Below are 115,343 nucleotides of genomic sequence, written 5' to 3'. Positions count from 1 at the left end.
TCTTTAACATTGAGCTTGTATTTGCCCGGATAAATCAGCTCCAGGCGGCGGCGCGTATTGGCTAGTCCTATTCCGCTACCCTCGTCTGTTTCCTTTGCCGGTTCTGCAAATAAAGTATTTCGTACCTCAAACCGAAAACTTTCCTGGCATAACTGTGCAGATATGTAAATATAGCTCGGTTGTACCGTACTGATGCCATGTTTAAAGGCGTTTTCTACAAAAGGAAGCAACAGCATTGGCGAAAGCGGAATGTTAAGCGGGCCTGCGGGCTGGTTAAAAACAACGGTTACGTGTGGGGGCAGGCGCAATTGCATTAATTGGCGATAGCTATCTATCAGGCGTAACTCTTTTTCCAGGGTGGTTACCTGATGCCGGGTTTCGTATAACACATAGCGCATCATATGCGATAGGGTGTAAATTGCTTCGCGGGCCCGGTCTGTATCAATCTCGGTGAGCCCGTAAATGGTATGCAATACATTGAAAAAGAAATGCGGGTTAATTTGTGAGCGTAAAACCGCCAGTTCGCCGGCTATGCGGTCGTTCTCTAACGATTTTTCCTTTAACAGGTCAGCCTGCACTTTCCCGGTAACGGATATAATAATAGCTATCCCTATAACGATCATGGTGATGATCATAATACTGAGGTCGCCCACGGGCGTATAACGAACGTCAACAGGGCGTTTCGGCGCAAACCTGTGGAGCAAGCCCGGCAGGTCCATCAGTTTATCGGCCTGGTGATTTAATACCGGAACGGCGATACAGATGAGAAAAACAAGCAGTGCAAAAATTCCCCCGCGGTTGTTATAAAGCAGCCTGGGGACGAGTACCCGGAGATGGAGGTAAAATATGCCCACCAGGGTAGCATATAAAACTAATTGCTTGGTCCAGATTTGTATGGGCAACGAAGCAGTGATGGTAAGCGGTACACAGGTAAAAACCAGCAAGCCCAATAGCACCGCAAAGTGTACCGAAAAGATAATGGACCGCAAACGGGTTATTTTTGAAAGAGATAACACGGTACAAATTACCGGCTTTTAATTTCAAAACCAAAGTAACCCTGTTCATCCTAGTGGCGTTTCTATAGTAACATATCGCCTTTCTGTCGACACTTGACTGCAAGAATCGCGGACGCAATATTTTTAAATTACAAACGCAAAGAGTATCAATTGCTTAATTTGATACTCTTTGCGTTTGTAATTTAAATAAAAACTTGATAATGCCGGTTTAGCTCATTTTTTAAAAGCGAATTGCTTTACCATCCGGGGTTTTGCGCACTAAATGGGATACCGGGGTTAAGTGTTATTTCGGTAACTGGTATAGGGAATAAGGTATCGCGGTTGCTCACGTTTTTGTAAGGCTGCACCGCACTTGCCCTGCCGGTATAGCCATAAGTTGATGATGCCGAAGCATTTGGCGCTTGTACTGGTATTACAGTTACCAAATTGGCTACCGTACTTAGAAAATTGCCCCAGCGAAACAGGTCGAGCTTGCGATGGCCTTCGCCACCCAACTCCCTTGAGCGCTCGTCCATAATGGTTTGGCGAAATACCGCTTTGCTTGTATACTGTGCAGGCAATAGGTCGGCATCTGTTAAACTACTTATGGTTACCGTTGCTGCGCCGCCGCTGCCCACGCCATTTGCGCTGGTAATAGTTACCGTTGGTGCAGATGTATAAAATGCACCGGGATCAGTAATGGTTATCGCTGTTATTTTGCCGCTGGTTAAGGTTGTTGTAGCTGTTGCAGCTTTTGTTGCGCCGCCGCCGGTAATGGTAACTGTAGGTGCAACGGTATAGCCTGTACCCGCGTTTGTAATGGTTACGCTATTTACATTGCGGCCTATCAGTACGTTGCCATAAGCACGTTCCCTAACCAGGTTTACGTAGTTAATGCTATTTGTGGTGGGGCCGTTTACTTCGTTATCAGCTTCGGCGGCCATTAATAAAACATCGGCATAGCGTAGTAAAGGCCAGTTGGTTGGGCCAACATTTTTAACATTTATAATAGCCGCGTTTTGATAACTGCGGCGCCATTTGGCTAAGTATCTTCCCCATGTTGATGCTGCGGGGGTAGTGATTGTGCCCTTGCTTGCATCGTTGCCCGAGTAATAAAATGGAGTAATCGTCCAATCGCGGCGCAAATCGCCTTTACCAAACAAATTGTAGTAAGTACCTAAGCATTCGTATTGCCCCTGCATAAAACCGTAATCGATATTGGTATTGTTAATGCCAAGGGTTGATCCAAAGCGCTCGTAATTGCGATAAATTCCGGCTACGTCGCGGTAAAACTCAACCTCCCAAATGCATTCCTTAATATCCTCAACATCCTGGCTCTCGTTAATGAATATTTGTTTATAGTCCGTGTTTAAGCTATGAATACCACTGCTTATTACTTTTTGTGCCCATGTTGCCGCCTGCGGATAATAGCTGGCGTCGGCCAAACGGCCGGCAGCATGTAAACAAACCCGCGATAATACACCCTCTACGCCGGTTTTTGAGATGCGTCCGTTATTGTTCCAAACTGCCGAAGTGTTAACAAGGCCCTCGGCGGTTGTCATATCTTTGATGATCTGCGCATAAACTTGTTTTTTAGGTGTACGCGGAAAGTTAACATCGGTAACACCTTGTGTAGATTTTAGCTTTAAAGGAACATCGCCCCAATAACTCACCAGTATAAAGTGATAGTAAGCGCGTAAAAACAAGGTTTCGCCTCTGATCTCGTCTTTGGTAGCTTGTGCTACCGGCGATTGGTCTAAATTTTCCAATAGTAAATTCGCCCGCTCAATACCAGTGTAAAGGTCGTTCCAGCAGTTGATAAAGTTGGCATACGATGGGCTGGCGTTATAAACCGATGCCGCAATAGAGCTTGAACTGCGCAAATAATACTCATCATTAGATGCATTGGCTTCCAGCGATAAAAAGCGGGAGTAGGTTGCTTCATCGGTGTTGCCCAATTCGGAGTAAGCCGCCGCGAGCGCCGCGGTTAGCTGCTCTGGCGTACTATAATAGGTTTGTGGCGCAACTGAATCCTGCGGAAGCTGCGTTAAAAACTTTTTGCAGGATGTAGTAGCACTTAACGCGATAACGGAAATGAGGATACCTATATTTTTTTTCATTTGAATTTATGATTGATCAGTATTGGTTAGATAACTGATTGATTTTTGATTTGAAGTGATAACAGCACTTAAAAGGTTAAATTAAGCCCAAGCGTGATAACCTTGGCACGTGGGTAACCCGAGTAATCCATCCCCGTTGTTAAGGCCGAAGGGTACGAGTTTACTTCGGGGTCTAAACCAGAATACTTGGTTAAGGTATATAAATTTTGTGCCGAAGCATAAAGGCGAAGGGCTGCTAGGTTAGCCTTTTTTACCCATGCCGTTTTAAAAGTATAGCCAAGGTTAACGGTTTTTAAGCGTATAAATGAGCCATCTTCAACATCCCTAGAAGCATAATAGGCCGGTGATGCACCGCCTGCACCTGCCCGCGCATAAGTATTGCTCGGGTTGTCTGGTTCCCACCTGTCGGCATAGCTGGCAAACTGGTTGGCACCTACCGTTACCGATACACCTGCGCCGCCTTCCATCAATAAACGGTTAACATTCATAATTTGGTTGCCATAGCTGTATTGCAAAAATACGTTCAGATCAAACCCTTTGTAAGTAAAATTATTAGAGAAACCGCCTATAAATTTAGGGTTTGGGTTGCCAATGGTGGTTAAATCGTTCACATCAATAACACCGTCGCCGTTAAGGTCTTTAAACTTCCACGCGCCGGGTGTTTTTAACACGGTTGATCCATAAGTTGGTATGCCGGGTTTCAAAACATACACGCCAGGCGATGTTTGGTTGTAATCGCTGGTTTGATAAACGCCATCAGATACCAGCCCGTAAAACATGCTAACCGGCTGGCCAACCTGCGCTATAAACGCCGGGCTTGCCGCAACAAAGTTGGCCCCGCTAAATTTAACAATGGTGTTTAAATACGATTGTCCGGATGTAAGCGACAAAACTTTAGTACGGTTGAACGAGATATTAAACGACGTATTCCAGGTAAAATCTTTATTGGTAATGTTTGCTGTTGATAAGGCAAATTCAAGCCCCCTGTTTTGTACCGACCCAACATTTTGAAACGCCGAAGCATAGCCGGTAACACCCGGCAGCGAAGCATTTAAAAGCAGGTTGGTGGTTTTTTTGTTGTAAACGTCGGCAGTAAAAGTGATGCGTTGGTTTAGTAATGATAGGTCGATACCTAAGTCGGCCTCAGCGGTATTCTCCCACTTTAAATTAGGATTAGCCAGGTTTAGCGGGTATGCACCGCTTATATATACGTTGCCCGGCGTATAAGCACCCGCCGCACCGCCCTGGCCAAGCAAAGCATAAGCCGCCTGGTCGTTTACGCGGTTATTACCGGTAATACCGTAGCTGGCGCGGATTTTGCCATCCGACAGGAATTTCAATGGCTTGGCAAAGTTTTCTTGCGAAAAACGCCATGCTAACGAACCGGATGGAAAATATCCCCAGATGTTACCATCTAAAAATTTAGATGATCCATCGGTACGAAAACTTGCCGTAGCCAGGTATTTAGAATCGTAGTTGTAATTTACCCTGCTTAAAAACGACACCAGCGTATTAGTCGATTTTGAGCTGGTGATGGAAAACGGCTGCCCCTGGCTTAAACCATTTACACCCAGGCTTTCGTTGGGTACCAGTATGGCCCCGCCGCCACTTGTAGAGGTGGTGTTTTGGCCCATAGTGAAACCAACCAAAACATTCAATGCGTGTTTGCGGGCAAATACTTTGTTATAGGTTAAAGTATTTTCGTTAACTAGGTTGGTAATATCGCCATAAGTTACCGAGCCGTTTGGCCCACCCTGCCCTAAAGTGCTGGTAGGGCTACCTAACCTCGAATTAGATGTATTAAACTGGTCGGCCTCAAGATGGCTGCTGTTGATGCCACCCGTTATTCTGAGTCGTAATTCGGGTATAAAGCTATAATCTAAATAGGCATTTGTGGTTATCAGCGTTTGGTAACGGTTACGCAGTTCGTTGTTTAAGGTTAGCACAGGGTTCCATTGATAGTTGGTTGACGATACCACATCAAGATCCTGGGCAGCTGTTAATAGTGAGTTCAGGTCTTCATTCGGCCCTGCAAGCGGTCTGTAACGCCATGTACTGATTAGTAAGGCATCATTGGTGGAGCTTACGCCGCCTACCTGGGTTCCGTTTGTTATCAGGTAACTGTAATTGCTATTAATGCCTACCTTTAATTTATCGGTTACATTCTGATCTAAAGTAAACCTTCCCTGGTAACGCTTAAAGCCCGATGCTATCACGGTTCCGTCTTGCCCCAGGAATGAGCCCGAAATGGTGTATTTAGTATCTTTATTACCACCTCTTATAGCCAGCGAATGGTTTTGCATAAGTGCCTTGCGGAATATTTGCTTTTGCCAGTCAATAGCCGGAGCATCACGATAACTTTCAAGGCTTTGTGTTCCTGTGGGATTGGTTGTAGGGTTGTAAATATTATACAGCACGCTGTTGGTAACCGAGTCTATTTCCAGCTGGTACTTTACGTAATTGTAGGGGTCCATTACTTTTACGGTACCGGTATTGTTTTGTATACCGTAATAAGTACTGTAAGTTACTACCGGCGGACCGCTTTTGCCGCGTTTTGTGGTAATGATGATTACACCATTAGCACCACGCGCACCGTAAATGGCGGTTGAGGATGCGTCCTTTAAAACTTCTATCGATTCGATATCCGCAGGGTCCAGAGCATTGTTATTATAGCCCTCTATCGGGAAACCATCAATTACATACAGTGGCGAGTTATCCTGTGTAACTGAGTTGCCGCCGCGGATCACGATAGCAGGCGAAGCACCGGGCTGCCCGTCGGGCGATGTTACCTGCACCCCCGCAACACGTCCTGCCAAAGCATCGTCGAACGATTTTACAGGTGCTTTGTTCAAATCGCCCATATCAACCGTTCCTACCGAGCCCGTCAGGTCTTTCCGTTTAGCCTGCCCGTAGCCCAATATAACAACCTCGTTAAGGCTTTTCGCTTCGTCTTTCAGGGCGATGTTTAGTACAATCTTACCACCTAAAGGCTGCTCGGCGGTAACAAAACCAATGTAGGTGAATACCAGCGTGGCGTTTTTATCCGCAACCGAAAGCTGATACTTTCCATCAATATTGGTGCTTGTACCATTGTTAGTACCCTTTACCCTAACGGCAACACCAATAAGCGGTTCGCCATGGCTATCCTTTACCGTACCGGCAACCATAATAGCTTTTTGGGCAAAAGCTGGTACAGAAAAAGCAGCTGGCAGTAAAAATATTAATAGTAAACACAGCGCATTGGCTTGCATTTTTAAGGGTTTTTTGTAGGCCTCAAAATACTTAACCAGCAAGCCGGTGGGTGTTTTGTAAAAAAGAGAGCATACTAATTTTAGTTTAAGTAAAGGTTTTATTTTCATAATGGAGGTATTGATCTTTGGTTGACCAATAATTGGTTGACCAAATTTAGAGATTAAATTTCCATTTCCAAATTTTTATGTGGCTTTTTTATTTTATTTATAATTTGCTGATAGTGTATACATTATAGTGCCTAAAGCTATAATTAAAAAGAAAAGTTCGTTTTATTATAAATTTGATATGGTGCATTTGTATAATTGAAAATTACTTGTACTTTTGGTGAACCAATTATTGGTGAACCAAAAATTAACCGCTTGAAAAATACGATCAGGAACTTACAGGCTATTCAGGTTGAATCGCCTGTAGATAAAATTATCCTTCAGTTAAAACAACTCATGACCTCCGGTCAGTTAAAACCCGGCGACCGCCTGCCTGCCGAAAGGCAACTTGCCGAAAGGCTTGGCGTTGGCCGCAGCTATGTACGCGAAGCCATTTTAAAGCTTGAGTTTTATGGATTATTACGAACATCGCCCCAAAGCGGAACTTATGTATCGGGCATGAGTATCAAAGTAATGGACAACCTGATAACTGATATTATTAAGTTTAATAAGGACGATTTTAGCGCACTGATAGAAGCGCGATATTATATAGAGCTTGATGCCGTAAGGCTTGCTGCCGAACGACGCACACAGCAAGACCTGCATGCCCTTAAAATAGCGATTGCGGATTATGAACTGAAGATATCGCAGGATGTTGACGCTGTTGAGGAAGATATGCTTTTCCACATCAAGATTGCAGAGTCGACCAAAAACTCGGTCATAGAATCAATGATGGTAGTTTTAATACCCGACCTTATCAAAAACATCATCGAAAGTAAGGTGTGCGGTAAAGATCGAGGAAAATTGGCGGTTAAAGAACACCGCTTAATTTTACAAGCCATTGAAGACCAAGACGTAGATGCCGCCGAAAATGCCATGGCTGCCCACCTCGACGAAGTTTTACAGGTTGCACGCACCGCTTTTGCAGCTAATCAAATTATAGGTAAACACTAACAATGAAATTATTACGCTATTTGCCTATCGCTTTGGCTTGCTGTTTCCCGGCGATATTACGTGCACAAGTGCAGGTACACCCAAACTTAATGTTGACCGAGGCGGGTATCCCGGCGGTTAAAAAAGGCATTGCAGAATACCCGCTGCTTAAAAAATCATTCGCCGATATCAAGGCTAAGGCTGATAAAGCCCTCGCCGAAAAAATGGACGTACCAACACCCAGAGACGGTGCCGGCGGATACACGCACGAGCAGCACAAAAACAACGCGGCCAATATCCTATCTTGCGGTATAGCCTTCCAGATGACGGGCGATGTAAAATATTCTACCTATATTAAGGATATATTGCTGCTGTATGCCGCCCAATATGAGCAATGGCCCAAGCATCCCAAGCAAAAAAGTAACCAGATACCCGGTAAGCTATTTTGGCAATGCCTGAATGATTTTGTATGGCAGGTAACCGTAATACAAGGTTACGATATGGCCTACAACAGCATTGCTGTTAAGGACAGGGCAACCATTGAGGAGCATTTGTTTGTGCCGATATTGAAATACTTTACGGAGGATTGTAAAGAAACCTTCAACCTTATCCACAATCACGGTACCTGGTGTTTGGCCGCGGTTGGTATTACCGCTTATGTGATACATAAACCCGAATACGTTGAAATGGCGCTAAAGGGATCTAACAGGGATGGTAAAACCGGATTTTTAAAACAACTGGAAGAACTATTTTCGCCAGATGGCTACTATACCGAAGGGCCTTACTATCAGCGTTATGCCATAATGCCTTTTGTTATCCTCGCAAAAGCCATACAGCAAAACCAGCCCGAACGCCAGATTTTTAAATATCGGGATAACATATTGGCCAAGGCTATTCACGCCGGTTTGCAATGTACCTATACTACCAATTATTTTTTCCCTATAAACGATGCAATGAAGGATAAGGATTTCGTTTCCGACGAAATGGTTTATGGTGTAGACATTGCTTACGCGGATATCCAGCCTGAAGCTGATCTGCTCGACATCGCCAAGAAGCAAAACAAGGTAGTGATTTCGGATGCCGGGTTGACCGTTGCTAAAGCCCTTGCCGATGGCAAAGCCCAGCCTTTTGGTTACAAAAGCCAATGGATGAGCGACGGGCCAAAGGGCGATGAAGGTGGTTTAGGCATATTGCGATACGGCACCAACGCATCACAGCAGTGTTTGCTACTCAAAGCCGCCGGGCAGGGTATGGGCCACGGCCACTTCGACAGGCTTGAGATTTTGTATTACGATAACGGATCAGAGATATTTTCCGACTATGGTTCAGCCCGGTTCGTCAACATCGAATCAAAATTTGGTGGTGATTACCTTCCCGAAAACAAAACCTGGGCCAAGCAAACCATCGCCCACAACACCGTTACGGTTGACCGGCAATCGCAGTTCGGCGCAGTTCTTAATAAAGCCCAACCTACGCACGCAAGCCTGTTACATTTTGAAGCCAAAGGTGATATACAAATTACAAGCGCCCGGGAAAACCAAGCCTACCCCGGCGTAGGCCTGTTGCGGAGCAGTATTTTATTTAAGCCCGACGGTGCCACCAAAGCTTTAATGATAGATGTTTTTCAGGTAAATGCCGCTGCCGAACATCAATACAGTTTGCCGTTCTGGTATCAGGGTGTTATCACCGATGCGTCGTTTAAATTCAGCGCCGTTACTAACGATTTGAAAGCTTTGGGCAGCGATAATGGCTTCCAGCATATTTGGTTCAATAGCGACAATGATGTTGCTAACCAAAGTAGCTACATAACCATGCTGAACGCCGAACACTTTTATACCACGCACTTTGTAGGTACATCGCCCATGAAGGTAAAACTGGTAACCGTGGGCGCGGGCGACCCTAATATGAACCTGCGTAATGAGCGTGGTTTTATCCTGGAGCAAAAGCAAGCCGGTTGCCAGGCATTCATCAGCATTACCGAAACACATGGCAGAACCGATGCTACCGCTGAAACTACTACAGGTGCTAAAAGCAACATAAGCAACCTGAAAGTTATTGGTAACGAAGCAGCCGAAACTACGTTTAGCTTTGCTGTAAAAGGCAAAACATACACCTGTAAATTGAATTACAGCAGTAAAGACAAATTTATCCAGATCAGTAAAAACTAACAATATGGCGCAAAGCGGTCTGTTCCAGATAGCGAACGAAATTAAATGGGAAACTCCCGCCGAAAAAGTTAAAAGGCAGGTGTTTGGCTACGATGATAAAATTATGCTGGTGAAAGCAAAATTTGAAACTGGTGGCATAGGCACGCTGCATCAGCACCCGCATTCGCAGGTAACTTACGTGGAGAGCGGTGTTTTTGAGATGCAGATAGGCGACGAAAAACGCATCATTAAACAAGGCGATGGCTATTATGTACCCCCCGAAGTGATACACGGTTGCGTTTGCATTGAAGCAGGTTTGTTGATAGATGTATTTAGCCCCTTAAGGGAAGACTTTATTTAACCAATTAACAACAAAATTATGAGAATGATATTATTTGTTGTTTTGTTATTGGTTGCGGGCGTGGCCAGGGCGCAAGAAAAGGATGCCGATACATCCAAGGCAAAAAAGGCAATTACAGTTCCGGCTGGTTTTACTAAACAGCTGGATGTGGTTTATACAAAAGTTGGCGATTGGGACGGCCGGATGGATATTTACACCCCGCCAAAGGTTAGCAAGCCAACGCCTGTTATTATCAACATACATGGCGGCGGCTGGAACCACGGCACCAAGGAAGAGCAAGGCGGTTTCGGCCCATTTTTTAAGGCAGGTTATGCCGTGGCTAATATAGAATACCGCTTGGTGCAGGTTGCCAAAGCACCCGGCTGCATTGAGGATACCCGCTGCGCTTTAATCTACCTCATTAAAAATGCCAAGGCCCTCAACATCGATATTAAAAAGATTGTGATTATGGGCAGTTCGGCAGGTGGGCATTTAGCTTTGATGGGCGGTTTGTTGGAAAACGACAATCGTTTTGATACCAATTGCCCCGGTACAGAACGTATTAAAGTTGCGGCCATTATAGACAAATTTGGAATTACCGATGTGTGGAACTGGGGTTACGGGCTGGTTATTCACAGTAAATCGGCAACAAACTGGCTTGGCACTCATGCTACTGACAAAGAATTTGCTATGACGGTTTCGCCGATAGCTTATGTAAAAAAGAGCAGTCCGCCGGTGTTTATTGTACATGGCAATGCCGATACCACGGTACCCTACCAACAATCCGTAGACCTGCATCAAAAACTGCTGGACACAGGTATAAAAACCGAGTTTATAACCGTTGACGGTGGTAAGCATGGCAACTTTACACCCGAAAAAACAAAAGAAATAAACGATGCCATACTAACCTTTTTAAAAGAGGTAGGCATTTAAAAGCAGAAGCTTAAAACCTAACAAAACAATACCCATGCCTGATTTTAGGGCATGGGCACAATATATTATTGTTTATTTTAAACCGGGACTATACGTGAAAATTAAAGGCTTACGCTGGTATATTATTGCCTTGATAGGACTGGCAACCGTGATTAATTATATCGATCGGAGTGCCATCAATATTATGTGGCCCTACATCTACAAAGAATTTGGCATTAGCGATGCGGGCAGCAAAAACGCACTGGCGCTTATCACCACATTCTTTATGATAGCCTATGCGTTAGGCCAAACATTTACGGGTAAGCTAATGGACGCCATTGGTACACGTTTGGGGATGGCTTTCTCTATTTTAGGATGGAGTATATCTATCGCCTTACATGCTTTGGCGAGGGGGTTGTTCTCGTTCAATATCTTTAGGTTTATGCTTGGCTTTAGCGAGGCCGGAAACTGGCCTGGTGCCACAAAAAGCAATGCCGAGTGGTTTCCTGCAAAAGAAAGGGCTATAGCACAAGGCATCTTTGGCGCGGGCGCGTCGTTGGGCTCGGTCATAGCGGCACCGGTTATAGCTTTGTTATTTGTTGCATTAGGCTGGAAATTAACCTTTGCCTGTGTGGCCGTTTTAGGTGTTCTTTGGGTAATCCCATGGCTGGTGATCAACAAAAACACGCCCGACAAACATCCCTGGATCACACCAGAAGAGCGGCAATATATTTTATCCACTAATACAAAAAATCCCTTTCCTGTTCCGCAAACGGTTTATACCTGGCGCGAGCTATTAAAATTTAACAATACATGGGGCATTATTTTAGGTCGTTTTTTTATCGATCCTGTTTGGTGGTTGTTTGTTACCTGGTTGCCTACCTTTTTAAAAGAGCAATTCCTTTTTGATATTAAACAAATAGCGGGCTTTACATGGATACCTTACCTGGTGGCCGCCTGTGGCAGCTTACTTGGCGGATACTATTCATCGGTGATGATACGGCGGGGCAATGATGCGGCCAAATCGCGCAAAAGGGCCATCACTATTGGCTGTGTATTTATGTTGGTAGGCTTGGTTGGCATCGTTATTTACCTGCCCGATTTAAAAAGCCATCCCGGTTTAGCTATGACGCTTATCAGCATAACCCTCTTTGGTTTCCAATTCCTTATCAATAATTTACAAACCCTGCCATCTGATTATTTTAATGGTAAAAACGTAGGCACGGTAGCGGGTATGGGTGGCACGGCAGCGGTTGTGGGTACATTATTCACTACCTGGGCAGTACCGGTTATAACACAAACCAGTTATACTTCCTTTTTTATACTTGGTGCTGTGCTTGTACCTATAGCATGGCTTTCAGTAACATTCATTTCATCCAAAAACCTTAAAAACTAAAAAATATGCGTTTAAAAAACAAAGTTGCCATTGTAACCGGCGGTGCCCGTGATATTGGCCGTGCGGTATCTGTTAAACTTGCTGCCGAAGGTGCCAAAGTTGTGGTAAACTATTTTAGGCAAGCCAATGATGCCGACGAAACGCTGGCCCAGATAAAAAGCAATGGCGGCGAGGCCATTGCCGTGTATGGCGATATGACTAACACCCACGATGTAGCGGCACTAATAGATAAAGCCCGTGAAGCTTTCGGCGATGAGATTCACATCCTGGTGAATGTTGCCGGCGGTTTGGTTGCACGCAAACCTACTGCCGAAATTGACGATGACTTTTGGGACTTTGTGTTCGATCTTAACGTAAAATCAGCATTTAAGTCGTCAAAAGCTGTTTTACCCTTTATGCCTGCCGGTAGCTCCATTATTAATTTTTCATCCCTTGCCGGGCGAGACGGCGGCGGGCCGGGCGCATCGGTGTATGCTACTGCTAAAGGCGCATTATTAACCTATACACGTGCACTTGCAAAAGAATTAGGCCCAAAAGGTATCCGCGTTAATGGTGTAGCGCCGGGAATGATAGCAACCAGTTTTCATGATACATTTTCAAAGCCCGAAGTGCGCAGCAACGTAGCCAACGCCACGCCGCTTCGCCGCGAAGGTAAAGCCAGTGAAGTTGCCGACCTGGTATGCTACCTGGCAAGCGATGAATCGAGCTTTGTAACAGGTACAAATATTGACATTAACGGTGGGTTGGCGTTTTCGTAGAACGCGTATTCAGGAATGCAACTGATTGCTTATACCCGATAAACCAATTTCATTGACGCCTGTTGACCAATTTTATCATAACCACCTTTAGTGCCTATCTTTAGGCTTTTAGCGGGAGAAAGTAAATTGGCGAAGAGGGATCAATGAAAATGGTTTGTTCAATTAAGCCTGAAATCATTTTCTTAATAACCCAATGCTTTTTGAGTTATTAAGAATTCTGACAGCAGAACGGAGACTGTCAGAGAGTTATCAGCAATCCTCTTCAGCGGATAGGCAGTTTCATAATGATTTCCAAACCCCGCTCCGCTGTGCTGTAATAACAATTCGAAATTTTACTCCGGTTGCCCGCATCATCATAAGGGGATAGTTTTGTTGCCAGCTGCCGCGACAGGATAAACAAATGTACAAATGCAATAAAACGGACCTGGTTATTACAACTTCTTAGCTGATGTTCGATGATATCAAGTTCAGCTGCAATAGCCTCTGTGACGGTTTGTTTAATAGCTATCGCCGGAAACGGAGCCGGGGCTTTGAGAAAATGACAGATAGCCCCTGCCTGATCCATGTAATTACAGTGGAACTCCACCAGCATTTTCCAGAAGGTGTCTATGTTTCCAGCATATTTGCCCCGTTTACGCTTCTGGCACCGGATATAATCGCCAAGGGTATCAAAAGCATTGATCAGGCAAACTGCGATGAGATTATTCAGGTTGTAAAAAAGATGAATAACGTTGCTTTCGGTTACCTTGGCCAATGATGCTATTTGCTTGACAGATACTTGTTCGATTTGATTTTTACAGATCAGCATAGTGGTCACGTCGACAATATGCTGTCTGACTTTATCAGGCGGGAGCGGGGAAATATTTGTGGTTATCACCTTAATTTGATTAGTTAGAAGTTTTAGTTTCAGAAATCCTTCCTATCGAATAATCGTAAGCTGCTTTTTTAACCTTAAAATCGGTAAAAGCGGTAGTCAAGGTCCCGTCTGCCTGTTGATATGCGGCTTGCGCATCCAGTACATCACTTACAGCACTTAACCCAGCCTTGTAATTGTCCTCATTAACCTTCAGGTTTTCAGTTGCCTGTATCAGGTTTTCTTTTGCGTAGTTTATCTGCGTCAACGCATCTTTTAGGTCATACCAGTATTTTAAAATACCTACCTGTAGTTGGTTGCTGCCGTCGCGCAAATTATTCTGGGCAACTTGTTCGCTTATCTTCCGCTGTTTAATTTTTTGGCGGTTGCCTCCCCAAAGGCTTTCAGATATTGGGATGCTGAGGGTGCCGAAAGCCAACGGTGTAAACGAACTGCTGAAAGCGCCATTAAAGGAACCTAATTGCGAAGCGCTCATGCCTACCGATAAGCTAGGCAAATTGTCGGCTTTGGTAAGCCTTGTTTGCAGGTTGCTGCTTTTTACCTGTAACGCCAGTAAACGGTAACTATTGATATTAGACAGTGCAGTGTCGGGTTTTACACCCGGCAATACCGGGTTGGTAGCTTTGTTTAGTGTGTCTTGCATCACCATAAGCGAATCAAACGGCATACCGGTGTAAACCGAGAAATCAAACAGGGCAAGCATGCGGCCGTTATTTAGCTTGCTTTTGTTTACCATTAGCTGGCTGAGCTGAACTTTAACCTTAAGCAGGTCGTTCCGGGCAATAAGGCCCGATGCCAGCATATCCTTTTGCATTTTAAGGATACTGTTTAACAAGTTTTCATTTGCTTTAATGGTTTTACTTTGCTCCTGCAGGTTAACAATGTTCCAGTACTTTTGCTCTGTTAGCAGCAATACCGAGTCTGTAGACTGGCGGGCCAGTATTTTGCTGGCCTCAACCTTTAATGCTGCAAGCTGGTTGCTGGTCATGATTTTGCCGCCCGCATAAATACTTTGGGTACCCGTAACTCCAACTGTATAAACGTTGTTGATGCCCTTGTCTAGTAAGCCGGGAATTGCCGGAACAATATCTTTGAACCCGTAAAGCGCCAGGCCAGTACCGCTTACACTGGGCAGGTAGTTGGCTTTAGCCGATTTGACGCCGGCCTCTGCCGAGTTAATGCTCAACTCGCCGTTTTTTATAGCGTTACTGTAAGCCAGGGCCGCTTGTTTGCTCTGCTCCAGGGATACCGGGTGCTGCTGTGCGCTTGCCGCATGCAGCGTAAATAGAAATATGATTGAAAATAGGAAGGGTTTCATGATGATAATTGTTTTTTTGAATTATGCGACTTGCGGATTAGTTTCACCTTTAACCTCATCTTCTTTCCTGAAAAACAACCAGTAAAGGGTTGGTAAAACAAAAAGGGTAAGCAGCATAGATATTAATAAGCCGAAGCAGATAACGGTACCAAGCGGCCCCCAAAGCGGTGATCCGCTGATAATCATGGGGGTAACGCCTACAGCCGCAGCCGACGATGTTAAAAATATGGGCCTCATCCGTCGTTCGGCCGAGAGCGTTGCCGCCTCTTTTACGGTTTTGCCTTCATGCGCCCGTAGTTCTTCGGCATGGTCTATCAGGATGATCCCGTTACGGACAACGATTCCGCATAAAGCCAGCAAACCCAGGAAAGAAGTAAACCCAAACGGATAGCCTGTTACCAGCAAACCGAACGATGCGCCAAGCAAACTGAGCGGCATGGTGGTGATGCTCAGCAAAGCATGTTTCATCTTTTTAAAGTGCCATACCAGGATGAGGAAGATGAGTACGATGCTCATCAGCAACGCTGTTCCCATGGGGCCCTGGTTCTCCATTTGCAGTTCCAGCTCACCGCCATAGGCAATCTCAACGCCTTGTGGAAGTTTAAGCTTTTCAATTTCTGGCTGCATGCCAGCAAGAACGCTGTTGGCTACGGCATGCTGCGCCACATCCATCCTTACGGTGAGTGTACGGATGCTGTTACGCCTTACCACCTCACCATCGTGCCAGTCGGATGATATGCTGGCCACCTGCCTAAGCGGTACGTTGCTGTTGGTTTGCTGTGATGGGATATTCAGTTCCATCAAATTTGACGTGCTGGTTCTTAATGCCCTGGGCGCTTTTATTTTAACGTCAATCTGGTAGTTGCCCTCCCATACGCTTGTAGCTTTAATGCCGTCGGTATTCATGGCGATGGTATTGGCCACATCACTTTTAGTGAGCCCAAGCCTTGCTAGTTCCTGCGTTTTAATATCCAGCTTAATGCCTTGTTCCATTTCATTGTAGTCGGTACGCACCCAGGTTACCTGGCTGTTTTTCTTTCCAATAGCAATTACTTTGTCGCCAATGGCTTTTAAATCCTGGATGTTATCGCCCGAAATGCGAACCTCTATTGGGGCTGGCGCGCCTGCCATGTTTAGCTGCTTCATCCGTACATAAGCCGATGGGAATATATTGCTGTATTTAGGCGTATATTCAGCAATCATCTCCTCGGTAGCTTTATCGGATATGGTATTAACCAGTATCTGGGCATAGTTTTTGGCCGAAAGGTTTGGCGCATACACGGTATGGAAACGCGGCGAACTGGTGCCGATAAAGCTGGTGTAGTTAACAACCCTGTTATCCTTGCGCATAATGCGTTCCATACCCTTAATCACGCTATCTGTTTGCGCAAGGTTATAGCCGCTGGGCAAGTAAACCTCCATGGCAAACTGATTACGATCTATGGTAGGGAAAAGCTGCTGGGGTAGCCTGCTCATAAATAGCATACCGATAACCACAGACAGAACCCCAAACAGTACCGTGAGTTTGTAGTGTTTGATGGCGTTGCCGATATTTCTGTCGAAAAATGCCTGTAGATAGTCAAGCATTGATTTTTTTTCTTTGGGCTTATTCGGGTTGTGAAGCCCTTTCTTGATGAACAAGGTATTAAAGAAAGGTACCAGCATCATGGAAATGATAAGCGACAGCACGAGCGCGATGGTGATGGTTACCGGGAAAACGCTGATAAAGTCTTTAGCGGTACCTGTCATAAAAAACATCAGCGGAAAGAAGGTGGCCGATATGGCCAACGTGGCAGTGAAAACAGACGGAAATAACTCCTGGGCACTACTTTTGGCGGCTTCCCATACCGACATGCCATGATCTAATTTTTCCACATGATTGTCTATAACAACAATGGGGTCATCAACCACAATTCCAAGCACCACAATAAGCGCGGCCAGGGTAACCGTATCCAGTTCAATCCCGGCGAGGTACATAATACCCAAAGTTGCTGCTATGGTAATGGGGATAGTGGCCGCCGCTACCGCAGCCACCCTAAAAGGCAGCAACAACAGGGCAACGATAACTACCCCGATTAGCGCGAAACCAAACTCTTTCATAAAATGGGTGATGGATTCGTCAACCACTTCGGGTTGGTTGGCCAGCCTAACCAATTTAATATCGGGCGGTAAATGGGCGCTTACCTTGCTCAGTCGCTCTTCCAGTTCTTTACCAAATTGTACAATATTCTTACCCTTAACCATCTCCAGAGAAACAACGATGCTTTTGGTGCCGTTAGACGTGATATAACTGTCGGGCTCATCATATTCCCGCTTGATGGTAGCTATATCCCGAAGCCTCACAGGGTTGCCCTTGTCGTCTTTGCGCACAATTTGTTCGGCCAGGTCGGCCTCTGTTTTATAAAAGCTGCTCAGGTGGATAGGGCGATCTATTGTTTGCCCGTCCTCAGTTCCGGCAGCACTGATGGCTCCTTCGTTTTGAAGTACATTCATCAGCGCACCAGTTGTTACGCCATTTTGCAACAATTTGTTGTTATCAACATACACCCCAATCTGCTCATTTAAATTTCCGGTATGAGATATTTTGGCAACATTTTTAACATGCCGCAACTCAGCTTCAATCTCCTCCACGTTTTTTTGAAGTTCTTTGTAAGGGCGTGTAGATGATTCAACAGCCAGCAGCAATGCAGATGTATTACCAAAGTCGCTGTTCACCATAATGCCTTTTACCTCGCGTGGCAACTGCAAGGTAAGCACACCATTCTTTATCTTGTTCCAAAATGCTTTGGTATCCGGGCCATTAACCTGTTCAGATACTTCCAGGAAAATATACATCATACCGTCCTTGGAGTAGGAATACGTTTTTGTTTTATCAACCTCATTATTGCTGAACAAGTATTCTTCTACTTTCTTGGTGAGTTGTTCTTCTACCTGTGCAGAAGATGCGCCCGGGTAGAAGCCAACAATAACACCCTGCCTGATGGTAAAATCGGGAAATTCGTTGCGGGGCATGTTAAAAAGCCCTAAAATACCCAGCAGGAATAACACAGCTGCCAGCGTGATGGGCAACACGTGGTGGCGCATAGACCATTCGATCAAATTACTTTTTTTCTCTTCCATGGTAATCTGATTTATTTGATGATAGTAACCGGTGACTGGTTGTTCAATTTCTGAAAACCTGATGTAATTAATTGCTCTTTACCGGTCAAACCCTTGCTGATCGCCATGCCGTTATTATAGAGAGCGCCGGTTTCTACCGGTACTCTTTGTGCCCTGGCTGCAGAATTTACTATGTAAACAAAGTTGTTTCCTTTTTCATCTACCTGAACGGCCTCCAGCGGCACTATAATTTTAGTGCTGTCGGGCATCGCAACCTGCCCTGAACCTGTTGGAAATGTGACTTTACAAAGCATACCAGGCCTCAATTGCTGTCCGGCATTCTTCAGCTTAACCTTTAAATTATAATTGGCACTGTTATTCAAGGCCAGTACGCCAACTTCGCTGATGCGGCCTTCGAGTGTTTCGTTTCCTAACGCATCTATTTTAACTGAGGCGGGGTAGCCTGCCTTATACCGGTTGATTTCGTTTTCGGGAACGGAAACCAGTACACTTACAGAACGGGTATCTAAAAGTTGCGCCACCGCTTGGCCGGGAGCAGCTGTAGCACCAGCCTCGGTGCGTTTGTCACCAATGAAGCCGCTTTGGTTGGCGTAAAGCTTTGTGTGCGCAATGTTTTGGTAGGTAGCCCGTGCAGATGCTGATGCTTGCTCGTAATTTGCTTTCGCCTCCAGCATTTTTATCTCGGCTACACTGCCTTTTTCGTAAACAGCCAGCGTCCTTTTATAAGTTTCTTCGGCTAGCTTGGCCTGCGCTACCTGCGCATTATACTGGTTGCGGTAAGTAGTTTCGTCTACCTGAGCAATTAGTTGACCCTTTTCAACATAATCCCCGGTTTTCACGGGAAATGAAATGATCGTTCCGGACACTTGGAAGCTTAGATCGATAGCCTTGTCGGCCTGAAGCGTTCCGTTGTAAATAAGCTGATTGCCTGTAGCAGGAGTTACGGTGTTGAGGTTTGAAACCTGAACACGGATAGTGTCAGGAGATTGCGGCTTGTTTTTATCGCCCGAACAACTGGCTATTGACAGCACAAGCAATAAGGAGCCGTTAAGGAGGAGGTTTGACTTTTTCATATATGATTTAAATAACAATTAAACATTAAACGTATTTTTGTCGAAAACAAAGCGAAAAAAAAGTCATTTAAGACCGTTGCAAAAAATAGCGATTACCCACGTTAACTTTTCTTCGAAGTTCGGAAACCTATCAAACAAGACAATCTCCTGTTCAAAGCTTCGCAGGGCTACAACCATTGTTTCCGCTAAAAACCTGCTGTCTTGAACAGACATTTCTTTGATCTCTTTTTTTTCAATCGCCCACCTCAGTACTTTGTCAATAAGGGCGTTTTCATCTTCCAGCATAAAACGCATTTTAAGGAATAATAGGGAGGGATCATGTCTGAGATCCCGAAACACCAGCGAATATTGCCGAACCATGTCCTTAATGGCTTTCAACTTATTAATATGGTAGGTTTCCATATTATCTGTTAACGATGCTTCTTTGGAAAGCATAGCAGAACAAGAGTCAAAAACCTCTTTCATCTTCTTTTCAACAACCGCGTCAAAAACTTCGGTTTTGTTTTTGAAATAATAATACAAAGAGCTTCTTGCTTTTTTGCTTGCCTGGGAAATGTCTAGCATAGTGACTTTTACCAAACCATATGTTTCGAAAACACCAGTCGCGGCTGAGATAATATCCTCTCTGATTTTATCGTCTAACATTTTAGTTTTCATTTCGACAAAAATACAAATAATATCGAAATGGTAAATTTATTTTTATTTTTTTCTTTAACGGTATTTTTTTTAGCTTTTTAAAAGGATGTAACTTATTGATAATAAGAATCTAATCAGAATGTTCGTAAAAAGTAAATTTAGTTTATATCCAAAATTTTTATGGTGGAGTGAAAACACCTGTAATTTGACAGCCTATACTTAGGCATAAAGCCCCGGCCAGCAAAAGCATTAATGACGAGGAATTGCCCAAAAGTTTTTTTGTTAAGCATCATATTTACCACCTTACCATGTTATCAGAACGTATTTGGGAGAACAAAAAGAAGAATAGGATCGCTACAAATCCCGCAGAAATATTAAAGTTTGCTTTTAATACGGGTTCATTGAGTAATCTTTCTGGTCAGTCATGGGGCGGCTTATTGTGAGCATCGTGGTTTTTGTCATGCGTTTTAGTATTGGCCCTGTGTTTAGGGCTGCGATTGGCATAGAAAGACAGTGGCGTTAGAAAGTGCTGGTTTACGGACGAATATCTTGGTATCGTAGGGTGTTGCAGAGTATGTATTACTTCCATCCACATCAGTGGTGATGCTCCGGCACGGGTGGCATCCTACATCATCAGCGGGATTGGTTTCCTGATCTCCGGGCGTCATTATGAAGGATGGTTTGAATGCGCAGGGGTACAAATTAGCCGCTACCATCTGCTGTTCTGCCGTAGTCGGTTTCTTGATGGGTTTATTGGGGAGGTGTTAAATATTCAATTGCCCACTCTCAGATGAGCGAACATCCATAAGTTCAAAATATTCCAAAAGACCTTCAGGTAAGATCAAACGGACAAGGGTTTCGCGTGGTGTAGACAAGGGTATTCGTATTCGTTATTCCTATCCGCAAATCAAATACTTTTTTTATTCCCCACAAGAATTCTGCTTGATCCCTGATTGATCCCTTTTTTGCGGGAAACCGCTTAAAAAGGGCTTTAAACGCAGAAAAGCCTTACTTTTCAGTAAGGCTTTTTAGTTTTCAGCGGAATGGACGGGTCTACCGAACTTCCTGAAATGCGCTGACTTATAGATATTTAAATCCAAATATCATTAATGGCACCCGAAAAGGAACCCTTGATGCTTGGTAATGATTATCTGACTTTGGAAAGAACTTTATAGGTATAAAGGTACAAATAAACCCAATCAAGAGCAAATTAACACTCATTATTGTTTACTATGTTCAATATTTTAGTTCACCAAAAGCAGTACTTACTATTGATTTCTCTTATGGTACACAAATCGCACTGCATAACCTGTCTATTAGTATGACGCATACCTCGAAAGATACCATGCACGTAAAGCAGTTACTCCAATTTGTCGTTATTTCTATTGTTTCTCATTACCTCCTTGGCATGATGCTCAGTTTTTTTATATTGGATGCACACATAGTCATATGCCTTTACAAATAGCGTATGGAATTTTTTAACTTCTTGGAGATTTGGTATTCTTTTTTTCGTTGGTAAGAACGTCAGAAAATCATTTTGAGGTTCAATGTTATTAGGAAAATAAATCGGAAAAGCATTCTCGAACGAATTTTTTTCCCCATGCGCAAAGTATTTATTCCTGTACTGCATTATTAGGCCATGTACTTTATGGAATCGAGTAGATTGATTATAAACCTTTTTGAAATCAAGACTGGTCTGCCCGCTATTACTTTTAGTGAACCATTTCGAATAGGTAATAACTACTGTTGTAAAAAGCGATTGTATCAATAAAGTGTTACTTACCTCAATTTCATTTTTTAAATTTTCAATACTTTGATTTGTTATCTTGCGCGGCTTCAATGACATATATTGTTTTATAAAAAAATATTTCTCCGTCAGTAAATCCTCGATCATTTTATTTAATTCTATAACAGTTCTTAAGTCCTCCAGGATCATGCAGTAATTGCTAAACTGATCCAAAATGGGGCTATCGATTTTTATAGCGCGGTCTTTGAATTCTTCAAAAAAAAGTGGATTTTGGACATCCTCTATTTTAAATGTTTTTCTCATATTCTGATTGAATTCCTGAGTTGAAAAACGAAGATTTATGAATAACGCTCTTCTAAAATTTCGGCGATTGCCTTAGTTTGTCTATAATTCGTTCCCGTTGTTTGAACCCACAACCCGTATTTTCGCGTACTCTTTATTAATACAATTTCAACTACTCCTGCGGCGGAGCAATTCTTAATAAAGTTGTTACACTTTCCTTTACACCATTCCATTGAGCGCATTTCAATTACATAAGGACTGTCAATTAGTTGCTTGCACAAGGCGGTCAGTTCTGCGACACCGTGATGAGCCGCTAAGTGATAATTTTTATCTTTAGCCGCGATATTGGTTGTTGGAAGTACGAGGTCTCCATAATTCTCAAAAAAATCTATAAAATCTTGATCAAGAAGCCTTTCATGCTTGGCTATATTTAATACTTGCTTTTGCTGAATAGTTCCATCAAAATTAATAGAGATTGTGAGGTTGTAGCTCTCCCATAATGGAAAACCAGCCAGGCTTATGGCCGGTAACCCGTATATATACGCGGCCGCCAAACCCAAGCACTCCCGTGAAATGTCGTGTTCTTCACTTTCAAATGAATAATGAGCTTCGTCGTACCTAATAAATGCGGCTTCATTCTCAAGATCAAGAAATGGGAAAATAAATACTCCATAGACAAAATCCATGTATGTTCTGTTCTCTGGCGCTAACAGCCAATCCTGGATAGATACATCTGCTGTTAGTTGTATCTCATTTAGCTTATATTCACAACGTATTTTTCTGAATCCCTTCTGCTTCGCCATCTTCATTGCATCAATTAGGTGAAGCATTTTTTGCCGCGCTTCATCCAAATTCGCACTCAATGGGTTTATACTTAACTCATTAAACAACAATTCCATTTTATACTAATTTAGCAAGTTGATTACTCCATTCGTCCAATAAATCTTTAGGGTATTCACTCAACTGTCCATTTTTGTCAATATTAATGTTCGTTATTTTTGAGTATTGTTCTGTCGTATCAATTTTCTTTTCAAAATAAAATACGTTTACTCTTTCCTGTAATAACTCATTTTCCTTTACCGCAACTCTGACTCCATTTAGAACATGCTCACTATGCGTTTCTATAAAAATCTGCACGTCATTCATTGCCACTAATGAAATTAATCGCCCTAATTCAGCTTGTCCTCTGTCATGAATGTGCGCCTCTGGATTTTCAATTATTATTATTTCGTGCGGGCGAGCTGCTAATAATGCAGTCACAACAGGCAGTGCATAAGAAATGCCAAAACCGACGTTGGTCGGTTTAAATCTATTTGTGTTGCCCAAGTTAGGTTGTATAAAAACAAACTCTAATAACATTTTTTCTGAGTTCGGAATAGCGGTGGTTCGAACGTTAACTCCCGGCGATATCTCACCCATCCATAGATTAATCTGATTAATAAGCGACTTTACAGTCACCTCTTGTTTAGTAACCGAATCAATACTTTTTGATTTTGGATGCAGTAGATTTTCAAATCGGATGTCTTCATTCCCGTGTACTTCAATAAAGTGCGCGGTGTATTCGCCGTGGTTTCCCACATCATTCAGAGTAACTACGCTTGTATAGGATTTGCTATGAATAGAACTTGGTTCTAACCTGTTCGCATTTAAATATTGAAAGTTATTTCCAAACAAATCTTCTTTAAAGAAATTGCTGTTTTGAAAATCTGGCGTTGTACCTCCCGTTGCGTTTTTTAATGTAAACACATCAGCTTCCTGCTTGAAATCAAAATCTAAAAAAGTTTCTTCATCCTCACCGTATCTTAAAATAAATTGTAGTGATTGCTCCTTGTCATATTGATATAAAGCGTCTTTTGTATCTCCGATACTTGTATAACTACCGTTTAATTTTAGCTCGCCTCTTCGCATTAGGTTATCTGACTGGCGAAGCAAAAGGAGGGTTTGAATAAACGACGATTTACCCATTCCATTCAAACCCATTAACAGATTTAGATTCCCCAATGGGAAAAACTTCTTCTTGATGGATTTGAAATTTTTAATTTCTATTGAATTTATCATGGTCAGCTGTTTATGGTACTTGTTATTAGCTCCTGAACTTTTTGGTAACGATATTGTACTCTGTATTTATCACTTGTCGAACTTGTAACAGCCCAAAAAAATGTATTATCGACATCATGATAAAGAAGGTTTATGAAATCTTCGATGAATTTATCTTTACGGTCTTTAATTAACGTCATTTCTCCTTCAGTTAATTTTGCAAAAGAAACCGAAAAAACATCAAATAAAGCCTTATTTATTGGGCTTCTACCGTCATTAATGTTTTCAAACTTTCTAAAAGCATGTTTACCGAAAATATCGATATTTAACTGCATACTTCGATCATAGGCATTTTTTATCTCGTCTTTTTGATCCTCACTCATAGTATGTACGGCGGCCATAGCTTTACTCATATAAGTGTCCAGATCAGGTTGATAAGAATCGTAGCCTAAGTAGTAAAAAGCCAAAAAACGATTGGCAAAATCTCGGTCTAACATACGTTCCGTTTTTATCGACCTTCCTGTGGCATTAACAAAAGAAGGTGTTAAGGCTAATTGGGCGATAAAATTAGCAGGCGCTCCCTGAAAGAGGGCATGTCGGATTTCTTGCGGGACTAAGATTAATCCGCCAGTATTAATGCGCTTGAAAATATTGTATTTCACATCGGTCGGCGTACCAGGTAAAATAATGTAAACCACGACTTGAGCGTTTTTAATAATTCGCTGCAGGTCTCTTCCTAAATCATCATACCCTTTTCCATTAAGCGTGGTTAAAAATTCCAAGTTCGTCAATTTAAGAGTTTTATCGACTACAAAACTGCGAATACTACTTAATCGCTGTAAACCATCTACTACCAACCATTTCCGATTATCTGTGCCATCAAAATAAAAAGCTGGCAGGGGAAATTGAATAAGAATTGACTCAATTAAACGACTTTTTTTCGTGTCGTCCCATAAGTCCGGATTACGTTGAAAATAGGATTCGGTTTCCAATTCCACTTCTTTTAATTCAATCCTTTCAATAAGAGTATCCAATGACGGCGTTTTGGTATCAATTTTAATCATTGTGGGATCAAATGGCTTATCCATTAGCGGCACATTTGAATCTAATTTTTCTAATTCAATTTCAGCGTTAGTTGGATCAGGCAACGTGGCGGTTAAAGCCAAAGCTGACTGTTCTTTATTTGAATTATTTTCCATTTCCAGTTCTTTAATATTGTCGTGTAATTGAAGTTCTAACAATTTCAAAGCTAATTAACATTATCGGAGTTTTAGCAAATTCCCTAAACTTGAAGAAACATCAATTAAAGCTGTTTTACAAAGTTGAAGCGATGATGGTATGTCTTTTGTGAGTAGTCAAAATCATAACAATGAACCATAGAGCCCTAATAATTTATATAGTTGTGGCTTATGACAAGTGTAGGTTTTGCAATATTGGATTATTTCACTTTGAGCTTAGATACCAAATATGCCAGAGGAAAGTGGTTAATGACAGACAGAGACATTGCTTTTCTAAAAGAAATGTTTTGCTGGGAGGAATTGTCATTTGCCACTGATAAAGAAATTGCACTGCAAACAAATATGTCATCGGAGCGGGTTCGCCAAATAAAGCATAAAGCGCTAAAGCGATTGCGCATTGCCGCCAAACAAGGTAAAAATCCCGCAAAAAATATAATCACAATTATTGAACGCAGTATTAAAAAAGACAAAGATAGAAATCCCCACCAGGCAATAATCAATTTATGTATTAACGAAATGCCGGAATTGCCTCCTTATCAAATAATTAAATTATTAGCAGAACTTTACTTTAACAAGCATTCAGAAATACAAGCCACTTACAACCGTTATGTCTTTTTGAATAAAACAGCGGAACAAAAAGCTGACTACGAGATTAGGAAAGATCAGCGGCGACAGGAAACTGAAGCCGGTTTGAAAACGCAATTGAATAAAGATATTATATGGTTTGACCGAATTGAAAAATGGAGTAAAGAAAGTTTTGTCGGTTTACAACCAAAGAGAAAAGTGAACCAAAGTGAAAAATATCACTTCGGTGAATTTTTCAGTATCAAATGCAATAGGGCTGTGCAATATGAATCCGGTGCGGAATTAAGTTTTATTAAAAAGTTAGAAGCGAACCCTGCGGTAATTTACTATCTGGAACTATTGGTGATGCGTTAAGTTTTCAAAATTTGTTGTAAATATCTGAATATAAATATATTATAGCCGTTCTTTGATTTTTTGATTTGATTTGACCTTTAGTTTTGGCCTTTTATGATAAGGCGATGAATTCAGGGAAATACGTTTTTGCGCAACTTTTGCACTTTGTTGACCGGTATGAGTTTGAGAAATATGTTTCAAAGTATAACGGCGATTTCAGGACAAGGGACTTCGACTGTTGGAACCAGTTTATTCAGCTGTTCTTTGGGCAGTTAACCTCCCGTAACTCTCTTCGGGATATTTGTGTTTGCTTAAAAGCCCATAAAAACAAATTGTACCATCTCGGTATCCGGAAATACGTAAACCAGTCTACTTTATCCCGTGCAAACGAAAACAGGGATTGCCAGATATTCGCGGATTTCGGTAATTACCTGATCGGAAAGGTTAGGCCGCTCTATGTCAATGAACCGGTTGCTAATGTGGATATTGCCAATGAAGTGTTTGCTTTAGACTCTACAACGGTTTCCCTGAGCCTGAAGCTGTTTAGTTGGGCTCCCGGAAAATATTCGCGCGGTGCTATTAAAATACATACGCTTTTAGACTTAAGGGGGAATATACCCGCTTTTATCCTGATCACCGACGGTAAATACCACGACAGCAATGCCCTTGACACAATAGTTCCGGTTTCAGGGGCCATATATGTTATGGATAAAGCCTATGTCGATTTTATTGCATTATATAATATACACAACAGCGGCGCGTCATTTGTTACACGGGCAAAAGACACCATGGATTACACTGTCATTGAGAGCAACTTCAACATTGACCCACGATCCGGTCTCAGAGGGGACAAGACCATCCTGTTGAATGGATACAGGTCTAAGAAACTTTATCCCGAGCAACTAAGGCTGGTGGAATACTATGACGATGAAAAAGGTGCTGAACTGATATTCTTGACTAATAACTTCGAGGTTTCTGCCCTGGAAGTTGCAAGGCTGTACCGCAACAGATGGCAAATAGAGACTTTTTTTAAATGGATCAAACAGAATTTGACCATTAAATCTCTCTGGGGGCAATCGGAAAATGCGGTAAATACTCACATTTGGGTCGCAATCTGCACTTACTTGATCGTTGCTTGCGTAAAGCATAAGTTGAAAAGCACCCTTTCCATTTACGAAATAATGCAGATTCTTGGGATCTCAGCTTTCGATAAAACTCCTTTGAAGGAGTTATTAACAGAAGATCAAATCATTCAAAATGTCAAAGAACAATCAAACTTGTTTAGTAAAACTTAACGCATCAGTAATAATGTACAATAATTTATTTACCCACAATTTCATGATTTATTTAATTAAAGGATCGCCGGAAGGCAAGCGGCGAAAGCTTGGTCTTATTCTTGAACAACTTGTTGAATGACTGGCGATGCTCAAATCCCAATTGAAAGGCAATTTCACTTACTGACAAGTCGGTGGTTGCTAAAATATCCTGTGCTTTTGCTATGAGTTTGTCGTGAATGTGCTGCTGCGTATTCCGGCCGGTAAGCGTTCGCAACATATCGCTTAAATAGCTTGCGGAAACATTCAGTTCTTCTGCCAGGCTGTTCACTGTTGGTAAACCGTTTCGTGCATGATTGTCAAAGTGTTTTGACAGGTTATTTTCAAATTTTGAAAGGAGATCGTTGTTCGACATTTTCCTGGTCACAAATTGCCTGCTGTAGAACCTGTTACAGTAATTTAACAGTAGCTCCAGGTTTGATACAATAACATCCGCACTAAAATTATCGATCCTTGACTGGTATTCCTTTTCGATGTTCCTTACTAAACTCTCAATCAATTTTTCTTCTTCGTCTGAAAGATGTAATGCCTCGTCGGCTTCGTAGGCAAAGAATCCGTAGTTTTTAATGGATTTACCTAAAGGATAGTTCCTGATCAGATCGGGATGGAATAATAAAGACCAGCCATCATCATCAGCTTCATCGCCTTGATCGACAGCAATAACCTGATGAGGCGCTAAAAAAACCATCGTTCCCTTATCAAAATCATAATAGTTTCTGCCGTATCTCATTTGCCCCTGAAAGCTTCGCTTGATACAGATATGATAAAAGTTCAAAACCAAACGATGGGTTTTGTTTTCATGCTCAGGGTTCTCACCCGTATGATCGATCAGCGTAATCAGCGTATTCTTTGGTGGCGGCAAACACAACAGCCGGTGCAATTCTGAAACAGAATTAATTATCTTGATTGGCTGCTCTGCTTTTTTCATGCTTTAAATTTAAAACAAACAGGAAAGTAATCTTTCCTGTTTGTAAGTTCTAACTTTTTGATCTCCATTTTATTTGTAGCCGCCGGAAACCTCGATGAATTGACCAGTTATGATTGCTGATTGGTCCGAAGCGAGGAATACAGCCATCTTTCCTATGTCTGCAGGGGTGGCCATACGCCCAAGCGCACTTTTGCTTATCATCTGTTTTACAGGTTCAGATTCCGCCGTAGCCCCGAATTTCTGTACACCTTCCGTCAGTACACCGCCTGGTTGAATAGCATTTACCCGGATTTGTTTAGAACCCAATTCCTGTGAAAGCGATGTCGTGATCGAATTCACAGCACCTTTGGAAGCTCCGTAAACCAGTGAATAAGGATCGGGCCTGTTACCCGCATAAGAACTGATGTTGATGATACTTCCACCATGATCGCCAAATACTTTCACGGCTTCCTGTGTAGCTAACAAGATACCTAAAACATTGACATCAAAGATCCGCCGATAAGAATCTTCAGTAAAGTGCTCCAGTAGTGCAAACTCGTAAATGCCGGCATTATTGACCAGTGCATCCAATCTGCCGAAAGATTGCAGGGTTTGTTGAAAAAGCTTTTTTACATCGGCCTGTTTTGACATATCTCCTTGCAGGGCTGTTGCGGTGCCGCCTGCCTGCATGATCTCGTTAACAACGATATCCGCATCAGACTTGCTTGAAGCATAATTAACCACAACTTTAGCACCTGCGGCTCCCATCTGTTTGGCGATCCCGGCACCGATCCCTTTTGATGCGCCGGTTACGATCACTATTTTGTTTTCTAATTGATTACTCATTTTCTTTGATTTTATGAGATCAAAATTGAGCTGAAAATAACACAAAAAGGTATCCAAAACAAAGTTAGTGGTAGTCATATCGGGATTATCTATGGCCCAAATGCTGATCTTAGAGATGATGAGGTGAATCTTTTACGATCAATTCAGAAAGTTTGGGATGCTTGAATGAAGAAGCTCTTCTATTCGCCATCAATACCCCGGTAATATTGCGGAAGCACAATTAAATTGAAGTCTTCTTAGCACTCATTTCCTTAATCACCCGCTGCCTATGCTGTATTCCCCAGGATACGATCACATCGATAACTGGCTTGAGTGTGTGCCCGTATGCTGTAAGTTCATATTCAACGGTAATCGGCTTTGTATGGAGCACAGAGCGTTTTACCATTCCATTTAGCTCAAGTTCCTGCAACTCTTTGGATAGCATTTTTGCTGCAATTCCTCCCACGCTTGCGAGGAGTTCCATAAAACGCTTTTTGCCAAAGCAAAGTGTGCCGATGATCTGTATCTTCCATTTCCCGCTCAGCATGTCCATTGTGTCGCGTACCGCCATACTGTACGCTGCACAAGTCGCCTCGCCAGGATTGTCATTTTCATTTGTGTTCATGATACTTTCCTCCAGGTAACCAGTTTCCTCCAGTAAACCCGTTACAAATATAAACTACGGCTGGCTTAGATTTGAATACTCAAAAAAAAATTATGAAACGTATTCTTCATTTAATCTCAAGTCCGCGGGGGGCAGATTCATTCAGTATTAAACTGGCCAATGCTATTATCCTTAAACTCGTGGAACAATATCCAGGCAGCATCGTCGAAGTAGTCGACCTTGCGCAAAGTAATATTCCACATTTGAACACAGCCCATATCAGCGCCTTCTTTACACCGGATGAACACTTAACCGCTGAAGATCAGGATGCCATAACTTATTCAGAGGCTGCAATCAGTCAGCTATTGGCTGCGGACATCATTGTTATCGGCGCACCGACATACAATTTTTTCATTCCATCGTCGCTTAAAGCTTGGATCGACCATATTGCAAGGGCGGGAAAAACATTCCGTTATACGGAGCTGGGCCCTGAAGGATTGGTAAAAGGAAAAAAAATATATGTTGCAGACGCGTCCGGTTCAGTATTCTCAGAAGGAGTTTGGCAACCCTATGATTTTATTAGCCCTTACCTTAAAGTAATGCTGGGTTTTTTAGGAATGACCGATATCACAATCGTTCGTGTAGAAGGTGTTGGCATCCCGGGCCTGAGGGAGCATGCACTAGATAAGGCAATAGCAAGTATTGTTCTTTAATGCAATAATAATATAAATGCATCGTCACAATATAGTGATTTACTTTGCTGTGTTTCGGGTAGATAAACTTTTTGTTGCCTTTGTGGGAAGAAGCTAAGAGTAATTTAAGGTGATCACGTTAAGCCCGGCAGAAATAGATATCGTAAAAATCTTTATTTAAAGAAAAGATGTATAATATTAATCAGTGAAGGACACGAAAATAAAGATTATGGCATCAGCAATACGGAAAATATATCCGCTCCTGAAATAGTAAAAAATTTGAGTACAATTACCGGCTAAAAAATCAACTATGTAAGTCCCTCAGTGGAACTTTTTGTCGAAACGATGACAAAAGCCGGAGTAACTAAACAATTTGTGGGAATGTTTGCAGGTTTTTCCGAAGCGATCAGGCAGGAGGAATTTGAAACGTTTAAGACAAACCTGGAAAATCTCCTATGCAAAAAGCCAATTTCTGCAATCAGTTGTATGATTGTCTAAATTCTTTAGGCGACATATTGGTTTTACTTTTAAATAATTTACTAAACGATTGGGGATAATCAAACCCAAACTTATAGGCAATCTCACTAACTGTATTGTTTGTGGTAGACAGCTCCTGTTTGGCAACCTGAATGATCTTATCATGGATATGTTGCTGGGTAGTAAGGCCAGTGAGCTGTTTTAACATATCACTGAGGTATTTGCTGGAGAGGTGTAATTGTTCGGCAAGGGAAGTAACCGTTGGCAAATGTTCCCGACTTGTGTTGTTTTGAAAGCAACTATCAAGTAATATTTCAAAACGAGACAATAATGGGTTATTGAGCGGTTTGCGGGTAATAAATTGTCGGTTGTAAAATCGGTTACTGAAAGTCAGCATCAGGTCTAATTGAGCTACCAATACATCCTGGCTGAATTTATCAATTGGCCGATCCAGTTCCTTTTTGACTTTTTGAAACAATTCTTCCATATCATTTTCTTCATCTTCGGAAAGGATCAGCGCCTCGTTTACACTGTAACTGAAAAAGTTGTATTCCTTTATCCTTTTGCCTAGTTCGTAGCCATTTAAAAAGTCAGGATGAAATGTCAGGCACCACCCGTTTTCAGGTGTTGGAATTTTTGCGTCAATACCCAACACCTGGTTGGGGCCGAAAAAGCCCATAATACCCTCGTCGTAATCATAACTGGTTTGCCCGTAGGCAGACTTGCAGGTACAGTTGTATTTGATCGTAACAACATAAAAATCCAGTTTAAATCGTAACGCTTCCGGTACTTCCTGTGGAAGTACTTCGTGGAAATTATAGATACCGATCAGGGGATGCCGCGGTTTGCCCAGGCCGGCAGCGGCATAATACTGATGCAGCGTTTTGATATGCAATATGTCCGGACCTTTCATCGATGGAACCTCTTTATTGAATGTTTAACTTAAGGTTTTTCCTCATCATATTTCCAACCAATTTTAAACCCAGCTGTGTGGGAATTAAAGATATAACAAACCTGCTTATTTTATTTTGAAAGCCACTGATGGTGATTATTTTACCTTGGTTCAACCCCTTCATGGCCGATGCAACTACCTGTTCCGGTGTTTCTAACTTTTTAGAAGAAAAGCTGCTTTTGCGGTCTGCACCAATGTTTGCTGAATCAAAAAAACCGGTTTCTGTAGCACCGGGGCACAATAACATAACCTTTACACCGAATAACCTGTTTTCTTCCCACAACGCCTGCGTAAAATATTTTACAAAGCCTTTGCTTGCCGCGTAAACGTTCATATAAGGAATGGGGTTAAAGCTTGCCATAGAACCCACGTTGATGATCGTTCCATTTTTTTCTGCCCGCATCTTTGGTAAAAAACGGTAAGTCAATGCAACCATGGCATTCATGTTCAGGTTCATCATATTTTGGTATTCTTCCAGGCTGTACTCCAACAGGTCGCCACCTGATCCGCTACCTGCATTGTTGATCAGCCAATCCACTTGAAAATTTCTTTTAAGAATTTCATCTGCGATCAGCTGATCGCTGCCTGATTGCGTCAGATCGGCAGCGATGTAAGTTACTGAAATTTTATGCTTTGTACTTAATTGCCCGCATAACGCTTTTAGTTTTTCTTCTGAACGTGCTATCAGTACCAGGTTATGGTTTTCTGAAGCCAATCGTTCTGCAAAAGCTTTACCAATGCCCCCTGATGCGCCTGTAATCAATGTTACTTTCATTTCTCCTAATTAATTTATAAAACCAAAGTTCAGGAGATATCCGTTATGATTTATAATCTAAAGGCGGTTCTTTGTATGCAAAAGGCGGAAGTGAGATATAGTGTTTTTTTTGACAGGTCAACCGGCTGTCATTAGATATTCTCTGTTAACTCAATTAGATTAGATAATCCGGACCCATTGATCACCTGATTCTGAAATTACGGTCAATTAGTTCCGGCACACTTTGGGCACATTAATCTCTTGACCATCAAACAAGATTTCTGTCATCACAAACACAACCTGTTGGTCTAAAACCAACGGAATGAACTAAGCAAGGGCTCCCGGAATACCCATATCAGACTATCTTATGTTGGAACCTGCAAGCAGTTTGATATGATAAACAGATAAGTAATTCTCATCTGCAAACTTCAGGTCCAAACTGCTCTTAACTTATTTCTGCAGGGACTATTTAAAAAAACAGCAGGCTCCGATAATACCGGACACAGAGGACAGTGCCCCAGATTATGCTTGCCGTTACGCACTTACCAAGGTGATTAACCGTCTTTCGCGTCTATGGATGTTCTTTACCATGACCGAAATGAAACCGATGGGGTTGACAAGTTTCGATGAATTCCTGTTCCTGTTAACAGTGCAAAAAACAGAACCCATTCGAAAAAAGGATTTGATCTATATGCATTTTATAGAAATATCTTCGGGCATTTTAATGATAGACCGGATGGTAAAAAAGGGTTTACTGGATGAAAAGACGGATGAACTGGACAAAAGATCTCGCCTGGTGGCGATAACTGTAAAAGGCAAGAAAGTAGTGATAGATGGCCATAAGGCCCTGGATACGGTATACAGTGATCTTTATGGTGACATGCCGGAAAGTGCAATGCTGGTTTGTCTGGAACAACTTGGCCCCCTGCTGGATAGCACTGCAAAAAAATGGAATAACCTAAAGAAGTTCAAACCTATAGTCAAAGATGTTTAAAAAGTGATATCCTACCTTCTGCTTTAAATTTGGGGCAATGTTTTGTGACGATTAAATGCCCTGAAGGACCAGACAATATGAATGCTAAAATTATAAATTTATTTAAGATCAAAGTACTATCAGAGGTTTGTAAAACAAACAGCTATTTGACAGCATCAAAGAATCTGTACATAACACCTTCAGCGGTTAGCAAGATCATCAAAGGTTTGGAAACGGAATGGAACATGTGTCTGGTCAACTCTACCGGAAACAGTATCAAGGTTACTCCGCAGGGGAACAATTGATTGGTGCCGCAGCAAGTTTGCTGCAGGCCAATGATGAATTTGTCAACTTGTTATCATCAATAAACGGACTTAACAACAAAACTATTTTACAAATTGGCTCAGGGGCATCGCATTCAAAGATTGTCATGAACAGGTTGCTGGCTTCCCTAACAGCAAGTTTTCCTGGCCTGGAATATGATGTGATCACCAACAACTCTGCTGAGATAATAAAATCAATTGAAGAAGGCCAACTGGACTGCGGGATCGTTTCAGCGACAGTCCCGGAATCTATAGACAGGCAATTGATTTACCAGGACAAGATTTCGCTATATGCTTATCACAGGCATCCTCTCGCATTGAATGTGGTTTCTTTTTAGGATATAACTTATCCGATTTGCCTCCGCGAAAAAGGCTCTTCTACGAGGTTTTATACAGAGCAATTTCTCAAAGAACATCCTCTTAAGCAAAAACAATTCAGACAGACCGGCAAAAATGATGAACTGACGGATCACCTCTGCAAAACCGAAAATGCCATACTATTTATGTCCAACTTTTATAATGCTAACAGCCATTGGAGAAATGAATACGTCAAAATCCAATGCAGTGAAATCGATATTCCTATCCCAATATATTTTGTTGTAAAAAAACGCTTTCCTTTTCCGAAGATTAAAAACCATCTTCAGAACGTATTGCTTCAGAGTTTCCCATATTCCCACATTTAAGCGAAGCAACTGGTGCTAATTAATTGAGGGGGCGCCTTCTACTGGCATCTGCAATAGGGTAAATACCCCGTCCTTATAATGAGCTGGAAGATCAGGGGTGTAATTTACTGTAGTACTAGTATTTTTCACGGAAAACCCGCAGCGAATGTAATAATTTATTAAGCGTTCATTGCCGCTGCCTGTGTCCATTCGAATAAATGATAGCTGATTGTTTGCGACATAATTCTTAGCCCAATTAATAATATGTTTCAGCAGGTCGTTGCCCCGGGCGTATTGGGCGGTTGCAATACGATGAAGGTAAATTGCGGGTTCATCCTGCGAAAATTTCCAGATCAGCTCATCACGGAAAGTAACAACAAATGCCCCTGCAATCCTTTCCTCCAGAAGAATAATATAATGGCGGTTTTCATCTATTTCTTTTTTTACAAGTTCTTCTTCGAAACCGAGCCAAACATTATTTCCGACTTCTTTTTGGTATTTAATGGCGTCATCATAAAGAGCGAACACAGCTGGAATATCTTGATATTTGGTATTTTCAATTTTAACTGCCATCTCTCGCAATTTTACAAGAATTCTATTTGTAATTAAATTTAATTTTCAAGACGTATTTGCGGTAATATTTTTGTAATCACCACTTCCTGTAAAAGCTTAGGCTCTGTAACCGGGATCAAATGGCCTGATTTTTCAAACCAGAACAGTCCTTTTTTTGGTGCTTTCAACTGTTCGTAATATTTTTCGGATATCATATAATTAGTTTGGTGATCTTTTCGCCCTACAAAAAAATAAACGGGACATTTAATTTTTGGCATCGAAACAGTCAAATTGATATTATTAGCTTCGTCAAAAAGTGCCGTCATTTCCGGATTTTCAGTAAAGTATTTTTTAAATTCTGTGGTGTCATTGATCGAATCTCCGTTAAAAATAGTGAGCCACTTCCGGTCATAATAATTTTGTTCTCCATTCTTAAACGGAATTTGAACTTTTGAAAGCTCATCGATAGCCTGTTTGTTTTTTTGTTTTTCGGCTTTTTGTTTCATTTCATTCAAATTAAGCCGTTCGCTCTCCCATTGGTTCACCGCTGGACTAACCGTCATGTAAGCGTATACTTGTTCGGGATGCTGACCTGCCATGTAAAAACCGAGAACGGTTCCCCAAGACCAGCCCATTATAAACATCTTTTTTTGGTGGAATTGTTTTAATAGCGCGGATACCAGCTCATGGGTGTCATTCTCATAAAGCTTTACCGTCAGTTTTTCGGGTGATGGGTTAAGTTTTAAGGTTTGACCGCAATTTCGTTGGTCCCAGGCGATAACTACAAAGTGTTTCTTCAGTTCATCAAGGTAGTTTTTGTTTTCATCATAAATTCCCTCATTACCAGGCCCGCCAGTTATAAAAAGAAATAATGGCTTCGAACGGTTTTCTCCCTGTAAAGTAACAACCTGCTTTATCCCACCAGCTAAAACAGTTTCGAGAGTGTCTATCCTCCTTTGTGCAAAACAATTATGTGAGGTGAACACGGCAATTGAATAAAGAATAAGTTTATAATATGTTTTACGCATTTTGGTCTAATTAAATAATTTAAAGGGTGTTACATTTCGCCAGTTAATCAAGGGTTCACAGTGAACAATGGTCCGTGTGTCAGCAGTAAAGATATTAACAATGGATTGCTTATACATATAAAAAACTGTCTTTCGACGGCAAGTATTATCCCTACGGTTTAATCGTATTTAATAGTGTTAAATTTAACTCCTGCTTATTATATTCACGTACTTGGCCCCGGAAAAGGTCATATTTACCATCAATATTAAATTGTCGGGCTAAATCAATTGCTTCTTCGACATTATTAGCATAGTAGGTTTGGTAAGGCTTCATTTCAAATAGCTAAGGTGCTTTAAATACACTGAATATTAGCATATTAGCACACGTTTGAGCCACAAACCGAGTACAAATTACATAATCGCGTGCCGTTAAAGTACATCGCATCTTACCTCAATTTAACCAATAGCACGTTAAGCCGGATAAGGCGAAAAGCATTAAAGCGTTGATTCATTATTTGCCTTTTGGCAACTGTACTTCAGCTAAGGCAGTATATTTTTGCAGGAATAAAAATAAAATATCCGCTATGAAAAACATATCAGAAGTCGTAGAAAAGCTGCGCGTCGCTTTAGAAACAAGGAATTACGAAAGCTATGTTGACTGCTTTGCTGAAGACGGCGTACTTGAACTGCCGTTTGCAGTGCAAAATAGCCCATCCCGCTTCGAAGGTATCGACAACATACGCGAAAGGTTCGGAGAAAAAAGCCAGCTTCACAGTGTGAATAAACTATTTGAACTGTATAAGGTCAACGCAGTAGCTCACCAAAGAATAGACCCCAATACGGTGATCGTTGAATTTGACATTGCCGGTAAGAATATTGCCACAGGCGATGTTTTTAGCCTGTCCTCTTCTATCGCGGTAATTAGGTTTAAAGAGGGCAAAATTGTAAACCACCGGGATTATCCTAACACGATGGGCCTGTCAGGAGCAATTGGACTACTGCCTCAACTGGCGGCTTCATTAACCAGGTAATAAAAAATTGTCCAAGCATTTGTTGAAAATGGTTGGCGTTCCAACCAGATGGTTATACTATTTCCTCTTGATTTCCCGGAAAAATATTAAACATTTTCTCGAGAACCGATTGTGCTATGATCAACTTCGTTCTTTGGCGAATAAGCCTTCGTCAAATCATAATGCTGCTGATCGTATATTAATAATCACAGGTGCTTTGACATTCTTTTTAAAGAAAATCAAATGAAAATCGGTGTAGACCATTTTTGGTAACCCGATAGGTGTTACATCTAAAGGTTCGATATAAACCACACTGATCACAGGATGTACAGGCTTGGGTAGGCCAAATAACCTGTGAACCTAGCCGCTTCCGTAAAAAAGTTTTCACCCCATATTGATTTGTTAACTCAGGTGCATGAACGCCCTTTGCTGCAAGGATAATTTTGTGTCAATATTTAAAAACAAAATACCATGACAACAAAAATCTCTTATGCAATCGCATTTTTACTGGGCCTGGCAATGATTTTCCTGGGAGCCCGCTTTTTCTTCTCTCCTGAAGTAGCAACAGCTGCATTCGGCATCCGCTTTAATGCCCACGGAGATTACTCCTTTCATCACATCAAAGGGATCCGGGACATATTTTCCGGGGTCTTATTGTGCGCTTTGGTTTTGATGAAGGAGCGCCGAGCCCTGGGCGTAATGTTAGTGGTGGCGACGATCATCCCGGTTTCCGATATGATCACCGTGCTCGAAAAAAGTTATACCAATGTGCAGCAAGCAATACCCCATATTGCAGCGACTATCATTTGTTCGGTTGTCGGCATATTGTTATTGACCGCTAAACCTCAATTAAAACAACCATCAAAATAGAAATCAACATTATGGAACAATTAAGAATTTACACCCTTGCTGACAAGGAAACTGCCGCTCATTATTTTAAAGACCATTGGTCAAAGCACCGGATCAACCTGCCCAAGTTTGGCTTCGAAGTCAAAGGGGTGTGGATCGGCAATACACCCGGCATCGCCAACCAGGTGGTCGCCCTTGTATCTTTTCCGGACAATGCTGACGTAGACGGGATGACCGACAGTTATATGAAGAGCCCTGAATTTGCGGACGATACCGCGGGCTTTGATAGAAATAAAATCATCAATGTAGAAACTTTAATATTAAGATCGGCGGGTTAAACCGTTTTGTCTCACCAGAACTACATACACAATGTGTCCGCATGTTGTGTATTTAACCCATTTCAAATTATGAGATCGGCAACGACGTTGGTTTGTTGAAACAGGAAGATTGTTTTATAAAACTAGTTTAACTTTTTTCTTGTACGTGATCCCTTCCTTTGTATCATGATAAACATGAAAGAAACCATTAACCACTATCTCGCCGCCTGGAACGAAAAAACGGCAACAGCAGTTAAGGCGGCATTCCAGAAGTGCTGCACACCGGATGTTACTTATACGGACAGGAATGCACCTACTTACACCGAAGAAGGCGGTTTTGTGATCAAAGGTATCGACCTGTTAACAGCGTTGGTCATGGGCTCACACGCTAAAGTGCCCGGCCGTGCCTTTTCGCTATTGACCATGCCGCAATATTTCGACGGTCATTGTCACTATAGCTGGGGGCTGCACATTCCCGGACAGGACGAAAAGGCCGGATGGGATTATATTGTTTACAACGAGCAAAACCTCATTACCCGGATTGTTGGTTTTTTGCCCGAACAAGTGTAATATAGCGCATGTTTGAACTTATTCTTGCCAATTTCGCGCTCCACATTTCGCTTAACGACAATGAAAGATCGCGTATTGAAGTCGCTTTGCAGCAACAGTCCGTAAAAAAGAACGGCCTGTTGCTGCGTCCCGGTGAGATTTGCAGGAAAATCTGTTTTGTAAACAAGGGATGCCTGCGTATTTTCCATATTGATAAGCAGGGCGATGAGCATAACATTTCCTTTTGCCCGGAGAACTGGTGGGCGGTAGACATCGGCAGTTTTTCCCACCAATCGCCGGCATTTTATGCCATCGCAGCTTTGGAAGATACCGAAGTACTTTATTTGAGTTACAGCGTACTCGAACAATTATACATTGAAATACCCAAACTCGAACGCTTCTTTCGCATTTTAACACAAAACGGGTTTAACCTGTACCAGCGCCGGATCAATGCCGCATTGTCCAAAACCGCCGAAGAACGTTACCTGGCATTCCGGAAACAATACCCCGGGCTGGAGCAACGGATCGCCCAGAAACATATAGCTTCTTATTTGGGCATTACCGCCGTATTTTTAAGCCGGTTGCGGAAGCACAATTAAATTGAAGTCTTCTTAGCACTCATTTCCTTAATCACCCGCTGCCTATGCTGTATTCCCCAGGATACGATCACATCGATAACTGGCTTGAGTGTGTGCCCGTATGCTGTAAGTTCATATTCAACGGTAATCGGCTTTGTATGGAGCACAGAGCGTTTTACCATTCCATTTAGCTCAAGTTCCTGCAACTCTTTGGATAGCATTTTTGCTGCAATTCCTCCCACGCTTGCGAGGAGTTCCATAAAACGCTTTTTGCCAAAGCAAAGTGTGCCGATGATCTGTATCTTCCATTTCCCGCTCAGCATGTCCATTGTGTCGCGTACCGCCATACTGTACGCTGCACAAGTCGCCTCGCCAGGATTGTCATTTTCATTTGTGTTCATGATACTTTCCTCCAGGTAACCAGTTTCCTCCAGTAAACCCGTTACAAATATAAACTACGGCTGGCTTAGATTTGAATACTCAAAAAAAAATTATGAAACGTATTCTTCATTTAATCTCAAGTCCGCGGGGGGCAGATTCATTCAGTATTAAACTGGCCAATGCTATTATCCTTAAACTCGTGGAACAATATCCAGGCAGCATCGTCGAAGTAGTCGACCTTGCGCAAAGTAATATTCCACATTTGAACACAGCCCATATCAGCGCCTTCTTTACACCGGATGAACACTTAACCGCTGAAGATCAGGATGCCATAACTTATTCAGAGGCTGCAATCAGTCAGCTATTGGCTGCGGACATCATTGTTATCGGCGCACCGACATACAATTTTTTCATTCCATCGTCGCTTAAAGCTTGGATCGACCATATTGCAAGGGCGGGAAAAACATTCCGTTATACGGAGCTGGGCCCTGAAGGATTGGTAAAAGGAAAAAAAATATATGTTGCAGACGCGTCCGGTTCAGTATTCTCAGAAGGAGTTTGGCAACCCTATGATTTTATTAGCCCTTACCTTAAAGTAATGCTGGGTTTTTTAGGAATGACCGATATCACAATCGTTCGTGTAGAAGGTGTTGGCATCCCCGGCCTGAAGGAACATGCACTAGATAAGGCAATAGCAAGTATTGTTCTTTAATACAATAATAATATAAATCCATCATCACAATATAGTGATTTACTTTGCTGTGTTTCGGGTAGATAACCCTTTTGCTATTTTAATGGGAAGAAGCTAAGGATAATCTAATATTTTTGTTCATTGCTACCACCGTAAAGGAAATATTAAAGGATACCACAATGATAAACAACTTATTGAACAGTATACAAAAGGTGATTACGCTAAGCCCGGCAGAGGTCGATACTGTGAAAACTTTATTTAAGGAAAAGAGCTACAAAAAGGGCGACTTTTTTTTAGAAGAAGGACGGATCTGTAAACATGCAGGGTTTGTGGCGAAAGGATTAATGCGATTCTATATTAACAAGGATGGCGAGGAAAAAACCTATGACTTCTCCCAGGAAAACGAATTTGTCTGTAACTATGAAAGCTTTCTTCCCCAGGTTCCTTCGTCAAAAAACATCCAGGCGTTAGAGGACAGTATCGTTTTTGTCATTTCTCATGCTGACCTGCAACTATTTTATGCCAGTGTAGAAGGCGGGGAACGTTTTGGCAGGATAGCGATTGAATCGGTATTCGTGAAAATGCTTCAGGACATCAGTGCTTTATATGCGGAAACGCCGGAATTGCGTTACGAACGATTCTTAAAAAACCATGCAGATTTGCAGCAAAGGATCTCCCAGTACCATATTGCTTCTTTTGTCGGCGTAAAACCACAATCACTAAGCCGTATCCGTAAAAGAATTTTCACCCAGTTCTGATTAGTTAACCCAGGTGCATTATTAGAAGATTTATTTCATGGAATTTTGCTTTATCAATTTATCAAAAAAGCAAAAAAATGATTTTAGTAACAGGCGCAACAGGACATTTTGGAAAATCAACCATTGATTTCCTATTAAAAAAAGGCATTTCTTCAACCAACATTGTTGCATTGGTGAGAGACGAAGCAAAAGCCGGAGATTTAAAAGCAAAAGGGATTATAATAATAACCGGAGATTACCATAATTACGATTCTTTGACCAAAGCATTTCAGGGGATCGATAAACTCTTATTGGTATCAAGTTCTGATGTAGTGGATCGTACCGGGCAACACCGGAATGTGGTATCAGCAGCAAAAGAAGCGGGCGTAAAGCATATTTTATACACCAGTACTGAGCGCAAAAACGAAACGGCGTCTTCGCCTATTCATTTTGTGACCGGTTCGCATATCGAAACGGAAGATATGATCAAAGCAAGCGGCATACCGTATACCATTTTCAGGAACAACCTGTACCTTGATATGGTACCCATTTTTTTCGGTCAGCAGGTGTTAGAAAAAGGCGTGTTTTTACCAACAGGTGAAACCAGGGCTGCATTTGCAACGCGGGACGATATGGCTGAAGCTACCGCCAATGTATTAATAGGTACCGGGCACGAAAACAAAGAATATGCCATCAGCAATACAGAAAATGTATCTATCCCGGAAATTGTAAGGAGCTTGAGTGAAGTTGTAGGTGAAGCAATTAGCTATGTTAGCCCCACACCGGAATTGTTTGTTGAAACGATGCTTAAGGCTGGCGTGCCTGAACAATTTGTGGGAATGTTTGCCGGTTTTTCGGAAGCGATCAGGCAGGGTGAATTTGAGACATTCAAAACTGACCTGGAATCGCTCTTAGGAAGAAAACCAGTTTCAGCAAAGGAATTTTTGACAGGGGTTTACGCTGCTAAAAAATAAGTAAATTTTGTTTTAAGCATTAAAGAGGCTGTCTTGAAAGAGATGGCCTCTTTGTCTACTTAAGCAATTCCAGGATGCTCGGGATTCAAAAATCTGCTGAAGCAATATTGATTTTTTGGTAAGGCGGCGATCAAAAATGGGCACCTAATAAAATTAATTCAGAGATATTATTGGTGATGCGTTAAGTTTTCAAAATTTGTTGTAAATATCTGAATATAAATATATTATAGCCGTTCTTTGATTTTTTGATTTGATTTGACCTTTAGTTTTGGCCTTTTATGATAAGGCGATGAATTCAGGGAAATACGTTTTTGCGCAACTTTTGCACTTTGTTGACCGGTATGAGTTTGAGAAATATGTTTCAAAGTATAACGGCGATTTCAGGACAAGGGACTTCGACTGTTGGAACCAGTTTATTCAGCTGTTCTTTGGGCAGTTAACCTCCCGTAACTCTCTTCGGGATATTTGTGTTTGCTTAAAAGCCCATAAAAACAAATTGTACCATCTCGGTATCCGGAAATACGTAAACCAGTCTACTTTATCCCGTGCAAACGAAAACAGGGATTGCCAGATATTCGCGGATTTCGGTAATTACCTGATCGGAAAGGTTAGGCCGCTCTATGTCAATGAACCGGTTGCTAATGTGGATATTGCCAATGAAGTGTTTGCTTTAGACTCTACAACGGTTTCCCTGAGCCTGAAGCTGTTTAGTTGGGCTCCCGGAAAATATTCGCGCGGTGCTATTAAAATACATACGCTTTTAGACTTAAGGGGGAATATACCCGCTTTTATCCTGATCACCGACGGTAAATACCACGACAGCAATGCCCTTGACACAATAGTTCCGGTTTCAGGGGCCATATATGTTATGGATAAAGCCTATGTCGATTTTATTGCATTATATAATATACACAACAGCGGCGCGTCATTTGTTACACGGGCAAAAGACACCATGGATTACACTGTCATTGAGAGCAACTTCAACATTGACCCACGATCCGGTCTCAGAGGGGACAAGACCATCCTGTTGAATGGATACAGGTCTAAGAAACTTTATCCCGAGCAACTAAGGCTGGTGGAATACTATGACGATGAAAAAGGTGCTGAACTGATATTCTTGACTAATAACTTCGAGGTTTCTGCCCTGGAAGTTGCAAGGCTGTACCGCAACAGATGGCAAATAGAGACTTTTTTTAAATGGATCAAACAGAATTTGACCATTAAATCTCTCTGGGGGCAATCGGAAAATGCGGTAAATACTCACATTTGGGTCGCAATCTGCACTTACTTGATCGTTGCTTGCGTAAAGCATAAGTTGAAAAGCACCCTTTCCATTTACGAAATAATGCAGATTCTTGGGATCTCAGCTTTCGATAAAACTCTTTTGAAGGAGTTATTAACAGAAGATCAAATCATTCAAAATGTCAAAGAACAATCAAACTTGTTTAGTAAAACTTAACGCATCAGTAATAATCTGGAACAACCAATTACCATCAACTATGTGCGGCAAAATATTCATCGGCATTATACGCCGGATTTCGCTGTTTTGTTAGATAACGGAACTTGCTTCATTACAGAAGTAAAACACAGTTACAATGATATGCTCGACGGAAGGGTACATGAAAAATTGGAAGCAATGATTAAGTTCTGCGAAAATTCTGGCATGGGATTACTTCTAACAAATGGCCGACATTCGGTAAACTACTTAAGGAATTATCCATATAGGCGCGATGTAGAAGCCGTTATTCAGAACAAATTAGATGAAGGTAATGGGGAAACTATTTCCTTCGCAGAATTTAAGAAGATAAAAGACAAATACAATTTAAAAACTGTTGAATTTTTAGCGATGGTATTCAAAAACAACTGGGGCTATTATTCTTTTCCTTTTAACCTTACTCTTAAAAGCCAATATTCATTGTTCCGTAAAAAGGTTATCAACCGGCTTAAGTAATGGCAATATATGAATGGTTAAGTATCACAGCAACCCTTATTATCATCTCTTTTTAGTGTATCCATCTAAGGCTGGAATAAAGGAATATCCTTCTTTCCGAAGTTGCGAAGATATTTTGCTCCTGTGCTTATGTTTATCTCCTTCAACATTTGCAAAGTTAAAAGACCATTTGATTTTTACACAAACATTGCCTGAACTTAAAAAGAGGTTACCAATTTGTAATTGTTCATTCAGAAATTCGGAGCGAAATACTACTGGCTGAGGGGTTGTTAATCTTAAAAGGCTATTCTGAAATTCTGAACCCAGTTGAGGTTCTTCCCAATAAGCAGGAATCAAAGTCGCCTGGAAATCCAAAAAAATCTTACAAAATTCATCCTTGTCATGATTGGCGATTGCAAATAAAGCATTGTAGATACCAGTTCTGATTAATGGATTAAGTTCCTTCATTTGACCATCCGACAAATGTTCGACATGAAAGTTTTCCATTTCATTTCTCACGGACATAGCAATGAGCTTGACAAAATCTTTTATCAAGTCCAAATTATTTTCCTGAAGTGCATTTGAGAATATTTGATTCATACGAATCCTTTTGGCAGGTTGCTATTTTTTCATTTAAAGTTACGGAAGACATCATTGCGATGCGTTTATTTCCCCCAACTTGGTTCAAATTGTGAAAGAACAATTTGAAATGCCTTCAAATTTGACCTCAACAAATCTGAAAGCATATGAACCAATCAGAAAACAAATCAAACGGTAAGAAAGCGTTTCTGCAACAGCTAATCACTCTTGACGATCTCGATATATTCAAGCAGGAACTTATCAATGAATTCAAAAAGTTGCTAAAGGAACATGGCGGCAAGCCATCAAAACAATGGCTCAAAACGGAAGAGGTTAAAAAGATGCTCAACGTTTCGACTGGCACCCTGCAAACCTTGCGGATTAACGGTACGCTGCCTTACACCCGTATCGGTGGCGTAATCTACTACGATGCGGACGACATACAACAAATGTTCGTCAGCCGCAAATTCCAGCACGCCCAATCTTAAAGCCATGAATGATCAAATTAAACTAACCGGACATGGCCGGAGTGTGCCGCCCATATTACCCCACGTCCTGATCTATTTTGACCAGCAAGGCATGTCCACCAGAGAAGCCGAAGCCTTCTTTCATTACCAGGCCGCGCACCAATGGAAAACGCAGGCCGGAACACCAATCAAAAATTGGAAGACTGTTGCCGGCAATTGGATTTATGATATTCAACGGTCTCGGATTGTAGCCCTTCAACTAAAATTAAATCGTGGCCGATGAAAGCCAGAACACAAAAGTTGACAGATGGCGTGTTTTATCAAACACAATCTACATTCAGATCCATTGAGAAACTTTCGGAGGAAGGAGAACATTTGAGTGATCCCGGCTTGCTGTTTGGCAGGTATATCCCACAGGCAAGCCTTATTCATTTTCCCTCGCAACGGGGTGTCGGCAAATCGTGGCTTTGTATGCAAATCTGTATGGCCGTTGCGGGAGAGTGGGGGAGCTTCTTAGGTGAGGAAATAAACCGTCATGGCAACACCCTGTATGTCAACCACGAGCTCAGCCCAAACACCATGAGAAGGCGCAGCAGAAAACTTTACGGCGCTCTTCCTCAGCCACTAAAGAATAATTACAAGGCTTTGGTATTTACCACCCGCGCAGGGCTGAATATGGAGCTTGCAAACATTATTGGATATGTCGAAAAATACAATCCGGTATTGATCGTGATCGACAACTTACGAATGGCCTTCACAGAAACAGACCTGAACAATAGCCGGGAAAGTACAAGGGTAATGAACATGTTGCTGGCTATTTGCGACACCTCCGGTGCAGCGCTGATCGTTACCGACCACTTTCGCAAACACACCAACGGCCAGCTAACCGGCAGCGACCTGCAGAGCGGTTCGGGTATTAAAACCGACTTGTCGGATGGTGATTTTTTCCTGCGGCGCAGTAGCCAGGATAAAACATTAAGGATTTTAAAACGAGATAAGTCCCGGCATTTTGAAGAATCAGAAGATGCAAAATTGATTCGGTTAAATCCTGAAACCTTATGGTTTGAGCTGGTCGAAGATAATGTTAACGAGGCCGAGCATATTGGATTGAGCGGATTAAAAGAGAAGGACGAACAAAAGGATATGGCTCAGTTGCTCCGTTCACAGGGTAAGAATATTGTAGAGATCGCGAAGATTTTGGGTAAAGGGAAAAGCACGATACACCGTTGGCTGAAGACGGAAGAAGAATAGAAACAGTTCCAATTTTTCCCGTTTTCCCATTTTTCCCACTTTCCCGACAAATGGGAAAAATGATCGAAACAAGTTATTGTTTGTCAACGGCTTAATGCGTTTCGGAAACGATCACGGGAAAAAATGGGAAAAGAAAATTAATTGAATCACTAACTATAATATCAACAATTATGTCAAAAATAATCACAATTGCGCATCAGAAGGGCGGAGTAGGTAAAAGCACATTGGCTATCAATCTTGCCCTTTGTTTTCAGGACCAACTATCTGTGGCGATAGTCGATATTGACCCGCAAGGCAGTCTTCTACACATCAAAGATGATTTTCCGCAATTATCTATCATTGGTGAAAGCAACCTGCAAAATATCCGGCAACTTGCTTTCGACCTGATCATAGTGGATACACCGCCCTATCTGTCAAACCTGCTACCGGAGTTATTTGAAAGCTCTGATTTTATAGTCGTTCCAACCAAGGCCGGTTTTTTCGACGTGATGGCAATCCGTTCAACGTTGGCTCTGATAAAAGCTGCCAAGGTGAAAATCCCGACATTAAAGGCCGCAATTATATTGAACATGATCAAACCAAGGGCAGGCATTACAAATGATGTAATTGACCTTTTAGCAACCATGAATACACCCATCCTAAAGACTATGATTCATGATCGTGTGAGCATCGCCAGCTCAGCCATAACTTCCGGAATAATTAATGGCAAAGATCAGAAAGCAAAAGAAGAGATTACTTCACTTGCAGAGGAAATTGTTGATCTCATTTCTACATAATTCTAAAACTATAGAAGTATAGCGATATAAGGCTATAGCAGTTTAGAACGCTATAAACTTATCAGCATAGAACAATAGCAATTTAGATTCTTATAAACATAGGCCTATAGCTATTTAGATTGCTACAAACCTATTAGTATAGAACGATAGCAATTTAGATTCCTACAAACATAAAGCTATAGCAACTTAAACCTTTATAAAGCTATAAGTATACCAGTCTAAAAGAATAGAATGCTATAATCCTACAATGATAGATCGCTCCCATGTAACTATAGAATATTAGAATTATAGAAACCTACAAAGATGGAAGATTATAAAAATAAACTCGGCAGTCTTGCGGACAAGCTAAAAAACGAATCTCCTAAAACGCCGATTCAACAGGTACAGCCCGTCAGCTCCGAGCCACCTAAAGAGCAGGAAGTTCAATTTAATAACTGGATACCCAGGAGCCTTGTAAAGCAGGTAAAGACCTACGGCGTTGAGCATGATATGTCGTCAAAAGATATCACTATCCACGCATTAAGGGAGTTCCTTGCATCAAATGACAAAGCCAATGAGACGGGTGATACATAATAAAAAATGCAGCCTCTTCATGGCGATGGTCGCCATGAAAAAGACAATAGGGGGGAACAAGGCCGCCATTAAATGGCGGCATTATGGCAGATACCGGGCTAATCATAAATAAGTATAACCGGAAGCTATTTGAATAAACGAACGCTGATGCTATCGGCAGCAGTTCCTATTAACGCGGTCATCGCGTTAAGCAAGATGTACGTTTGTGCACAAAGGTGCCCAAACCATCTTGCCCGCCATGCCTCCGAAGTCGGCGCGGGTCTGCTAAAGCTACTGTAACGGATGAATAAATGTCAGTCATGAACACCATTTCAAACAGGCAGGATGGAAAGTGAACTATTAAAACACGAGATCAAAACAAGGGTGAACGATGCCAAATTCGATCAGCTAACCGATCTTCTGAATAAGTCGGAATGCCGGAATATGAGCGAGCTGGTCAGGCATATTTTATACAACCGGCCAGTGATTTTATTACACCGGGATAAGTCTTTAGACTTGCTGATCGAGGAACTTTCAGGCATCCGTAAAGAACTGCGTTCAATCGGAATTAACATTAACCAGATCACCCGGTCGTTCAACACATTCAAAGAGCAGGACCAAAAACTTTATTACGCTTTAGGCGCGGCGGAGCAATACAAAATAGTAGGTGGCAAGATCGATCAACTCTTTAATATCATTACCAAACTATCGGAACAATGGTCGCCAAAATAGTTTCAGGAAAAACAATCCGGGGCGTGCTGAACTACAACGAGGAAAAAGTAGCGGCAGGGAAAGCTGAGCTGATCGCGGGCAGCAAGTTTATGGAAGATGTAGCGCAGCTTACTTATGCACAGAAGTTCGACCGTTTTAAACGGTTGATACAGCAGAACGAGCGCACCAAAACTAATGCAGTCCATATCTCTTTGAATTTCGATAAGGCTGACAAACTGGGCAAGCTGCAATTGGAACAGATTGCTGCAAGCTATATGGAAAAGATCGGGTTTGGTGATCAGCCTTATTTGGTGTACCAGCATCACGATGCAGCCCATAAACATATCCACATCGTAACTACCAATATCGAAGAAGGGGGCAACAGGATTTCTTTGCACGACATTGGTAAAAATCAATCTGAACAGGCCCGCAAGGAGGTGGAAATTGAATTTGGCATTGTAAAAGCGGAGAGCAAAAAAATAAGTAACGATGAATATTTAAAACCCATCAGCCTTGAAAAAGCGATTTATGGGCAATCTGAAACTAAAGCCGCAATTTCCAATACGGTGCGCGAAGTGGTCAAGAGCTATAAATATACTTCGCTGGCAGAGTTGAACGCAGCACTACGGCAATTCAATATTGTTGCCGACCCCGGAGAGCCCGGCACGATAAAGCACGATAAAAAAGGGCTGACTTATAGCATCCTGGATAAAGACGGCAACAAAATAGGTGTGCCCATAAAAGCCAGTAAAATATATGGCAGGCCGATTTTAGCCAACCTCGAAAAGAGATTTGCGAATAATAAGGCCATAAGGGAAGATTTTAAAAACCGGCTACAGCACGTTTTGGATAAAACATTGAATAATCACCATATCCAAACCCGGCAGGACTTTGCCGCCGCCCTGCAAGAACAGAAAGTACAGGTAGTATGGCGAATCAATGCGGAAAGCCGCCTATATGGAGTAACCTACGTTGACAATGCGACAAAGACTGTTTTTAACGGGAGCGACCTGGGCAAGCCTTACAGTGCCAATGCCATTAGTGAGCGGCTGACTAACAATGCAACAGCCGGGGACGATCAGTCGCTCACAATCAGGCAAAGAGATGCGATACTGCCGACCGGACCTAACGGCGAATCAATTATTAATACGCTGCTCGGTTCAGATGACATTAATGAAAACATGGACTACCATTTAAAAATGACGCGCAAAAAGAAAAAGCGCAAGGGATTTAATTTATAATCAAACAGAACGACAATGAATAACACCGGCGAGAATACGGAGGGATTACGGAAGATCATAGACATGACCAGGCAAATGAGCATTATATTGCTGGTGCTGCATTACTATGTTTATTGTTACGGAGCCTTTAAGCAATGGGGCCTATCTCATCCCGTTTCCGATAAATTTTTATTGAACCTGAATTACACGGGTTTATTCAATCATAATTATACGTCAAAGCTGGCAGCGCTGATATTGCTGCTTATTTCATTAATTGGTTCGAGGGGGAAGAAAGATGATACCCTGAAATGGAGTGTGGCTTTTAGAACGAGCGGCTTTGGACTTCTTTTATATGTCCTCAGTTATTTCCTGTTATCCATTAATGCCAGCCATGTAGTGATTACTGTATTGTATATCACCGTTACAACTTTAGGGTACGTGATGGTATTAAGAGGCGGGGCTTTATTGTCCCGTATCCTGCAACTCAAATTTAAAGGCGATATTTTCAATAAACTCAATGAATCTTTCCCGCAGGAAGAACGGTTGCTTGAAAATGAATATTCTGTTAACCTGCCTGCCAGATACAACCTGAGAGGGAAGATTTGCAAAAGCTGGATAAATATCATTAACCCATTCCGTGCCTTTTTAGTGGTAGGTACACCGGGTGCGGGCAAATCCTATTTCGTAATCAGGCATGTGATTACACAGCACATCAAAAAGGGTTTTACCATGTTCGTTTATGATTTTAAGTATGATGACCTGACCCGTATTGTCTATAACACCTTACAACAAAATTTATCCGCTTACCAGGTCAAGCCGAAGTTCTGCGTTATCAATTTTGACGATCTCAGCCAGACCCACCGGTGTAACCCTTTAGAACCCGGAAGGATGGACGATATAACAGACGCGGCGGAATCTTCCCGGACGATCATGCTCGGGTTGAACAGGGAATGGATTAAAAAACAAGGCGACTTCTTTGTGGAATCGCCTATCAATTTCGTAACCGCAATAATATGGTTCCTGAAGAAATACCGCAAAGGCGTTTATTGCACGTTACCGCATGTCATTGAATTAATGCAGGTGGAATACCATGACCTGTTTTCGGTTTTAAGAACCGAACCTGAAATAGAAGTTCTGATTAACCCTTTCGTGTCGGCTTACAAGAACAGGGCAACGGATCAGTTGGAAGGGCAGATAGCCAGTGCAAAGATCAGCATGGCACGCCTGGCTTCCCCGCAGCTTTATTTTGTATTATCGGGCAATGATTTTACGCTTGATCTGAATAACCCGGAAGAGCCTAAGATCATTTGCATGGGTAATAATCCTCAGAAACAGCAAACGTATGGAGCTGTTCTCAGTTTGTATATTTCACGAATGATTAAACTCGTCAATCAAAAAAACAAAATAAAAAGCAGTCTCGTATTTGATGAATTTCCGACCATCTATTTTAATGGCATTGACAGCCTGATCGCAACTGCCCGTTCCAATAAAGTTGCTACCTGCTTGGGGATGCAGGATTATTCCCAACTGAAAAAAGATTATGGCCGCGAACAGGCAGAGGTGATTATGAATATCGTTGGCAATATTATCAGTGGACAAGTTGTTGGTGATACCGCAAAGCAGTTATCGGAAAGATTTGGCAAGATCATGCAGGAACGTGAAAGTGTGTCGATTAATAGCATGGATACTTCCATCAGCAAGTCCACACAGTTAGAAAGCGCAATCCCTCCTTCCAAGATCAGCGGCCTTTCGTCCGGTGAGTTTGTCGGAATGGTGGCCGATGACCCGATGCAAAAAATCGAGCTGAAAACCTTTCATGCTGAAATCATTAACGATCATGACGCGATTAAACAGGAAGAAGATCAATACTTGCCCATTCCCAAAATCCGGGATATAAGCGTTAGCTTGATTGAGCAAAATTATCTTGAAATTAAAAGGGACATTGTGCAACTAATAGATACCGAAATAGAACGGATGATGGATAGTCCCGATCTGGCGAATTTTATTCTTAAAAAAGTAATTTAGCGGTTGAAAAGCATTTCGATCGTCTTTCAGTTTTTTGAAGAACATCGTTACACTTAGTTCATGGCGCTAAGCTCAACCTGCTAATTAAAACACAATGGCTAAAAAGAACCTTTCCCTTTACCTGATCAGCGTATCCCTGTTCATGCTGGTGCTGCCCGTTAGCTGCATTACTTATCAATGTCATAATGGAGCACTTTCGCTGTCTTGGGGGCTTATCGGCAAATGGTTTCTTTTCTGGTCTGTAGGGGTCAGGCTGTTTACTGCAGGATTGAAACAGACGATTCAACCTGAGTTTACGGCTCGCGAAATATTTCACTTTAGAAGTTCGGAAAGTTTTGTGGTAATACGGGAATTAGGTTTTGCAAATATCAGTATCGGGCTTATTGGAATTCTATCCCTGTTTAATGCACAATGGGCGACACCTGCCGCTATTGCGGGCGGCCTTTATTTTGGGCTGGCAGGGATCATGCACATCTTCAAGCGTCCAGACAGCCGTAATGAGATTTTAGCCATGATCTCCGATTTGTTTATCTTCCTGCTCATGATATGTTACCTTATTTTTACCCTTTAGTTGATTAGCGGCAGCCGGGGCGTAACGGCAGCCGCCACTAATATTAAATCACTTCTGGTGGCATCTAAATGCCGCCTCTTTCATCAGGAAGCAGGTTTTCTCATTATTTATGGTTAAATCTGGCACAGGATTTGCAATTCTGTTATTGTAACCATTTTACCTAACCTCCAAACCTTATCAAAATGAATAAGACAATTAATGTCCTCACTTTGTGTGCCGTAATGGGTAGCTTTCATTCCTTAGCTCAGAAAGGATTTGATATATCGGTCAACTCTGGACTTCAAACAACCACGCTAATCAACCAGGAAGATCAGGCCGCCGGCCCGGAGCTTAATTTTAAACAAAAGATAGGCATCCCGCTTGGTATAGGATGCGGCTATACTTCCAGCAGTCATTTGGGACTAATGATAAATGTGATACATGCTACACAAGGGCAGATGTACACAGGCATAGTCAAACCCACAAATGATTCCCGGATTTTTCTTAACCAGATTAATGCATTGGCTGAGGCAAATAATATTGCCATGTCCGGTAACTACACTGCCGAGGTGAAAATAAGTTGCACCAAAATACCCATCCTATTCCGCTATACAGGTGATGCAACAAAGAAGGTCTATTTCAATTCTTTTGCCGGGCCACAGGTTACTCTTGTAAATGGCGTGAGCCTTTCTGTAAATGACAAGGAAACTCCGCTTATGGGAATGAGCAATCAACCAGCGAACTTTTATAACAAAGTGCTTATAGATGGAGTATTAGGGCTTGGTGCCGGATTCAATCTATCGGAAAAGCTCTCACTCGCCGCAAACCTTCGTCTTGAATACAGTTTTTCTGATGCGGAAAACAAAAGCGCCATGTTTACTAATGTTGATGGCCGTTCACAAAAATACTATCCTGATGGGCGTACTGCCAATCACAGTGCATCGGGCGGATTGATGATTGAGTGTCGCTACAGGTTTGCGCGGAAAGAAGAGGTTCAAATAAAAAAGAGACCTGGTAGCCATTTTTACCGCTAACGTACCGGAAACGTGTTCCTTGGCATTGTTTCATAATTATTCATAAGCGGCACTAACGCTCAGCAATGCAATTGATGTTGTTTACGTTGCACTATTGAACTTTATGAACCCTTTTGCTGCTTGTACATTTGAATTACTGTATCTTTTTCCTTTAAAAGTTGCTGGTATAATTTCTTGTTTTCGTCTACCATTTCCATCAATTTTTCAATCGGATTGAAAGTATTGACCGATTTATTTCCAATGTTTGCAGCCGAATTATCGTTTAATGTCGTGTTTGTATTGAAAATATTAATGGCAGCTTCGTCATTGAAGTTTTTAATGGCATCAAGGGAAACGTCCAATGCTTCGGCAATCAAGATCAATTTGTCTTCATCCACACTGGCGCTTTTCTCCACTTTAGAATATTCCTGTTGTGTCATGGACAATTTCTTGGCAATGTCTTTTTGTGGCAGGCGGCGAATGCCGCGAAGTTTGGCAATATTATGTCCTAAATGAACCATATTTCGCGAATTTTTCGAGATCAACATATATTTTTAGTAATATACCGGTAAGTTACGCCACGTTTTTCCGATTTTCTATTATTTCATTTGTGTGCAATTTACCACTGTTTTAGCGGTTTTCGTCTCTGTTGCTAATATTGCGCGACATATATTTTTGGTAATATACGGCGTAAATTACGCCATTTTAGGCGTAAAATACATTTTCCGAAATTTAGGAAATGTCAATAACTGCGTTATCTTGCAGTTGAATAATTATCTAATTTACTGTTTGAAATAATAATATACATGTAGGGGCTTAGCCACTAATTCAATGTATAGCTTATTCCACAAATAATTTTTCGTCACCGTTTACCCAACCATTTCTTAACCATTAACTAAAACGGAGACCTCCATGAAGAACCTACAGCTTCTAAAACGGATGCAGATTGCCTACTCGTAGGGCTTTTACTGATTAGTTATGCTTAATGCTCATTAAAGGGTGGAGTAAATTCAGTACTTCACCGGTGCGTAGCTGGGCCCTTTCCAAAAATGATTGCAATTTTATTAATATGATTCATTAAACAATTTATTAAAAGCTATGAAGGTATATTTTACTTCAATAAATGCTCATTATTCATAGCAAACCTTCTTTTCGGTACCTCGAATCATCACATCCATCATTTCATTAAGTCTTTTTTAAAACGTAAAGCAAGTATTTATGAAGATCAAGTCTTTTTTTAAACACCTGTACCGGCAAAAAAACATCCTTTTGTTTATGGTGTTTTTGTTCCAGCAGGTAGCGTTACAGGCGCAAACAAACATCGATTTTGAGTCGGGGAGTTTGTCCAATTGGTTATTTTTCGTTGGCGGCATCGGTGGCAGTTATGGCCCCGGCGTAGTTGGAACCCCGACTGCAACACCTGCGATTCCAGGCAGGCATACGTTGACTACCGGAGCAGGGGTTGATCCTTATGGAGGATTTTCCATAGTTGACCAGGGATTTACCGCAGAACCTACATTTCCTTCCTGCAATACCCATAAGTTTTCTTTGATGCTCGGCAATGACGGCAGTGGAGCGGAAGCAGAAAGGGCGAGGTATATCGTTCATGTCCCGGCAGGAATGAATAGCTATCATTTATATTACCGTTATGCGCTCGTATTTCAGGATATTTATATGGGTGACATTGCGCATACCGGGTCAGGCAAGCCACCACAATTAACGGTGTCGGTTAGTGACTCCATTACCGGCGCACATATCGGTTGTGCCGATACGGTCTACCACTACAACCTTACGGATTACTTGACATCACCTGTGGCCGGGCCTCCCGGCTTGCCTATCTGCCAGGTCGGCTATAAAGGCTGGGCAACGACAAGTATTGATCTTTCCGGTCAGGCCGGAAAAACAATCGCTATTGATTTTTCGACCAACGATTGTGAAGCCAGCAGTCACTTCGGATACGCCTACATCGATTTTGTGACGATTTGTTCTACGGTGCAGCATCCTTGTTATCCCGGCTTCGTCGGAACGCTTCATGCCCCATCCGGTTTTGCAACCTATACCTGGTATAAGCCGGGATGGGGTACACCTGTGGCAACAGGCCAGACCCCGACACCTGCTATCGCGTCCCCGGCTGTTACCTCCGTTTACGCTGTAGTCGGTGCGCCAGCCTCAGCTTCCGGTTGCCGTGATACTTTTTATTTCACCATTGACCCTATCGTACCTGCCATAACCGGTAACCTTACGCTGTGCCCGTTATCCACTACGTTATTGACCGGCTCCGGTACGGGCACCTGGTCGTCCAGTAATACAACGGTTGCATCGGTTGCTGCGTCTTCCGGGTATGTTGGTGCCAGCAGCACTCCCGGAATGGATACGATTACCTATACGATGTCCCCAAGCGGCTGTACTGCTTCTGTAGTAGTAACCGTTATTCCCACAGACATCAGCGGCCCTACAACGGTATGTATAGGCGGCACGATCACGTTGGCCGATGCCACGCCCGGAGGAACCTGGTTAAGCGGGACACCCGCCAACGCAACGATCACGCTCACTACGGGTAAAGTTAGCGGACTCGTAGCAGGCACCACGAATATCACGTATACCACAAGTACCGGATGCACTGCCTATTATATTGTGACTGTGTTGCCTGTACCCACCTTTTCGGGCGTACCGAAGTTCTGTGTTGGCTATCCCTATTATCAACCCCACACCGGCACCGGCACCTGGAGTAGCAGTAACCCGGCGGTGGCGAGCATAGTCAATCCCGTTACTGGCGGCATACTTGGCGTTGCTATGGGAACGGCAACCATTACTTACGGCACAACCAGTTGTTATATTACAGAGATAGTGACCATCGACCCAAACCCATCGCCAATTATCGGCACCGCGCATCTTTGCCTGGGCGATACCGTTACGTTGCATGACACCACCGCCGGAGGTGGCTGGTCTTCCCTTCCTGAGACTGTAGTGTCAGTTGATGGCGGCTTTGTTACGGCGCTTGCAGTCGGCACAGCCACCATCAACTATTACATGCCGGGCACATTATGTTATGTGTCCATTGTTGCCACCGTTGATCCCGTCCCTGGTCCGATAACCGGGCCGACGAGTGTTTGCAAGGGTAGCACGATCACTTTAGTTCCACCTTTTACCGGTGGTGTTTGGTCATCCCTGAATACCGCTGTTGCAACTGTTAGTACAGGAGGTGCCGTTTTTGGGGTAGCGCCGGGCACCGCCACCATAAAATATGTGGGATCTGCGGCTTGCGGGCCGTTTACCCGGACACTTGTTGTTACGGTAATGCCTGTGCCCGCTGCCATTACAGGCCCGCATACGGTATGTCCGCATGATCACATTCTATTGCTGGATTCCGTAGCATCCGGTATTTGGTCGGTCAGCGATGGCAGCATAGCAACAATCACCGCCGGTGACGTTTTAGGCGTATCTGCCGGGCCGGTTACCGTAACTTACAAGCTAACCAATGGGTGCTTCGTTACCTATCCGGTAACGGTTAACCCGCTTCCGGCTCCGATCACGGGGCCGACAAATGTTTGTGTGGGCAGCACGATCACACTTAGCAGCGGTCCGGGCGGAGGAACATGGAGCAGCAGCAATACCACGATTGCTTCGGTCGGCTCACTTTCCGGCATTGTCAATGGCATTGGTGCCGGGCCGGTGACAATAACTTATACGTTGTCTACAGGCTGTAAGGCTACTTACGCGATTACGGTGAACCTTACACCGGCACCGATAACCGGCCCTTCAACCGTATGTCAGGGCGCTACGATTACTTTAAGTGATACCTCATCAGGGGGAACCTGGGCAACCGTCAGCGGAAATGCTACTGTTGGCAGTAGCTCAGGCGTAGTTACTGGTATTAGCGGCGGCACAGCCCTGATCAGTTATGTGACAACAGGGTCATGTGTTACAACAAAATTGATCACTGTTAGCCCTGTTCCGGCTCCGGTCACCCCTGCACCGGTTTCCCTTTGCGCTGGTGATTCCCTCACCATGCACGACGCAACGGCAGGCGGGACATGGAGCAGTACAGGCCCGGCAGGTACCATCAATTCCGCTACGGGATTTGTTACCGGGTTAGCATCAGGTACAATGATTGTACGTTATACTTTGCCAACCGGCTGTTATATCACCGGAACAGTAAACGTAAATCCCCTGCCGCTTCCCATTCCGGGACCGGATTCTGTTTGCGTGGGTCAGACTTTAGTATTAACAGATGGCGTATCAGGCGGCACGTGGAGCAGTTCAACAACTGCGGTAGCCACCGTTGGCAGCAATACCGGTAAAGTATTAGGAATTATCGGTGGTACGACGACAATCACCTATACGTTAGCTACAGGCTGTCGGGCCACAACGGTAGTTACCGTTAAGCCGCTGCCAGTGGTATTGCCGATTATCTGTCCTTCCGTGCTTTGCCTGGATTCTTCTTTTGTGTTATTTGATTCGACAGGCGGGGGACAGTGGTCATCAAGTGATCCCACTATTGCAGCAGTCAGTATAACAGTAGGTACAGGAGTGGCTGTTTTAAGCGGCATATCAGAAGGGGTAATTACAGTTAGCTACACCGTTTCTAACGACTGCGGGAAAACCATCGTAACAAAAAAAATAACGGTTTCCGGGCCGCCTGTGGTGGCACCGATCACCGGTATACTTGGCGTATGTTCCGGCTTTACCGATACGCTGCATGAAACAACAGTGGGCGGGGTATGGAGCAGCAGCAACCCGGCGATTGCCTCCATCAGTACCGGGGGTGTTGTCAGCGGGATAGCCAGCGGCTCCGTAACGATCTCCTATAAAGTAACGACCCCTTGCGGCACAGCGGTTGCGACAGTCAATGTATTGGTGAATATGGAGCCATACATTACGGCCAATTCGGTTGTGGCCTGTCAAAACCTCGTAGATTCCGTGAACCTGCTGGCGCATATTATTTCAGAAGGCGGCCCCTGTATCCTTGTTTGCGACAGTTCGGTTATCATGTATTATGCGAATGGTGTAGTAGGATCATCGTATACGTGGCACGTAAACGGAGGAATTGTGTTGGCCGATTATGGCGATTCTTTGCTGGTCAAATGGCAAACAGTGGGGCTCGTAGGAAGTATTACCCTGCACGACACTTTCAGCCATTGCATTGATTCAGCCTATGCCTGTATCCGCGTGATCGCCAAACCCCATGCGGAATTTTATACATCGACCAATCATTATTGCAACGGTGATAATATTGAGTTCATTGATCTTTCTACCGGGGATGCTTCGTCAAGTCTTACCGGGTATCACTGGAATTTTGGCGATGGTCACGGCTCAACAGCGCCCGGCTCTGCGGAGCATAGCTATACGGCAGGCGGCACTTATACCGTGACGCTGACCGTAAAGAATGAATGTAACTGTACCGATTCCTTTCATTATGTGCTGCATATAGACAGCAATCAAGGCCCGGACATACAATGCCCGGCCATAGTCTGCGCGGGTGAGTCGGCGCATTATCACAGCAACGCTTCCTGCGCTACCTACCTGTGGTCGGTTACCGGTGGCACCATTACTGCGGGTGCAGGTACAGCCGATGTAACCATTTTATGGAATAACCCCGATTCAGCGGGTTTCGGTTATGTGAGTTTAGTTACGCCGGGCTGCAGCCTGCTTTGTTCGGCACCCACTACCATTAAAGTACCTGTGATCCTGCAAAGCGCTCAATTAAAAGGGCCGCATACGCTTTGCGTAGGCAAGGATTATGAATTCGGCTTGCCGCTGTGGCCCGCTACCAGCTACAATTGGGGCGTGGTAGGCGAACCGGGCGCAATTCCCGGCTGCCATAACGACCATACGGTAGCCCTGCATTTCTCTACACCAGGCACCAAGATCATACATGGCTGGTATCAGAACCGCATTAAACTTTGCGGCGGCAATGTGTTCGATACGGTGAACGTTGTGCCTGCTTCTGCCATTACTGGCCTTACGCTGGTATGTGCCGACACTGCGGTGGTAGAGACTTACTCCGTTGCCGGTGGCTATAGTGCAGACTGGCGGCTGAAAACGTCGACCGGTTCGCTCCTTACTACCGCAAGTGGCACAACCTTTAGCCATAGCTTTGGTACTCCGGGTATCTACCTGCTTTGTGCATCGGGCGATTTCTGCGCCGATACACTGACCATTAATGTTTTGCCGCTGCCAAAGGCTATAGACAGCATTACAGGACAGCACATCGTATGCCTGAACCGCACTTATACCTACAAGGCGTGGAATGACGTAGGCACTACGGTTTACTCCTGGGAAGCTGTGGGCGGCGTGGTCACCCCGGCATCGGGCAGCAGTGTCGTTACCGTCATCTGGACAGATCCCGGCGTTAAGCAATTAAAAGTGCGCCATGTGAGCATGACCACGCCTTATTGCGAAGGGTCGCAATACGTTCTCAATATTAACCAGGAAATGATAACACCCAATGTTACGGGTGATGTGGTGCCCTGCGCCAATTCCTACCGGAATTACAACAGCAACTATACCAGAGCTGAAAGTTACGATTGGGCCATTTTCCCCAATACGGCAGGCAGCGTGGTGAACGGTAACTATAAGGACAGCGTGAAAATCCTTTGGAACAACACGACCGTTCCGGTTACAGCAAACATCGTGGTAACAGTGCATAAATGCGATACAGCGGTCAATGATACGCTCACCGTTACCGTACAGCCTTCTTTAGGCGCGTCGATTGCTTCATCAACTACAATAGCCTGCCCCGGTGCGCCTGTATTGTTTACAGCGGCCGCGGGTGGCAGTTCGTACCTGTGGGACTTTGGTGATGGCAGTTCCGCGACAACGCTTTCCGATACCATTACGCACCTGTTCCCTGCAAATACTACCACGGGCAACATCGGGTATATTGTGAAAGTCACGATCCTGCCTGACCCATTATCTCCTTGCCCGATTGCGGGTACTGCGCAACTGACAGAAACGATCAAACCGGGGCCAGTGGCTTACCTGAGTACCGGTACTTATACCATATGTTCAGGCGATACCCTGATTCTGGAAGGAACTGTGACGAGTAATGTAACAGGGCTTGTTTATTCATGGGGCTTCTCGGCAGGTGCCTCCGGCTATACCAGCGGCAGCCCGGCAACCCTGTATGCCTTAACCAGCGGGGGCTATGTGTTTACGGTAACCGCATCGAACGGTTGCAGCGCCACATCAAACAACCTGTTTCTGAATACCGGGACGGATTGTGGTGGCTTTGTGGCTACCTGCGCTTTGCCGGTGCATTCATCCCACTCCTGCAATACCATTACGGTGACTGCCGGTGCGGGTTGCGCAGGTACATGGACAGCGGGCACGCCGCCGTTGTTCCCGTTCACCGGTGGATTATCGGAGCTGGCAACGTACGATGTGCCGGGAATTTACTGGTTTAATTTCAGCGGAACCTATACAAGTTGCTCTTCGACGCATGACAGCACCATTGCCGATACGGTGATGATCGTTCCTGATTTCAAGTACACTATCCGTTGCGGTGTATCCGGCTTTGATACGCTGAAGCTCATGGATCACACCGCGTACCTGCCGTTCGTTACGCTCGGCACTATTAACTGGTTCATTGGCAGCACTTTCATCGGCTCAGGCGCTAATTTGAATGTGAACCTGCCCGGCCCGTCTACAGACACCATCAAGGAAGTAGTAAATTACATTGTTCCGGGTGGCAGTTCGTTTAGCTGTTCTAAGACGCACATCGTAAGGATACCGGGGCAGCCTGTGGCCTCGTTTAAGGATACGCTTTCGCCGGTCTGTGAGAAAGTACCAGTGCAGTTTACTTCTTTGAGTACCGGAGCAATTGTGTCCTACAGTTGGGACTTCGGGGATACTTCAGGTGTGCTAATACAAAATCCACAACGGACTTACACATGGCCGGGAATTTCAAACCCTTTCCATTTTGGAGTCAAGCTGACCGTAACAGATAGTATAGGATGTACGGATGATACTACGCAGCAAGTGGATATTTATCATGATCTAATGGGAGGCATCATGGCTGTTGGGGATGTGGTTTGCCCCGACGGTATTCCCTATGCTGTTAACTTCGGTGCAACTGGAACTGGAACAATACCCTATAGTTATGTTTGGTCAACCGGTGCATTAACAAGCATCCCGACCATTGGTGTGTCTACTTCAGGGGCCTATTGGGTTACCGTGACTGATGCCCACGAATGCCGATTTGTCCCTATTGTTGCTGAAAATGTAAAAGTATTGAATGTGCCACCTGCCATTATTTATGGCGTGCAGCATTATTGCATCGGCGAAACGGTACAGCTTTATGGTTATGCCGGTACAGGCGTTGGTTACAGATGGTACAGGAATGGCGCTTTGATCAGTACGGCGCAAGAGGTTAATGATCCGGGATTGCCTGTGGGCCACTATGGCTATAAACTGGTGATCACGGTTACCGATTCTTTAACCGGCGATACCTGCAGCAATGTTTCTGATATCGATTCTGTGCGCATTTATGATCTGCCTGCACCACCGACGATTAGCGGGCCTTTTGTACTCGATTGTAACCAGTATTCTTTACGCTTGGTAGCATTGGAACCGGTATCGGGTACTTACAATTGGAGCAATGGTGTAGACGGACAAACAGACACCGTGGATTACGGCGGCCCCTACCGGGTATGGTTTACCGATCTGCATGGCTGCATTAATCATAGCGATGTTGTAGTGCCAAAGGCATCTGATTACTACTTTGGCTACTTCCCTGCGGGCTGCTATAATCTATGCAGCGAGCAATTACCGCTTACCCTATACGGCCCGCCATGCGTTCCGTTTACTTCATGGGGATGGATTAACGGTGGGGCTGTGGTTTTAGGTGGCACCGGCGATATGTTGCCGTACACCATTACCGGGCCGGGAGATTATCAATGGGCGCTCAATAACGGATTGTGCCCTAAAGTCTCTGATCATATGAATGTATCTACGGTGCATTGCGATCATTGCCAGTTGGAAGACCTTGCCGGTACGCTCATTTGTGATACCACCAACCCGGCCAGTTTCCAGATAGCGATCACGTTTAGCAGTCCTGAAGCCGGGACGACCTATGTGCTCGGAACGGATTTTGGGCCTATCGCTCCGTTCTCCGGCACACTGGGTAGTATTGGCTTCTCGTCGACACTTACGTTCACCACTTTGGTTACAAGTCCCCTGCCGGATAGCATTACTTTAGAACTGACGCTAACAAGGCCGAACGGGGATAAGTGCTTTGAGCATATAAAAATACCGATGCCTGCCTGCCATTGGACGGCTGAAAAGACAACTGGTATTCATGGCAGTAATATCGCTCCGTTAGATAACCATAGCCTCATCAGCAGTGCGCTCATGGTATATCCTAACCCATCATCGGGCGAGGTGAACGTTTCTTACGACTTCGGCAGCGAAGGCAGTAACAGACGTTTGCTAGCGGTCTATGATGTGATGGGCCGGAAAATGAACTACAGCATACCGCAGGAAATACACGGTAACTGGAAACTCAACACAGCCGACTGGACACCGGGTAACTATATTATCCGCATGGAAGGCGATGGACGGCCACTGCATACGCAGCAAATAGTAATAGTACATTAACAATATCCTCCCGTCTACCAAAAGACAGGTTTATCTACCTAAGGGTAGGCGGGAGGTATTTTTTATCGGAATAGCCCGATCAAAAACGCTACGCATTTAATCTTTAGTTAACTTTATTAAAAGATAATTCATGAAAAGGCTGTTAACATCTCTATCACTCTGTTTTACAATACTATTTCTACAAGTAAGCCTGAATGCGCAAACCTATAAATGGGTGAAGGGCGGCGGTACCAGTCAGGATCTTTCGAGCGCGTACAGCGATGAGGAAATGGATCATATGTGTACCGATGCTAACGGCAACGTATATGGTATAGGCATTGTAGGTAATAATGCTATTATAGCCGATACTTTCCATAGACCTTCAGGGGCTTATGGCGCTCCAAATAACATTTTTGTAGTTAGTTACAATTGTAGCGGTCAAATGCGTTGGGCAAAACTTATTGGCTCAACATCAACAAACAATGAGAACTATGGTATAACAACAGACAATTCGGGGCATGTTTATATAGCCGGATCATTTCCTCACTCGGGTCCAACTCATACCCTGTACATTGGTTATGATACTTCATTTGCTACTTTTCCGTATTCTACTTTAGGTGTCATTCAACTTGATACACTGGGTGCGTTCAATTGGATACGCTTCGTTGGGCCAAGTACCTTCGCTTCGATTTCAGCATTTGCGGGACAAAGTAACCCTATAGTGATGGATGGCAGCGACAATGTGCATTTTATTTGTGGCTCCGTTGGTGTCGGCATTCCACTGTCGTCATCTGTTAGTTCTCATTATGGCGTTTATGATCTTACATATGACGCATCAGGAACGCTATTGAGTGCCACTCAATTATTGCAGGACACAACACTGGAAGTGGATGGGGCAGCGATAGACAAATCTACCGGCAAGCTTTATGTGCATGGTACAAGAAGTGCTCCTTTTTATCTTACGTCCTCTCCAATGTCTTACCATCCATACATTGCGGCGTTCGATGTTTCGCGTAACTTAATATGGACGGATACATTGTCCAATCCATTAATCGTAGATGCAGCAGCTTTTGCAAGTATTGTATCGGATGATATCGGCCACTTATATGTTACATGCGGTGGCAACGGGAAATTGGTGTACAAGCATGATACATCATCAAATACAATGTCCACTTCACCATATTTTTTTTCTGTAATGATGAAACTCGATACCGCCGGTAACCTTAGATGGAAAAAAGCCTATAGTGGAACTTCTGATATTAATTTTCTGAATGCAATAACGTTGTTACCCAATAACAAAATTGCCTCTGCAGGAACCATTGCAGGAACTATTGCGAGCGGTGGTGACACAATTACTTCTTATTCCGGTGAAGGCCACAATTGTTACTTCACGATACTGGACACGGCGGGCTATGTGCATACGATTCAGCAAATACACGGAACAGGTTTTTATGATGATGCTTACGCGATCACGGCTGATAAAAAAGGTAGTCTGTATATCGGTGGCGCAATAGTTAATAATGTTTGGGGCGGCTCTTTAAGCCCTTATACTTCTGTTGGTGGTAACACGGATTATTTTATCATGAAATATGGTGTGGACTGTAGCTGCACTACGTTGCCGGTGGCAAATTATACACAGGTCGGCGCTGCTACACGGGTATTTACTTATACTGGGACAACAGCCAGTATAGATAGTGTGCGGTGGGAATTTGGCGATGGCGGTACAAGTACTGCCCTTAGCCCAACCCATACTTATAGCTCACCGGGGATATTTACAGCCTGCGTTACCGTTTATACAGCTTGCGGCAGCGATACACATTGCTCCGATATAACTATTGTATGCGCAGGTGCGCCAACAGCGGCCTATACCACCACAGGAACCGGGCTTACCCAAACGTTTACTTATACAGGCACTGGTTTAGGCACAGCGGGCACTATTTCATGGACGTTCGGCGACGGTACGCCAGCCAGTTCAGCTACGCCGGTTTCACATACTTTTTCGGCAGCAGGTACTTATGTGATCTGCCTTGCGGCAACCAATTCCTGCGGTACTACAACCTCATGCAATGTCATGGTAGTAACCTGCACAACACCCCCGGTATCAGCCTTTACTTTTACCGGCATCGGTGCTTCGCGCAGCTTTACATATAGCGGAACAACGGCTGGTCTGGATAGCGTTACCTGGACATTCGGTGACGGCGGTACGGCAACAGGCCTTACGGCAAGTCATACTTATGTGGCTCCCGGCGCGTATACTGCATGTGCCACCGTGCATACCAATTGCGGCACAAATACACACTGCAATACTATCGTGATTACTTGTACTACGGCTCCGGTAGCAGCGTTTACTTCGAGCGGAACAGGGGCAACGATCAGTTTCAACTACAGCGGCACAACCGCTGCATTAGATAGTGTGCGATGGGATTTTGCCGATGGTGGAACCTCTACCAGTACAACCCCAAGCCATACCTATGCAACAACGGGTACGTTTCATGTTTGCGTTACCGCCTATACCGCCTGTGGGCATAGCACGATCTGCCATGATGTAATTATAACTTGTATTACCACTGTTACTGCGGCATTCACCGATACCGGAAATGCGGTGCATGGTTTTGCTTTTACAGGAACTACAGCCGGACTGGATAGCGTAGTATGGGATTATGGCGATGGTCATCGGGATACCGGTATGGCGAGATTGCACACCTTTGCCCATTCCGGCACTTACCATGTTTGCGTCACAGTCTATACCGACTGCGGTAATAATTTGGTGTGCCGTGATATTGTAGTTGCGCATACAACGGGTGTAGAAACTTTATCGTTGGCTGATATTAAAGTATATCCCAACCCGGCTACAAATGAGTTATCAGTTACCGGTATTCCGGGAACGACAGCTTATCGCATATTAACGGTTACCGGTATCAACCTGCAAACGGGTGCATTGCAAACAGGGGGCAACATCATACCGTTGCCCAATATTTCGGCGGGGATATATCTATTAGAAATGACCGGCCCGACCGGCGAAAAAAACACGATGCGTTTCATCAAGGGGTAACCCCTTTTTTACCCCTCATTTTAAAATGGATATTACAACTCCCATTACCATCGCGGTAGTGGATGACCATGCCCTTGTACGCGAAGGCATGAGCAACATGCTCACAACTATGGGATTTCAGGTTGTCCTGCAGGCTGTGAATGGTAAAGACTTTCTATTGCAGTTAGATGAGTGTCCTGTGTTACCTGATCTTTGTCTGCTTGACATTAATATGCCGGTGATGAATGGCATGGAAACTGCAAACGTCCTGAAACGGCAGTGGCCGCGGATAAAGATATTGGGCTACACCTTTAATAACGGGGAAATTCCGGGGATGCTCGCAAGCGGTGCTGATGCCTGCTGGGTAAAGGGTAATAGTTCGTGGGAGCTTAAGACGATGATCTTAGGATTACTCGCAGTTGGCTAAATTGGGTTAGAAAATGAGGTATATAAACTGGCTGGCCTGTTCTCAGGCTGGCTTTTTTTGATTAAATAAATCAATCAAAGTAGTGGTTGATTATACATCCAGCGAGCCGTTTAGAAGAACATATATGTAAATGATGATGGTCGCCCCAATAATCAATATTACTGTTAACGTGCCGATATCAGTCCACCGATAATTTTTCCTTTTTTTGTTTTTGTGCTCCAAGTTTAGTTTTACTCTTTCGAGCGAAAATAAATGAACATTTTTTTGAGAACTAAAAAAGTTTCTGAACGGTCAAAAAAGTTTCTAAACGGTATATCGATAACAATTTTAAGTAATGGTTAAGAGCAGCTGGCCCGTTTTGGGATTAGCTACCTTATCTGCTGATCCATTCTTTAAATTGCTTCGCCCTTTTCTGGCTGATGACGATCTGCTCTTTTGTCGTAGGGGTTACGATCAATTCCAGTTTGCCAAATTCTATGGGTTCAAAATGCTGGCAAGCGTTGAAATTTACAATCATTTGCCTGTTGACCCGGAAGAAAAGGCTATCAGGCAATACTTTCTGTACCTCGTCCAATGGCTGGTTAACCATAAAATCCTCACGTTCTTTCGTGCGCAGAAAATTGTACTGCCCGTCATGATAAAAGTAGCTTATCGTTTCTACGGGCAACGGAATATTCTTCGCTCCTTTCTGTACAACAAAAGTTTCCCTTACCTTCCTCAATGGTTTTTCAACGGAGATCTGTTTGCTTTCTGCAAGCTGCCATTGTCTGTAAAAATAAAAGGCCAAATAGTAGACATTCAGTAATATTATCAGGATTACGATCACAGGGAAATCCAATTTTATATAGTCTGTTTCCAGGATATTCAGATGAAAAATGCGAAAATATCCGGCAGCCAAAAGAAAAGCGGTAATGCAGGGCATAACCAGCGCAAAGGTTACCTGCAAGCCGATGCGCTCAGCCGTATACTGCTTCCAATCATATTTTTTATCCAGCTTAGAGGTAGCCAGGTAAACTTCACTGATCAACAAAAATGCGATCAGAAAACTGAGCGCCATGTCTCGGTAATAGAACCATGAGGTCCATAACTGGAAGATACTTTCTTTGGCGGCGAACCAAAGTATAGTGTGTGCGGCAAGTAAGGCTAAAATAATTCTGAAATAAAGATCATTATAGCCAGATGATGTTTTTTCAAGGCTCATACAAGCAATATTATTTTTGTTAAAACAATAATTCGCCGTTTCTGTTTTTTTCCTACCCCTTTTTAACGTAGCCTATTACGTGTTTAACTAACTAATTTATATTATGTCACAACAACCATTTACCTCCGCTGGCGTTCAGCAAAAACAAGCAGAACTTAATCAGCTTAGTCAAAACGACCGCCTAACGCAGGCGAACTTAATCCGCAGTGATCTTGTTACCTGGCTCAATGACAATTTCACATTAAATCAGGCACAGCGAACATACCTTTCACAAATGGACAGCCGGTTTATTGAGCAAGCCTCCAACCAAACGGGTTTTGCAATTGAAAACCAGCTTCCGGTTACGTTAGTATTCCAGGGCGCGGGCGCGACGAAACTTGTCCATAAAGAAGGTAGTATGGATCTTACCTATGGTGCCAGTGGTTTTTCCGCTGTTGGCGGTATCCAATTTCGCATAGAGTATCAGTAATGATACTTTATGCTCAGGGTCTTTACATTGGATAAATATTTATTTAACTTTATCGTATTATACGGTAAGGATGATTGTTCCCCTGCATGTGGATGAAAAAGAAATGCTGTTGCGGTTACAGGCAGGGGACAGACGGGCCTTTGATCATATTTATCGTCAATACAAGGACAGGATTTACGGGAGCCTCCTGAAGCTGGTACGCGTCGACGATCTTGCTGAGGAATTGCTACAGGAAGTGTTCTTTAAATTATGGCTCAACCGGACCAATCTTTCAGACGTACAATCATTCTCTTCCTACCTGTACCGGATGGCCGCTAACCTCGTGGCGGATTTTTACCGTAAAGCCGCTTTAGATAAGAAGCTCATTCAGCGGCTAACTTACACCATGACTGAATTGTATGACCATATCGAAGACCATATCAATTTTAAGGAAAGCAATGTACTAATAGAACAGGCAATTTCTTCGCTGTCGCCCCAGCGCCGTATGGTTTACAACCTGTGTAAAGTAGAGGGTAAAAGCTATCAGGAGGTAAGCCAGATATTGGGGATTTCCACTTCGACCATAAATGACCATCTCGTAAAAGCAAAACGTGCTATCCAAAAGCACTTTATTAATTCGCAGGAGGCAACCATTACCATCATTCTCATCGGGTTAATGCATCACCCGTAAAAGGCTCTATTGTTATAATTCACAGTTTATCATACACTTTATTCATAGTTGATCATACATGTATGTTGTCTTATATCTGTGCGATTTTTATGCCTGGGCCGTGATGTATTGTTCTCCCCAATTATAAAGGTCTTCCAATACGGGTAATAAAGTTTGTGCTTTTTCGGTTAACGAGTATTCGACACGTGGCGGCATTTCAGCATAAATCTTTCTGATCACCAGATCGTCCTGTTCCAGTTCTTTGAGTTGTGCGCTGAGCATTTTCGTGGTGATAAAAGGCATTTTCTTTTGCAATAAACCAAAACGGTGATGGCCCTGGTGGATAAAATACAGCAGCGCGATCTTCCAGCGCCCGCCCAATACCCGCATCACATTGTGCATCGGGCAAATAGCAGCCAGCGCTTCTTCGTTAGAAAAGTTGGTTGACGTTGTTTTTCTCATTACTTTCTTTTTAGATACTATAGTACAAATTAGTATGTACTGGTGATTATGAAATCAAATATAGAAATTTGTCCTCAACAAAAAAGAAAAAATTTATGAAAAAGACAATCGTCGTTTTAGGCGCCACCGGCAAAGTTGGCGGTAAGATCGCAGACCTTCTCATTAACGAAGGACACCATGTAAAATTAATTGCCAGGTCGGAAGACCTCGAAAAAAGGTTCGGTCATACAGGGGCCGAACTGATCCCCGGCGATATCACCGATGCTGATTTATTGACTGCTGCATTTAAGGGTGCCGACAGCGCCTTTATTTTGTTACCACCAAATTTCACAGCACGAGACTACCGGGCGTTCCAAAGGGAAGTCGGGGATGCGGCTATTGAGGCGATCAAAAGATCGGGTATTCAATATGTGGTCAGCCTGAGCAGCGCGGGTGCACAGTTACACGAAGGCAATGGCCTAATTGCCGGCCTGGCTGAACAGGAAGTCAAGCTGAACCAATTAAAAGACGTCAATGTCATGCACCTGCGTTCGGCTTATTTTCTCGATAATGCGTTACTCAATATCAACCTCATCAAAAACAGCGGGATCAACGGCACGACCGCTTACCCGGATCACCCAATACCGATGGTAGCGACCAGCGACGTGGCAGCTGTTGCCGCAAAAGCATTAGCTAACCTGGATTTTGAGGGCAAAGTGGTTCGGCCCGTTTTGGGCGACCGGAACTATTCCTTTAGCGAGATCACCGGTATCCTGGGAAGATCAATTGGCAAACCCGATTTGCAACTGGTAGAATTTCCGGTTGAACAAGCTAAAGCGGGTATGATCAGTCAGGGCATTTCCGAAAACGTCGCTGAAGATATCGTGAACATGGAAACTTCCCTGAAAAACGGCATCATGAACTACCAGCAACGGACGGCTGAAAATTCATCACCCACCACCGCAGAGGTATTCGCCAGGGACGTGTTCGCTGCGGCGTACAACGCAGCCTAAATCGATCATTTTTTAAACACCCGCATCATGAAACGCAAAAGATTAGTAACCCTCATTTATTTACTTTTTATTATAACACTCAATGTTATGGCCCAAAACAACCCCAAAGCAGAAAATGATCCTTTGATCCTAAAGGATGTACGTACTTTTTTAAAGGCTTTAAACTCCGGTGGTGGTAAGCCGCTTGAACAGCTTTCACCCGCCGATGCAAGACAAGTGCTGGCCGGCGCACAGCAATCTGTATCCGTCGATTATTCCGGTATTGAAGAGTCGGAAAAGATCATCACGCAGGATGGCATCACAGTTAATATCCATATCGTTAAGCCGGCCGGTGCGAAAAAAGATATTCCCGTGTTCATGTTCTTCCATGGTGGCGGATGGGTATTAGGGGATTATCCTACGCACCGCCGCTTCGTCCGCGACCTGGTCGTGGAAAGCGGGCTGGCTGCGGTATTTCCCGACTATGCGCCATCACCCGAAGCGCATTACCCGGTTGCGATCAACCAGGCTTATGCCGCCACTAAATGGGTTTCATTGCATGGCGAAGAAATAGGCGTGAACGGTAAAAAGCTTGCTGTTGCGGGCAACAGCGTCGGCGGCAATATGGCAGCGGTCGTAGCATTGATGGCCAAAGACAAAAAAGGGCCAGAGATTAAATTCCAAATGCTGTTCTGGCCGGTGACCAATGCAGCTTTCGACGACGGGTCTTATCATGCCTATGAAAACGGCCGCTTCCTGACCCGGAATATGATGATCTGGTTCTGGGATAGCTACACGACCGACGAAAATGCACGTCATGAAATCTATGCCTCGCCTTTGCGCGCGACCCCTGACCAGTTAAAAGGATTACCCCCTGCATTGGTGCAGACCGCCGAAAATGATGTGTTGCGGGATGAAGGCGAAGCCTATGCCCGTAAACTGGATGAGGCCGGCGTGGCGGTAACACTGACCCGTTATAACGGCGTCATTCATGACTGGGGCCTGCTTAACCCGCTTGCGCACATCGCCGCCACGAGATCATCCATGCTGCAGGCTGCGGCAGAACTAAAAAACGCATTGAAATAAGTAATTTTATAACATTGGAATGATTCATTATGAAAAAGATTGAACTCAACAGGAACCATCCTGGATTTAATAAAAATGCGGGGCCTTTTTTCAGCATCATCATGGAAGGTCTTACCGGGGAAGTTGACGGGGAGCATTTTTGGGATGCGGTAGCAGATGATGCAGTATTTGAATTCATGTACAACTTTCCGGGCTTTACCAACAAGATATCGGGCAGAAAAGCTTATATGGATTGGTTCAGCGGTTACAGCAATGTACTGCATTCAGCAGACCATTTAAGAATGTACAAAGCGCAACAGCCGGCTAATGTCATCATATTGGAGTACGAAGTGCATGGTACGGTGCCTTCCACCGGAAAATCTTATGACAACCGCTTTTGTTCTATCATCACTATAAAGGACCGGAAAATCATTCATTGGCGTGATTACATGGATTCCCTGGCAGTGATGCGTTCATTGACCAGCGATTGATCTTAAACAGACGATCCCGTCTGATGGCAGAACTTTAATTGAAGTTCTGCTTTTTTATTTAAAAGCTGATTAGACACTAAAGATCATTGCCATCAAAAAAGTGTATGATTAGCTATGAATAAAGTGTATGATAACCTGTGAATAACGACATCTATTCATTTTTTTCAAAAATATTTTTTTTCAGAGCAGATGTTCTACTACCGCTCCCCGTCATACCTGTATACAGGAAGTGAAAGGGCCGAGCAGCGCAAATAATTTATAGCGTTGAATGTTGGAATCCAATACTGCCTTTGTTCTTGCTGTTGAATTCGTCATTAGTGTCGTATTGATTGTCTGGATCATCCTCTTGTGGAGAGATAACCGGAGAGAACGGGATAAAATGAATGAATAATACCGGAAGTTTTAGTGATAAATCAGTTATAGTTAAATGATGAGCAGTCCCCTCCGCGCGAGGCGGGGGGATGTTTTTAACACACGGAATTAATCAAAAGAAAATTGGAAACAAACGAACTTAAAGAGCTTTTTGAGCGGTATATCGCTGGTCGCGCCACCGAGGATGAGGTTAACGCTTTACTGCAACATTTTCATGTGGAAAGGGATAGTGAAGCCCTTTTGGAACTCATCGTAAATGAAATGGCCGATACCACCGGAATAGATGAAGCAACATTAGCAGAGAGACAGCCGGTATATAGCCGTGTTTATAATAGGCTTCAATACCTTATCGACGCAGACGAAAGGGTGATCGTTCCTATGTGGCGCCAGACATGGTTTAGGGCGGTGGCTGTTGTCATTGTGTTCGTTGTTGCCGGCATATTGCTGGTATTACGGAATAATGCTCAACCTGATATGATCGCGGTCAATGTTCCAATGGGACATACCCTACAAGTAACCTTGCCGGATAGTTCTAAAATATGGTTAAATGCGGGCTCGTGTCTACAATACCCAGAACGTTTTATCGGTAAAACGAGAACGGTTTATCTGAAAGGACAGGCATTTTTTGACGTAGTGCATCAGGCTGAACATCCGTTTTTAATCCGCACTTCTACTGTGGCCGTAACAGTATTGGGTACATCATTTGAGATAAAGGCATTCGCACAGGAAAAGGATACACGAATCACAGTAGCCACAGGTAAAGTAGGTCTAACAATTACCGCTTTGAACAAAGGAGCTGTATTCTTATTACCTGGTCAGCAGGTAATAGTTGATAATAATACCAAATCCGTAGTTCAACATCAGGGAATTAATGATATCGCTGCATGGCGCGAAAATCGGCTGGTATTCGATAACGAATCCTTAGACAATGTGTTCCAGGCTTTGGAAAGGAAATACAATGTACATATCAAGGTGCAAAGCCCTAAACTGCTCACTGAGATTACCTCTATGAAACTCAATAACCAACCGCTTAGCGATGTCTTGACAGCACTAAGCTTTTCAAAACATTTTCAGTATCAGTTAGCGAATGACAGCACAGTGATTATAAAATAATTTCCGGGCTTCCAAGGGAAGAAAGGAAAGAGCCGGTATATAGTCCGGTAAAAAAGAAGCCTTCGCTACGTTGATTCGAGCCGCTGTAGCAAAGGCAAAGTTCATTAAGTTCTCACCTAATTAACCCAAACAAAGATGGTAAAAATTTACCGTACCCTATACTTTAAGTGTATGCGCATAACCTTCATTATCATTTGCATACAACTCTGTTGTAGCGCGCTGCTTTTGGCAAACACAAGCAATGCACAGAACATTACTATTGATGTCCGTAATGTTAATATAAAGCAGCTATTCAAGACTATCGAGAAACAGGCATCTGTCAGCTTCGTTTGTGACGATAAACTATTGGAAGGCTTACCAGAATTGACGCTGAAAGTCAATAACACGCCGCTTGCGCAGGTGCTTTCTCAAATTGAAAAGCAGGTGCCGCTACGATTTAAACAAGCGGGAACGCTTATCGGGGTAACGGCAATTAAATCAGAAAAAAAAAGCGCCACTGAACATTTAACACCAGCAGCGAAAGATGACAAACTAATTGCCGCCAGGGATATAACTGGCCTGGTTACTGATACAACGGGTATGCCGATCAACGGAGCGACCATTAAGGTTCAGAATAGTACAAACGTTACGATCACTGATTCAAATGGCCGGTTTAAACTATTGAATGTACAGGACGATGCAGTAATAGTTGTAAGCTTTATAGGTTACAAGACAGAAATTGCAGCCATTAAAACACTCTCAAACCCGATTACAGTTGTCCTTCATACCGCTTCATCACAATTGAGCCAAGTGGCGGTTGTTTCAACCGGTTACCAGTCTTTACCAAAGGAAAGAGCAACCGGGTCATTTGACCAAATAGACAATACTCTTTTAAATAGGCGGGTATCGACCAATATCATTGACCGTATCGACGGAGTGGCTTCAGGACTTTTTGTTAGCGGATTGGCTAACATCACAGCTATCGCAACGCAACCTTCGGGGAAAAATTCCGGTATTACAATCAGGGGTGTCAGTACTTTCATGGCCTCTACTCAACCATTGATTGTAGTTGATAATTTTCCTTATGAGGGGGAGATAAATAATCTAAATCCAAATGACATCGAGAATATTACGATTTTAAAGGATGCTGCGGCAGCGTCAATATGGGGGGCTAGATCAGGAAATGGCGTAATAGTTATCACTACAAAAAAAGGAAAGCTCAACCAAAAGATGAAAGTTGAATTCAACAGCACTTTGACGGTGATCAATAAGCCTGACCTGTTTTACGCAAAGAATTTTTTAGACCCCAAAAGTTATATAGGTGTAGAGCAATATCTGTTTAATCAAGGTTACTTTGATCCACTTATTTCAGACTATGTATACAATCCTGCCTTATCCCCGGCGGTCGGGATACTCGCACAGCAACGAGCCGGAAATATCACAAGCTCGGATGCCGCCAGTCAGTTGAATACTTTAAGTCAATATGACGTAAGAAATGACTACGCCAAATACATTTATCAAAAGGCCGTCAATCAACAATATTCTTTAGGAATCAGGGGTGGTGGTAAAGACATGACCTATCAGTTATCTATCGGGCAGGATAATGATAGGAATACGCTTGTCCGCAACGGTTACAACCGAACAACAATAAACAGCACTAATACATACTCGGTCACAAAAAATCTGGAATTATCTGCAGGCATCAACTATAGCCAAAATACAACCCTGCTAAATAACAGTGTTGGATTTGGTACACTATCAGGTAACGGCTATCCCTATGGCAACGTAATACCATATGACCGTCTGGCTGACGCAAATGGCAATCCACTTGCCATCCCTTATATTTATAACGATGCCTATATCAAAATCATTAAATCGCAAGGGTTGATGGACTGGTCTTACAGCCCTCTTAATGAACTCAGGTTAGGTGATAACAATACGAAAGTTAGTGATATACTGCTGAAAGCCGGAGCCACATACAAATTTATTCCTCAGCTAAGCGCTCAGATCAATTACCAAAATGAACGTGAGATAATTCAGGGAACAAACGACCAGAGCCAGGAAAGTTATTATACACGAAATCTTATCAATGAATTTGGCAGCTATAATTCCAGTACAGGCGTTACAACATATAACTTTCCGTTAGGTGGAATTTTAACCCTCTCCAATGCAAATTGGTACATAAATAGCCTGAGAGCACAGCTGAACTATGATCAGGATTTTAAAAAAAGTTCCCTTACTGCAATCGGCGGTGCGGAAATAAGAGAGTTTAGGACAGAAGCGTTTACCCGGGTTTCTTATGGCTATAATAAAGATTTTGGTACGACAGTCGGTAATTTAAACTATGGGCAATTTTATCCCATGAACCCGGCAGGATCGGGATATATCCCACAAACCGACGGCAACATTGTTGGTACCCTTAACAGATATGTTTCTTATTATGCAAATGCTGCATATTCTTACGATAACAAATATACTTTAACGCTCAGCGGGCGTGAAGACGGGACTAATCTATTTGGTGCAAAAACAAATGATAAGATCACTCCGATGTGGTCTGCAGGTTTGGGCTGGGATATCAGTAAAGAATCATTTTATATCCTAAAATGGCTGCCCTATTTAAGATTTCGCAGCACTTACGGATATAATGGAAATACCTATCAAAATGGGTCTGCTTATTTGAGCGCCGTTTATGTTACTGATTCATCTACAGGCGCGACAAGCCTGGGCAAGCCCACTGCACCCAACCCTGAATTACGTTGGGAAAAAATAAGGAATATAAATATTGGAATTGATTTTGCGACAGGAAATAACATTATAAGCGGATCAATAGAACTGTATCAAAAGAAAGGCGAGAATCTAATACAGCCCACTTTTTTAGCTCCTCAAACTGGATTTACTTCTTATCAGGCTAATACAGCAAACACCAAAACCAATGGCATCGATCTAACCATACGAACTAAAAATCTCAATGGTCCGGTTAAATGGACTACTAATTTTTTATTAAGTGCTTTTAAAGATGAAGTAGTTCGGTTTGATGCTGTAAGGACAAGCCAAAGTATTTTCACTGCTGGTGGCGTGAAGGGTAAGCCTTTAGAAGCTTTATTTACCTATAAATGGGCCGGACTCGACCCGACAAATGGTGATCCACAAGGCTATTTAAACGGAAAGATAAGCAAAAACTATTCAGGCATCATTAACAATTTCAATCCTGATAGCCTTGTTTATAGCGGCTCTCTTGTTCCAACAGTTTTTGGCTCGTTTAGAAATGATTTTTCTTATAAGAGTTTCAATTTGTCGGTCAATATAATTTATCAGTTGGGTTGGGTTTTTCGCAAGACAACTACCAGCTTGAACTACACTGATATTTTAGGGTATGGTGGTCAAAATGAAGACTTCACTCAAAGATGGCAAAAACCCGGCGACGAAAAAACAACGAACGTTCCATCTTTAGTATATCCAAGCTATAGCGACAGAAACACTTTCTATCAATATTCTCAAGTGCTTGTCCAGTCAGGAAACAATATCAGGCTTCAGGATATTCGTTTAGGCTATGATTTACCTGTTTGGATGGTGCGTAAAATACAAGCGTCACGGATCAACATCTTCGCCTATGCTAATAATATAGGTATAATATGGAAGAAAAATAAGATTGGAGTAGACCCGGATGCAATAGGGAATGGACTTGCAACATATCCTAACCCGTTCGCCTTGTCTTTTGGCTTAACCATTAATTTATAAAACATGAACACACATAAAACTCTATATACGGTAATTTTAAGTTTCCTGATTTGCGCTACTGCATGTAAAAAACAGGATGATTGGCTTGCTGCCAAAAGCAACTTGAATTCTGTTATTCCTCAGACTACTGCAGATTTTCAGGCACTTTTGGATAGGACATTTACGTTAAATTATGTCTATGCGACAGCAGGCAATGTCGGTGCTGATAATAGTTATATTCCTGACGCGTCTATCCCTTTGGTCAATGAAACAGAGCGCAATTTATATTCCTGGAAACAGACGATATGGTCCGGGGGGACATCGCCTGAGTGGAATGACTTTTTTATCAATATTGAATTAGCTAACGTAGCTTTAGACGGGCTGGCTAAAATCAGCAGTGATAGTCCTGATTATAACAATGTAAAAGGACAGGCATTATTTCACCGCGCAATGGGATATTACACATTGACGCAGCTATTTTGTAAAGCCTATAATAAAACCACGGCGAGTAGCGATTTAGGCCTGCCGATTCGACTAACTTCCGATGTAAATATCTTGGTTCAACGATCATCGCTTCAGGATACTTATAATCAGATTATATCAGATGCAAGCCTTGCAAGCCAATTGCTTTCCGCAACACAGCCTTATTTGCAGCGACCGGTAAACGCAGCAGCAGACGCATTACTGGCAAAGGCGTATCTAAACATGGGTGATTATATAAACGCTCAAACCTATTCCAGCGCGGCAATAAATATTCACCCGGCGCTGTTAGATTACAACAATTCGACAATTGCTTCTCCGACAGCAACGTATCGTTTTCCTCAATACGGAAAAGGTAATCCCGAAATCCTGTTTTATTCCTACGGAGGTTTTTACAGTTCTGTGAACCCGGTTTCCACAAGCAAAGGAATAGTTGCCTCAGACTTATATTCATCCTATGACGTTAATGATCTCAGAAAAACTTTGTTCTACACCGTGACTGGTGGTAATGTTAAGTATCGGGGCACCTATTCAGGAAACAGCGCTGATTTCTGTGGCTTGGCAACTAACGAAGTTTACCTGATTAGAGCTGAGTCAGAAGCCCGTCAGGGTTTGACTTCCGCGGCAATGAATGATCTCAATCATCTTTTGATCAATCGATACAAGACAAATAATTTTACACCGCTCGTCGCAGCCGACGCCCAGACCGCCCTTAAGATGATATTGCAAGAACGTAGAAAGGAACTCCCGTTTGTATCGAATATTCGTTGGGAAGATCTCAAACGCTTAAATCTCGATCCGGTATTTCAGGCAACGCTAAGTAAAACAATAAGCGGAACGACTTATACCCTAAATCCGAACGACAAGCTTTATGTTTTGCCGATTCCCGATACAGAAATACAAATTTCAGGACTCCAACAGAATCAACGGTAATGAAAAGAAAAGCGTTTTCTATTATCCTTGCTATTGTGTGGAGCATTTCTTTCGAGAGCTCGGCACAACAGCACAAATACCGTCAGTTGGCTATTGGCGATAATATTGCAGAAACACCGGCGTTAAAAAATTTATTGCACTACCCATCTCCGAGACTTTTTTTAAAAGACCTCACAGGAAAATTGGTCATCATTGACTTTTGGAGCACCGGCTGCCCTTCCTGCATCGCAGCGATACCTCATTTAGAAAGCCTGCAAAAAGAATTTGAAGGTCGTATTCAGATTATAATGATTGACCCCTGGGAATCGAAAGTTAATATTGAAAAAAGAGTTTCTAAAATGTCTGTACTTAGGCCGGGTATCGGACTTACGACACTACCATGTTTGTATGGTGATACGATATGGAGATACATCTTCCCACATCATGAGCTCCCGCATCATGTATGGATAGATAAAGGTGGTAAAATTATTGCTGCTACTACCGCTGTTAACGCGACATCTGAGCATATATCCCAAATCCTCACAGGCCGCGTTATAAACTTATCAGAAAAAAACGACCTTAACAGCAGGGGATATGATGTGAGAAATAAAGGCTTGATGTTTCCTGGCGATACCTCCATAAGGGCCACATTTTATTCAGGCTTTTTTAAATCTAATCCAGGGTTTGGTGCCGGAAGTAAAATATCAGTTGATACGATCCGTAATATTTATAAAAGAGACATTTTCAATACCGATTTAATTCAATTTTTTAAAATAGCAGCACACGGCACTCGCATCTTGTTCGAACTTAAAAACTATAATGATTACTTACGGCCAAAGAATAATAATGATTTCGATTCCTGGTTCAGCAAATATTGTTACTCCTATGAAATAGTAATGCCACTACGGCAAAGGGATAGTCTGTATAGTTTTCTGTTGCAGGATATGAATAGATACTTTTTAATGCGCAATAATATTAAAGCTGTTTTATCAGTCAGAAAAATCCCAACGTATACGTTAAAAAGAATCGGTGAAACACCCATTAAATCAGGTAAGATGGGTAAGGACACGATGATAGAAACCGCTGATGTCTATAAGTTCATAAATCAGCCTTTTTCTAAAGTATTAAATTATTTGAAATCGATTGAAGATTTGAGTTTGCCTTTGGCATTTTTAGACAAATCAAACATTTCTTCAAATACTCTGGTAACATTAAATCTGCCTAAAAATTTATCTGATAAAAGATTGTTACAAACCTCACTGTTTGAACAGGGTCTATCATTGTCTTTTACTGACCAGGATATCAAAGTGCTGGTTGTAAGCGACAAATAAATGAAGAGGATGCCATTATTGGCATCCTCTCGTTTTATGTGATGATAGTGTATAAAAACTATACTTTCTTCACGTGGCCTGCTTTAATTTTTCCTTGTATCAATAATAAGGCCATTTTCCCCGTCGATTACCGATTGTGGCTGCGGTGAAGAAAGGGCGCCATTGTCCGTTGTGAACTGGCACGGGTTGCCACTTCCATCGCAGCTTTGAGGTGTTTGATCAAAAGTATAAGAGGCAACGCCCATCACTATAGTGGTACCTGTGACCCAATAGGTCACACCGCTTTTTGCTTTGGCCTTTGCAGGTGCAGGGGCCACGCTTTCTGTAGTTGTAATTACTGCCGTTTTTACATCTGTTTTCTTGTCACCGGCAAACACAGCAGTGGATAAACCCATAGTAATAATAAATGCTCCGAGTATTGATTTTACTTTTTTCATAAAATTGTTTTTAGATGTTTTAAAATGAAATGATCCTTGATGCTCTTGCACGTTGTTGCCAAGTGTTTTTCTGAGCGTGAACAAAGTTGCCTACTCGTTTCTAAAGGTTTTCGGCTTCACCTATTTTTAAATTATTAAGCAATTCAAACAGGCGTATTATATACCAAATATGCAGGGATTTGGAAAGTAAAAGGCAAGTACGATGCCTACGATCGCTCCTAACAAAGCCAGAGGCGAAACACAGGTTCGTTTTTCAAATTTTAAATAAAGCTTGATAAGTTTTCCTGCGTAGTTTGCGGATGTAGTCGTTTTTTGATTTACCCTATGTGTCGTGCTCATTGAAACGCTTTTTTAAAATGAACTTTTAGTCGAAGGGCTTAAGGCGGTTGAAAATATTTTTTGAATGGGTGTGTTTTTGTTATCGATTTCCTATCGCAAAGTTAATGTGGGTATATAGTACCCTGTTAGGCAAATCGTATGTTTGTTGCTTGGCAAATCGTCAATTTTTAGCTTGGCAAATCGTCCGAAAACCTCACAATCGAAATGTGTTAGGCGATGATTTATAACGATTTTTAAATGCTTTGTTGAAACTGGAAATATCCTTGAATCCTACTTTCCAGGCGATTTGACCAATCGACTCGCCAGTAGTAGTGATTAGAATCATAGCCCATTCAATCCTATGGTTTTGGATGAACTGATAAGGGCTTTCTCCGAAGTGCGATTTGAATAATTTGTAAAAGTCAGTCCTGTTGACATTGCACAACTTAATTAGGGTTTCAATATGCAGTGGCTTCGTTAAATTTTCATCGATGTAATTTTCCAAAGCCGCTATTCTATCCGTATGGGAGTCCATGAGTGCTAAGTCATCCAAAGTATTGTGCCTCCGGATATGGTAGAACAATAGTTCGCGCAAATGGACATAAATCATCAAATCCTGTTCTTTTATATTGGCATAGGTTCTCGTAAGATTCAATAAAGAAGATTTAATTTTCGCATTGATTTTACCTGAAGCCAAAGATCGTATAGCCTCGCCCGGTTGCATTACATAATCAAATAAGCTTTGCAGTTTATTGTGCCGATCTGTTAATTCTTTGAGATAAGAATGTTGGTATGAAACATAAATACAGGAGTAGTTACCTTTTCTGAAAGTGATCTCATTTTTCATCTGTGGTACATAGTACATCCGATAGTAATTTTCCGTTAATCCAGCATCACTAATACCTGTAAATTGCGGAAATGGAGGCCCCTTCAGAAAGTAATTAACCGTAAGTACCGGGGCTTCCGCAACAGCATAAAGTACGCATGGTTCGTTAATGAAAAAATGGTGCTGTGATATACTGTAATTGTCACCCTTAATTTCCTGAGATAAAAAGCTTCCAAATAAACCTTCGGTGTAGTCAACAACTGCATTGGGAAAGACTAATGCTTTGAGCTGGTCCGGAAGTAGAACTTTTTTCAATGTCGTTGCCTGCAATAGTTTTCCCGGCCTGAATTTCATAGTGCCTGTTTTTTTGATAAATTGATTCAGGGCAAGGTTATTAGCGATATGTGATATGGGTTATAAGTAATGCAAAGTCCATTCCAACCGGTCGATTTTTTTCATTTACCGGTGTAAAATAATTAAGTCGCGATAGCAGCAAAGATTATTACATCAACAGGCTTATTCAGTAGCTGAACGCTGCTTTTCAGCGGCTGAAAAGTTTCCATTGACTATGGCAAGACATGATATTGTACAGCTATTACCCGCGTATATATTATGGTCAAGCACTTCCAGGTATTGACACTGGTATTTATGCAGGCTTATAAACCCTGCATAATGTCCTTACTGCTATAAGGAATAGTCACTATGATACAGCTGCCGACACCCTGAATAGAAGCGACCTTCAATTTTCCTTGCAAGACCTGTGCCCGCTCCTTCATATTGGAAATCCCAAGCCCCCCTGTTTCCCCTATTTTTTCTATATCGAACCCGTTACCATTATCTCTGATGACCAGTTCAAAATCATCATCGTTATAGTATAGCCTTGTATCCAGTACAGTTGCGCTTGCGTGCTTGATCACGTTACGTATAGCTTCCTGTGCTATCCTGTATATCACAACTTCTGCGCTTGATCCAAGTGATCTGACATCCCCGACAATATCGACATGGCAATTGATCTCACCTGCTGCGCGTATGTGTTCAATGTCATCCTGTATCATATTGCTTAGTCCCCGTTCCTTGATATAATCGCCGTTTAAAGAATAGCCGAGATTGGAACAATTAGATTCAATCAATGCACTGATGCGGTAGGCGCTTTCAAAAAGCTGTTCCCGTTCATGAGCATCGAGCGTCTTCTCAATCCTGCGAACAGTCATATGATGTAAGCTGGCCAACTGACCGATATTATCATGTACCTCCCTGGATACCTGTTGCAAGGTTCTTTCACTTTCCCTGATAACCGCCAGCAGCAACTGCTGTCTTTCATGATGGTGCTGGTTCATCTTTTTCCGGAGAACGATCATAAGGACTACCAGCGCAATAAAAGCGGATAAAAAGATCAGGGTGCCGATGATGCCGATGACTATGAAGTTATGATCGTTCATAGCTTTTTTTCATTTGAGGGTAAAAGGCAAACACCGAAGCAAGTAAACAATTGACCAGAGCGCTAAACAATAGAATTGCATCATCAATATTGCTTTTCCTCGTGCCTAAGATCTTCGTCCAGGACTCATAACAGGACATCGCGAAGAAATTCGAGAGGTAAAACACGATCAACGTGACTACGATCCAGAAATGCGGATTATATTGTACCCTTAGATGTCCCGGCGACCGGATAAGCTGCGCAAACAATATTATTCCGCACGTAATAATCAAGAGGGTTTCATATAAAAAGTAATGGCTTCCATAACCGTCAATCGGTTCCAGGAAAATAAAATCAAGTAAGCCAACGACAACGCTGACCAATCCAATATAAAAGCCAATGTATGCCCTCCTGAAACCTTCAATACTATAATTGAAAAACATGGCGATAAAAACTGTTTCGATGATGGCAGAAGTATTATATACAGCCAGGTTATTGTGATAACGCAATGCTGCCATAAAGGCGAAACATTCAGTGATAAGAGAAAAAACGGTGAGCCAATAAAGGACACGTAATGATTTTTCTAACAGCCGGTATCTGAAAGCGCCGCAAATGACCGGCAGTGATGCAGCGCTTAAATTTATCGACAGCGACATATAATAATTCATGACTAATGCTGAATTGAAGGTAGAAGTGAACTTGATGCAGAACCTGTTGGCGGACAGTTAGTAGGGCAGGCCAGACCTTTATCAATTACATAATTACCCGGATAAAACCGGTAATTACCGCTACTGTCATAGGCCGCAATAATAATGGTCAATGCGTTACTATGGTAGCCTGCAGGTTGATTCATATGACCGCTATTGATATAGCTGAGCTTATGCGCAAACATCATTTTGACGTTAGTAATATTCCCGGAATCAAAAATGGTATTCAGGTAGTTTCTTAAAAGCCGGGCATCAAAAATGACCGATTGAATATCCGTATCATTGCTTTGATAATTGATACTATTCAGGTAACTGCCCAGCATCTTATTTGCTGAATCAATAGGCATAAGATCGGGGTACGACCAGCTTAAAGTATCCGCAATGCTTAAGGCAATGCCTTTTGATTTTGCAGGTCTGCCGGTACATCCGAGCAGTGAAAATCCTAACGCAACAGCAATCAATCCATTTCTCTTTTTCATCGTTTTATCAGTTTATTTTGGAGAATATCTTTTCCTGAGAAATTTGGCTCTATATGTACCAGCCCCATGTGAACGGCGAACATAGCCAGGCTAACCCTGTTATTTACCCCTAAACGTTCACACAGCTTGTCCCTTTTTCCTTCTACGTTCCTGTCGGTTACATTCATCTTGACGGCGATCTGATGAAAAGTCAGGTCTGTACAGCAATACTTTAAAAATTCAATTTCCTCGTCGTTGAATTGCTGAAGCTTAATGACGTTCGTTTTTACGAGGTGGAAAAGAGTACTATTGGCCTGATCAGAATAATAGTACCCCTCGGAGTGAATGGCAACAAGCGCAACCTTAACTTCTTCTATACCGCAGCTTTTATGCACATAACCGTTTATCCCGGCCATCATCATTCTGACGATATACACCTCATGTTTAAACCCGCTCAACACTAATATTTTCATATCGGGCCAGCGTTGCCGGATATGTACCAATGTTGTAAACCCATCCATTACCGGCATACTCATATCGAGCACGCAGATATCAGGCAATACGGATGCTTCCTCTAATTTATCCAACAGCTGTTTGCCGTTTGCGACTTCGATATCTACAGCAACCCCTCCTATCGTATTTAAGAAACTAATGACCGCTTGTCTGAACATGGCATGGTCTTCGGCGAACGCGATATGAATAACAGTATCAGTTGTCATACCATAAAATTAATTCGATTTCCAATGCGATTCTCACGGAAAAACCCGGTGTTTTCGCGGGATTTTCCGTGAAAAAGGATGAACTAAATGGATTAATTTTAGTGTCTTTTTTAATTCGCGATTAAAAAACACCGAATCCTGCAAATTTCAGATTACACCTATAATACTTCAATAAAGGAATTTTCTACTTCACCGCCAGATTTCCCTATATGCCCTGTATTCAGGACCGCATAATGCTCATGCAGGCGGGCAATCCCTATAGATTTGTCCTGCAAACCGGTTGCAACCAATAAACAAATTTTTAAAAAAATTTAAACTACTTAAACTACCGTGCTATGGAAACTGTGATTGAATTATACGAACAATTAAAAAGGAAATTGATGGATATTGAGTTAACGGCAACCAATATCTTAGAGCTTGCCAAACTATCTTACCAGGCTGTAGAAACGTCAATGATACAGCTAAAAGCTTTTGTCATTACTTATACTTTTAAGGACACGGCTGAGGAGATTTATTTTTTCAGGGAGTTAAAACCGGGCTTTTATTCCCGTATGATTTATTATATAAGGCTATTCGAGATCGAAACCAATAAGCCCGATGGCTCCGACAGGGCCCAACGAAAGTACTTTAAAAAGAAGTTGGGTGGCATTAAAACCTACTCAGAAGAGAACATACCATTCTATAAGTACTACCGCTCTGGGGCAAGGCATATGGACATTGCCTATTTTACAAGGGATAAATTTGATATCCTGATCGGCATTGATGTTTCCTACTTCGATTGTGACCCGGCCTTTTGTACCAGTCACGATTATAAAGTAGCGATGCTGCTTGCCAATGAACAGTTAATTGCCTATCTCAATAAAGCGTTGCAGAAACTAAGCGGCCAATATAGCGACAGCAAAATAAACGTGCTGGAAGATTTAGGCCTGAATTGGGCGGAAACCAAAACAGCCTTTGTGGAATTGATGTATGGCCTGCAAAGTCTGGGCGCATTCTACAATGTAAAAACAAAAGCTAAAGCCGATATTAACGACATAGCCCGTTTCTTCGAGGTTGTGTTGGGTATCGACCTCGGTAATTATTACCGCCTGTATTATGATATAAGGCTGCGTAAAAAAGAACCAACGACATTTATAGACAAGCTCAAACAAAGCCTGATCAAGCGAATGAACGAGACAGACGACAGGTAAAATACAATGCCTTGTAAATGAAAATTAAGCACCATCGGTGCTTTTCTTATTTTGGTTTAATGCCTAAATGCCCGGAAATAAATTTCACCCAAGTTGGTTGAAATTGTGAAAAACCGCTTTTTCATCGTCCCACCTTTGTTCCCGACAAACAACAATACTCACTTAAAATTCAAAATTATGTTGAACAGTATTTCATGGGGAACATTCTTTACCTGGGTTGCATTGGCAACGGTAGTGTATTACGTGGCTATCGGCCTTTTATTTTACCGGACCGAAATCCGTGGCTTATTATCAGGCAATGTAAACAACCTGATGGTGAAGCGCCAAAATCAGCCGGGGGCAGGTATTGCAGCAACTAACGAAAAATCACAGCAACCGGGAGCAGAGGATCGCGGAGAAGCCCGTCAGTTGGAAAACATACTGAACGAGGTCCGTTATGAGATCATACCCAAAGCGGGTGAACATCCGACCAAAGCCAAGCTGGCTATCGTTTTTCAGCATTATTTCCAAACACTTAAAGGCAATTATTCCGAAACCTTCAGGATCAGCGTCATTCAGCTCATGGCCGGTGAAGCGGTAGCACAATGCGGTATTTCCTTTGAAGAAGAGGAGCTTAACCAACTATGGTGAAAAACATTTACAAGTAAACACGACTGCGCAGTCAATTTTAAGCATGGCCATGCACCAAACTTTCAAAAAGGTGCAAAATGAAAACTCAAACAGTAAAACAGACAAAAAACAAAGTCAATCGCAAAACAGCAACACTCGTTCTTTTAGCAACCATCTTAGCGTCAGTAGCATACGCCCAGGACGGCAATGCAGGTATCAACGCGGCAACCACGCAGGTGAAGAGTTATTTCGCAGCGGGCACCAGCCTGATGTACGCCATTGGAGCCGTGGTTGGCCTCATCGGAGCCGTCAAGGTCTATAACAAATGGAATCACGGCGAGCCGGATACGTCCAAGGTGGCCGCAGCATGGTTCGGAAGCTGTGTATTCCTGGTGATCGTGGCAACTGTTCTTAAATCCTTCTTCGGCGTATGAAAAGGCCGGAAGCAAAACGGCTGATCGGGCGATGCCTGTGGAGCCTGTACTACCTGTTCGCGGGATTGATCGGGATAATTATCGTCATCCTCTCCGTAGCTATTACCGGCATCGTGTATATGCTGGTCTGGCCGTGGATGAAGGGTAATCTGAGGCAACATTAAACGGCGGAATATGGAAGAGGAACTATTAAAAAAGCTGCACAGCTTTATCATAGAGAACAATCCTGATCTGCTCGTGCAACTGTATGATAACCGCATGATGGCGGCATATCTCGAAGACAAATTGAAACTGGCAGTACCACTGATCACGCAGCTATCGGATGCGGGAAAACCCGCCGCTGTTATTGAAGAACAATGTATGAACAGGCTGACAGCCGACCTCCGGCCATCAAGGTTTCATTATATCAGGGAGGTACTGGAAGATGAATTTGAGCCCGTTTATTACCGGCTGGTGGAAAGCGGAACGCTTACCTATGAGATCATCAGCCTGCTGGAAGATTGTAACCTTGTTTTCGATGATTTCGGGTTTTCGGAGGACAACGAAAATAATCGCGGTTTACGAAGGCAGATCATCCGGGCGATCAGCGACTATCAGGAAAGAAAAGAATAACCATTTAAAATTCAGCGCTATGGAAAATCAGAATCACGCAAGAAAATTGCCTGTATTTACTATTGAAGGAACAGACTTTTATGTGGATACCCGCCTTAATGAATTCAGGGAAGTGGACGCACCCTGGAACCGCATATCCATGTATGAACTGAGTGAAGGGGAGGGCGGTCTGTCCGGTCTGGTTTATGACACCCTTAAAAAGAACGTCTACGAAGAGATCATAGACCCGGACAACATACCGCCTCATGTGCGATTGGTCATCGTACCTCCGCTCAAAGAGCTTGATCCCGTAGGATTGGCAAGGGCTTACGGCTTACCGGACAATGAATTCACCCATAAAAAAGGCAAACGAATTTAACAACTATGAACAGCATCTATCAGATCAATAAGGGCATTAATAAGCCAATAGAATTTCAGGGTTTAAAGGCACAATATATCGGTTACCTGGCCGCAGGGCTGGTCGCGCTGATGATCCTGTTTGCCGTACTGTATATAAGCGGCGTGCCGACGCTCGTTTGCCTGCCCCTGATCCTGCTGCTTGGAACTACTCTTTTTTTAATGGTTTATCGCTACAGCCATAAATACGGTCAATACGGTCTGCTGAAGAAAGCTGCAAAGAGAAACATCCCGGCAAGCATTCGTTTCCGCTCCCGCAAATTATTTACCCAACTAAAGAAGAACTGATATGGCACAACCGATAGATATCGAACAACTGTTACCTGTTTACAAGGTCGAAAACGACTGCCTGCTCTCTGTCCGGGGAGATATTACACTGGCCTACGAACTGACCTTGCCTGAAATATTTACCCTGTCGAACGAGGAATACGAAGCCTTTCATCAGGCCTGGCTTAAAGCCATTAAAATCCTCCCAAAGTTTACCGTGTTCCATAAACAGGATTGGTTTATAGCCGATAAAATACAGGCGGATTTTGAGCAGGATGATATTTCTTTCCTCAGCCGCGCCAGTGAGCGTTTCTTTAATGAACGCCCCTTTCTTAATCATAAATGTTATGTACTGCTGACCAAAAAGCCGGGTGGCCGCAAGCCGTCAACCTCCTTGTATTCCAATCTGCTCCGCAGAAGCCTTGTACCGGAACAAACCATTAATCCCTTAATGTTCCAGGAATTTTTAGACGGAGCGGGGCAGTTTGAAAGAATACTGACTGATAGCGGTTTTGTCGGCCTGAGAAGACTTAATTCCGATGAACTTGCCGGAACAGATCAGCAACCGGGCTTATTAGCGCAATACCTGTTTCTGCAAGCGCCGGGCGAAGTCCCTGCCCTAAAGGATATTCAGTTAAAAGACGGGCTAAAGATCGGCGACAACGTTTGTCAGCTATATACGCTGTCTGATGCCGAAGACCTGCCACCGGCTTGCGGCTCCCGCATTAACTATGACCGCTATTGTACCGACCGGACAAAGTTCAGTGTAGGCTTTGCTGCCACGCTCGGCCAGCTCTTATCGTGCAACCATATCTACAATCAGTACATCTTTATCGATGATACTGCAAAAACCTTAAAGAACCTTGAAGCGAAGCGGAGAAGGCTGCAATCCCTATCCGCCTATTCACGCGAAAACGCGATTTCAAGGGATGCCACCGCAGACTTTTTAAATGAAGCGATCTCGGCGCAGCGGCTACCGGTAAAAGCACATTTCAATATCCTGGCATGGACAGATGATCCCGCTGAATTAAAGGACATCCGCAACCAGGTCGCATCGGCTATGGTGCAGATGGATGCCACACCGAAACAGCAGACAGATGGTGCTCCGCAGATCTTTTGGGCGGGCCTGCCCGGCAATGAAGCCGACTTTCCGGTGAACGATACCTTCGACACTTTCGCTGAACAGGCCGTGTGTTTTCTGAACATGGAAACCGGCTATCGCAGTTCTCCAAGCCCCGTAGGTATCCGGTTAGGCGACCGTATGACAGGCAGGCCGGTCAATGTGGACATATCCGATGAACCGATGAAGCGGGGTATTATTACCAACCGTAATAAATTTATCCTCGGTCCATCCGGCTCTGGTAAAAGCTTTTTCACTAATCACATGGTCCGCTCCTATTATGAACAGGGAACGCATATCGTTCTCGTGGACGTGGGCCATTCCTACCGTGGACTGTGTGACCTGGTGAAAGGTTATTACTTCACCTATGATGAAAAGAACCCGATCCGATTCAACCCCTTTTATATTGGTGCCGGGGATATACTGGACACAGAGAAAAAGGAAAGCATCAAAACGTTGCTGCTCGCCTTGTGGAAAAAAGATGATGAAGTATTTGGCCGCGCGGAATATGTCGCCTTATCCAACGCACTGCAAGGGTATTTTGAGAAGGTAGATAAAGACGGTTCCCTTTTCCCATGCTTCAATACTTTTTATGACTACCTGCAAAATGAATTTATTGAGGTACTGAAAGCGGATAAGGTCAAGGAAAAGGATTTCGATATTGATAATTTCCTGTACGTTTTGCGGCCCTATTACAAAGGCGGTGAGTTCGATTATCTGCTGAACGCAACAGAAAACCTTGATCTGCTGACGGAACGCTTTATTGTTTTCGAGCTGGATAACATCAAAGACCATCCTATTCTTTTTCCGGTGGTGACCATCATTATCATGGAGGTATTTATCAGCAAAATGCGAAAGCTGAAGGGCATCCGCAAGATGATCCTCATTGAAGAGGCATGGAAGGCGATTGCCAAAGAGGGTATGGCCGAATACATTAAATACCTGTTTAAAACAGTGCGTAAATTTTATGGGGAAGCCATTGTAGTAACGCAGGAAGTCGAAGACATTATCAGTTCTCCCGTTGTTAAACAGGCCATTATCAATAACTCCGATTGTAAGATACTCTTAGACCAAAGCAAATACCAGAACAAGTTCGACGCGATACAGGAACTATTGGGATTGACAGAGAAGGAGAAAGCTTTGATACTTTCCATTAACAAGGCTAATGACCCCGCAAGAAAATACAAGGAGGTTTTTATCAGCCTTGCCGGTATGCTCAGCCGGGTATATGCCACAGAAGTATCTCCCGAAGAATATATGGCCTATACCACCGAGGAATCGGAAAAAGTAAAGGTGATGCAGTATGCCCGCAAATATGGCAGCATAGAAAAAGGGATTGCGGCATTAGTCAATGAACACAAAAAATAACCACTAAATCAACCATTATGAAAAAACGGATTATTTATTTCGGAACAACCCTGCTCCTGTTATTCGTGTTGCCACAGCAAAAAGCGGACGCACAAATTATCGACCTCATTAATCAGGCGATCATTAAGGCGATTAACGCTATTGATATCAAAGTGCAGCAGGTACAAAACCAAACCATCATGCTTCAAAATGCCGAAAAGCAACTGGAAAACAAAATGTCGCTCGGCAATCTCAATGACATATCCGGTTGGCTGGATAAGGAAAAAAACCTGTATGCCGATTACTATAATGAATTGCAGCAGGTAAAAACGGTGATTGCGGATTTTAACGAGGTTAAGCGCATCACTACGCAGCAGGCCCAATTGGTCAGCGAGTATAAATCGGCCTACAGCCTCTTCAAACAGGATAAACATTTTTCAAGCGATGAGATCGGCTACATGGGTCAGGTCTATTCCGGCATCCTGCAGGAAAGTGTACGCAACCTCGACGAGGTATTATTAGCGGTCAATTCTTTCGGTACACAAATGAGCGATGCAGAACGGCTGTTGCTGGTGCATCAGGCATCGGGCGGCATACAGAAAAATTTAAATGACCTGCGACAATTCAACAACAATAATACCCAGGTAGCTATGCAGCGGGCCAAAGACCAAAACGACCTGCAATCCATCCGGGCTTTATACGGCATACAATAATGAAAACTATGAAAAAGATACTTTCCATATGCTTTACCGTTGCAGCCTGCACGAATCACGCGCATTCACAGACAAAGGCACAGGTTATGTTGCAGCAGATCGCCGATGTACAGATTTATATCAAAACCCTAAAAACGGGTTATCAGCAGACCACAAAAGGACTTAACGGCCTGCATGACCTCAAAAACGGCGCTTACGATCTGCACAGCAATTACTTCGATGCACAAAAGCAGGCAAGCCCGGCAGTGCGCAACAACAAGAAAATACCGGAGATCATCAGCGACCAGCAACAGATCGTTACCCTTTTTCAACAGGAAATAGCCTGGCAGAAAGAAAAAGCGATCCTTGTTGCCGATGAGATCAGTTACCTGCAACAGGTCAACAATTCCCTGATTGCCAAATGTAATACCGATCTCGACGAACTCAACCTGGTCATTAACGATGGCACACAAATGACCGATGCGCAACGCATCAAAAGCATCGACGCGCTATATATATCCACGCTTGACAAATACCAGTTCGCGCAATCATTCGTCCATCAGGCACGCGCCTTTGCATTGGACCGGCAGAACAGGAAAGCGCAATCGCAGGACATCAGAAAACTTTACGACATCAACTAAAAAGAAGTACATGAAAAAGATCTGGATTTTTACTATAGCTATTTTACTGGCCGGACTGATGAATGCAACGGACAGCAAGGCACAAACCATCGCCGATGCCATTCAGCAACTGGCACTGGATTATCAGAAACTGGCCGGACTGAAAAGCACCCTACAGGAAATGTACAAAGGGTACGACATGATCAGCAAGGGCTATAACTCAGTCAAAAACATATCCAAAGGCAGCTTTGATCTGCACGATGCTTTTCTAAACGGCCTGATGGTCGTTAGCCCCACTGTGCGGAAATACCCCAGAGTAAAAGACATTATCTGCGATCAAACCACGCTGATAAGCGAATACAAATCGGCCTACGGAAGTTTTAAGCAGGACAAGCACATTACTACAGACGAAATCAGCTATATGACCGATGTGTATAATAGCCTGATCAGTCAAAGCCTCGAAAACATCAATGAACTGAGCCTTGTTATGGCAGATAACAAATTGCGCATGAGCGATAATGAACGGCTGCAAATGATCGATCACATCTACGCCACCGGGCACGAACAACTTACCTTTCTACGCAGCTTCAACGCGCAGGCACAAAGCGTAGCCCTGGAACGGGCTACCGACAACAACGATCACGAGGCGGTTAAAAAACTCTACGGAATCCAATAGCGCTAAACAAAAAACAGATGAAAAAACAGACTCAAAAGATTGCCATAATGGCAATCACAGCCACGCTTTTGCCCTTACTTTCCCGTGCACAGGACCCGGCATCCGGCATCCAGAACATGCAAAGCGTATTGAATACGCTTTATGATCAGATGATACCGATGTGCAGCCAGCTGATCGGCATAGGGCAGGGCATTGCCGGATTTGCGGCACTCTGGTACATAGCTGCACGGGTATGGAAACATATAGCAGCAGCAGAACCGGTAGATTTTTATCCTTTGCTGCGCCCGTTTGTACTGGGCTTTTGCATCCTGACATTCCCCACGGTCATCGCTCTGATAAACGGTGTACTGTCTCCTACGGTCAACGCGACCTCAGCTATGGTAAACAATACGAATCAGGCTGTGCGGAATATCCTCAACGGGCAGGAACAGGCCAATACACAGCCACCGGCGCCGACCAATATGAATGGCAACCCTGATAAGTGGTACCAGTATGCACACCCCGATAATTCCGCTCCATCAGGGACAAATACCAGCCCCTTTGCAGATATGTTCAGCGACTTCGGATTTAAAAACATGATCAAGAAAATGATATTCGAGATACTCAATGTGCTGTTTCAGGCGGCAGCGCTCTGCATTGACGTAATACGGACTTTTAAGCTCATCGTACTGGCAATCCTCGGCCCGCTCTGCTTTGGAATGAGTGTTTTTGATGGATTTCAGCATACCGCAAAGCAATGGCTGGCAAGATATGTCAATGTCTATATGTGGCTTCCGGTAGCCAATATTTTCGGCGCGATCATCGCCAAAATTCAACTCAACATGGTCCAGTTCCACCAAAGTGATGTAGTTACGGGAAGGGGATTTGATGAGACCAATACCCTTTACCTGATGTTTATGGTCATCGGCATTATCGGCTATCTGACCGTTCCCGGTATCGCCAATTACATTATCAATGTCGGAGGCCACGCTCTGTTCAGCAAAACAAGCGCTATCGCTTCTATGGCGATCACTTACGGAGGCGGTCAGGCCTTGCAGGGAATGATGGCGGGCAAAGCCGCAGCACCTCCGGTTACCCCTGCATCCTCAACCGACAAAGGGGAAGACAACGCGCACCTTAAAGATCGTCTTTCAGGGAATACATAAAAGTCGCCCCCCTCCCGCTTCTATAATCATTAACCATTAACAATGAAATTATGTTCCAGCAACTCAAAAATATCGATACCGCTTTTAAGCACATCAAAGCGTTCAGTTTGGTGCTCATCGCGGCCTGTACGGCTATCTGTGCATTTACCGTATTCAAGAGCTACCAGTTCGTCAGCAATGCGCAAAGCCACATTTACATTCTCGCCAACGGCAAAGCCCTCGAAGCCATGAGCGCAGAACGCAAAGACAATATTCCCGTAGAGGCCAAAGATCACGTCCGCATGTTTCATTACTATTTCTTCAACCTCGACCCGGACGAAAAAGTGATCATTGCCAATATCACCAAAGCTCTTTATCTCGCGGATAATTCCGCTGAGAAAATGTATAACGACCTGAAAGAACAGGGTTATTATGCTGATCTCATGTCCGGCAACATCAGTCAGCAGGTAAGCATCGACAGTGTAAACGTGGACATTAACCAATACCCTTATTATTTCCGCTGTTACGCCAAAGAAAAGATCATCCGTACATCCTCCATTGTAACCCGCAGCCTGATCACAGCCGGTTACCTGCGCAACGTTGCCCGTTCGGACAACAATCCTCATGGCTTCCTGATCGAGAAGTGGAATACGCTTGAAAATAAAGACCTGAAAACTGAAAACCGATGAATATGCTACGCTTCTTAAAATCACGGAAAAATCAGCGTGATAAAAGCGCGGACAATGGACTTCCGGGGCCGCTTGCTCCCTTTTACCGCAAAGCAGCCGATTACCTGAATGGCAAAACAGCCGGTTGGAGCCAACAGAGGAAAAAAATCATGCTGATCCTGTTCTGCCTATTCATGGGCAATCTCAGCCTGTTCATAGCCGGGCACGCCATCCTTTCCGCAAACGGCCCACCGGATCTCAGGCCGCTAAGAATGGTCAGGCCCTTAGTGGTGCCCGGAGGCACTGACTCAATTAAAAACCAAATTATTAATCAAAAAAAACAACACAATGAAACAGACAAATGAAAAGCAGAAAAAACTATTACTGATGCTGCCCTTACTGGTATTACCTTTTATCACCCTCTTGTTCTGGGCGCTCGGCGGCGGTAAAACAGCGCAAGCGCAATCGGCAACAGCGCAGGTGGGCGGATTAAATATGAAAGTGCCCGGCGCTAAACTGAAAAACGACAGCCTTGAAAACAAACTGGGCTTTTACGAGCAGGCACAAAAAGATTCACTGAAAAACCAGCAGGCCCGTAAAGACGATCCCTATTATAAAGCCGATACTACACGGCAGCCCGGCGATACGGTGAAACGCTTTGATACCGGCATAGCACCGAAAACCGGCACCATAGGCCGCAGCTTTACCACGCGCAGCCTGAGTAATTCAAGCGCCAGCCTGGCGGCCAATGAGCAGCAGATCAATCAACGACTGTCTGCATTAAACCGGCAGATCAGCCAACCCTCACCCACGGTACAACAGCAGGCGAATAGCGCAGGCAGCAACGATTCAGAAGCGGAGATCAGGCGGTTGCAGGCCATCATCCAAAAATCAGGAACATCAGGTGCCGCCGACCCGCAAATGGACCAGATAAGTACGATGCTCGATAAGATACAGGAGATACAAAATCCGGCGCTGGTACGTCAAAAACTGAAAGCACAATCGGAAAAAGAAAGAGGCATCGCCTTTCCTGTCAGCGGAACCGCTGATGCGGTAGATCAAACGATCATTCCCAATCATGCCGACACCCCTGATAACCGTATTACCTATTTTGATACCCCGCGCGGCAATGGCTTTTATGACCTCGATAATAACAGCACCAACAATGCTACTGATAATGCCATCGAAGCTGTAGTACATGAGACCCGAACCTTAACGACCGGATCGACCATCAAGCTGAGGCTCTTGCAGGACATTTATATCAATGGCCGGCTCATACCCAAAAGCACTTTCGTATTCGGCTCCTGCTCGGTCGAAGGGGAACGGCTGAATATCGACATCAGGACGATCAGCGTCCATAACTCGGTATTCCCGGTATCAATGAAAGTATTTGACCGGGACGGCATTCCCGGTATCTGCGTACCCGGAGCCATTGGCAGGGATGCGGCCAAAGACGGTGTGGATCAGGCGATGCAATCCTACGACCCGCTGGGTTATAGTCCTTCGGTCGGCGCACAGGCGGCCAGTGCGGGCATACAGGTAGCCAAAGGATTTTTCAGCAAGAAAGTAAAGCTGGTCAAAGTCACCGTGAAAGCAGGTTACAATGTCCTGTTGCTTAACAACAATCAACTCAATAATTAATCACCATTAAACAAAATATTAATTCTATGAAAAAGCTCATTACCGCCATACTTATGTATGTAGTGTTACCGTGCCTGTCAATGGCACAAACCGTTAAAAATTTTGATTCTTCGGCGATCATCAGTCCCTACCGCATTCAGATCAGCGACCAGAAAACATTAATGATCCTTTTCCCAACAGCCGTAAAAAGCGTCGACCGGGGAAGCCGCTATGTGCTGGCCGAAAAGGTAAAGGACGCGGAAAATGTGATCAAGCTGAAAGCCGACCATCAGGGCATACCCGAAAGTAACCTGAGCGTTATTACCGCAGATGGCAAGCTATACAGCTTTATAGTCACTACGACTACCGACTTACCTACACAGGCTATCGACCTCCACCAGCAGGAATTACGGGAACGTTCAGCAGTGCGCTTTTCAGGAGAAAGCCTGAACGAAACACAGGTAAGGGATATTTCAGCCCGTGCTACGCTGGTTAAGCCCTTTATGAATGTCAAGGACAAAAACGATCAGATGAAAATGAAACTGGAAGGTATCTACTTAGCTAACGATGTGATGTTTTACCGCTTACGGGTCAATAATAAATCACACATCAATTATACCGTAGACTTTATCCGCTTTTATATCCGCGACCGCAAAAAGGTGAAACGCATGGCGGTACAGGAGCAGGAGATCACGCCGCTTGCTTGTTATCCGGGCGACACCCTGACTGTTAACGGTAATAGCCACCGGACTATCGTCATGGCCTTTAAAAAATTCACTATTGCCGACAATAAGAACCTTGCTGTTGAACTGTATGAAAAAAATGGCGACCGTCATTTAGCTATGACACTGGACGGCAAAGAAATATTAAAAGCAAGACCGGTTACCAGGTAGCTGCCTCAAATTTTTACATAATGGAAATCGAACCAGCCGAAATACCGCAAATGATCGCCGAACTCAAAGAGGCAAGGGCCAAAGGTCATCGGTGGGTGGCGTTTAATGAGCGCGAAAGCCAGACACCCGACTGGCTTCGCTTCCATTTCTTTGATTCCTCAGCCGATGCCGAACAGTATTGCTACGGGCGTAATTTCCCCGACGATCTTATTGACAGCCCTGGCCTTGATCACGGCGTAGAGCGACCAGATGAAATACCCGCCGATTATCGTTTTATGGCTATAGACAGCCTCCAGGCCGCTTTGCAACCGGAGGCATTGACCAACATAAACACGGAATTTGACTTGGTTAAAAGTGTCGGTCAATTAGCTGATCAGATGAAAAAACAATCGGTCCGCCTGATACCCGGAAGTCAATACGAAGGGTGGCGTGACACGCTGCAAAATGAATTGGTCTTCCCTGTAGAATGGATCAAAACAATTATGCCTGAACAGGAAATAGCACAATACCATGTTGTGCAGCATGAGCATCCCGGCCATCAGGTCTATGAGATCGGCCACCGCCACCGGGTAATGGAGTCATTTAATTCCTTTGAACAGGCCCGTGATTATATGGAACATGCCGTTAACCTTTCCTCCGCTATGAATGAGCGGTATGACTATCTGCTTATCGGGCAATACAAAAACAAACCGCTGAAACAGGGATTGGAAGGGGATCTTCCGGCCAATTGCGGACTGACATTATTGACCGCAAATTACCAGTACAGCAACGATCCTAAGATAATGGAATACAGGTGGCACCATATCCATTCGCCCGGTGATCCGGCGCAGATACACCAGTATATGTTCGCAAAATTTAATAGAGCTGAAGATAAACTGGATTTATACAACGTCCGTCTGCAAAAGGCATCACCGGAGGATTATACAGTTTCCATCTTTCCTTCCCACTTTATCAATTATCCAATAACACTTAAAAATTCATTGATTATGAACGAGCAAAATTTAAATTACCTGAAAGAAAGCCTTAAATACGCCGGCTTTGACACCAAACTAAATGATGAACTGGAAAAAAACATCAATTCAAAAGCGCCCGCTTTTCAGTTAAATCATTCAACGAAAATAGGCGAAGACGACATGGTATATGCCCTGCAGTTCCGTAAAGGAGAAAAAGATGAAATGTATTTTTTCAACCGTATGGACGCTACCTTAAAAAAGCCGGGAGAAAATGAAAAAGGCATCACGCAAACCTTTTATCAGAACCAGCATATTTCCGCAAAGGAAGCCTATAACCTGCTTGATGGCCGGGCGGTACATACCAACCTGTCTTACAAAGACGATATCAAAAAGACCTATCCTGCCTGGGTGCAGCTCGATTTCTCGCAAAAAGACAAAAACAACAATTACGAGGTGGAGAAGTTCACCGAGAACTACGGATTTAAGATCGAAGACAGCCTGAAAGAATTATCCTTAAAAGAACGGGACGATACGCAGGCCACCGAACGGATGCTCAAATCGCTCAAACGAGGGAACCTCACAGAAGCCAATTGGGAAAACAATGGCACTTCTGAAAAAATATACCTTTCCGCCAATCCTAAAGAATGGAAGCTGAACGCCTATGACGAGGCCATGAACAAACTGGATATCAAAGACCTCAAACTAAACGCTAAGGCAAAATCCGAAGACGTAACAGATGATATTTCCGATAGCACTAAAAAAAACAAGCGGCAGGAGCAAAAAAATGACCAAACCCCCAAGCCTTCAAAAAAGGTGAAGCTGTAAACAATTTAAGGCCGAACAGAAGCGGCGGAGCCTGGCGGCTTCGCCGCTTCTATTTTTTTCATTTTTTTATTTTTTAAAACTATTTATTCAAATCATAGCAACCCAGGGGGTTGATTTCCAGATAATACAAATGACAGCTTTTAATAGTATCGTATCCTCAACTGGAAATAAAATGGTTAAATGGATTATGAGCCTGATAAATTGATTAGTAATCATCGGCAAGATAAATTTGTAGATCTTCCTATTTTATTTTGAATTTTTTATTGCAGATAATTACTGATAGGAATAGCTTATGCCGTGTTCCTTATAATCAGGTCTTTGTTAACGTAGGTAATAAACATTGGCTTAGTACCTATTGTAGCTGTCAGAAAGTTATTAATTCTTATTAAACTTATAAGAATGCTGCACACTGAGTATATAAATTGGATAGCATTTTTTTTGTAGTAAGCTTTCATAGCAATCCGGGGATTCTTTATTACTTCATTCCTGAGCATGATAAGTCCTCCCTACCCATACAAATTGATAGTTGCGGGGAAAAATGTGTGTGTTTTCCAAAGGATGGAGATATGTGCTACTACCTCTTTAGATATAAAGCCGAATTTTTGTACAACATAAATCTTCTAACAGGCAAGAATTGTAATCAGAATTAGGGAGCGATCCGGTTGGTACGGCTTTCCCTACAAGTCCTCGCTATGCTCCGGGCTTTTCACTCTATCCTCGCTCTCTGCTGCACTGATCTTACCGGCAAGCCCTTTGCCCACTTCAATCAGGTTTATAATAAGCTTTCCCGATTTATTTTTTCTTTTCCTTTTTAGGGGTATCCCTGATTATCTCTAAGCTGGTTTTTCTCTTTATCGCTCTTTGGCTTATGCCACAGCAAAGGTCTTCATGGCTGTACTGTCAGACAAGGTCTTTCGCTCGTTACCACTCGCTCGGCCACGGGTTTTCCAAAAATAATCTTCCTCTCCTTTTTTCAGCGGTGCCCTGCGGGCGTGGCTAAGGGAGAGCGTATTTTTTTTGGAAAAACCTTGTCTGTCAGTCCTGCCATAAAAAAGGGTTGCTTATCAAAGCCAAAGAGGCAGTATGCCGAATTGGGGTTTTTAAACAATTAAATTTTATTTTTTATGCAACAGATCACAGGAAGAATCACAGCAGATGCCACCGTAAAAACATTGGATGGTGGCAAACAGGTCGTCAATTTCAGCATAGTGGATAATGACACCTACAAACCAAAAGGGAGCAGCGAACCCGTAAAGGTCGCCACCTTTTTTAATTGCTCATACTGGCTCAATGCCAATGTAATTAAGGTACTCCGCAAAGGGGCGGTAGTAAGGCTTGACGGGCGGTTAAGCGCAAGAGGGTACACCACGAACACCAACGACATCGGCGCATCACTTGACTTTCATACCAGCTACATTAAAGTACTGGCCTATTCAGGCGCAAAGGAAGATAACGCCAATGTAGCCGCACCGGTAGCAGCAGGGAAAGAAAGCGAAACCGACGACTTACCATTTTAATCACTTTCAAAATCTACAGCTATGAAATTTTTTAATGAGTGCAGCACATTGGACGAAGTAAAAGCCACTTACAAAAAACTGGCGATGCAGTTCCATCCCGACAGGGGCGGCGATACCGCCACCATGCAGGAAATCAACAGAGAATACGCTTATGCCTCCGCAAAAGTCATAAAGGGCGCAAACCTTTCACAGGAGGAAACAGAGCATGAAATCAGGTTTTCCGAAGAGTACCGCAAAATAATAGAACAGATAATCCACCTTCCCGGCATATTGATCGAACTGGTCGGCCTGTGGATATGGGTTACAGGCGATACCCGTCCCGTAAAGGCTGAACTAAAGGCAGCAGGTCTATTTTATGCCTCCAAAAAACAAGCGTGGTATTACCGCAGCGCAGATTTAAAAGAGTTCCGGGGCGGTAAAAAATCACTCGATGAAATCAGGAACAAATACGGCAGCGAAGTAGTGAACAATAATAAAAGGAATACACGCTATGCCATTAATCAATCACGCTAAAAATTAATAATCATGTTACCAGTTATCAGGATTTCGACAAATATCGCATTGCCCGATACCGACCAATGGCAATTTAGATTCAACATTCAGAGCGAAAGCTCCAACCGCCTGTATGTGGTTGCGCAGCATAAAAAAGGCAGGTATTGGGGCTGTAGCTGCCCCGGTTGGAAAAGTAAACGGCATTGCAAACACTTGCGTGAATTGGGCATTCCCGGCGACCAACAGCCTTTTGAAGTTAACCTAATTAAATACTAAACATATGAAAAAGGGATTTTTGGACGGTTACAAAACCTACGATACATCAAACGGCTATGGGAACGCCAAACAATGGTGGCAATCTTTTAACCAACGAATGAGCAAAGAAGATGCGGAAGAAATTTTAAGCAGCCAGGCTGAAACACCGCACAGCATTTTAGGGGTAGCAATCAGCGCAACACAGGCCGAAATTAAAAAGGCATTCCGTAGCAAAATTAACGAATGGCATCCCGACCGTAACCAACACCGCCTACAGGAAGCAGAGGAACAAAGTAAAAAAATCATTGCGGCTTATTCCATACTCACCACATAAAACAAAAGCAATTAAACGGGGGCGCAGCCGGTACAGGGGCGCACAAAGGTTATGAAAACATTAAATGAAAATAGCGCCAAAATATTTTGCAGGCTCATAGACAAAATGAACGGAAAGCAGCACCTTAAAATCGTTAATGAACCCTATATGCCGCTTACCATTGAACAAATAGGCGAGGGCATCGGTACGCCGTGGGGCGATGGTGTTTTATATAGTCTATGCCATTATTATGAGCAAAACGGCGACCTGATGCAAGACCCTGAAATGTGTTTTGTTGTAGTAGACAAAAGAGGCAATGACTCAACCGCATGGGAGCATGTCGAAATTGTACCCTATAGATTTGAACAGGCTAATCTTGCCATCTATCAACAAAGTGTTATCATAAAAGATAACCGCCTTGCCAAATTTCACCGGGTGCAACAGGCAGACCATGCGGAGTTTGCCAATATATGGCTCTCCAACATAGAGCAGCAGCGATTTATTTAATCCAATCTCTAACGGTAAAGGGGTAAACGCCCCTTTACCTTAAAAATAAAGCTATGAGCATTTTAAAAGATAAAACCGAGCGGAAAGCACTTGTAGAACTGGCAAGAAGCATCAAAATACTGGAAAGGCTTTACACCTGCTATATGACGGCGCAGGATGATTGGGACGCAAAACAAGCGGGAAACCTGATACGGGGTATTATAGAAACCAACGGCTACGGCATCCGCTATACCACCGGAAGAAAGACAAGGATTTATAAGATCAAATAACAGCTAAAAGACGAGTTATGAAACCATTGGAAAATTTAAATAATGTGGAAAGGGCGAAATTATTACACGGCCTGTTTCCTGCGGAAATACCCGCCTTACTAAAATATATAACAGGCATGAGCCAAACCATAGCCGAAGAACAGGAGCAGATAAAGGCCACATGGCAACACCCGCTGATCGCCGTTAACCTTTGGTTATCCCTTGCGGCAGAAGCTGAAAGAAAGATCAGCCAATACGGCGATAAGCTAAAGAAAAGCAGCAGCCTTTTTGCCGACCAGCTTTTTGATGGCTATGCCGCAGTGTATCTCGTTCATTGCCTCATTCAGTACACCACGGAAAGAAAACTGAATAACCAAAAGTTCAGCAAGGCGGTAAACCTGCTTTTCATGGACTAACCATTTTTAATTACTTAAAACTAAATATTATGTCAACTCCAATAATAGCGAAAAAGAAAGCAGCCGTTAAAAAGAATGGCACCCATAAGACAACCGCAATAACAGCGGTATCGAAAGAACAAACCCTCCCTGCCATTGGCAAGGAGGGTATATTTGAGAAGGTGGCAGTAGCTGCAATAGATTTCAGCCCCCTGAATTACCGTAAATACTATTCACAGGCAGCACTTGACAGCTTCGCCGGGGAAGTAGCAGTACATGGCATTATCAGCCCTGTAACCTTGCGTAAAATGCCATCGGGCCGGTATGAACTCGTAGCAGGAGAACGGAGGTTAAGGGCGGCATTGATCGCAGGACTTACTGAATTACCCGCCATTATCAAAGTGCTGACCGATGCAGAGGTTATCGAGATACAGTTAGCCGAAAACCTGCAACGGGAAAACCCGCACGCGATGGAAGAAGCGCAGGCCATCGGGCAAATGCAAAAAGTGCATATGTCCATTGAAAAAATCGCCGGACGTTTGGGTAAATCAAAGACCTTTGTTTATAGCCGCATCAAATTTTTAGACCTGACCGAGCCGATGCAGGAAATGTTTTTTGCAGATGCCATTAATATGCAGGAAGCCTTTGATATTGCCGCTCTTTCTGCCGAGTCGCAGCAGGAACTTTTTGAACAGCATTGCGCAGACTGGAAGGAAATCACAAATTTTAAAATTCACAACCTGCGGTATGTGCTCTCCCGATATAAATATGACCTGAATAATGCGCCGTTTAATATCAAGGATAAAAAGTTAATCCCGAATATGGGAGCCTGCACGAATTGCCCTTTCAATACAGCCACATTAAAAAGCCTGTTTCCCGAACTATCAAAAGAAGCAACCTGCACCAACAGAGACTGCTACCAGTCCAAATGCAATGCACAGTTTATACAAATGTTTACCACCGAATTTGCAGCGCAGCCGCCGCAAGCCCTGCTTTATGAATGGGGGCTTAGTGACCGGATTAAAAAGCTACTGAATAGCATAACAGGCGTAGCGGAATTGCCAACGTATGGAAAGAATGAAGTGACCGTTATCAACGCCCCTGTGAAGCCCGAAAGGGAAGACTATTTTGAAACGGGTTATGGTTTGGAAGATGATGAATACGATGGAGCGGAAGAAGAAACGCCTGAATTTAATGAAGCCGGTTATCAGATTGCATTACAGGAGTACGAGGCAGACACAGAAGAATATAACCAACTGATACAATCCAGCGACCTGTTTAAAGCCTTGCTTGTTTCAGAAACAAAGGTAGTTCCCGTCCTGTTTTTGCTTGGTGTCTCCTCAGCTCCCACCAATAACGGTGCAGTAGTATCTGCCAAAGAAGTGCAGGAAGCGATTAAAACCGGAAACGCCACCCCTGAACTATTGGTTTTGGAGATCGGGCGGCTAAACAGCAGGGAGCAAAGGGCAAAGGAGCTCGATAGCGAAAAGGTACATGTGAACATACATACTGCATTTGTCGAATTGAACAAGGACATGAATAATGTAAACGCGCTGACCACTGCCGACCTTGTAGCGGCAAGATTGCTTGTTTATCAGTCCCTTGACTGGTCAACCCGCAGTTCTGTAAAAGATGTGCTGTTCAATGCTGAAAACAGGGAGCTACCCATTTACGAAATCATGGAAAAGCTAACCGAGCAGCAATACAGCTACATGATCCGCAAGGCCATAGCGGGTAAATCAGAAAGCAAGTTGCCCGGCAACGACACCGGCGAGGTATTGCAGAAAGTGGCGGAAAGTGCAGGGGTAAATATTGCGCAGATCGAACAGGAACAGCAGGAAAAAACAGACAAACGCACCGAAAAACTGCAACAGCGTATCTCCGACCTGCAAAAGAAAATAGACATATTGGAACGCACCCGCCCAACAGGTGAAGAACTGGAAACAGACAAAAACCAATAACTATGGAACCGGAAGAATTTAGAATAATGTTCAAATCGCTGATGGCAGCCAATAGTCCGCTGACAGCAATAGAAGAATTGTATAACAAAGCCGTTGCCAGTGGTGCGATTTATTTGGCAGGTGAACCAAAAGACAGCTACCGCCTGGCTAAGATCGTTTACTATGCCATCCTTTGTGAGATGTGCGAACAGTGGCGGCCACTTAACGGACAAAACAGGAAGGAAGCTGAAAACCTGCGGTTATTTCTGTAACAAACTATAACAGCTACAATGAAAGATAGCAAACCATACAAGCTGCAATCAATTGCTACAGGTAACAAAGACCGTTTGGCTGCATTGCCCTTTGAAGTCCCCCCATAGCGCGGGGACTTCTTTCTTTTGCCGGACACAAAAGAAAGAAGCAAAGAAAACCACGGCTTAAATCTTCATTGTTCTTTCAGACTATGTTGTGTTATATGGAACAGAGGCAGTTTGATTTTTAACATGGTAAATCAGACGACACCATTAGTTTAGCGGAACAATCATTGAAAAAACTCAACCACTTCCTGCGGAAGAGGTTGAGATAAAAGAAACGGCACAGCCCGATGCAGGGAAAATGATTGGTTGGTGATTATAGGCGCTCATTTTCCCTGCAACCGGCTGTATATTTATTTGTTGATGGCCTTAATAATTATTAAGCGGCATGAGTTTTTAACATGATCGAAGGCATTTTTACAATCAACCTTTCTTTAAGGTCGTTCATATCCACACTGATTTTCTGTGCAACAATCTTTGCATATATCTGAGTTGTTTTTATTGACCTGTGACCGAGCAACGCACTGACAGTTTCTAACGGTACGCCATTGGCTAATGTAACAGTGGTAGCAAATGTGTGCCTGGCAGTATGCGTTGTCAGATTCTTTTTTATCCCGCAGATATCAGCAATTTCCTTCAAGTAGGCATTATACTTTTGATTACTGTTTACCGGAAGCAGGACGTTATGTTTTCTGCAATACGGATTATCGGCATACTTGGCAATGATCTCTTTGGCAATAGGTAATAGCGGGACATTTTCGCGGCAGATTGCTTTAGTTACCTTTTCCCGGTTCTTAACGATCCAATCCTGCCCGTCAAAGTGATTAACGATGTTCTCAGGCGTTAACAAACTTGCATCTTTATAAGCAAAGCCGGTAAAGCACATAAACAGGTATGCGTTTTTTACGTCTTCAAGCCGTTCCACAGGCATTTTTTTGTGATATAAAGTCAAGATTTCACCATCGTCTAATATATCCCGCTCAGGCTCAATATAAGTGCATTGGTACGCACATAAAGGGTTATGCGTAATCCAACCTCGGGAAACCGCATTGGTAACCACGCCGCGAATTGTTTTTAAATATTTGTTTGCGGTATTACTTTCGATATGCTGTTCCAGCATCAGGTAATCAATGAAATCTTCCGCGAATGAAACTGTAAGTTTATTTAAGGGCAAATCTTCCGTTTTATAGGCATATTTGATAAATGCGATAGCTTTATCCTTAGTCGTTTTCCATTTGGTTAGTGACGATTTCGCACGTTTCCCGTTCTGGACTTTTTTGTCCATTTTGTCAACTGTGAAATCGATAACTTCCAATAAGCCTTTAACTTTTTCCTGCTTGCCTTGATATGCCTGTTTCACCATCGCGGCAGACACAAAATCATTACTCAAACTTAGGTGGTCATAATGCTGCCTTAGCTTAATTTTAGCCATGTCAATAGCATTGTTAACAAGACGTGCCTCTTGGGAATTACCCTTTACCTGACCGGCTTCAATGTTCCAGTTATTAAGCAACACCTTTTGACCTAACGACATTTCCGCCCGCTTCCCTTCTACAGTAAGACGGATAAACACTGGTGCCTTACCGTCTGAAGTGAGCTTTGACTTTTCGAGCATCACCAAAATAGAGAGCTTTTCATTAATTTTCATAACACAAATTTTTAGTTAAACGATTAGTTGAATCGTTCTTCCCGCACGCAGATAACTACATTATCAAATGTCGAGGGTACCAAAATTCGCTAAAAAATAGAGGTACCCGAATAGGCACCCTTTGAGCTTGTTAATGATTGATTTGATTTAAAATCCTTTTTTTCATAAAACCGCTGTGGGAAACGGTTTAACGCAAAAATGCCTCACTAAGTGAGGCATTGTGCGGAGAAACAGGGTCTCTCTGCGGAATGGACGGGACTCGAACCCGCGACCCCATGCGTGACAGGCATGTATTCTAACCAGCTGAACTACCACTCCGTGTTTGGGATTGCAAATATAGGGTTACATTTTTAATTCGCAAATAAAAATTTGAAATTTTTATGCAATGCTTCCTTCTTGTAGTTTTTCTGCATTTTCGGCAAATTGGAGTGCCTCCATTACTTCGGATAAATTTCCATTCATTACTTCGGGTAAGTTGTAGATTGTGAGCCCTATACGGTGTTCGGTTACCCGGCCTTGAGGATAATTATACGTGCGTATCTTGGCCGACCTGTCGCCGGTTGATACCATCGTTTTTCTTTTTTTAGATATTTCTTCGAGGTGTTTTTGTAGTTCCATCTCGTAAATGCGCGAGCGTAAAACGCCTAAAGCCTTATCATAATTCTTTAATTGCGACTTTTGATCCTGACATTGCGCTACAATACCGGTAGGGATGTGTGTTAACCTTACTGCCGAATAGGTGGTGTTTACGGATTGTCCGCCTGGGCCGGATGCGCAAAACAGATCTTTGCGGATGTCGTTTACATGGATGTCTACATCAAACTCGTCTGCTTCGGGCAATACCACTACCGATGCTGCCGATGTATGTACGCGGCCCTGAGTTTCGGTATCGGGTACGCGTTGTACGCGGTGCACGCCCGACTCAAATTTTAAGGTGCCGTAAGCATCCTCGGCATTCACGTTAAAAATAATTTCTTTATATCCGCCTGCCGTACCTTCGGTGCAGTCAACCAGTTCGGTTTTCCAACCTTGTTTTTCGCAATAGCGTATGTACATGCGGTAAAGGTCGCCTGCAAAAAGGGCGGCTTCATCACCACCCGTACCACCACGTATCTCTACAACGGCGTTACGGCTGTCTTCAGGGTCTTTAGGTATCAGCATCAGGCGTATTTCTTCTTCAAGCTCTTCCTGTTGTTTCAGCAGCCCGTCAAGCTCTTCCTTAGCCATTTCTCTAAACTCAACATCCTTCTCGGTAGCTAAAATTTCTTTGTTGCTATCAATGTTGCTCATCACGTTGGCGTAAACATCGTAACGTTCAACCACTTTGGTGAGGTCTTTATATTCCTTATTCATCTGGGCAAAACGCTTCATGTCCTTCATAATATCCGGACTGCTGAGTTCGCGCTCAACATCTTGCCAGCGTTCTTTTATTGCTTCTAACTTATCTAACATATTTTTTGTTAATGAGTTATCAATTATGCTGTTACCAATTTTGCACTAGGGCATAATTAGTAACGCTAATGGTAACTAATAATTAATTTACAAAATTAAACACTTTTTAGCTAATATTTTAGGGTTATATCTGCGCTATAAATATAATTGACATGTGCATGAGATGCCCCGGGCATACGAGTTAATTTTTTACAAACTCTCGGATGCAAAATCGGTAAACAATTTTTCGAGGGTATCGTTATCAACATCTTTGCCGCCTTGCACAAAGCGATACTTAAAAGTTGTTTGCTTGCCTTTGGCGAGGCTAAAATTCACCTTTTCCCTCCCGCGGGTAAAAACGCCTGCTCCAAGTGGATTGATAGACATTAAGCCATAGCTGCGGGCAAGCCAATATGCAGGGTAATTGATGTTTTGTGGGTTATCCATCATCACCAGCGTTACGGGCTCGGTATTTACAATGCCAGTTAATTTCATCCATTTTGCGCGTTTGGCAAAAACCGATTCGCCTTGTATACCTTCGCTGCTTGTTAAATGACCGGTTAGGGGTATCGAGTCGGTTTTTATTTTGATGGCATTATCCATCAGCATGGCGTTTTCTAACAATGTTACAGGCTGCCCCAATTCGGTGGCGGCTCTAAAAGCATACATGCCATTTTTATCGTCTTTAAAATCAACGTTAGTTAGGGCTTTTAGGGTGATATAGCGGTCGATAATACGCAGGCCTCTCTCAACTCTAAAAACAAATACCGATGTTTCTTCAAGTACGGCTTTAGCACCGGGGTTGTACCATTTTGATAGCATGGTTAAACTGGCCTTACCCTCGCCGTTAATAATGCCGGTAATTTTTTGTACCCTAATGTAGCCGTAATCTTTTTTGGTGGTGTCGGCACCGGTGGCGTTGTTCCAATAGTCGGCTCCGTTTACGTTGCCATAATTAAACCAAAGGCCAAACTGGTGCGAGTAATCGGTACGGTCCATATGCTTTGGCATAAGGGGCCAGCCACGGGTTACCATATTTTGCTTTGCGGTGTATATAGGGTATAGCGTTGGCTTTTTTAAACTATCGGCATACAGCAGCGATGTAAAAGGTTCGCCGCCAATGGTAATATCAACCCTTTGCTTTGTGGGTACGGCAATTATCTTAATATAATCGGGCTTAATAGTTCCGGCTATGGAGATATGATATGTGAATAACAATACTATTATCCACATAATTCTTTTACACTTTATCACTCTTCTCAAAATATTTAAGTTCCAGCTTTTGCCCATCAAAAACTGCATACGAAAAATAGTTAACCCATTCGCCAAGGTTGATATAACGGCTTTGCCCGTCGAGCGCAATATCAAGCGGAAGATGCCTGTGCCCGAATATCAAATAATCGTAATAGTGGTTTTTTAATTGCTCGCGCGAAAATGAAACCAGCCACTCTTGCTCAATATTTTTACGAACTTCGTTATCGCCTTGAACAATACGGCTATGCTGCGACCATTTATTAGCAATTCCTACGCCAAAGTTTGGATGTATACGCTCAAACAACCATTGGCACAAGTTGCTGCGGAAAAACTTTTTTAACAGTTTGTATTTGCCATCGCCGGGGCCAAGGCCATCACCGTGGTGAAGGAAAAACTTTTTGCCGTTGCGTTCTATCTCCAGTTCATCATTAATCATGGTGGCATTTAACTCTTTTTTAAAGTAGTCAAACATCCACATATCATGGTTACCTTTAAACATGTACAGTTTAACGCCGCTATCGGTAAGTTCGGCAAGTTTACCAAAAAGGCGTACATAGCCCTTGGGTACTACGGTGGTGTATTCAAACCAAAAATCAAAAATGTCGCCCATTAAAAACACTTCAGCAGCATCAATTTTTATCATATCTAACCAGCGCACAATTTTATCTTCACGCTCGCGGCTCGAAATATAGTTGGGCACTCCCAAATGAAAATCGGAAGCAAAATACAGTTTATAACGGTTCGGCATTTTTTTAGTGGATCAAAAGTAGTTTTTTTATGCGGCTCAAATAAATAATTTGTATTATTTAAACATTTTTTAATCTAAAAACCAACGTTATAGCGTAATTAGCACGTATTTTAAGCAGCAAATAAAAAAATTGGGATACCAGTATACTTGTTTTAATTTGCGCTAACAGCATAGCACACTTATGAATATTAAACCGCAGCCCTATCCGCAGTCGAAAAAAGGCGATACAATAGATACTTACTTTGGCACCAACGTTGCCGACCCGTACCGCTGGCTTGAAGATGACGAGACCAACGATACCAAAGCATGGGTTATACAACAAAATAAAGTAACGCAAAACTATTTAGACCAGATACCTTACCGGGAACCAATAAGGCAGCGTTTAGAAAACCTGTGGAACTACGAAAAATATAGCGCGCCGTTTAAAGAAGGCAAGTATACTTATTTCTATAAAAATAACGGTTTACAAAGCCAGTCGGTTTTGTACCGGCAATTGGGTGATGGCGAACCTGAGATTTTTCTGGACCCTAATACCTTTTCTGCCGATGGAACAACTTCGCTTGGTGGCGTTGATTTTAGTAAGGATGGCAGTATTTGTGCTTATCAGCTATCTGCCGGCGGGTCCGACTGGCGGGATGTGGTAATTATGCACACCGCAACCAAAATACAAGTGGGCGATGTTTTAAAGGATATAAAATTTAGCGGTATAGCCTGGCAAGGTAACGATGGCTTTTATTACAGTACATATAATAAACCCGATGCCGGTAGCCAGCTATCGGGTTTAACTCAATATCACAAGCTTTATTACCACAAACTGGGCACCTCCCAGCAGCACGACAAACTTATTTTTGGCGGCACAGAAATGCCTCGCCGGTATCTTAGCGGGTATTTAACCGAAGATGAGCGCTACCTGGTTATAACGGCAGCAACATCAACAACAGGCAACGAGTTGTATTTACAGGATTTGAGCAACCCTGATAGTGCAATAATTAATATTGTAGACAATTTTGACAGCCAGAGCCTTGTGCTGGATAATATGGGTACCCGGCTGTATATTTTTACCAACCTTAACGCACCTAATTATAAAGTAGTTACAGCCGATGCAGGGCATGCTAACCCGGCAAACTGGGCCGATTTATTGCCCGAAACCGAAAACGTATTGAGTGCCAGCACAGGCGGGGGCAAGTTATTTGCCGAATATTTAAAGGATGCAACATCGCTGGTGATGCAGTACAGCATGGATGGGAAGCTCGAGCACCAGATAGCTTTGCCGGGCGTTGGAACAGCAGGGGGCTTTGGTGCAAAAAGGGACGAAAAGGAATTGTATTATTCTTTCACATCATACACTTACCCAACAACTATTTTTAAGTACAATATTGAAACGGGGGAATCGCAGTTGTATAAAAAATCGGGCGTGCAGTTTAACCCCGAGCTTTACGAATCAAAACAGATATTTTACACTTCTAAGGATGGCACCCGCATACCTATGGTTATTACCCATAAAAAGAGATTGGTGTTGGATGGCAACAATACTACTTTGCTGTATGCTTACGGTGGTTTCGGTATAAGCTTAACTCCGGCTTTTAGCCTTTCCAATATTATTTTGCTGGAGCAGGGCGGCATTTATGCCGTACCCAATATTCGCGGTGGCGGCGAGTATGGCGAAAACTGGCATATTGCAGGCACCAAAATGCAAAAGCAAAACGTTTTTGACGATTTTATTGCCGCCGCCGAATACCTTATTGAACATAAATATACTTCGCCAGACTATTTGGCTATAGCCGGAGGCTCTAACGGTGGTTTGTTGGTAGGCGCCATGATTACCCAGCGCCCCGATTTGTTTAAGGTAGCCCTGCCAGCAGTAGGCGTATTAGATATGCTGCGCTATAACCAATTTACAGCGGGTGCGGGTTGGGCATATGATTACGGCACGGCGCAAGATGATGAAGCGATGTTTAAATACCTTTACAATTATTCGCCTTACCATGCTTTAAGGCCGGCTAACTACCCGGCAACCTTGATATTGACTGCCGACCACGACGACCGTGTAGTACCGGCCCACTCCTTTAAATTTGCTGCCCGTATGCAGGAATACCAACAAGGCGAAGCCCCGGTATTGATACGCATTGAAACCAAGGCAGGGCACGGAGCAGGTAAATCAACCGCGCAAAACATTAGCGAGGCTGCGGATAAATGGGCGTTTGTGTTTGCCAATATGGGGTGAATGTTGATTATATCACTGTTTAAACGATAAAAAGATTTGTATTTTTTCACCAATAATATAGTTCCCTGAATATGATTGCAAGGATAAACCTTACGCTAATCGGCATGCTCTTTTTTGTTTCAATTGCTTCGGCACAAAGCAAAATGCTTACGGGGCAAAAACATGTTATTTTTGTTGATATACCTAAAAATTGGTTACAAGCTAAAAGCGACCAGTTGCCATTTTTTATTAAACCAGATGAAAAAAACGTTAGCGACGACACCTACATGTATGTTTATGGATTAGATTATCAATCGAGCCCGGATTTGAATGGCTGGATTAAAGGTGACGCCGACGATGCAATGAATAGACACCCCGGCCTAAAGGTTGACACGATACCAATAGTACTAAATACATTAGGCGACAACGGATATTTAACCGGGCGTTACAAATTAATTACTTATAGCCATCCAAGCCATAAGAAAGAAGCAATATTAGTTATTGAGTGTAAATACACCATTGCAACGGCTGTGTTGGCAACAAGCAACGATGAAGAATTTCAAAAATATTTCCCCGCGTTTAAGGAGCTGGTTAAAACAATAAGGGTGTCGGGCGCAAAAGTGGAGATTGAAAAATAATAACTTTAACACAACGCGAACCTACGGTACCTGAGCACTGTCTATTAATAGCTTAACGCATATCACACCAACACATGTCCGCTTAATATCGCTATTGCCAAAAAGTAAAACAGCATACAGCCTGCGCTAATAAAATTCATTAACATGGCGTTTTTGTAATTGGCGTTGCTGGTTGATTGGCCTACTTTGTAAAACCAGTAATTAAAAAACACAAATACCGGGGCCGAGCAAAAAAGGAAGAAATAAAAATAATCGGGCATGTGGTGTTGTTGCCAGTAAAAAAAAGACAACAAAATGGCCGTGGCAAACAACGCTCCCGAAAATATAAACGAGCCTTTGTAGCCAAGTAATATGCTGATGGTAAAATCGCCGCGGCGGCCATCCTCGCCATGCTGGTAAACTTGTGTAAGCGGGTACGATGCCCCTATCAGGCACGAGCAAATAGCACCGGCCATAATAAAACCGGTGTTCCAGCCGGCAAATAATGTGGTGCCCGTAATGGCGGTATAGGTTGTAAAATAAATAAAAGCACCCTGGAAAAAGAAAACCGTTAAAAAGCTGATAACAGGATATTTTTTTAGCCGCGTTTTAGGGTGGCTATATAGTTTAGACATAATGCCGTATAGCAAAACAGCAAAGGCAAACTGCCAGCTCACCAAAAAACCAAGTAAAAAGCCTGCGGTTTCGAGCAGTAGCGAAAAATAATACAGGCTTATATCAACAACAGGGGGCTTATCAAGCAGGCCAATGCTTTCTTCGTCTTTGTCGAAATAGCTATTGTAGCCATTACTCGCCGGGAAGGCCAGCACATGCCATATTAAAAAAACTAATAGCGCACTACCTGCGTTAATTACCAAAGCCTGGCTGTATGCAAAAAAATAAACCGGCATTAAAAACAGCGAAAACACAAAGCGTAAATGAGCAATTGCCGAGCGGCTGGGGACAATAAATTGTAAAATTTGCATAGGCTAATGTAATAATACTGATGTAATTGTTATGTTTGATATGATAAACTAAACACCCAGCATGAAAATAGTTGCAATTTATATAACTTTATTTTGCCTTATAGGTACTGCCTTTGGGCAAACCAAGCATACGGTAACCAAAGCCGATGTTAGTTACGAGATTAAGAATATGGGTTTTAAAACCAGCGGAATTATTGGCGGTTTTGAAGCAACTATATTGTTTGATAAAGACCACCTGCCCACCAGCAGCATTACAGCGGCGGTAAATACGGCCACCATTAATTCGGATAACGATATGCGCGATGAACATTTGCGCAAACCAGAATATTTTGATGTGGAGCATTACCCCAAAATTATGATGAAATCGGTATCGTTTAAGGGCGGGAGTGCAACAAACTATACAGGCACCTTTGACGTAACTATTAAAGGACAAACAAAACGGGTTGACGTTCCTTTTACGTATATAGTAAACGGCGGCACGGCTGTTTTTAAAGGAAGTTTCAAAATTAACCGGCTTGATTTTGCCATTGGCGATAAAAGCATGGTATTATCAAACGAAGTAACTATATCTTTAAACGTGGAAACTGCCATTAAATAGTACTTAAAAATTAACATGGGCAGTTGCATCAGTGCCATTGGCACAGCTAATCCAAAAAATAAAATACCCCAGCAAACCATTTACCATTTTATGGCTAATGCATTTGGGTTAGATAACATTAATGCTGCAAGGCTCAAACATATTTACGAAGGTTCCGGAATTGATAACCGTTATTCGGTAATTCCCGATTTTGCTTTCAGCGATACCGCGGAGTATACTTTTTTTGGTAATTCGGCAAACTTAGAGCCTTTCCCTACAACACAGCAACGCTTAAAATTATACCAGCAATGCGCAATTGATATTGCTACGCAAGCGGCCAGGCAATGCTTTGATAGTTTTGATAGCGATGTTGCGCCACAAATAACACACTTAATTACGGTGAGTTGTACCGGCATGTATGCGCCCGGTATTGATATTGATTTGGTTACAACCCTTGGCCTTAACCGCCAAACCGAGCGTACCTGTATTAATTTTATGGGCTGTTATGGTGCCATAAATGCCTTAAAAGCTGCCGATTACATTTGCCGGGCCGATGCCGGTGCCAAAGTATTGGTTGTTAGTATTGAGTTGTGTACGCTGCATTTTCAAAAAAACAATACGCTGGATAACTGGGTAGCTAATTCTTTATTCTCCGACGGAGCTGCGGCTGTGTTGGTTGAGAACGAACTTCAGAAAATTAAGCCAGGCAAAGCACTTTTGTTGCGTAATTTTTACTCGGAGTTTATGCCCGAAGCGAGCGACGATATGGGTTGGTATGTAGGCAACTTAGGGTTTGAAATGAAACTCACCAGCAAGGTATCAAAACACATTAAAAAGCACATCAAAGCTTTAACGGGCCGTGTATTACAAAAAGCAGGTTTAAGCTTTGAGCAGATAGACGAATTTGCTATCCACCCGGGAGGCAAAAGTATTTTAGAAGCTACCGAAGAAGCGTTAGATATTAGCGCGGCTGCAAACCATTTGGCCTACCAAACCCTGCGCGAATACGGTAATATGTCGTCGGCAACGATATTGTTTGTTTTGCAGAAGATATTGAGAGCCGACACGGAAGCCGGTAAAAACATATTGAGTTTTGCTTTTGGCCCGGGCCTAACCGTTGAGGGTATGATATTAGAGACTGGCGAATGACGGACGTTATTATTGTAGGTGGCGGTTTGGCTGGGCTGTTTAACGCTATATTGTTAAACAGAGCTGGGTTAAGTGTAACGCTCATTGAGCGCAAAAGCTATCCTTTCCATCGCG

General features: G+C 43.2%; 112 protein-coding genes and 1 tRNA gene (2 of these 113 cut by a window edge). 75 read left to right on the top strand and 38 right to left on the bottom strand.

The genetic code is table 11. The annotated features are described in order from the left end of the window. The 3 genes from BDD43_RS04430 to BDD43_RS04420 form a co-directional block, all read right to left on the bottom strand. On the bottom strand, positions 1 to 1,016 hold the 5' portion of the coding sequence (locus tag BDD43_RS04430; protein WP_147425572.1) for a sensor histidine kinase. 52 nt of this gene lie to the left of the window's left edge; the window shows 1,016 of its 1,068 coding nt (coding positions 1-1,016); it begins with the start codon at positions 1,014 to 1,016; the stop codon falls past the left edge of the window. Between the two features lie 236 nt (positions 1,017 to 1,252). Continuing rightward, a complete protein-coding gene (locus BDD43_RS04425; protein WP_121196603.1) occupies positions 1,253 to 3,115 on the bottom strand; it encodes a RagB/SusD family nutrient uptake outer membrane protein in 1,863 nt (620 codons plus the stop codon). A gap of 68 nt (positions 3,116 to 3,183) precedes the next feature. Beyond that, positions 3,184 to 6,474: a SusC/RagA family TonB-linked outer membrane protein gene (locus tag BDD43_RS04420; protein ID WP_246001455.1), complete on the bottom strand. Its 3,291-nt coding sequence runs from the start codon at positions 6,472 to 6,474 to the stop codon at positions 3,184 to 3,186. A gap of 252 nt (positions 6,475 to 6,726) precedes the next feature. On the opposite strand from BDD43_RS04420, the gene BDD43_RS04415 reads away from it, so the two are divergent. Genes BDD43_RS04415 through BDD43_RS04390 form a run of 6 tightly spaced genes read left to right on the top strand, consistent with a single transcriptional unit; the run spans position 6,727 to position 12,996 of the window. Next, positions 6,727 to 7,464: a FadR/GntR family transcriptional regulator gene (locus BDD43_RS04415; protein WP_121201872.1), complete on the top strand. Its 738-nt coding sequence runs from the start codon at positions 6,727 to 6,729 to the stop codon at positions 7,462 to 7,464. Between the two features lie 2 nt (positions 7,465 to 7,466). Beyond that, positions 7,467 to 9,611, top strand: a complete 2,145-nt coding sequence (locus BDD43_RS04410; protein WP_121196602.1) for a heparinase II/III domain-containing protein — start codon at positions 7,467 to 7,469, stop codon at positions 9,609 to 9,611. A 4-nt stretch (positions 9,612 to 9,615) separates the two neighbouring features. Next, positions 9,616 to 9,951, top strand: a complete 336-nt coding sequence (locus tag BDD43_RS04405; protein ID WP_121196601.1) for a cupin domain-containing protein — start codon at positions 9,616 to 9,618, stop codon at positions 9,949 to 9,951. Positions 9,952 to 9,969: 18 nt separating this feature from the next. After that, a complete protein-coding gene (locus BDD43_RS04400) occupies positions 9,970 to 10,863 on the top strand; it encodes an alpha/beta hydrolase (protein WP_121196600.1) in 894 nt (297 codons plus the stop codon). 34 nt (positions 10,864 to 10,897) lie between these two features. After that, on the top strand, positions 10,898 to 12,238 hold the full coding sequence (locus BDD43_RS04395; protein ID WP_246001452.1) for an MFS transporter: 1,341 nt from the start codon (positions 10,898 to 10,900) through the stop codon (positions 12,236 to 12,238). Positions 12,239 to 12,243: 5 nt separating this feature from the next. Beyond that, the gene (locus BDD43_RS04390; protein ID WP_121196599.1) at positions 12,244 to 12,996 is read left to right on the top strand and encodes an SDR family NAD(P)-dependent oxidoreductase; all 753 of its coding nucleotides are present in this window, start codon (positions 12,244 to 12,246) and stop codon (positions 12,994 to 12,996) included. Between the two features lie 262 nt (positions 12,997 to 13,258). On the opposite strand, the gene BDD43_RS04385 is transcribed toward BDD43_RS04390, so the two are convergent. The 10 genes from BDD43_RS04385 to BDD43_RS04340 all read right to left on the bottom strand — a co-directional run bounded on the left by BDD43_RS04385 (position 13,259) and on the right by BDD43_RS04340 (position 25,330). Further along, positions 13,259 to 13,873 (bottom strand): TetR/AcrR family transcriptional regulator, encoded by a 615-nt coding sequence (locus BDD43_RS04385; RefSeq protein WP_147425571.1) that lies wholly within the window; start codon positions 13,871 to 13,873, stop codon positions 13,259 to 13,261. Between the two features lie 10 nt (positions 13,874 to 13,883). Further along, on the bottom strand, positions 13,884 to 15,188 hold the full coding sequence (locus tag BDD43_RS04380) for a TolC family protein (protein WP_121196597.1): 1,305 nt from the start codon (positions 15,186 to 15,188) through the stop codon (positions 13,884 to 13,886). Between the two features lie 21 nt (positions 15,189 to 15,209). After that, complete coding sequence (locus tag BDD43_RS04375) at positions 15,210 to 18,308, bottom strand: efflux RND transporter permease subunit (RefSeq protein ID WP_121196596.1); 3,099 nt, start codon at positions 18,306 to 18,308, stop codon at positions 15,210 to 15,212. Positions 18,309 to 18,319: 11 nt separating this feature from the next. Beyond that, complete coding sequence (locus tag BDD43_RS04370; protein ID WP_121196595.1) at positions 18,320 to 19,381, bottom strand: efflux RND transporter periplasmic adaptor subunit; 1,062 nt, start codon at positions 19,379 to 19,381, stop codon at positions 18,320 to 18,322. A 63-nt stretch (positions 19,382 to 19,444) separates the two neighbouring features. Further along, positions 19,445 to 20,038 (bottom strand): TetR/AcrR family transcriptional regulator, encoded by a 594-nt coding sequence (locus tag BDD43_RS04365; protein ID WP_121196594.1) that lies wholly within the window; start codon positions 20,036 to 20,038, stop codon positions 19,445 to 19,447. A gap of 464 nt (positions 20,039 to 20,502) precedes the next feature. Continuing rightward, positions 20,503 to 20,685 carry a hypothetical protein gene (locus tag BDD43_RS29885; protein ID WP_162846980.1) on the bottom strand — a complete coding sequence of 61 codons (183 nt, stop codon included), beginning with the start codon at positions 20,683 to 20,685 and terminating at the stop codon, positions 20,503 to 20,505. A gap of 692 nt (positions 20,686 to 21,377) precedes the next feature. Further along, on the bottom strand, positions 21,378 to 22,067 hold the full coding sequence (locus BDD43_RS04355; protein ID WP_121196593.1) for a hypothetical protein: 690 nt from the start codon (positions 22,065 to 22,067) through the stop codon (positions 21,378 to 21,380). A gap of 35 nt (positions 22,068 to 22,102) precedes the next feature. Beyond that, positions 22,103 to 22,945: a hypothetical protein gene (locus tag BDD43_RS04350; protein WP_121196592.1), complete on the bottom strand. Its 843-nt coding sequence runs from the start codon at positions 22,943 to 22,945 to the stop codon at positions 22,103 to 22,105. Between the two features lies 1 nt (position 22,946). After that, a complete protein-coding gene (locus tag BDD43_RS04345; protein WP_121196591.1) occupies positions 22,947 to 24,104 on the bottom strand; it encodes an AAA family ATPase in 1,158 nt (385 codons plus the stop codon). A 2-nt stretch (positions 24,105 to 24,106) separates the two neighbouring features. Further along, complete coding sequence (locus tag BDD43_RS04340) at positions 24,107 to 25,330, bottom strand: DUF262 domain-containing protein (RefSeq protein ID WP_211339652.1); 1,224 nt, start codon at positions 25,328 to 25,330, stop codon at positions 24,107 to 24,109. Between the two features lie 162 nt (positions 25,331 to 25,492). On the opposite strand from BDD43_RS04340, the gene BDD43_RS04335 reads away from it, so the two are divergent. Then, a complete protein-coding gene (locus tag BDD43_RS04335; RefSeq protein WP_121196590.1) occupies positions 25,493 to 26,260 on the top strand; it encodes a sigma factor-like helix-turn-helix DNA-binding protein in 768 nt (255 codons plus the stop codon). Positions 26,261 to 26,364: 104 nt separating this feature from the next. Beyond that, positions 26,365 to 27,534, top strand: coding sequence for an IS4 family transposase (locus BDD43_RS04330; RefSeq protein ID WP_121196589.1), 1,170 nt, complete (start codon positions 26,365 to 26,367; stop codon positions 27,532 to 27,534). A gap of 52 nt (positions 27,535 to 27,586) precedes the next feature. Here the strand turns inward: BDD43_RS04330 and BDD43_RS04325 are convergent, their stop codons facing one another. The 3 genes from BDD43_RS04325 to BDD43_RS04310 all read right to left on the bottom strand — a co-directional run bounded on the left by BDD43_RS04325 (position 27,587) and on the right by BDD43_RS04310 (position 29,930). Then, on the bottom strand, positions 27,587 to 28,501 hold the full coding sequence (locus tag BDD43_RS04325) for a helix-turn-helix domain-containing protein (protein WP_121196588.1): 915 nt from the start codon (positions 28,499 to 28,501) through the stop codon (positions 27,587 to 27,589). Between the two features lie 69 nt (positions 28,502 to 28,570). Next, on the bottom strand, positions 28,571 to 29,326 hold the full coding sequence (locus tag BDD43_RS04320; RefSeq protein WP_121201869.1) for an SDR family NAD(P)-dependent oxidoreductase: 756 nt from the start codon (positions 29,324 to 29,326) through the stop codon (positions 28,571 to 28,573). A gap of 220 nt (positions 29,327 to 29,546) precedes the next feature. After that, positions 29,547 to 29,930, bottom strand: coding sequence for a winged helix-turn-helix transcriptional regulator (locus tag BDD43_RS04310; RefSeq protein WP_121196568.1), 384 nt, complete (start codon positions 29,928 to 29,930; stop codon positions 29,547 to 29,549). Positions 29,931 to 30,022: 92 nt separating this feature from the next. On the opposite strand from BDD43_RS04310, the gene BDD43_RS04305 reads away from it, so the two are divergent. Further along, positions 30,023 to 30,622 carry an FMN-dependent NADH-azoreductase gene (locus tag BDD43_RS04305; RefSeq protein WP_121196587.1) on the top strand — a complete coding sequence of 200 codons (600 nt, stop codon included), beginning with the start codon at positions 30,023 to 30,025 and terminating at the stop codon, positions 30,620 to 30,622. 457 nt (positions 30,623 to 31,079) lie between these two features. Here BDD43_RS04305 and BDD43_RS04300 read toward each other — a convergent pair whose 3' ends face one another. Together BDD43_RS04300 and BDD43_RS04295 are read right to left on the bottom strand one after the other, a co-directional pair. Beyond that, positions 31,080 to 31,991 carry a helix-turn-helix domain-containing protein gene (locus BDD43_RS04300; protein ID WP_121196586.1) on the bottom strand — a complete coding sequence of 304 codons (912 nt, stop codon included), beginning with the start codon at positions 31,989 to 31,991 and terminating at the stop codon, positions 31,080 to 31,082. A gap of 13 nt (positions 31,992 to 32,004) precedes the next feature. Next, positions 32,005 to 32,805, bottom strand: a complete 801-nt coding sequence (locus BDD43_RS04295; RefSeq protein WP_121196585.1) for an SDR family NAD(P)-dependent oxidoreductase — start codon at positions 32,803 to 32,805, stop codon at positions 32,005 to 32,007. A gap of 529 nt (positions 32,806 to 33,334) precedes the next feature. On the opposite strand from BDD43_RS04295, the gene BDD43_RS04290 reads away from it, so the two are divergent. The 3 genes from BDD43_RS04290 to BDD43_RS04280 all read left to right on the top strand — a co-directional run bounded on the left by BDD43_RS04290 (position 33,335) and on the right by BDD43_RS04280 (position 34,418). Continuing rightward, the gene (locus tag BDD43_RS04290; RefSeq protein WP_147425570.1) at positions 33,335 to 33,778 is read left to right on the top strand and encodes a MarR family winged helix-turn-helix transcriptional regulator; all 444 of its coding nucleotides are present in this window, start codon (positions 33,335 to 33,337) and stop codon (positions 33,776 to 33,778) included. Positions 33,779 to 33,855: 77 nt separating this feature from the next. After that, on the top strand, positions 33,856 to 34,062 hold the full coding sequence (locus BDD43_RS31025; RefSeq protein WP_121196583.1) for a helix-turn-helix domain-containing protein: 207 nt from the start codon (positions 33,856 to 33,858) through the stop codon (positions 34,060 to 34,062). Continuing rightward, on the top strand, positions 33,996 to 34,418 hold the full coding sequence (locus tag BDD43_RS04280; protein ID WP_121196581.1) for a LysR family transcriptional regulator substrate-binding protein: 423 nt from the start codon (positions 33,996 to 33,998) through the stop codon (positions 34,416 to 34,418). Before BDD43_RS31025 ends, BDD43_RS04280 begins: the two co-directional genes overlap by 67 nt. A gap of 360 nt (positions 34,419 to 34,778) precedes the next feature. Here the strand turns inward: BDD43_RS04280 and BDD43_RS04270 are convergent, their stop codons facing one another. The 3 genes from BDD43_RS04270 to BDD43_RS29880 all read right to left on the bottom strand — a co-directional run bounded on the left by BDD43_RS04270 (position 34,779) and on the right by BDD43_RS29880 (position 36,635). Then, positions 34,779 to 35,315 carry a GNAT family N-acetyltransferase gene (locus BDD43_RS04270; RefSeq protein ID WP_121196578.1) on the bottom strand — a complete coding sequence of 179 codons (537 nt, stop codon included), beginning with the start codon at positions 35,313 to 35,315 and terminating at the stop codon, positions 34,779 to 34,781. 38 nt (positions 35,316 to 35,353) lie between these two features. Beyond that, positions 35,354 to 36,322, bottom strand: coding sequence for an alpha/beta fold hydrolase (locus BDD43_RS04265; RefSeq protein WP_121196577.1), 969 nt, complete (start codon positions 36,320 to 36,322; stop codon positions 35,354 to 35,356). A gap of 151 nt (positions 36,323 to 36,473) precedes the next feature. After that, entirely contained in the window at positions 36,474 to 36,635 is a 162-nt protein-coding gene (locus BDD43_RS29880) for a hypothetical protein (protein WP_162846978.1), read from the bottom strand. Positions 36,636 to 36,885: 250 nt separating this feature from the next. Between BDD43_RS29880 and BDD43_RS04255 the strand changes: the two genes are divergently transcribed. From BDD43_RS04255 to BDD43_RS04235, 5 genes are all read left to right on the top strand, one after another. Beyond that, entirely contained in the window at positions 36,886 to 37,332 is a 447-nt protein-coding gene (locus BDD43_RS04255) for a nuclear transport factor 2 family protein (protein ID WP_121196575.1), read from the top strand. 450 nt (positions 37,333 to 37,782) lie between these two features. Beyond that, a complete protein-coding gene (locus BDD43_RS04250; protein WP_121196573.1) occupies positions 37,783 to 38,181 on the top strand; it encodes a DUF4267 domain-containing protein in 399 nt (132 codons plus the stop codon). 11 nt (positions 38,182 to 38,192) lie between these two features. Further along, a complete protein-coding gene (locus tag BDD43_RS04245) occupies positions 38,193 to 38,498 on the top strand; it encodes an NIPSNAP family protein (RefSeq protein WP_121196572.1) in 306 nt (101 codons plus the stop codon). A gap of 165 nt (positions 38,499 to 38,663) precedes the next feature. Continuing rightward, positions 38,664 to 39,047, top strand: coding sequence for a hypothetical protein (locus BDD43_RS04240; RefSeq protein WP_121196570.1), 384 nt, complete (start codon positions 38,664 to 38,666; stop codon positions 39,045 to 39,047). Between the two features lie 8 nt (positions 39,048 to 39,055). Further along, positions 39,056 to 39,625, top strand: a complete 570-nt coding sequence (locus BDD43_RS04235) for a Crp/Fnr family transcriptional regulator (protein WP_121196569.1) — start codon at positions 39,056 to 39,058, stop codon at positions 39,623 to 39,625. Here BDD43_RS04235 and BDD43_RS04230 read toward each other — a convergent pair. Next, positions 39,622 to 40,005: a winged helix-turn-helix transcriptional regulator gene (locus tag BDD43_RS04230; protein ID WP_121196568.1), complete on the bottom strand. Its 384-nt coding sequence runs from the start codon at positions 40,003 to 40,005 to the stop codon at positions 39,622 to 39,624. The genes BDD43_RS04235 and BDD43_RS04230 overlap by 4 nt on opposite strands. A gap of 92 nt (positions 40,006 to 40,097) precedes the next feature. Between BDD43_RS04230 and BDD43_RS04225 the strand changes: the two genes are divergently transcribed. The 5 genes from BDD43_RS04225 to BDD43_RS04205 all read left to right on the top strand — a co-directional run bounded on the left by BDD43_RS04225 (position 40,098) and on the right by BDD43_RS04205 (position 44,338). Next, positions 40,098 to 40,697 carry an FMN-dependent NADH-azoreductase gene (locus BDD43_RS04225; protein ID WP_121196566.1) on the top strand — a complete coding sequence of 200 codons (600 nt, stop codon included), beginning with the start codon at positions 40,098 to 40,100 and terminating at the stop codon, positions 40,695 to 40,697. Positions 40,698 to 40,810: 113 nt separating this feature from the next. Then, positions 40,811 to 41,434 carry a Crp/Fnr family transcriptional regulator gene (locus BDD43_RS04220; RefSeq protein WP_246001449.1) on the top strand — a complete coding sequence of 208 codons (624 nt, stop codon included), beginning with the start codon at positions 40,811 to 40,813 and terminating at the stop codon, positions 41,432 to 41,434. A 77-nt stretch (positions 41,435 to 41,511) separates the two neighbouring features. Further along, positions 41,512 to 42,387, top strand: coding sequence for an SDR family oxidoreductase (locus BDD43_RS04215; protein ID WP_121196565.1), 876 nt, complete (start codon positions 41,512 to 41,514; stop codon positions 42,385 to 42,387). A gap of 289 nt (positions 42,388 to 42,676) precedes the next feature. Continuing rightward, positions 42,677 to 43,846, top strand: a complete 1,170-nt coding sequence (locus BDD43_RS04210) for an IS4 family transposase (protein WP_121196563.1) — start codon at positions 42,677 to 42,679, stop codon at positions 43,844 to 43,846. Between the two features lie 3 nt (positions 43,847 to 43,849). Further along, on the top strand, positions 43,850 to 44,338 hold the full coding sequence (locus BDD43_RS04205; protein WP_121196562.1) for a TnsA endonuclease N-terminal domain-containing protein: 489 nt from the start codon (positions 43,850 to 43,852) through the stop codon (positions 44,336 to 44,338). Positions 44,339 to 44,380: 42 nt separating this feature from the next. Here the strand turns inward: BDD43_RS04205 and BDD43_RS04200 are convergent, their stop codons facing one another. Beyond that, positions 44,381 to 44,917 carry a hypothetical protein gene (locus BDD43_RS04200; protein ID WP_121196560.1) on the bottom strand — a complete coding sequence of 179 codons (537 nt, stop codon included), beginning with the start codon at positions 44,915 to 44,917 and terminating at the stop codon, positions 44,381 to 44,383. A 146-nt stretch (positions 44,918 to 45,063) separates the two neighbouring features. Between BDD43_RS04200 and BDD43_RS04195 the strand changes: the two genes are divergently transcribed. The 10 genes from BDD43_RS04195 to BDD43_RS04150 all read left to right on the top strand — a co-directional run bounded on the left by BDD43_RS04195 (position 45,064) and on the right by BDD43_RS04150 (position 53,482). Then, on the top strand, positions 45,064 to 45,384 hold the full coding sequence (locus BDD43_RS04195; protein WP_121196559.1) for a helix-turn-helix domain-containing protein: 321 nt from the start codon (positions 45,064 to 45,066) through the stop codon (positions 45,382 to 45,384). Between the two features lie 4 nt (positions 45,385 to 45,388). After that, a complete protein-coding gene (locus BDD43_RS04190; RefSeq protein ID WP_121196557.1) occupies positions 45,389 to 45,646 on the top strand; it encodes a hypothetical protein in 258 nt (85 codons plus the stop codon). Then, a complete protein-coding gene (locus BDD43_RS04185) occupies positions 45,643 to 46,614 on the top strand; it encodes an AAA family ATPase (protein ID WP_121196556.1) in 972 nt (323 codons plus the stop codon). Before BDD43_RS04190 ends, BDD43_RS04185 begins: the two co-directional genes overlap by 4 nt. Positions 46,615 to 46,784: 170 nt before the next feature. Continuing rightward, the gene (locus BDD43_RS04180) at positions 46,785 to 47,390 is read left to right on the top strand and encodes a ParA family protein (RefSeq protein ID WP_121196554.1); all 606 of its coding nucleotides are present in this window, start codon (positions 46,785 to 46,787) and stop codon (positions 47,388 to 47,390) included. A gap of 303 nt (positions 47,391 to 47,693) precedes the next feature. Further along, positions 47,694 to 47,963: a hypothetical protein gene (locus tag BDD43_RS04175; RefSeq protein WP_211339651.1), complete on the top strand. Its 270-nt coding sequence runs from the start codon at positions 47,694 to 47,696 to the stop codon at positions 47,961 to 47,963. A gap of 324 nt (positions 47,964 to 48,287) precedes the next feature. After that, positions 48,288 to 48,674 carry a plasmid mobilization protein gene (locus BDD43_RS04170; protein WP_121196553.1) on the top strand — a complete coding sequence of 129 codons (387 nt, stop codon included), beginning with the start codon at positions 48,288 to 48,290 and terminating at the stop codon, positions 48,672 to 48,674. Then, complete coding sequence (locus BDD43_RS04165; RefSeq protein ID WP_121196551.1) at positions 48,659 to 49,894, top strand: relaxase/mobilization nuclease domain-containing protein; 1,236 nt, start codon at positions 48,659 to 48,661, stop codon at positions 49,892 to 49,894. The genes BDD43_RS04170 and BDD43_RS04165 overlap by 16 nt, the downstream gene beginning before the upstream one ends. Positions 49,895 to 49,909: 15 nt before the next feature. After that, positions 49,910 to 51,898: a conjugal transfer protein MobC gene (gene mobC, locus BDD43_RS04160; RefSeq protein ID WP_121196550.1), complete on the top strand. Its 1,989-nt coding sequence runs from the start codon at positions 49,910 to 49,912 to the stop codon at positions 51,896 to 51,898. Positions 51,899 to 51,992: 94 nt separating this feature from the next. Continuing rightward, a complete protein-coding gene (locus tag BDD43_RS04155; RefSeq protein ID WP_147425569.1) occupies positions 51,993 to 52,469 on the top strand; it encodes a DUF6790 family protein in 477 nt (158 codons plus the stop codon). 182 nt (positions 52,470 to 52,651) lie between these two features. Then, positions 52,652 to 53,482 carry an outer membrane beta-barrel protein gene (locus BDD43_RS04150; RefSeq protein WP_121196547.1) on the top strand — a complete coding sequence of 277 codons (831 nt, stop codon included), beginning with the start codon at positions 52,652 to 52,654 and terminating at the stop codon, positions 53,480 to 53,482. Positions 53,483 to 53,583: 101 nt separating this feature from the next. Here the strand turns inward: BDD43_RS04150 and BDD43_RS04145 are convergent, their stop codons facing one another. Beyond that, positions 53,584 to 53,982 carry a helix-turn-helix domain-containing protein gene (locus tag BDD43_RS04145; RefSeq protein WP_162846976.1) on the bottom strand — a complete coding sequence of 133 codons (399 nt, stop codon included), beginning with the start codon at positions 53,980 to 53,982 and terminating at the stop codon, positions 53,584 to 53,586. A 697-nt stretch (positions 53,983 to 54,679) separates the two neighbouring features. Here BDD43_RS04145 and BDD43_RS04140 point away from each other — a divergent pair. The 3 genes from BDD43_RS04140 (at position 54,680) to BDD43_RS04130 (ending at position 66,495) form a co-directional block, all read left to right on the top strand. Then, positions 54,680 to 63,058 carry a PKD domain-containing protein gene (locus tag BDD43_RS04140; RefSeq protein WP_121196544.1) on the top strand — a complete coding sequence of 2,793 codons (8,379 nt, stop codon included), beginning with the start codon at positions 54,680 to 54,682 and terminating at the stop codon, positions 63,056 to 63,058. A 130-nt stretch (positions 63,059 to 63,188) separates the two neighbouring features. Further along, the gene (locus BDD43_RS04135; protein WP_121196542.1) at positions 63,189 to 66,089 is read left to right on the top strand and encodes a T9SS type A sorting domain-containing protein; all 2,901 of its coding nucleotides are present in this window, start codon (positions 63,189 to 63,191) and stop codon (positions 66,087 to 66,089) included. Positions 66,090 to 66,114: 25 nt separating this feature from the next. Then, positions 66,115 to 66,495 (top strand): response regulator, encoded by a 381-nt coding sequence (locus BDD43_RS04130; RefSeq protein ID WP_121196541.1) that lies wholly within the window; start codon positions 66,115 to 66,117, stop codon positions 66,493 to 66,495. A gap of 373 nt (positions 66,496 to 66,868) precedes the next feature. Here BDD43_RS04130 and BDD43_RS04125 read toward each other — a convergent pair whose 3' ends face one another. After that, positions 66,869 to 67,696 (bottom strand): LytR/AlgR family response regulator transcription factor, encoded by an 828-nt coding sequence (locus BDD43_RS04125; protein ID WP_121196539.1) that lies wholly within the window; start codon positions 67,694 to 67,696, stop codon positions 66,869 to 66,871. Between the two features lie 103 nt (positions 67,697 to 67,799). On the opposite strand from BDD43_RS04125, the gene BDD43_RS04120 reads away from it, so the two are divergent. Together BDD43_RS04120 and BDD43_RS04115 are read left to right on the top strand one after the other, a co-directional pair. After that, positions 67,800 to 68,165, top strand: a complete 366-nt coding sequence (locus BDD43_RS04120; RefSeq protein ID WP_121196538.1) for a hypothetical protein — start codon at positions 67,800 to 67,802, stop codon at positions 68,163 to 68,165. 70 nt (positions 68,166 to 68,235) lie between these two features. Continuing rightward, positions 68,236 to 68,835: an RNA polymerase sigma factor gene (locus BDD43_RS04115; protein ID WP_121196536.1), complete on the top strand. Its 600-nt coding sequence runs from the start codon at positions 68,236 to 68,238 to the stop codon at positions 68,833 to 68,835. An 87-nt stretch (positions 68,836 to 68,922) separates the two neighbouring features. Here the strand turns inward: BDD43_RS04115 and BDD43_RS04110 are convergent, their stop codons facing one another. Next, positions 68,923 to 69,276 carry a winged helix-turn-helix transcriptional regulator gene (locus BDD43_RS04110; RefSeq protein WP_121196534.1) on the bottom strand — a complete coding sequence of 118 codons (354 nt, stop codon included), beginning with the start codon at positions 69,274 to 69,276 and terminating at the stop codon, positions 68,923 to 68,925. A 95-nt stretch (positions 69,277 to 69,371) separates the two neighbouring features. Between BDD43_RS04110 and BDD43_RS04105 the strand changes: the two genes are divergently transcribed. The 7 genes from BDD43_RS04105 (at position 69,372) to BDD43_RS04075 (ending at position 79,707) form a co-directional block, all read left to right on the top strand. After that, a complete protein-coding gene (locus BDD43_RS04105; RefSeq protein WP_121196533.1) occupies positions 69,372 to 70,268 on the top strand; it encodes an NmrA family NAD(P)-binding protein in 897 nt (298 codons plus the stop codon). Positions 70,269 to 70,295: 27 nt separating this feature from the next. Further along, the gene (locus BDD43_RS04100; RefSeq protein ID WP_121196531.1) at positions 70,296 to 71,333 is read left to right on the top strand and encodes an alpha/beta hydrolase; all 1,038 of its coding nucleotides are present in this window, start codon (positions 70,296 to 70,298) and stop codon (positions 71,331 to 71,333) included. Between the two features lie 29 nt (positions 71,334 to 71,362). Further along, the gene (locus BDD43_RS04095) at positions 71,363 to 71,803 is read left to right on the top strand and encodes a nuclear transport factor 2 family protein (protein WP_121196530.1); all 441 of its coding nucleotides are present in this window, start codon (positions 71,363 to 71,365) and stop codon (positions 71,801 to 71,803) included. Between the two features lie 495 nt (positions 71,804 to 72,298). Beyond that, positions 72,299 to 73,288 carry a FecR family protein gene (locus tag BDD43_RS04090; RefSeq protein ID WP_121196529.1) on the top strand — a complete coding sequence of 330 codons (990 nt, stop codon included), beginning with the start codon at positions 72,299 to 72,301 and terminating at the stop codon, positions 73,286 to 73,288. A 225-nt stretch (positions 73,289 to 73,513) separates the two neighbouring features. Beyond that, entirely contained in the window at positions 73,514 to 77,005 is a 3,492-nt protein-coding gene (locus BDD43_RS04085) for a SusC/RagA family TonB-linked outer membrane protein (RefSeq protein ID WP_162846975.1), read from the top strand. A gap of 3 nt (positions 77,006 to 77,008) precedes the next feature. Continuing rightward, the gene (locus BDD43_RS04080; RefSeq protein WP_121196526.1) at positions 77,009 to 78,397 is read left to right on the top strand and encodes a RagB/SusD family nutrient uptake outer membrane protein; all 1,389 of its coding nucleotides are present in this window, start codon (positions 77,009 to 77,011) and stop codon (positions 78,395 to 78,397) included. Then, complete coding sequence (locus tag BDD43_RS04075) at positions 78,397 to 79,707, top strand: TlpA family protein disulfide reductase (RefSeq protein WP_121196525.1); 1,311 nt, start codon at positions 78,397 to 78,399, stop codon at positions 79,705 to 79,707. The genes BDD43_RS04080 and BDD43_RS04075 overlap by 1 nt, the downstream gene beginning before the upstream one ends. Before the next feature lie 83 nt (positions 79,708 to 79,790). On the opposite strand, the gene BDD43_RS04070 is transcribed toward BDD43_RS04075, so the two are convergent. The 6 genes from BDD43_RS04070 to BDD43_RS04045 form a co-directional block, all read right to left on the bottom strand. Then, on the bottom strand, positions 79,791 to 80,144 hold the full coding sequence (locus tag BDD43_RS04070; protein WP_121196524.1) for an acid shock protein: 354 nt from the start codon (positions 80,142 to 80,144) through the stop codon (positions 79,791 to 79,793). Between the two features lie 532 nt (positions 80,145 to 80,676). Then, on the bottom strand, positions 80,677 to 81,642 hold the full coding sequence (locus BDD43_RS04065; RefSeq protein ID WP_121196522.1) for a helix-turn-helix domain-containing protein: 966 nt from the start codon (positions 81,640 to 81,642) through the stop codon (positions 80,677 to 80,679). Positions 81,643 to 81,944: 302 nt separating this feature from the next. Beyond that, complete coding sequence (locus BDD43_RS04060; RefSeq protein ID WP_121196521.1) at positions 81,945 to 82,727, bottom strand: sensor histidine kinase; 783 nt, start codon at positions 82,725 to 82,727, stop codon at positions 81,945 to 81,947. Beyond that, positions 82,714 to 83,373 (bottom strand): hypothetical protein, encoded by a 660-nt coding sequence (locus BDD43_RS04055; protein ID WP_147425568.1) that lies wholly within the window; start codon positions 83,371 to 83,373, stop codon positions 82,714 to 82,716. The genes BDD43_RS04060 and BDD43_RS04055 overlap by 14 nt, the downstream gene beginning before the upstream one ends. 2 nt (positions 83,374 to 83,375) lie before the next feature. Beyond that, complete coding sequence (locus BDD43_RS04050; protein WP_121196518.1) at positions 83,376 to 83,891, bottom strand: hypothetical protein; 516 nt, start codon at positions 83,889 to 83,891, stop codon at positions 83,376 to 83,378. Then, positions 83,888 to 84,589 (bottom strand): response regulator transcription factor, encoded by a 702-nt coding sequence (locus BDD43_RS04045; RefSeq protein WP_121196516.1) that lies wholly within the window; start codon positions 84,587 to 84,589, stop codon positions 83,888 to 83,890. The genes BDD43_RS04050 and BDD43_RS04045 overlap by 4 nt, the downstream gene beginning before the upstream one ends. A gap of 335 nt (positions 84,590 to 84,924) precedes the next feature. Between BDD43_RS04045 and BDD43_RS04040 the strand changes: the two genes are divergently transcribed. The 26 genes from BDD43_RS04040 (at position 84,925) to BDD43_RS03915 (ending at position 104,574) form a co-directional block, all read left to right on the top strand. Continuing rightward, on the top strand, positions 84,925 to 85,779 hold the full coding sequence (locus tag BDD43_RS04040; protein WP_121196515.1) for an RteC domain-containing protein: 855 nt from the start codon (positions 84,925 to 84,927) through the stop codon (positions 85,777 to 85,779). A gap of 177 nt (positions 85,780 to 85,956) precedes the next feature. Then, positions 85,957 to 86,409, top strand: a complete 453-nt coding sequence (locus BDD43_RS04035) for a hypothetical protein (protein ID WP_121196513.1) — start codon at positions 85,957 to 85,959, stop codon at positions 86,407 to 86,409. Between the two features lie 77 nt (positions 86,410 to 86,486). Next, positions 86,487 to 86,822 (top strand): DUF4134 domain-containing protein, encoded by a 336-nt coding sequence (locus BDD43_RS04030; protein WP_121196512.1) that lies wholly within the window; start codon positions 86,487 to 86,489, stop codon positions 86,820 to 86,822. Continuing rightward, the gene (locus BDD43_RS29875) at positions 86,819 to 86,986 is read left to right on the top strand and encodes a hypothetical protein (protein WP_162846974.1); all 168 of its coding nucleotides are present in this window, start codon (positions 86,819 to 86,821) and stop codon (positions 86,984 to 86,986) included. The genes BDD43_RS04030 and BDD43_RS29875 overlap by 4 nt, the downstream gene beginning before the upstream one ends. Positions 86,987 to 86,996: 10 nt before the next feature. Beyond that, the gene (locus BDD43_RS04025; RefSeq protein ID WP_121196511.1) at positions 86,997 to 87,434 is read left to right on the top strand and encodes a DUF1896 family protein; all 438 of its coding nucleotides are present in this window, start codon (positions 86,997 to 86,999) and stop codon (positions 87,432 to 87,434) included. Positions 87,435 to 87,453: 19 nt separating this feature from the next. After that, positions 87,454 to 87,792 carry a hypothetical protein gene (locus BDD43_RS04020; protein ID WP_121196509.1) on the top strand — a complete coding sequence of 113 codons (339 nt, stop codon included), beginning with the start codon at positions 87,454 to 87,456 and terminating at the stop codon, positions 87,790 to 87,792. A 5-nt stretch (positions 87,793 to 87,797) separates the two neighbouring features. Continuing rightward, positions 87,798 to 88,118: a DUF4133 domain-containing protein gene (locus BDD43_RS04015; protein ID WP_121196508.1), complete on the top strand. Its 321-nt coding sequence runs from the start codon at positions 87,798 to 87,800 to the stop codon at positions 88,116 to 88,118. Position 88,119: 1 nt separating this feature from the next. Then, on the top strand, positions 88,120 to 90,585 hold the full coding sequence (locus BDD43_RS04010; protein ID WP_121196506.1) for a TraG family conjugative transposon ATPase: 2,466 nt from the start codon (positions 88,120 to 88,122) through the stop codon (positions 90,583 to 90,585). A 17-nt stretch (positions 90,586 to 90,602) separates the two neighbouring features. Next, complete coding sequence (locus BDD43_RS04005) at positions 90,603 to 91,277, top strand: conjugal transfer protein TraI (RefSeq protein ID WP_121196505.1); 675 nt, start codon at positions 90,603 to 90,605, stop codon at positions 91,275 to 91,277. An 8-nt stretch (positions 91,278 to 91,285) separates the two neighbouring features. Beyond that, complete coding sequence (locus tag BDD43_RS04000) at positions 91,286 to 91,897, top strand: hypothetical protein (RefSeq protein WP_147425567.1); 612 nt, start codon at positions 91,286 to 91,288, stop codon at positions 91,895 to 91,897. A 10-nt stretch (positions 91,898 to 91,907) separates the two neighbouring features. Then, entirely contained in the window at positions 91,908 to 92,552 is a 645-nt protein-coding gene (locus tag BDD43_RS03995; protein WP_121196503.1) for a TerB family tellurite resistance protein, read from the top strand. Positions 92,553 to 92,569: 17 nt separating this feature from the next. Continuing rightward, entirely contained in the window at positions 92,570 to 93,697 is a 1,128-nt protein-coding gene (gene traJ, locus BDD43_RS03990) for a conjugative transposon protein TraJ (protein ID WP_121196501.1), read from the top strand. A 50-nt stretch (positions 93,698 to 93,747) separates the two neighbouring features. Further along, positions 93,748 to 94,365 (top strand): conjugative transposon protein TraK, encoded by a 618-nt coding sequence (gene traK / locus BDD43_RS03985; protein ID WP_121196500.1) that lies wholly within the window; start codon positions 93,748 to 93,750, stop codon positions 94,363 to 94,365. Then, positions 94,362 to 94,709, top strand: coding sequence for a hypothetical protein (locus tag BDD43_RS03980; RefSeq protein ID WP_121196498.1), 348 nt, complete (start codon positions 94,362 to 94,364; stop codon positions 94,707 to 94,709). The genes traK and BDD43_RS03980 overlap by 4 nt, the downstream gene beginning before the upstream one ends. After that, complete coding sequence (traM, locus tag BDD43_RS03975) at positions 94,693 to 95,985, top strand: conjugative transposon protein TraM (RefSeq protein WP_121196497.1); 1,293 nt, start codon at positions 94,693 to 94,695, stop codon at positions 95,983 to 95,985. The genes BDD43_RS03980 and traM overlap by 17 nt, the downstream gene beginning before the upstream one ends. Before the next feature lie 26 nt (positions 95,986 to 96,011). After that, positions 96,012 to 96,857 carry a conjugative transposon protein TraN gene (gene traN / locus BDD43_RS03970; RefSeq protein WP_121196495.1) on the top strand — a complete coding sequence of 282 codons (846 nt, stop codon included), beginning with the start codon at positions 96,012 to 96,014 and terminating at the stop codon, positions 96,855 to 96,857. Between the two features lie 20 nt (positions 96,858 to 96,877). Further along, complete coding sequence (locus BDD43_RS03965; RefSeq protein WP_121196494.1) at positions 96,878 to 98,635, top strand: hypothetical protein; 1,758 nt, start codon at positions 96,878 to 96,880, stop codon at positions 98,633 to 98,635. A gap of 1,124 nt (positions 98,636 to 99,759) precedes the next feature. Continuing rightward, positions 99,760 to 100,152, top strand: coding sequence for a single-stranded DNA-binding protein (locus BDD43_RS03955; protein WP_121196491.1), 393 nt, complete (start codon positions 99,760 to 99,762; stop codon positions 100,150 to 100,152). A gap of 21 nt (positions 100,153 to 100,173) precedes the next feature. Further along, positions 100,174 to 100,665, top strand: a complete 492-nt coding sequence (locus BDD43_RS03950; protein WP_121196489.1) for a J domain-containing protein — start codon at positions 100,174 to 100,176, stop codon at positions 100,663 to 100,665. 12 nt (positions 100,666 to 100,677) lie between these two features. Beyond that, positions 100,678 to 100,920, top strand: a complete 243-nt coding sequence (locus tag BDD43_RS03945; protein WP_121196487.1) for a hypothetical protein — start codon at positions 100,678 to 100,680, stop codon at positions 100,918 to 100,920. Positions 100,921 to 100,924: 4 nt separating this feature from the next. Continuing rightward, positions 100,925 to 101,233: a J domain-containing protein gene (locus tag BDD43_RS03940; protein WP_121196486.1), complete on the top strand. Its 309-nt coding sequence runs from the start codon at positions 100,925 to 100,927 to the stop codon at positions 101,231 to 101,233. A 51-nt stretch (positions 101,234 to 101,284) separates the two neighbouring features. Then, positions 101,285 to 101,719, top strand: coding sequence for a DUF6908 domain-containing protein (locus tag BDD43_RS03935; protein ID WP_147425566.1), 435 nt, complete (start codon positions 101,285 to 101,287; stop codon positions 101,717 to 101,719). A 53-nt stretch (positions 101,720 to 101,772) separates the two neighbouring features. Continuing rightward, a complete protein-coding gene (locus tag BDD43_RS03930) occupies positions 101,773 to 101,988 on the top strand; it encodes a hypothetical protein (RefSeq protein ID WP_121196483.1) in 216 nt (71 codons plus the stop codon). Between the two features lie 17 nt (positions 101,989 to 102,005). Continuing rightward, positions 102,006 to 102,383, top strand: a complete 378-nt coding sequence (locus BDD43_RS03925) for a hypothetical protein (RefSeq protein WP_121196481.1) — start codon at positions 102,006 to 102,008, stop codon at positions 102,381 to 102,383. 29 nt (positions 102,384 to 102,412) lie between these two features. Beyond that, positions 102,413 to 104,323, top strand: a complete 1,911-nt coding sequence (locus BDD43_RS03920; RefSeq protein WP_121196480.1) for a ParB/RepB/Spo0J family partition protein — start codon at positions 102,413 to 102,415, stop codon at positions 104,321 to 104,323. Positions 104,324 to 104,325: 2 nt separating this feature from the next. Further along, complete coding sequence (locus tag BDD43_RS03915; RefSeq protein ID WP_121196478.1) at positions 104,326 to 104,574, top strand: hypothetical protein; 249 nt, start codon at positions 104,326 to 104,328, stop codon at positions 104,572 to 104,574. A gap of 421 nt (positions 104,575 to 104,995) precedes the next feature. Here the strand turns inward: BDD43_RS03915 and BDD43_RS03910 are convergent, their stop codons facing one another. From BDD43_RS03910 to BDD43_RS03890, 5 genes are all read right to left on the bottom strand, one after another. Beyond that, entirely contained in the window at positions 104,996 to 106,264 is a 1,269-nt protein-coding gene (locus BDD43_RS03910) for a site-specific integrase (protein ID WP_121196477.1), read from the bottom strand. Positions 106,265 to 106,508: 244 nt separating this feature from the next. Next, positions 106,509 to 106,582: transfer RNA gene (locus BDD43_RS03905), tRNA-Asp, on the bottom strand. Positions 106,583 to 106,642: 60 nt separating this feature from the next. Continuing rightward, positions 106,643 to 107,716 carry a peptide chain release factor 1 gene (gene prfA / locus BDD43_RS03900; protein ID WP_121196476.1) on the bottom strand — a complete coding sequence of 358 codons (1,074 nt, stop codon included), beginning with the start codon at positions 107,714 to 107,716 and terminating at the stop codon, positions 106,643 to 106,645. A gap of 189 nt (positions 107,717 to 107,905) precedes the next feature. Beyond that, positions 107,906 to 108,928: a DUF6807 domain-containing protein gene (locus BDD43_RS03895; RefSeq protein WP_162846973.1), complete on the bottom strand. Its 1,023-nt coding sequence runs from the start codon at positions 108,926 to 108,928 to the stop codon at positions 107,906 to 107,908. A 7-nt stretch (positions 108,929 to 108,935) separates the two neighbouring features. Continuing rightward, positions 108,936 to 109,697, bottom strand: coding sequence for a UDP-2,3-diacylglucosamine diphosphatase (locus tag BDD43_RS03890; protein ID WP_121196473.1), 762 nt, complete (start codon positions 109,695 to 109,697; stop codon positions 108,936 to 108,938). Positions 109,698 to 109,878: 181 nt separating this feature from the next. Here BDD43_RS03890 and BDD43_RS03885 point away from each other — a divergent pair, with 181 nt between their 5' ends. Further along, the gene (locus tag BDD43_RS03885; protein WP_121196471.1) at positions 109,879 to 111,921 is read left to right on the top strand and encodes a prolyl oligopeptidase family serine peptidase; all 2,043 of its coding nucleotides are present in this window, start codon (positions 109,879 to 109,881) and stop codon (positions 111,919 to 111,921) included. Positions 111,922 to 111,992: 71 nt separating this feature from the next. Beyond that, entirely contained in the window at positions 111,993 to 112,538 is a 546-nt protein-coding gene (locus BDD43_RS03880; protein ID WP_121196470.1) for a hypothetical protein, read from the top strand. 62 nt (positions 112,539 to 112,600) lie between these two features. On the opposite strand, the gene BDD43_RS03875 is transcribed toward BDD43_RS03880, so the two are convergent. Beyond that, complete coding sequence (locus BDD43_RS03875) at positions 112,601 to 113,503, bottom strand: UbiA family prenyltransferase (protein WP_121196469.1); 903 nt, start codon at positions 113,501 to 113,503, stop codon at positions 112,601 to 112,603. Positions 113,504 to 113,564: 61 nt separating this feature from the next. Between BDD43_RS03875 and BDD43_RS03870 the strand changes: the two genes are divergently transcribed. The 3 genes in view from BDD43_RS03870 to BDD43_RS03860 are tightly spaced (at most 15 nt apart) and all read left to right on the top strand, a layout consistent with a single transcriptional unit that may run on beyond the window. Then, on the top strand, positions 113,565 to 114,101 hold the full coding sequence (locus BDD43_RS03870) for a YceI family protein (protein WP_121196467.1): 537 nt from the start codon (positions 113,565 to 113,567) through the stop codon (positions 114,099 to 114,101). Between the two features lie 15 nt (positions 114,102 to 114,116). Next, positions 114,117 to 115,229, top strand: coding sequence for a type III polyketide synthase (locus tag BDD43_RS03865; protein ID WP_121196466.1), 1,113 nt, complete (start codon positions 114,117 to 114,119; stop codon positions 115,227 to 115,229). Beyond that, positions 115,226 to 115,343 carry the 5' portion of an NAD(P)/FAD-dependent oxidoreductase gene (locus BDD43_RS03860; RefSeq protein WP_121196464.1) on the top strand. 1,004 nt of this gene lie beyond the right edge of the window, so 118 of the gene's 1,122 nt are visible here — the first part of the coding sequence; the start codon lies at positions 115,226 to 115,228; the stop codon falls past the right edge of the window. The genes BDD43_RS03865 and BDD43_RS03860 overlap by 4 nt, the downstream gene beginning before the upstream one ends.

It is taken from the genome of Mucilaginibacter gracilis, assembly GCF_003633615.1.
Classification (GTDB): Bacteria; Bacteroidota; Bacteroidia; order Sphingobacteriales; family Sphingobacteriaceae; genus Mucilaginibacter; species Mucilaginibacter gracilis.
This window is presented reverse-complemented; position numbering and strand designations above follow the sequence as displayed.

Bases quoted from the DNA above. Each gene is read 5' to 3' on its own strand.
- BDD43_RS04130 (WP_121196541.1), top strand. From the start codon at position 66,115: ATGGATATTACAACTCCCATTACCATCGCGGTAGTGGATGACCATGCC.
- BDD43_RS04345 (WP_121196591.1), bottom strand. From the start codon at position 24,104: ATGATAAATTCAATAGAAATTAAAAATTTCAAATCCATCAAGAAGAAG.
- BDD43_RS04420 (WP_246001455.1), bottom strand. From the start codon at position 6,474: ATGAAAATAAAACCTTTACTTAAACTAAAATTAGTATGCTCTCTTTTT.
- BDD43_RS03910 (WP_121196477.1), bottom strand. From the start codon at position 106,264: ATGAAAATTAATGAAAAGCTCTCTATTTTGGTGATGCTCGAAAAGTCA.
- BDD43_RS04135 (WP_121196542.1), top strand. From the start codon at position 63,189: ATGAAAAGGCTGTTAACATCTCTATCACTCTGTTTTACAATACTATTT.
- BDD43_RS04355 (WP_121196593.1), bottom strand. From the start codon at position 22,067: ATGAGAAAAACATTTAAAATAGAGGATGTCCAAAATCCACTTTTTTTT.
- BDD43_RS04225 (WP_121196566.1), top strand. From the start codon at position 40,098: ATGAAACGTATTCTTCATTTAATCTCAAGTCCGCGGGGGGCAGATTCA.
- BDD43_RS03880 (WP_121196470.1), top strand. From the start codon at position 111,993: ATGATTGCAAGGATAAACCTTACGCTAATCGGCATGCTCTTTTTTGTT.
- BDD43_RS04005 (WP_121196505.1), top strand. From the start codon at position 90,603: ATGAAAAAACGGATTATTTATTTCGGAACAACCCTGCTCCTGTTATTC.
- BDD43_RS04125 (WP_121196539.1), bottom strand. From the start codon at position 67,696: ATGAGCCTTGAAAAAACATCATCTGGCTATAATGATCTTTATTTCAGA.
- BDD43_RS04250 (WP_121196573.1), top strand. From the start codon at position 37,783: ATGACAACAAAAATCTCTTATGCAATCGCATTTTTACTGGGCCTGGCA.
- BDD43_RS04425 (WP_121196603.1), bottom strand. From the start codon at position 3,115: ATGAAAAAAAATATAGGTATCCTCATTTCCGTTATCGCGTTAAGTGCT.
- BDD43_RS04375 (WP_121196596.1), bottom strand. From the start codon at position 18,308: ATGGAAGAGAAAAAAAGTAATTTGATCGAATGGTCTATGCGCCACCAC.
- BDD43_RS04145 (WP_162846976.1), bottom strand. From the start codon at position 53,982: ATGGTTCATTTAGGACATAATATTGCCAAACTTCGCGGCATTCGCCGC.
- BDD43_RS04265 (WP_121196577.1), bottom strand. From the start codon at position 36,322: ATGCGTAAAACATATTATAAACTTATTCTTTATTCAATTGCCGTGTTC.
- BDD43_RS04185 (WP_121196556.1), top strand. From the start codon at position 45,643: ATGAAAGCCAGAACACAAAAGTTGACAGATGGCGTGTTTTATCAAACA.
- BDD43_RS03995 (WP_121196503.1), top strand. From the start codon at position 91,908: ATGAAAAAGATCTGGATTTTTACTATAGCTATTTTACTGGCCGGACTG.
- BDD43_RS04030 (WP_121196512.1), top strand. From the start codon at position 86,487: ATGAAAACTCAAACAGTAAAACAGACAAAAAACAAAGTCAATCGCAAA.
- BDD43_RS04405 (WP_121196601.1), top strand. From the start codon at position 9,616: ATGGCGCAAAGCGGTCTGTTCCAGATAGCGAACGAAATTAAATGGGAA.
- BDD43_RS04370 (WP_121196595.1), bottom strand. From the start codon at position 19,381: ATGAAAAAGTCAAACCTCCTCCTTAACGGCTCCTTATTGCTTGTGCTG.
- BDD43_RS04310 (WP_121196568.1), bottom strand. From the start codon at position 29,930: ATGAACACAAATGAAAATGACAATCCTGGCGAGGCGACTTGTGCAGCG.
- traM (WP_121196497.1), top strand. From the start codon at position 94,693: ATGAAACAGACAAATGAAAAGCAGAAAAAACTATTACTGATGCTGCCC.
- BDD43_RS04155 (WP_147425569.1), top strand. From the start codon at position 51,993: ATGGCTAAAAAGAACCTTTCCCTTTACCTGATCAGCGTATCCCTGTTC.
- BDD43_RS04305 (WP_121196587.1), top strand. From the start codon at position 30,023: ATGAAACGTATTCTTCATTTAATCTCAAGTCCGCGGGGGGCAGATTCA.
- BDD43_RS04060 (WP_121196521.1), bottom strand. From the start codon at position 82,727: ATGAACGATCATAACTTCATAGTCATCGGCATCATCGGCACCCTGATC.
- BDD43_RS03930 (WP_121196483.1), top strand. From the start codon at position 101,773: ATGAGCATTTTAAAAGATAAAACCGAGCGGAAAGCACTTGTAGAACTG.
- BDD43_RS04150 (WP_121196547.1), top strand. From the start codon at position 52,652: ATGAATAAGACAATTAATGTCCTCACTTTGTGTGCCGTAATGGGTAGC.
- BDD43_RS04015 (WP_121196508.1), top strand. From the start codon at position 87,798: ATGAACAGCATCTATCAGATCAATAAGGGCATTAATAAGCCAATAGAA.
- BDD43_RS04025 (WP_121196511.1), top strand. From the start codon at position 86,997: ATGGAAGAGGAACTATTAAAAAAGCTGCACAGCTTTATCATAGAGAAC.
- BDD43_RS04210 (WP_121196563.1), top strand. From the start codon at position 42,677: ATGAATTCAGGGAAATACGTTTTTGCGCAACTTTTGCACTTTGTTGAC.
- BDD43_RS04110 (WP_121196534.1), bottom strand. From the start codon at position 69,276: ATGAGAAAAACAACGTCAACCAACTTTTCTAACGAAGAAGCGCTGGCT.
- BDD43_RS04165 (WP_121196551.1), top strand. From the start codon at position 48,659: ATGGTCGCCAAAATAGTTTCAGGAAAAACAATCCGGGGCGTGCTGAAC.
- traN (WP_121196495.1), top strand. From the start codon at position 96,012: ATGAAAAAGCTCATTACCGCCATACTTATGTATGTAGTGTTACCGTGC.
- BDD43_RS03875 (WP_121196469.1), bottom strand. From the start codon at position 113,503: ATGCAAATTTTACAATTTATTGTCCCCAGCCGCTCGGCAATTGCTCAT.
- BDD43_RS04390 (WP_121196599.1), top strand. From the start codon at position 12,244: ATGCGTTTAAAAAACAAAGTTGCCATTGTAACCGGCGGTGCCCGTGAT.
- BDD43_RS04050 (WP_121196518.1), bottom strand. From the start codon at position 83,891: ATGAAAAAGAGAAATGGATTGATTGCTGTTGCGTTAGGATTTTCACTG.
- BDD43_RS04000 (WP_147425567.1), top strand. From the start codon at position 91,286: ATGAAAAAGATACTTTCCATATGCTTTACCGTTGCAGCCTGCACGAAT.
- BDD43_RS04020 (WP_121196509.1), top strand. From the start codon at position 87,454: ATGGAAAATCAGAATCACGCAAGAAAATTGCCTGTATTTACTATTGAA.
- BDD43_RS04350 (WP_121196592.1), bottom strand. From the start codon at position 22,945: ATGGAATTGTTGTTTAATGAGTTAAGTATAAACCCATTGAGTGCGAAT.
- BDD43_RS04270 (WP_121196578.1), bottom strand. From the start codon at position 35,315: ATGGCAGTTAAAATTGAAAATACCAAATATCAAGATATTCCAGCTGTG.
- BDD43_RS04190 (WP_121196557.1), top strand. From the start codon at position 45,389: ATGAATGATCAAATTAAACTAACCGGACATGGCCGGAGTGTGCCGCCC.
- BDD43_RS04200 (WP_121196560.1), bottom strand. From the start codon at position 44,917: ATGAATCAAATATTCTCAAATGCACTTCAGGAAAATAATTTGGACTTG.
- BDD43_RS04055 (WP_147425568.1), bottom strand. From the start codon at position 83,373: ATGAATTATTATATGTCGCTGTCGATAAATTTAAGCGCTGCATCACTG.
- BDD43_RS04235 (WP_121196569.1), top strand. From the start codon at position 39,056: ATGTTTGAACTTATTCTTGCCAATTTCGCGCTCCACATTTCGCTTAAC.
- BDD43_RS04330 (WP_121196589.1), top strand. From the start codon at position 26,365: ATGAATTCAGGGAAATACGTTTTTGCGCAACTTTTGCACTTTGTTGAC.
- BDD43_RS29885 (WP_162846980.1), bottom strand. From the start codon at position 20,685: ATGACGCCCGGAGATCAGGAAACCAATCCCGCTGATGATGTAGGATGC.
- BDD43_RS03980 (WP_121196498.1), top strand. From the start codon at position 94,362: ATGAATATGCTACGCTTCTTAAAATCACGGAAAAATCAGCGTGATAAA.
- BDD43_RS04215 (WP_121196565.1), top strand. From the start codon at position 41,512: ATGATTTTAGTAACAGGCGCAACAGGACATTTTGGAAAATCAACCATT.
- BDD43_RS04075 (WP_121196525.1), top strand. From the start codon at position 78,397: ATGAAAAGAAAAGCGTTTTCTATTATCCTTGCTATTGTGTGGAGCATT.
- BDD43_RS04070 (WP_121196524.1), bottom strand. From the start codon at position 80,144: ATGAAAAAAGTAAAATCAATACTCGGAGCATTTATTATTACTATGGGT.
- BDD43_RS03895 (WP_162846973.1), bottom strand. From the start codon at position 108,928: ATGTGGATAATAGTATTGTTATTCACATATCATATCTCCATAGCCGGA.
- BDD43_RS04115 (WP_121196536.1), top strand. From the start codon at position 68,236: ATGATTGTTCCCCTGCATGTGGATGAAAAAGAAATGCTGTTGCGGTTA.
- traJ (WP_121196501.1), top strand. From the start codon at position 92,570: ATGAAAAAACAGACTCAAAAGATTGCCATAATGGCAATCACAGCCACG.
- BDD43_RS04280 (WP_121196581.1), top strand. From the start codon at position 33,996: ATGGAACATGTGTCTGGTCAACTCTACCGGAAACAGTATCAAGGTTAC.
- BDD43_RS04365 (WP_121196594.1), bottom strand. From the start codon at position 20,038: ATGAAAACTAAAATGTTAGACGATAAAATCAGAGAGGATATTATCTCA.
- BDD43_RS03870 (WP_121196467.1), top strand. From the start codon at position 113,565: ATGAAAATAGTTGCAATTTATATAACTTTATTTTGCCTTATAGGTACT.
- BDD43_RS04100 (WP_121196531.1), top strand. From the start codon at position 70,296: ATGAAACGCAAAAGATTAGTAACCCTCATTTATTTACTTTTTATTATA.
- BDD43_RS03955 (WP_121196491.1), top strand. From the start codon at position 99,760: ATGCAACAGATCACAGGAAGAATCACAGCAGATGCCACCGTAAAAACA.
- BDD43_RS04400 (WP_121196600.1), top strand. From the start codon at position 9,970: ATGAGAATGATATTATTTGTTGTTTTGTTATTGGTTGCGGGCGTGGCC.
- BDD43_RS03950 (WP_121196489.1), top strand. From the start codon at position 100,174: ATGAAATTTTTTAATGAGTGCAGCACATTGGACGAAGTAAAAGCCACT.
- BDD43_RS04300 (WP_121196586.1), bottom strand. From the start codon at position 31,991: ATGAAAGGTCCGGACATATTGCATATCAAAACGCTGCATCAGTATTAT.
- BDD43_RS04255 (WP_121196575.1), top strand. From the start codon at position 36,886: ATGAAAAACATATCAGAAGTCGTAGAAAAGCTGCGCGTCGCTTTAGAA.
- BDD43_RS04035 (WP_121196513.1), top strand. From the start codon at position 85,957: ATGTTGAACAGTATTTCATGGGGAACATTCTTTACCTGGGTTGCATTG.
- BDD43_RS03965 (WP_121196494.1), top strand. From the start codon at position 96,878: ATGGAAATCGAACCAGCCGAAATACCGCAAATGATCGCCGAACTCAAA.
- BDD43_RS04040 (WP_121196515.1), top strand. From the start codon at position 84,925: ATGGAAACTGTGATTGAATTATACGAACAATTAAAAAGGAAATTGATG.
- BDD43_RS29880 (WP_162846978.1), bottom strand. From the start codon at position 36,635: ATGAAGCCTTACCAAACCTACTATGCTAATAATGTCGAAGAAGCAATT.
- BDD43_RS31025 (WP_121196583.1), top strand. From the start codon at position 33,856: ATGAATGCTAAAATTATAAATTTATTTAAGATCAAAGTACTATCAGAG.
- BDD43_RS04170 (WP_121196553.1), top strand. From the start codon at position 48,288: ATGGAAAGTGAACTATTAAAACACGAGATCAAAACAAGGGTGAACGAT.
- BDD43_RS03885 (WP_121196471.1), top strand. From the start codon at position 109,879: ATGAATATTAAACCGCAGCCCTATCCGCAGTCGAAAAAAGGCGATACA.
- BDD43_RS04120 (WP_121196538.1), top strand. From the start codon at position 67,800: ATGTCACAACAACCATTTACCTCCGCTGGCGTTCAGCAAAAACAAGCA.
- BDD43_RS03945 (WP_121196487.1), top strand. From the start codon at position 100,678: ATGTTACCAGTTATCAGGATTTCGACAAATATCGCATTGCCCGATACC.
- BDD43_RS03940 (WP_121196486.1), top strand. From the start codon at position 100,925: ATGAAAAAGGGATTTTTGGACGGTTACAAAACCTACGATACATCAAAC.
- BDD43_RS04105 (WP_121196533.1), top strand. From the start codon at position 69,372: ATGAAAAAGACAATCGTCGTTTTAGGCGCCACCGGCAAAGTTGGCGGT.
- BDD43_RS03935 (WP_147425566.1), top strand. From the start codon at position 101,285: ATGAAAACATTAAATGAAAATAGCGCCAAAATATTTTGCAGGCTCATA.
- BDD43_RS04230 (WP_121196568.1), bottom strand. From the start codon at position 40,005: ATGAACACAAATGAAAATGACAATCCTGGCGAGGCGACTTGTGCAGCG.
- BDD43_RS04335 (WP_121196590.1), top strand. From the start codon at position 25,493: ATGACAAGTGTAGGTTTTGCAATATTGGATTATTTCACTTTGAGCTTA.
- BDD43_RS04180 (WP_121196554.1), top strand. From the start codon at position 46,785: ATGTCAAAAATAATCACAATTGCGCATCAGAAGGGCGGAGTAGGTAAA.
- BDD43_RS04410 (WP_121196602.1), top strand. From the start codon at position 7,467: ATGAAATTATTACGCTATTTGCCTATCGCTTTGGCTTGCTGTTTCCCG.
- BDD43_RS04175 (WP_211339651.1), top strand. From the start codon at position 47,694: ATGGAAGATTATAAAAATAAACTCGGCAGTCTTGCGGACAAGCTAAAA.
- BDD43_RS03915 (WP_121196478.1), top strand. From the start codon at position 104,326: ATGGAACCGGAAGAATTTAGAATAATGTTCAAATCGCTGATGGCAGCC.
- BDD43_RS04325 (WP_121196588.1), bottom strand. From the start codon at position 28,501: ATGAAAAAAGCAGAGCAGCCAATCAAGATAATTAATTCTGTTTCAGAA.
- BDD43_RS04380 (WP_121196597.1), bottom strand. From the start codon at position 15,188: ATGAAACCCTTCCTATTTTCAATCATATTTCTATTTACGCTGCATGCG.
- BDD43_RS03865 (WP_121196466.1), top strand. From the start codon at position 114,117: ATGGGCAGTTGCATCAGTGCCATTGGCACAGCTAATCCAAAAAATAAA.
- BDD43_RS03890 (WP_121196473.1), bottom strand. From the start codon at position 109,697: ATGCCGAACCGTTATAAACTGTATTTTGCTTCCGATTTTCATTTGGGA.
- BDD43_RS29875 (WP_162846974.1), top strand. From the start codon at position 86,819: ATGAAAAGGCCGGAAGCAAAACGGCTGATCGGGCGATGCCTGTGGAGC.
- BDD43_RS04045 (WP_121196516.1), bottom strand. From the start codon at position 84,589: ATGACAACTGATACTGTTATTCATATCGCGTTCGCCGAAGACCATGCC.
- BDD43_RS04010 (WP_121196506.1), top strand. From the start codon at position 88,120: ATGGCACAACCGATAGATATCGAACAACTGTTACCTGTTTACAAGGTC.
- BDD43_RS04240 (WP_121196570.1), top strand. From the start codon at position 38,664: ATGATAAACATGAAAGAAACCATTAACCACTATCTCGCCGCCTGGAAC.
- BDD43_RS04065 (WP_121196522.1), bottom strand. From the start codon at position 81,642: ATGAAATTCAGGCCGGGAAAACTATTGCAGGCAACGACATTGAAAAAA.
- BDD43_RS04295 (WP_121196585.1), bottom strand. From the start codon at position 32,805: ATGAAAGTAACATTGATTACAGGCGCATCAGGGGGCATTGGTAAAGCT.
- BDD43_RS04395 (WP_246001452.1), top strand. From the start codon at position 10,898: ATGCCTGATTTTAGGGCATGGGCACAATATATTATTGTTTATTTTAAA.
- BDD43_RS04245 (WP_121196572.1), top strand. From the start codon at position 38,193: ATGGAACAATTAAGAATTTACACCCTTGCTGACAAGGAAACTGCCGCT.
- BDD43_RS04080 (WP_121196526.1), top strand. From the start codon at position 77,009: ATGAACACACATAAAACTCTATATACGGTAATTTTAAGTTTCCTGATT.
- BDD43_RS04320 (WP_121201869.1), bottom strand. From the start codon at position 29,326: ATGAGTAATCAATTAGAAAACAAAATAGTGATCGTAACCGGCGCATCA.
- BDD43_RS04140 (WP_121196544.1), top strand. From the start codon at position 54,680: ATGAAGATCAAGTCTTTTTTTAAACACCTGTACCGGCAAAAAAACATC.
- BDD43_RS04195 (WP_121196559.1), top strand. From the start codon at position 45,064: ATGAACCAATCAGAAAACAAATCAAACGGTAAGAAAGCGTTTCTGCAA.
- prfA (WP_121196476.1), bottom strand. From the start codon at position 107,716: ATGTTAGATAAGTTAGAAGCAATAAAAGAACGCTGGCAAGATGTTGAG.
- mobC (WP_121196550.1), top strand. From the start codon at position 49,910: ATGAATAACACCGGCGAGAATACGGAGGGATTACGGAAGATCATAGAC.
- BDD43_RS03925 (WP_121196481.1), top strand. From the start codon at position 102,006: ATGAAACCATTGGAAAATTTAAATAATGTGGAAAGGGCGAAATTATTA.
- traK (WP_121196500.1), top strand. From the start codon at position 93,748: ATGTTCCAGCAACTCAAAAATATCGATACCGCTTTTAAGCACATCAAA.
- BDD43_RS03920 (WP_121196480.1), top strand. From the start codon at position 102,413: ATGTCAACTCCAATAATAGCGAAAAAGAAAGCAGCCGTTAAAAAGAAT.
- BDD43_RS04095 (WP_121196530.1), top strand. From the start codon at position 71,363: ATGAAAAAGATTGAACTCAACAGGAACCATCCTGGATTTAATAAAAAT.